Genomic DNA, 112,327 nt, shown 5'->3' with positions numbered 1-112,327 from the left:
GATCCTTGAGCGCCGGGATGTCGCCGTAGAGGATCTTCGAGGCAGCGGTGAGGTCGCCTTCGCGCTGAGCCCGATCGGCCTGCATGCGCAGCTGCTCGAGCTGTGCCTTGAGGTCGCCGACCAGGTTCAGACCGGCCTTCTCCCGCTCCCAGCGTGCCGAGAGCTCCTCCATCTGCTCGGTGCGGTCGGCGAGCTGGGAGCGCACGGATTCGAGCCTGGCGATGCTTCCGGGATCCTCGCTGCCGGAGAGCGCGAGCTCCTCCATCTTCAGCCGGTCCACCTGACGGCGCAGGATGTCCAGCTCCTCCGGGGAGGAGTCCAGCTCCATCCGCTGGCGGGAGGCGGCCTCGTCGACCAGGTCGATGGCCTTGTCCGGCAGCTGCCGGCCCGAGATGTAGCGCGAGGAGAGGGTCGCTGCGGCCACCAGGGCAGAGTCGGTGATGGTGACCTTGTGGTGCGCCTCGTACTTGTCCTTGAGCCCGCGCAGGATCGTCACGGTGTCCTCGACGCTCGGCTCCCCCACGAACACCTGCTGGAAGCGCCGCTCGAGCGCGGGGTCCTTCTCGATGTTCTCGCGGTACTCGTCCAGGGTGGTCGCCCCGACCATCCGCAGCTCGCCGCGGGCCAGCATCGGCTTGAGCATGTTGCCGGCATCCATCGAGCCGTCGCCGGAGCCGCCCGCGCCGACCACCGTATGGAGCTCGTCGATGAAGGTGACGATCTGACCGTTGCTGGTGCGGATCTCGTCCAGGACCGCCTTCATGCGCTCCTCGAACTCACCGCGGTACTTCGACCCCGCGACCATCGAGGAGAGGTCCAGCGAGACCAGCCGCTTCCCGCGCAGGGAGTCAGGGACATCGCCCGCGACGATGCGCTGGGCCAGACCCTCGACCACGGCGGTTTTGCCGACGCCGGGCTCGCCGATCAGCACCGGGTTGTTCTTGGTGCGGCGCGAGAGCACCTGCACGACGCGGCGGATCTCGGTGTCTCGGCCGATCACCGGATCCAGCCGACCCTCGCGGGCGAGCTCGGTGAGGTCCACCCCGAACTTCTCGAGGCTCTTGAAGGTGCCCTCGGGGTTCTGCGAATCCATCTGGTTCATTCGATCATCTCCTGGGGTCAGCTGGGTGACGGCATCGCGAAGTGCTTGAGGGGTCGCTCCGGCGGCGGCGAGCAGCCGCGCGGCGGCGTCCTTGCCGAGAGCGATGCCGATCATCAGATGCTCGGTGGACAGGTAGGTGCGGCGGGCGGTGTCCGCCTCGCGCCGGGCCGCCTCGAGCGCATCGAATCCGGTGCCGACGAAGGTGGGCGAAGAGCCTCCGCTGGTTCGCGGCAGCGAGTCGATCGCCTGCGCGGCGCGCCGGACCACCTCGAGCGGATCGGCGCCGGCTGCGTCCAGGGCGGCACGGCCGATGCCGTTGTCCTGGTCGGCCAGGGCCCACAACAGGTGCATCGAGCTGATCTGCGGGTTGCCGAGCTCGACAGCCTTCTCCGCAGCCGCGGTGACAGCTTCCTGCGAGCGGGTGGTGAACTGGAATTCCACGATGCTCCTCTCCTGGGCGCGTCGGTCGTATGAGGCGTTCGATCAGATCAACGTCAACCAAGTTGAGTCTATTCCGCTCAACTCTAAGAACTTTCGTCACTCAAGGAACTTCGGACGGAGGACCCTCCGGGCATCCGCCAGTCGTCATCCACAACAGCCTTCCACAGCCCCGGGCCTCTCCGCGAGAATGGGATCACACACCTGTAGCATCGCACTGGCACCGTGACTCGTCCGTCCAGGGGAACCGACGTCGACCACGAGCCGCACAGCGATACCTGACACCCCTGCCGCGAAAACAGAGGCCCTCATGTCCCAGCCCCCCTACCAGCAGCCTGGCGGCCAGTACATGCCCAACGGGCGCCCGCGCCCCGGTGCCACGAACTCCGCGCCCGGATCTCCGTCGTTCCAGTCGCAGCCGCGCTATATCGACTACGGCAACCCGCGCGCCTATGACACTTCGGTGCGGCCGGCGTCGGGCCTCACCGCTGCCCGTTTCGCTCCTGCGCAGATCCAACGACCCGACCAGGCCCAGCCGCAGTCGGCCTGGTCCACCCAGACCCGTCGGGTGCAGGAGGTCGCGCAGAACGCCACCCGGCTGCCGGCTGTGAGCATCATGGTGTGGCTCGCGCTGGTGGTGCTCGGCTTCTTCGTGCTGGTGGTCCTGGGCTGGTTCTTCCTCGAGTTCGTGATGACTGCGAGCTCGAGCCCGATCTGGTGGCCGGTCACGGCCTTCCTCGCAGGGATCTCCCTGCTCGTCATCGCGGGGATCATGTTCCTGGCGGACCGCTGGGATCCCCAGCCGCTGCCCCTGCTGATCATCGCGGTGTTCTGGGGAGCAGCGATCGCCGCCGGTCTCAGCTACATCCTGAACACGCTGAACTCGCTGCTGGTCTTCCTGGTCACCGGCAGCGAAGCAGCGGTGGCCTTTGCTGGCCCGGTGATCAGCGCGCCGCTGGTCGAGGAGACCACCAAGGGCCTCGGACTGCTGCTGCTGATGGTGCTCGCACGCCGCTACTTCAACGGGCCGCTGGACGGCCTGATCTACGGCGCCCTGATCGGCGGCGGCTTCGCCTTCACCGAGAACATCATCTACTACACCCGCGGGCTGGAGAGCATGGGCGCCGGGGGCGTGCTGTTCATGTTCATCCTGCGCGGGGTGATGAACATCTTCGGCCACGCGATCTACACCTCGCTCACGGGCATCATCGTCGGCTTCGTGGCGCGCAAGTGGGGCACCATCATGGGCTTCCTGGTGTTCATCCCCGCGCTGATCCCCGGGATGCTGATCCATGCGGCATGGAACTTCTTCGCCGGTCTCGGCGGCGGGATCCCGATCCTGCTGCTGATGTACGGCGCCAAGGCGCTGCTCTCACTGATATGGCTGATCACGATCGTGGCGTTGATCTGGGATGAATCCAGGCTGACCCGAGTCCGTCTGGGTGACTACGCCAACCAGGGCTGGCTCACCCACGAGGAAGTCGACATGCTCGCGACCTGGAAGGGACGGCGCGAGGGCAAGCGCTGGGCGGAGCAGATCGGTGCCAAACCGGTGATGAAGCGGTTCATCCGGGAGAGCGCCGACCTCGCTTCGATCCGTCAGCGGCTGCTCGCCGACGGCGCGAATCCCAAGGTCGTCGAGATCGAGCGGAACCTGCTCAGCCGGCTGACCTCCAACCGCCACGAGCTGCTCTCCTCCGCACGCTGATCTGAACCGGGCGCTCGCGCACCGGACGGGAGCCACCAGGGCCCCGCGTCATCGACGCGGGGCCCTCGTCATGCGGAAGCCCTGTGCTCAAGCCGCGTGCTCACTGGGGCTCAGGACCGGGCCTCACGACCGGATCTCAGGTCCGGAGCTTTCAGTGCCGGGGGTCGTGCTCGTCGTCGCCGCCTGTGGAGTCACGTCCTCGCAACCGGTCGAACTGTCGACGCTCCCGTTTGGTGGGCCTGCCGGTACCGCGCTCCCTCCGGGGCGGGGCGGCAGCGAGCTGCGGCGGCGGCTCCGGGCTGTGGTCCTCATAGACGGTGCGAGCGATCGGGGCACCCACCCGCTTGGTGAGGATCCGGGTGATGACTACGACCCGCTCACGCCCCGGGGAGCGCACCCTCAGCTCATCCCCGACCACGATCTTCTGGGCCGCCTTGGCCGGTTCACCGTTGCGCCGCACATGACCGCCGCGGCACGCCGCGGTCGCCGCCGAACGGGTGGGCATCAGGCGGGCGCTCCACAGCCAGACGTCGAGTCGGACGGTCTGCGGCCCGGCTCCTTCCAGCGACCCAGCCCCTTCCGTGGGAGTGCTCATGCGTGCTGCGGCACGCGCACCAGCGGCCACGGGTCGTGAGCCTCGAGCTGCGCGGCGACCGCGAGCAGGAGCGGCTCGTCGCCCGGCCGAGTGGCTGCCAGCTGCACGCCGAAGGGCAGCTCTCCGCCGTCGATCATCTCCCGATGGATCGGGACCGAGACGGCGGCGGTGCCGAGCATGTTCCAGGTGCTGGTCCACGGGGTGAACGCGCACTGGGCGAAGAAGTCCGCCTCGCCGTCGGAGAGCTGGAGCTCTGCAGGGAAGGCGGGGGGTGCGGCCAGAGTGGGGGTGATGACCAGATCGAACGGAGCGAACTCCTCCAGAGTGCGCCGGGAGAGCGACTGGACCCCGGAGAACGCCAGCGCCAGATCCACGCCGCTGTAGCTGCGGCCGCGTTCGCGCAGCCAGCGGGTCAGCTCGAGCAGCTTCCCCTCCTGCGCAGAGGTCAAGGGAATCGACGCCGCCCCGACGGACCACAGCGGCATGAAGGACTTCCAGTCCTCAGGGGTGAATGGGGCTCGGATCTCGACGGTCTCATGGCCGAGCCCGTGCAGGACCTCGAGGGCACGCTCGAGTCCCCGCAGAGCGGCCGGATGCACCTCGGTCTCCGCGGCCAGCGGCTCCCGCAGCACGGCGATCCGCAGCGGGGCCAGAGCCTGGGAGTCCTCCTCGAGGCGGGCGAGGTAGGAGCGTTCTGAGGCGCGCGAGGGGGTGAAGTCTCCCGTGCGCGGCCCGGCGATGAGGTCCAGCCCGGCGGCCGCATCCCGCACGCTGCGCGCGAGCACACCGTCGGTGCCCAGGCCCATCCCTTCGCTGCCGTACGGCCCGGGTGAGACCACGCCGCGGGAGGGCTTCACGCCCACGATGCCGCAGCACGCCGCAGGGATCCGGACGGATCCCCCGCCGTCGGAGCCATGCGCGAGGGGCACCACGCCGGAGGCGACCGCAGCGGCCGCTCCCCCGCTCGAACCGCCGGCGGTGCGGCGCAGATCCCAGGGGGTCCGGGCGGGCGCGCCGGTCGCCGGCTCGGTGTAGCAGGGCATGCCGAACTCCGGCGTCGTGGTCTTGCCGATGGTGAGGGTGCCGGCATCGAGGATCTTCTGTGCCACGCCGTCGGTCACGGTCGCGATGTTGCCCGCGAGGGCGGCGCTGCCGGCCTCGAAGGGGGCGCCGGCGACCTGGGTCAGGTCCTTGATCGGCAGCGGCACCCCGAGCAGCGGCAGCTGAGCGGCGAGGTCCGCTTCTCGACCGCTGCGACGCGCGTCGGCGAGCCGCTCGGAGACGGTCCGAGCCTGTTCCCGGGTGAGGTCCTCGAGCAGGTGGGCGAACGCGCCGGTCTCGGCACCGACGCCGCGGGCCGCCTCGAGAGTCCGTTCGGCGAGCTCGAGGACGTCGAGCTCTCCGCTGCGCAGGGCGGCGGCCGTCTCGAGCGCGCCGCGCGGCTCCGCGGCATTCATCGCTGCTCCCGAGAGTCGACCGAGCGCGCGCCGGCATCGAGCTGGGCGCTGACATGGTCGATGATGCCGCCCAGCGCCTCGTCGATCTGCTCCCAGGTGATCTCGAAGTCGCTCTCGTCGCCGTACCAGGGGTCACGGATGCCCGTGTCCTCGACCGGAGCCGGCGCGAAGTCCCGCACCATCCGGACCGTCCTGTCGGCCTGCTCGCGACCGAGCACGCGCTGGAGCGGCCCGACATGGTCATGGTCGAGAGCGAGCACGAGGTCGGCGCGGTGCAGCTCCTGCTCATCAAGCTGGCGTGCGCGATGGCTGACCGCATCGATGCCATGACGGCGCAGCAGGTCGCCGGCCCGCGGATCGATCGGATTTCCCACCTCCCACCCGGTGGTGCCCACGGAGGCGACCTCGGCGCGGTCGCCGAGGCCGGCCTGGTCCAGGGCCTCGCGCAGGGCGTACTCGGCCATCGGCGAGCGACAGATGTTGCCCGTGCAAACGGTCAGGATCCGGTATGTCATCGGCCCTCCTGGTCGCGAACGGGGGCCGGGTTCTCCAGCAGGTCGGCATAGTCGGGGTGGCGGTCGATCCATCCCTTGACGAACCAGCACGTGGGGCGGATATTCAGCCCTTGGCCGCGGATATCGTCCAGGGCGTAGCGCACGATCGCGGAGCCGATGCCCTGACCCGAGCGCTCGGGAGCGACGACGGTCGAACGGAGATCCCGCACCTGTACCCCGAGGCCGTCTCCGGCACCCGGTGGCAGATCCTCGTCGCCATAGGCGAGGACAGCGACCAGCTCATCGCCGTCGAGTGCCTCATAACGGTCACGGTCATCATCGTGGACCAGGCGCACCGCGCCAGGTCCGGCGGAGGTCTCATCCATGCCGGTCACGGTACACTGCCGGTCATGCCTCCGCCCCTGATCTGGCACATCACCGAACTGCCCACCTGGGAGGCAGCCGTTCGGTCAGGCTCCTACACCCGCGCGACCCGCGGCCGCGACCTGGCCGAGGAAGGGTTCCTGCACGCGTCCTGGCCGGAGCAGGTCTCGAAGGTCGCCAAGCGGGTCTATCCGGATCGTCCCTCGGATCTCGTGATCCTGGAGATCGACGTGGCTCGAGTGGAGGCCGCCGGCATCGCGGTGGACATCGAAGCGGATGTGGACGGCAAAGGTCGCGGTTACCCCCATATCAAGGGACCGTTGCCCGTGAACGCCGTGGTGCGGCTGCGGCGCACCAAATGGATCGGCCGTGAGTTCGTCGTCGTCGCCTGAATCACGGCGCCGACCGGCCCCAGCCGGTGCCCGGCCCTGTTCGACGGGCTGCGAAGCGGATCGACAGGACTGCGAGCCTGGTCGACAACGCTGCGAGGCAGATCGACAAGGTTGCGAGCGTGATCGACGTGCGGTCAGGCCCCGGCGTACCATCGGGCATGGCCAGGTCACGTCGCTCCGCGAAGTATCTCGACATCCATCCCGAGGATCCTCAGCCCCGGCTCATAGAGCAGGCGGTCTCGGTGCTGCAGGAAGGCGGCTTGATCGCCTATCCCACCGATTCCTGCTACGCCCTGGGCTGCACCCTCGGCAATGTCGAGGCGCTCGATCGGATCCGACGGATCCGACAGGTGGGGAAGGATCATCACTTCACGCTGGTCTGCGCAGACTTCGCGCAGCTGGGTCAGTTCGTGCTGGTCTCGAACCCGGTCTTCCGGCTGGTCAAGAACGCGACCCCGGGGGCCTACACCTTCATCCTCCCCGCCACGAAAGAAGTGCCGCGCAGGCTCGCCCATCCGAAGAAGCACACGGTCGGGGTGCGGATCCCGGACCATCGCGTGGCCCATGCGCTGGTGGAGGCGCTCGGCGAGCCGATCGCCTCCTCGACGCTGCTGCTGCCTGGGCAGGAGGATCCGCCCTCTGAGGCCTGGGTGGTCCAGGATCTTCTCGGCGAGCAGGTGGACGCGATCATCGACTCCGGGGAGGTCGGGATCGAGCCGACCACGGTCGTGGATCTCTCGGGCGGAGACCTGGTGATCGCCCGCGAAGGTGCCGGGGACAGCAGCCGCTTCTGACCGAGGGCGGGCGCGGCGGGGCTGCGGGTGCGGCCCGGCGCGCGTGCCCCGATGTGGGCGTCCCGGGTGCGCGTGCGTCCCGAGGGCCCGGCTCGGCGCTCTAGTCTGCCCTGCCCCGCCCTGCCCTGCCCTGCCGATCAGCGTCAGTGACCCGCCTTCACGCTCCGAGTGCTGAGCACCCTGGAGAACAGCAGGATCCCGACGGCGTAGAGCGGGACCATCCACAGGGCATAGCGCAGGGTCATCGCGTCGGCGAGCACCCCGATCAATGGCGGGGTGAGGAAGAATCCCAGGCGGGCGAACCAGCCGACCACGGTGATCCCGACTCCATGGGGCACCCCGGGAAGGTCATCCGCAGCGCGATAGGCAGCGGGGAAGAGGGTCGCCACGCCCCACCCTGCTGCGGCGAAGCCGATCACCGCGGTCACCGGCGAGGGCAGCAGCAGGGCGAAGCTCATCCCCACCATGGCGATCACACCACCGAGCCGCGCGGTCGTCCGGTCCCCCAGGCGGTCCACCACGGCATCGCCGGTGAAGCGGCCGATCGTCTGCGCCCCCTGCAGGGCCACGAACGCCATACCTGCCAGGAAGGGCGTGGCCGCGAACGTGTCCTGCATGAACAGAGCACCCCAGGTGCTGCCGGCGTCTTCGGTGGAGCCCGCGAACACCAGGACCATGCCCAGTGCAGTCACCAGGCCGAGCGCTCGCAAGCTCATCCCGGCCAGGCGGAAGCCGGTCGGTGCCGCATCGGGAACCTCTGTGGCGGAGGACGCCGACGGGGAGGCGACCGGCGTGCGCTCGGTGCTGTCCGGGCCCGGCAGCATGAAGCGCAGCGAGGCGGCAGCGAGGAGGCCGAACACGATCATGCCGATGATTCCCTGGATCCACAGCGGCAGGCCGAGCTGTGCGCAGGCGGCGCCGAGCAGGCCGCCGACCACCGCTCCGAGCGACCACCAGCCGTGGTAGCTGTTCATGATCGAGCGGCGATAGCGCCGCTCGACCCGCATGCCATGGGCGTTCATCGCGATGTCCGTGATCGCATCGGCTGCTGTCGCCAGCAGCAGCGAGCAGGTCAGCCAGAGCCAGGACCCGGAGACGTAGACCGCCAGATGCGAGACAGATGCGAGCACCTGCAGCACCACGCTCACCCGGGCGGAGCCGAAGCGGGACATCAGGCGGGCGGCGAACAGGCCAGCCAGCAATCCACCGAGAGGGCCGATGCCGATGGCGAGGCCGAAGGCGGTGTTGCTCAGCCCGATCGATTCCACCAGTTCCGGGTACCGGGGCAGGATCGCGCAGAAGGAAGCGCCGTTGAGGAAGAAGATCAGGGAGACGGCCCAGCGGGCTCGTCGCACCGACGCCGGCACGGCGGGGCGCGCAGAGGCGGCGAGCAGAGGATCGTGAGCGTTCACGGTCATCTATTCTGCGCCATACCGCGCCGGAACACACCACGGGTGGCGATCAGGTCACCGCTTCCGGCATACCGTGCCCTTCTCTGCGTTCCGCTCTGCGTTCCGTCACCGGGCCGTACCCGCGCCGTACGCTGGCAACATGTCGACACACATCGGTGCCTCCCCCGGCCAGATCGCCCCGTACGTCCTGATGCCCGGGGATCCTTATCGCGCCCGCTGGATCGCCGAGACCTTCCTCGAGGATCCCGTCCAGTACAACGACGTGCGGGGGATGCTGGGCTTCACCGGCACCTACCGCGGGATCCGGGTCTCCGCGCAGGGTTCCGGCATGGGCCAGCCGTCGATGGCGATCTATGCCCAGGAGCTCTTCGACGACTACGACGTGCAGACCATCATCCGAGTCGGCACCTGCGGCGCGCTCTCGGGGGCGGTGAACGTGAGGGACGTGATCCTGGGCGTGGCCGCCTCGACGGATTCCGCGATGAACGTGCCGCGCTTCCGCTATGTCTCCTTCGCTCCGGCCGCGGATTTCACGCTGGCCCGGATTGCGGCCGAGATCGCCGAGGACCGCATGCTGCCGCTGGTCGCCGGCGGACTCTACTCCGCCGACCAGTTCTACTCACCTGATCCGGAGACCACCCGCATCCTGGCGGGATACGGGGTGCTCGGGGTGGAGATGGAGGCTGCTGCTCTGTACACCCTCGCCGCGCAGTTCTCTCGCCGCGCGCTCGCTCTCTGCACCGTCTCGGATCACCTCCTCACCGGGGAGGAGACGAGCGCGCAGGAACGTCAGGAGACCTTCGAGGACATGATCGTGGTGGCGTTGGAATCGATCGTGCGACTGGAGACGACGCACCCCATAGCCTGAGCGGCGCGCCTCGAACAGCATCCCTGCCGGCGATTCCCGCCAGAAATGACTCGTGCCCGGCCGCCGTGAGGCGCCGGGCACGAGGAATTTCAGGGGAGCTCAGGAGAGGAAGCGCGGCACCAGATCGAAGGTGCCGTACAGCGCGACCATGCACAGCGCGAGGCCGCCGACGAAGAGGCCGACCGAGGGCTCGGTCATCGGCATCATCGACATCATGTAGAGCCCGGCGGCGAACAGCCCGAAGAGCACGATGAAGAGCACCACCGATAGGACGATGTTGTTGCCCTTCGAGGTCACGTTCTCGTCCTGATGCGTCTGCGCATCGGTCGCGTCCGCGACATGCTGGTTGCTCATGCTGCCTCTTCCTCTGTGTCACCGATCTCTGCGTCCGACACGGGGCTCGGACGACCGTTGCCCATCTTAGACCAGGGAGGGTGTGACCGTGGCCGTGTCGCGGTGGCGGATCGCCGTGAGCAGGCTCTCGAAGATGCTGCGCCCCGCCTCGCCGTCGATCTCGGGGTGCCACTGCACGCCGAGCACGCTCGATCCGTGCTCCGCCTCGACCGCGAGGGCCAGGCCGCTGTCGTGGCGGGCCACGATCCGCAGATCGCCGCGGACGGTGCGGATCCCCTGGTGGTGGAAGGCAGTGACCTCGGCGCGGGTGCCGAGCGCGAGGGCGAGGTCGCTGGCCGCATCGAGCTGCGCCTCGACGCGGTTGGGCTCGAGACCTGTCGTGGGATGGGCGGGCAGGTCCGTCGGCAGGTGACGGTGGAGCTCCCCGCCCTCGGCGATGACGATGACCTGCAGGCCACGGCAGATCCCGAGCACCGGCACGTCATTGCGTCGGGCGGCACGGTACAGCGCCGTCTCGAAGGCGTCCCGCTCCGGGTCTGGGGTCATGTCGGTGGCGAGCGACTCCTCGCCCCAGGCGGTGGGATCGAGATCGGTGCCGCCGGTGAGAACGAGGCCGTCCAGCTCGGCGATCTCTTCGTCGCTCCATTCGTCCTGCGGGGCGATGATCACGGGTCGCGCACCGGCTTCCCGCAGGGCACGCACGTACTGCTCGTTGACCGCCACGGCATCATGGCCCGCCCAGGCGCCGGACATCATCGTGCGGGTCCCCGCGGTCACGCCGATGAGCGGGCGACGAGTGCGCTGCGCCATGATGTTGTCCCTTCCGCAGAGGAGCGATGTTCCGGGCCGTCGGTCGACGACTGGACCCAGTTCATCGCGCCGGCGGCATCGCGGGCGAACTATGTGGCGGAATGTGACAGCAGGTTTGTGACGGGGGACGGGACGGAGCCGAGGGAAGCCGGGATCAGAGCAGGGCGTCGACCTGTCGGTGCTGCTCGATCGCCTGCAGGTAGTAGCCGCGCAGCTGCTCGGCGAGCACCGGCCAGGTCCGCTTGCGCACGGACTCCTCGGCCGCTCGGCCGAAGGCCTGGCGTTTCGCATCGTCGAAGAGCAGATCGCTCGCGTGCTCTCTCAGCTCGTCGAGCATGCCCGGGGAATAGAGCCAGCCGGTGCGGCTGGGGGCGACGAGGTCCACCGGCCCTCCGCGCCGCGGGGCGATCACCGGCAGGCCGGAGGCCATGGCCTCCTGGAGGGTCTGGCCGAAGGTCTCGAGCTCACCGGGGTGGATGAACAGGTCGGCGCTGGCGAGGTGGGCGGCGAGGTCGGTGCCGGTGCGGAATCCGGCGAAGCGCGCCCGGGGCATGAGCCGGCGCAGCGACTCCCCCTCGGGCCCCTCCCCCACGATCAGCAGTCGCACGCCGGGCATGTCATGGATGACCTTGAGATCCTGGACCTGCTTCTCGGCCGCGAGCCGGCCCACGTAGATCACGAGCTTCTCGTCCGGCCGTGCATATCTCGCCCGCAGCGACGGGCTGCTCAGCTCCGGCGAGAACAGGGTGGTGTCCACGCCGCGCCGCCAGAGGTCCACCCGTTCGATGCCGTGCTGGAGGAGCTGGTCCCGGGTCGCGGTCGAGGGGGCGAGGTTCACGGTCGCGCGGTTGTGGACGTCGCGCAGCAGCTGCCAGGTGGCGTTCTCCAGGAACGGCATCCCGTACCGGGCGGTGTATCCGGGGATGTCGGTCTGATAGACGGCGACGGTGGGCACGCCTGCCTTCTGGGCGGCGACCACGGCCCGGCCGCCGAGGATCATCGGTGAAGCGAGGTGGATGACATCGGGCTGGAACTCGTCGATCCGCCGCCGCAGCGCAGCGGCACTGGTGGCGGCGATCCGCACCTCCGAATAGCCGGGCATCGGGGCCGAGGCGACGCGGCGCACCCTCACCCGTCGACCGCAGGCGGTGCGCAGGTGCTTGTCCGCTCCCGGCCACTGAGGGGCGATGATCCCGAGATCGTCACCCGTGGCGGCGAAGTGGTCCACGACGCGGAGCACGGAGCCCGTGACCCCGTTCATGTGCGGAAGGAATGATTCGGAGACGAAGAGAATCCTCACGCCATCGATGATGCTCCTGGTGCTGGTCCTCCGCGCGATGGACGCGTGACATCTGGATGAACACTTGGTCCGCATGAACACTTGGTCCACGTCTGCGGCCGAAAGCCCGGTGGAACAGTGGCCGCCGCCCGGTGGAGCAGCGGCCGCGGCCTGATCATGCGGGCGGCCGCCGCCCGATCGTGCAGAGGGCAGCCGCCCGACGGGGGCAGGGGGCGGCCGCCAGATGGGGCCGGGTGCGACCGCTGGCGCGATCCGGGTCAGAGACGCTGCGAGGCGAGCTTCGCGCCCTCCACCAGCGACTCGAGCTTCGCCCAGGCGATCTGCGGATGGATGCGCCCGCCGAGACCGCAGTCGGTCGAGCCGATCACGCGCTCGGGGCCGACGATCTTCGCGAAGCGCTCGAGACGCTGCGCGACCAGTTCGGGGTGCTCGACCACGTTGGTGGCGTGCGAGACGATGCCGGGCACGAGCACCTTGTCGGCGGGCAGCTCGAGGTCCTGCCACACGGTCCACTCGTGCTCATGGCGCACGTTCGCCGCCTCGAAGCTGTAGTACTTCGCGTCGATCTCCAGCAGCAGCGGGGCGATGTGGCGGAACTCGATGTCGGTGGTGTGCGGGCCGTGCCAGGAGCCCCAGCAGAGATGGAAACGGGTCTGCTCGGTGGGCACGTTCACCAGGGCGCGGTTCACCGCGTCGACTCGCTTGCGGGTGAAGGTGAGGTAGTCCTCGACGCTCGGCTCGGGGTTGATCTGGTCCCAGTTCTCGGCGATCGACGGGTCGTCGACCTGCACGGTGAGTCCGGCGGCGGCGATCGCCTCGTATTCGGGGCGCATCACGTCGACCCAGGCGTCGAGGAAGGCGTCCTCGTCGCCGTAGTGATCATCGACGATGCGGCTGCCGGAGCCCGGCGAGAGGGAGTTGAGGAAGCCGTGCTCGTACCCAGCGGCCTTGAGCGCCGCCCGGATGTTCCTGGCGTCCTGGTCGACGAGCTCGCGGCCGACGTCGGAGAACGAGACCGGGCCGGTGGCCGCGGGGAACGTGGTCTGCGCGCCGACGGTGATGCCGGAGCTCGGATCCTGGTATGCCTCGGCGAAGGTGGTCCAGTCGCGACGATCGGGGAAGGTGGTCAGGCGCACGTCGCCCGGGCTCGAGCGGACCGGTTCGGCGGAGAAGTGGTCGCTGCCGGTCAGCTCCAGACCGCTGACGCGGTCGAAGATGTACGACCACCAGGAGCCGTAGTTCACGGCCGAGCCCATCAGGTGCCCGTACTCGCCGTCGTTGGGGATCGCGATGCCGATCTCGCGCTGCTTCGCCACCACGTCCACCACAGCCTGGCGCAGCACCTCGCGGAACTCGGCGGTGGGTTCGGGGGTCAGTCCGTCGGCGCCGACGGGGCGTTGCGCATTGGCCGCGATCAGCTCGGGGCTGCGAGGGAGGGAGCCGGCATGGGTGGTGAGGATCTCGGTCATGCACAGAGCCTAGGAGCAATGACGCCCCGGTCGGAAACCGGGGCGTCACAGCTGTTCATATCGGCGGGGCCCACCGGGCGGTCCGGCCCGGGCTCAGTCACGCAGCCAGGCCAGGCCCGGCTCAGTCACGCGGCCAAGTCGGGCCCGGCTCAGTCACGCGGCCAGGTCGGGACCAGGTTGCGGTCGCCGTAGGCCTGCTCGACGCGGCGCACCGGCGGCCAGTACTTCGACTGGATCCGCATCTGGGCGCTGTCGTGGACGGAGTCGTCCTCGAGCGCGGTCCAGCTGCCGGGGTAGACGGCGACCTCGCGGGAGTACGGGTGGGTCCACTCCCCCGTGACGACCGACGCCGCGGTGTGCGGGGCGTTGACCAACGGGTTGTCCTCGGCGGGCCAGGTACCGGCCAGGACCTCCTCGGCCTCCTTCGCGATCATCAGCATCGCGTCGACGAAGCGGTCGATCTCGGCGAGGTCCTCGGACTCCGTCGGCTCCACCATCAGCGTGCCCGCCACGGGGAAGGACATGGTCGGAGCATGGAAGCCGTAGTCGATGAGCCGCTTGGCGACGTCGTCCACGGAGATCCCGGTGCGAGCGGTGAACGGGCGCAGGTCCACGATGCACTCGTGGGCCACCAGACCGTTCTCCCCGGTGTAGAGGATCTCGTAGGACTCGGAGAGGCGGCGCGCCATGTAGTTCGCCGCAAGCACCGCCGAGGCCGTCGCGTGGCGCAGCCCGTCCGGGCCCATCAGCCGGATATAGGTCCAGGTGATCGGCAGGATCGAGGGGGACCCGTAGGGCGCCTGGGAGACCGGGGCACCGCCATGGGGCTGCTCGCCCTGACCGACCACCGGGTGCTCGATCTGCTGCATGGCGGGATGGCCGGGCAGGAAGGGCGCCAGGTGCGCCTTCGCCGCGACCGGCCCGACCCCGGGGCCGCCGCCGCCGTGAGGGATGCAGAAGGTCTTGTGCAGGTTCAGGTGGGAGACGTCCCCGCCGAACTCGCCGGGGCGCGCCACCTGCAGCAGGGCGTTGAGGTTCGCGCCGTCGACGTAGACCTGACCGCCGGCGTCGTGGACCAGCTCGCAGACGGTGCGCACCTCCTCCTCGTAGACACCGTGGGTGGAGGGGTAGGTGATCATGATCGCGGCGAGCTCGTCGCCGTGATCCTTGATCTTCTGCTTGAGGTCATCGAGATCGATGTTGCCGCGGGCATCGGAGGCGACGACCACCACGCGCAGGCCGGCGATGACGGCGGAGGCGGCGTTGGTGCCGTGCGCGGAGCTCGGCACCAGGCACACCTCACGGCTGCTCTCGCCGCGCGAGGCGTGGTAGGCACGGATCGCGAGCAGGCCCGCGAACTCGCCCTGCGAGCCGGCGTTGGGCTGCAGGGAGACGGTGTCGTAGCCGGTGAGGTCCGCGAGCCAGGTCTCGAGCTGGGTGATCAGCTCGAGGTAGCCGGTCACGTCCTCGCGGGGAGCGAAGGGGTGCAGGGCGTTGAAGCCCGCCCAGGTGATGCCGGCCATCTCGGTGGCGGCGTTGAGCTTCATGGTGCACGAGCCCAGCGGAATCATCCCCCGGTCCAGGGCGAAGTCACGGTCCGCGAGGCGGCGCAGGTAGCGCATCATCGCGGTCTCGGAGCGGAAGGAGGAGAACACCGGGTGCTGGAGGAAGGGGTCCTCGCGCACCAGGCCGTCCCAGCCGTTGCCGGAGTCGACCTCGGCGAGCTCCTGACCGGGGGTCGGCGCATGGGGGGCGAAGGCGGCGGCGATCGCCTCGAGGTCCGCGACGGTGGTGGTCTCGTCGAGCGAGAGGTGCACGAGGTCATCGCCCACGGTGTGCACGAGGAAGCCGGCGTCCTTCAGGGACTCCGCCACAGCGCCCGCGATACCGGTGGCCCGCACCTCGAGGGTGTCGAAGAAGCTGTCTCCGACGAGCTCGAAGCCGCTGCGGCGCAGCAGGTCCGCGAGGACTGCGGTGCGGTCGGCGACGGTGCGGCCGATGCGGGTCAGTCCCTCGGGGCCGTGATAGACGGCATACATTGCGGCCATCACGGCCAGCAGCACCTGCGCGGTGGTGATCGCGCTGGTGGCCTTCTCGCGGCGGATGTGCTGCTCGCGGGTCTGCAGGGAGAGCCGGTAGGCGGGGTTGCCGTCGGCGTCCTTCGAGACGCCCACGAGGCGTCCCGGCAGCTGGCGCTCGAGGCCCTTGCGCACGGCGACGAAACCGGCGTGCGGGCCGCCGAAGCCGAGCGGGATGCCGAAGCGCTGGGAGGTGCCGACGGTGACGTCCGCCCCGAGCGAGCCCGGGGAGGCGAGCATGGTCAGGGCCAGCAGATCGGCGGAGACGATCGCGATCGCCTTGGTGGACTTCACCTCGGCGATGACGTCGCGGGGGTCCCATACCCGGCCGGAGGCGCCCGGGTACTGGAGGAAGGCGCCGAAGTACTCGCCCTCGGGGGCTCCTTCGCGGGCGAAGTCGACCTCGCGCAGCTCGATGCCGAGCCCGTCGGCACGGCCCTGGAGCACCGCCTTGGTGGCGGGGAGGGTGTCGGCGTCGACCAGGAAGACGTTGCCGTTGCGCTTGACGTGGCGGCGGGCGAGCAGCATCGCCTCGGCGGCGGAGGTCGCCTCATCGAGGGTGGAGGCGTTGGAGAGGTCCATCCCGGTCAGATCGCAGATCATGGTCTGGAAGGTCAGCAGCGCCTCGAGGCGGCCCTGTGAGATCTCGGGCTGGTACGGGGTGTAGGCGGTGTACCAGGCAGGGTTCTCCAGCACGTTGCGCTGGATCACGGCGGGGGTGTGGGTGTCGTAGTAGCCCAGCCCGATCAGCGAGCGGTGGACCGTGTTGCGGTCGGCGAGAGCCTGCAGCTCGACCAGTGCGGCGGGCTCGGTGACGCCGGCGGGGACCACGGAGCTGACGCTCCGGGGGCCCTCGGACTGGTCCAGCAGGATCGTGCTCGGCACCGCAGCGGTCAGCATCTCGTCGAGGGACTCATAGCCCAGGACCTCGAGCATGTGACGCTGCGCGTCGGGATCGGTGCCGACGTGGCGGCGGACGAAGGAGTCGTGAGCATGCGCAGGCGATGCGGTCATGAAGGAGTGCCCCTGGATGTTGCGTGCGGTTCTGGATGGATGGAGCCGTCCGCGCAGCGGTGCGCGGCACCGGCAGGAGGCGGCTGCCCAGCGGCCGCCGCCTCCGCGACGCTCAGGCCTCGGTGAATGCCTTGTAGTCCTCGGCGCTCAGCAGATCGTCGGGCAGCGCCTCGTAGCTGGCCTTGATCAGCCAGCCCTCGTCGAAGGGCGAGGAGTTGACCAGCTCGGGCGTGTCCACGACGGCGTCGTTGATCTCGGTGACCGTGCCGCTGATCGGGGAGAACAGGTCAGAGACGGATTTGGTCGATTCGATCTCGCCCATCTCGGTGCCGGCGGTGATCTCGCCGTCCACCTCGGGCAGGTCGACGTAGACCACGTCGCCGAGCTGCTCGGCGGCGTAGTCGGTCACGCCGATGACGGCCACGCCATCGGACTCGACGCGGACCCACTCGTGGTCCTTGCTGTAGAGGAGTTCTGCGGACATGGGATCAGTCCTTCCGGAGAGGGGTTGGGGGGAAACTCGGGTGGGTTCAAGAGCAGCAGGGCCGGCGGGAGGTCGGCCCGGCATGAGATCGGTCCCGGCGGAAGGTCGGTCCCGGCGGAAGACCAGTCGCTGTTCAGTCGCAGCTCAGTCGCGACGGTAGAAGGGCATCTCGACGACACGGACCGGAAGGTCCTTGCCGCGGACATCGACGATCAGCTCGGTGCCAGCCTCGGCGACGCTGGTGCGCACGAAGCCCATCGCGATGGGGTGGCCGAGGGTCGGGGACAGCGCACCGGAGGTGATCGCCCCGACGTCTCGTCCCTCCGCGTCGCGCACCTGCGCGCCGGCGCGTGCGGCACGGCGGCCCTCCGCGACCAGGCCCACCAGGACCGGACGGTCGGTCAGATCCGCCGCCTCGATCCCCGCGCGGCCGACGAAGTCCTCCTTCGACTTCAGGGCGACGACGCGCGCCATGCCCGACTGCGCGGGGTACAGGTCCCGGCCGAGCTCGTTGCCGTACAGCGGCATCCCGGCCTCGAGGCGCAGGGTGTCGCGGCAGGCGAGGCCACAGGGGGTGAGGCGGTCCCCGCCGACGGCGGTGAGCAGCTTCCACAGCTCCGCGGCCTGGTCGTTCGGGATGTAGAGCTCGAAGCCGTCCTCGCCGGTGTATCCGGTGCGGGCGATCAGCATCGACTCCCCGCGATAGGTGGCTTCGGCGAAGCGATAGTTCTTCATCTCGGTGAGGTCCTCGGCCGAGAGTCCTTCAACCCCGCTGTCCGCGCCGAGCAGCGCATCCAGCAGGATCTGCTCGCTCTGGGGGCCCTGGACGGCGATCAGCGAGGTCCGGGAGGAGTCGTCGTCGACCTCGACGTCGAAGCCCTCCGCCCGGGCGAGCAGCTCGGCGGCGTCGACCTCGGCGTTGGAGGCGTTGGCGACCACCAGGAAGTGCTCGTCGGAGAAACGGTAGGTGATGACGTCGTCGATCACACCGCCGTCTTCGGTCAGCAGCAGCGAATACTTCGCGCGCCCCACCGACATCGCCGACATCTTCCCGGCGAGCGCATGGTCCAGGGCCTCAGCGGCCTGGGGCCCGCGCAGATGGATCTCGCCCATATGGCTGAGGTCGAAGAGACCGGCGCTCTCCCGCACGGCCTTGTGCTCGGCAAGGTCCGAGTTGTACCGGACCGGCATGCGCCAGCCCGCGAAATCCGTGAACGTCGCACCGAGCGACTCGTGGACCGCCTCGAGGGCGGTGCTGCGCAGGTCCTGCTCAGCCATGGTGCTCCTTACTCGTCCCGGGGAGGCTTGCGCTCCCACCGTCTGCGTCCTGATCTGCCTCACGCGGCACTCTCGCGGCACGGGCGGCACCGAATCTGCCGGGCACAGCACATGCCGCACCGACCAGTGCGCCACGTCGCTGTGTCGCAGGCTCACCATACCGCCCGCGCGGCCACCGCGACGCAGGTGCAGGCACTTCGGTCGCCGGGCATCGGGCCGCGGATCCGGCGCGAGATTCAGCCTGAGAGCGGGCCGTGGATCGGTCCGTAGATCGATTCGTGGATCGGTTCGTGGATCGGTCCATGGGTCCGGCACGAGTTCGGGCCAGGGGCCCAACGACCCTCGACCTGTCCCGAGTACCTAGTACCGTGGGGTGCGTGACAACGGAAGGCACGACAGAGTGGCCGGTACGGATCCACAGCCCACGGCTGGTGATCCGGCCACCAGGCGACGCTGATCGCGCAGCGCTGATCCGCCTGATGACCGATCCCGTCACCCGGGAGTACCTCGGCGGAGCGGTCGACTACGCCTCGCGACAGGCATTGGAGCTGTCACCACTGGGGCTGACCTGGGGACGCTGGGCGCTCGCGCTCGCCGAGGACGACACCATGATCGGATCGATCTCGCTCGGTTACGACCGCGGCGAGCTCGAGATCTCCTATGCGCTGCTGCCGGAGTGGACGGGTCAGGGCTTCGCGGCGGAGTCCTGCATCGCCCTGCTGGACTGGGCCCGCCAGGAGCTCGAGGACGAACACGTCATCGCCATCAGCCAGACCCGCAACAAGCGCAGCGTGGAGCTGCTGCGCAAGCTCGGCTTCACCGTGCGCAAGGGGCTCGAGGAGTTCGGTGCCCAGCAGCTGCTTCTCGAGCGTGCGCTGAGCGTGCCGCTGCCGGAGTACGCCCAGCCCTTGCAGACCGCGGCCGACCCGCCGCCCCCAACGCGCCGCTGAGCTTCCCGGCTCGCTGCTGAGGTTCCCGGCTCGGCGCTGAGGTTCCCGGCTCGGCGCTGCGGTTCCCGGCTCGGCGCTGAGGTTCCCGGCTCGGCGCTGCGGGCTCAGTCGCGGGCGACCGGGCAGCTCATGCAGCGCGGACCGCCACGCCCGCGTCCCAGCTCGTCCCCGGCGAACTCGAGCACCTCGACCCCCTGGCCGCGAAGGTACTCGTTGGTGGCCGCGGCACGCTCGTAGGCGACCACCTTTCCCGGAGCGAGGGCAAGCACGTTGCAGCCGTCGTCCCATTGCTCACGCGCGGCGGCGTAGGCGTCCAGCGGCGGGGTGAGCACCCGCAGCGAGGGGACGCCGAGTCCGCGCGCGAGCACCTGGTCCATCTCGTCGGCCGGCCTGGCCCTCGAGACCAGCCGCTCCCCCGGGCGCTCGATCTCGAAGGTCTCCAGCGGCTCGAGCGAACCGAAGCGCAGCATTGACTCCTCGTCCACGACGGTCGTGACGGTGTCCAGATGCATCATCGAACGGCGGTGCGGCAGGGCGACCGCGACCACCCGTTCCACCGACCCGTCGGCCAGCAGATCCGCCGCGAGCCGTTCAACGCCGACCGCGCTGGTGCGCTCGGACATGCCGACGGCGACTACCTGCGGCGACAGCATCATCACGTCGCCTCCCTCGACCGTCGCTGCGCCGGCGCCGTCCCGGCCGACGATGCGCCGGGGTGCGGCGGCGCCTGCGAACTGCGGATGATGGCGGTAGATCAGCTCCAGGTGCAGGCTCTCGCGGCGCCTGGCGGGATGGCGCATCGGGCTGACGGAGACGACGTCCCCGATCCAGGCAGAGGAATCTCGGGTGAACATGTGGTTGGGCAGCGGGTCCAGGACCAGGTGCTCCTTCCCCGCTCGGTGCAGGGCGATCGAACGGGGGCTCACCCCGAGGGCGTCGAGCTCGCCGACGGTGATGCCCCCGATGAGCACCTCGATCAGCGGCCCGGGCGCGAGGTCGGCGAGGGCTTCGTGGAGGTCCTGCACGGCGATGTCCCCGAGCACCGCCGGGTCCAGGGCGCGATGCAGCAGCTCCCGGCGCAGGGCGGGATCGTCCAGCAGGTCGGTGAGCAGTCGGGTCAGCTCGAGCACCTCGACGCCCTCCCCGCGCAGCAGGTCACTGAACTGCCGATGCTGGGCCCGGGCCCGGTCGAGCCAGAGCACCTCGTCGAACAGCAGCCCTTCGCGGGAGTCGGGGGTCAGTCGTTCGAGCTCGGCGCCCGGCTCGTGCACGATCACGCGGCGCAGCGGCGAGATCTCGTCGTGCACCCCGATCGGGAGCTCTGCTGACACTGCCATATGAACTCCTCGGTTCGTCACCTGAGTGCCCTCTGCAGTGAGCGCACGTCCTGTCGGCGGTGCGAGCACGTTAGCAGAGCACGGCACACCGGCCGGTTGCCGCGGTGTGCGCACCACCCTCTCCCGGCGACCCGGTGTGCACATCCCGCCTGGCGATGGCTACGCTGGCGGGGTCCGCATCTGCTCTTGCCTCAGGAGGAACCTGTGACCGCTTCCGCGCTGTCCATCCCCACCACGACTCTCGCCGACGGCACCGCGTTCCCGCTGATCGGGTTCGGCACCTCCAGCATGAAGGGTGTCGAGGGTGCCCGCGCGATCGGCTCGGCGCTGCGCTCGGGATACCGCCTCATCGATTCGGCGGCCCAGTACGGCAACGAGGCCGCCGTCGGGCAGGGGCTGCGGGACAGCGGCGTCGACCCCGACGAAGCGCTGGTGACCACCAAGATCGCCGGCGGGGACCAGGGCCGCGAGGCAGCCCGCGAGGGATACCTCGGCTCGCTGCGCCGACTGGGTCTCGAGCGTGCCGCGCTGGTGCTCATCCATTGGCCGAACCCCTCCCGCGGGCTGGCCCTGGACACCTGGCGCACCCTGATCGACCTGAAGGAGGAGGGGAAGGCCCTGCACATCGGGGTCTCGAACTTCCGCCCGGAGCAGCTGCAGGAGCTGATCGACGCCACCGGGGTGACTCCCGAGGTGAATCAGATCCAGCTCTCCCCCGCCCTGGCCCGCACGGAAGCGGTCGCCTTCCACCGCGAGCACGGCATCGTCACACAGGCCTGGGGGCCGCTGGGCGGCCGCGACGGGCTCTCCGCGCAGTTCGCGCTGCAGAAGGTCGCGACCAAGCATGGTGTCGAGCCCTCACAGGTCTCGCTGCGCTGGGCGATCGATCAGGACATCGTGGTGATCCCCAAGTCGCAGAATCCCGAGCGTCAGCAGGCCAACGCGACCCTCGACGCGATCCGGCTCGATGACGAGGACCGCACCCTGCTGGCCACCCTCGATCTGGGAGAGGACGCCGCCTGGGACTCCCGCGAGCACGAGGAGTGGTGAGCGCAGCCGGCCGCTTCGCGCCCGGGCCTGAGCATCAGGAGATCGTCTTCCTCACCGGCTCCGGGATCAGCGCCCGCACGGGGCTCGGCACGTTCCGGGGGCCGAACGGCCTCTGGGCGCTCGAACCCGAGACTGAGCAGGCGATGCACGCCGAGCTGCTCCCGGGCTCGCTGCCCCAGCTGTGGCGGGTGTGGGGGCGGATGGCGCGGATCGCGCTCGAGCACGGCCCCACGCCCGGGCATCGAGCGATCGCCCGCCTGGGTGCCCCGGTGATCACACAGAACATCGACGGCCTGCATCAAGCTGCGGGCAGCGAGGTGGTCGCCGAGCTGCACGGCAGCGCCCTGCGCGCAGTGTGCCTGAACGAGCACTGCACCTGGAGGACGCTGCTGAAGCCCGGGGACGGCTCCCGACCCACGGACCACGGCGTGCCCGCGACCTGCCCTCAGTGCGGGGCTCCGCCGCGGCCCGATGTCGTGCTCTTCGACGAGCAGCTCCCGCAGGGCGCTCTCGAGCTCGCGATGCGGCTGGCGAAGCGCGCCGATCTGTTCGTCGTCGTCGGGACCAGCGGGGTCGTGTTCCCCTCCGCGCAGCTGGCACCGCTGGCAGCGGCGCACGGCGCGACGACGGTGCTGATCGACATCGACCCGCCGGTCGGCTCCAGCACGCTCTTCGACCATGTCCTCGCCGAGGACGCCCATGAGGTGCTGCCGGACTGGGAGCGTCGCCGGCATCAGGTGGGCGGGACGTCCTTCCTGGACCCGTTCTCCGTCTGAGGAACTCGGGTCCGATCTGAGGCGCGCCGCATCTGATCTGAGGCACCCGGATCTGATCCGAGGCACCTGAGCTGACAGGTTCCGAGCCCGAGCAGATCGGGCCTCAGATCCAGATCGCGGGGTCCATCTGCTCCTCGGGGTGGGCGGCCCCGGTGCGTACTGTCGCCGGGATGCCGATGGCGGTGGCCTGGGCGGGGACGTCCTTGACGACCACCGCGTTGGCCCCGATCTGGGCGGCCTCGCCGATGACCACCGGACCGAGCACCCGGGCGCCGGCACCGATGGTCACACCGTTGCCGACCGTGGGGTGGCGCTTGACGCGCTCCATCGACCGGCCTCCGAGGGTGACCCCGTGGTAGAGCATGACGTCGTCACCCACTTCGGCGGTCTCCCCCACCACCACGCCCATCCCGTGGTCGATGAAGAAACGGCGCCCGATCGTCGCGCCGGGATGGATCTCCACCCCGGTCAGCGAGCGAGCCCCCTGGGAGAGGACCAGCGCGGGCAGTTTCGCACCACGGGCCCAGAGGCGATGCGCGAGCCGATGGGTCCAGATCGCGTGCAGCCCCGGTGAGGTCAGCATGATCGACAGGTCATCGGTCGCGGCGGGGTCACGGCGATGCGCCGCCGCGAGGTCCTCTCGGACGCTCGCGACGACGTTCATCACCCGATCCAGCGGGCTCTTCGCCATGATCGTGTCCGCGTTCAGTCCGCGAGCTCGGCGTACAGCGGAGTGGAGAGGTAGCGCTCGCCGAAGGAGGGCACCACCACGACGATGGTCTTCCCGGCGAACTCCTCGCGGGAGCCGACGCGGACGGCCGCTTCGATGGCGGCACCGGAGGAGATACCCACCAGCAGGCCCTCGGTGCGGGCCACGGAGCGGGCGCGGGCCATGGAGGTCTCCGCGTCGATGTCGATAACCTCGTCGTAGATCTCACGGTCCAGGATGCTGGGCACGAAGTTCGCGCCGAGGCCCTGGATCTTGTGGGGGCCGGGCTGGCCGCCGTTGAGGATAGCGGACTCCTCGGGCTCGACGGCGAAGATCTTCACCTCGGGCTTGCGCTCCTTGAGCACCTGGCCGACGCCGCTGATGGTGCCGCCGGTGCCGATGCCGGCGACCACGGCGTCGACGGTGCCGTCGGTGTCGTTCCAGATCTCCTCCGCGGTGGTGCGGCGGTGGACCTCGACGTTGGCGGGGTTGTCGAACTGGCGGACCTGGACCGCGCCGGTCTCGGCAGCGATCTCCTCGGCCTTCTCGACCGCGCCCTTCATGCCCTTGGGCGCCTCGGTGAGGATCAGCTCGGCTCCGTAGGCGCGCAGCAGCATGCGCCGCTCCTTGGACATCGACTCGGGCATCGTGAGGATGACCTTGTAGCCGCGCGAGCTGCCGATCATGGCCAGGGCGATGCCGGTGTTGCCGCTGGTGGCCTCGACGATGGTGCCGCCGGGCTGCAGCTGGCCAGACTTCTCCGCGGCGTCGATCATGGCGACACCGATGCGGTCCTTGACCGAGCTGGCGGGGTTGTAGAACTCGAGCTTGGCGACAATGACTGCTTTGACCTCGTCTCCCAGACGGTTCAGCTTCACCAGCGGAGTGCGGCCGACGAGTTCGGAGACGTTCTCATAGATGGGCATGCTGCTCCTTGACGTTGCGTGGCCCGCACGGGCGAGCCCTAAGGTGATCTTGCCCCGATCATAACGGTGTAGGCGGTTCTGGTGCACGACATCGGGGTTCTGGTGCCCGACGCCGTGCGGAACGAGCAGGCGGAGCGGCCAGGTGGAGCAAGTAGAGCGGGTAGAGCGGGTAGAGCGGGTAGAGCGACCGTCATCTACGCTCGGGCCATGCCTTCCGCGCCTCCCTTACAGCCCACCGCTGTCGCTGTTCTTGCGCCTGCTGCCGGTCACTGGATCGCGCAGTGGCGAACTGTCCTCATGGCGTTCTCCATCGCCCTCGTGCTGTCACTGGCGCTCCTCATGACCGGGGGCGCCGCCATCGCGCAGGCCGCGCCTCCCCGCACCGTGACGGTCACAGATCTCAGCGGAGAGGTGGATCCCGACGCGCTCGAGGCTGAGCTCGCAACGGTGGACTTCCGCACCGAAGTGCATCTGGTGGTGCTGGTGCTGGACGTTGCGGAGCTCGGCTTCTCGCCGTCCTCTGACGGGTCACTTGACAGCGCGGTACGGGCCTACGCTGGGGACACGGCCCCGGAGCTGCTCCATTCCAATGGGGTCGGCTATGCCGAGGGCACCGTGATCCTCGCCCTCGACACGACGAATCGCTTTGTCGGCGTCTATGCCGGACAGGACGTGGAACTGCGCGGCGGAGGCCCTGCCGACGTGCAGCAGGCCATGCGCAAGGACGCCCGAGCCGGGAAGTGGGAGCAGGCGCTGCTCGCGGGAGCGGAGACCTATGCCGACCGTCTGAGCCGCCCCTGGTGGCGCGGGGCCGGCGGAATGCTCCTGGCCGCGGTCCTGATCCTTGCCGGAGGCGCTGGCTTGACGCACCTGCTCCGCCTCCGTCGCGGAATTCTGGAGGACGTGGATGAGGCCGATAACCGCCATGCCCAGGTGCTGAGCGCCCGCACCCTCACCGACCGTGCGGCACGCGAGCTTCCCGAGGACTCCGCCTACGCGTATTCCGCACACCGGGCGCATCAGGAGTACACCGCCGGGATCACGACTCTCCAGCAGCTGCGCGATCAGCTCCCGGACACGGGGCAGCGAGGCGCGCTCTGGGGGCTGGTGCCTGCGCAGCAGAAGCTCGGCAGGGAGTATGCACAGACCCTCACCCAGGTCGACGCACTCGGTGACGAGGTCAGGATCTCCAGTGATCTGCTGACCCTGCGAGGCGGATGGCGCGAGCAGTGGGAGAACGAGCTCGAGCCGCTGCACGATTCGCTCGCGGCCCTGCAGGACAACTGCTTCCACTCCCGGAGCATGCCGCGGGCTGAGGCCGAGGCAGCTGCGGCGCTGGTGGACCGCGGACCGCGAATCGCGCAGGAGCTCGACGATCTCACCGCCCGCCTCGACGCCGAGGAGATCACGGCAGATGCCGCTCTGCATCGCCTCGACGAGATCACGCGGCAGCTGAGCGCCGAGGTGGCCGAACTCCGATCAAGGCGCATCAGCCGTCTGGCCGATGACCACGACGAGGAGGGCGTGCTGTGGGACAGTGCCGATGCGCTGGGGGCAGTGCCCTACCGTTCAGTGCGCGAGCGACGCCATACCCGAGAGGCTGCGGGCCGCGGCGAGCAGGACACCTTCTGGAGCATCAGCCCCGTTCGGTGGTACGTGCTCTGGCATGGCGGGTCCTACGCCGCGCTTGCGGATCAGCGTGCCCGGGAGGCGGACCGTGGAGGGTCCGGTTCGCTCCGCTCGGGTCGCGGCAGGGGCGTGCGCACCGGATTCTCCCGCCCCGGTCGCAGAGCGGGCCGGTCCTCAGGCGGGCGGTCCCGTTCAGGGAGCTCGAGCAGGTTCTGACCGTGGCCGGGCGGGCGCCGGATCAGATCCACGGATCACATTCAGGTTCTGGACCGAGGTCCCCCGCTTCTGCCGACCAACGTCGGACGAGGTCGAGCACCTACGTTCCGTACGCTCGCCCCCATGGACTTCTTGCCCGTACCCGCCGTCCCGCACGCGAGCACCCCGGCCGCCGGGGCCGCTGGGGTCCGCTCGATTCCACGAGTGCTCGCCCTGTGCGCGCTGCTCCTGCTCGCGCTCTCCGTCCTGGTCCCGGCACCGGCCCACGCTGTACCACCGAGCACGGTGTCCGTGCTGGACACCACCGGCTCCGTCCAGAAGGCTGCGCTCGAAGACGAACTGGCGGAGGTCGACTTCCGCACCGAGGTGGACCTGGTGGTGCTGGTCCTGGACGTCACGGAGCACGGCTACAGCGCCTCCGAGGACACCGCGCTGAACGACACCGTGCGCGACCATGCCCAGACCTCGGCCCCGGAGCTGCTCTCCCCGGACGGTCAGCACTTCGCCGACGGGACCGTGATCCTCGCCGTGGATCCGGTGGGCCGCTTCCTGGGCACCTACGCCGGTGAGGACGTGAAGCTCAGCGAGGACGAGTTCAACGCGGTGCAGGAGTCGATGACCGAGGATGCCCGGGACGGCCAGTGGAATGCAGCACTGCTCGCCGGGGCCGAGGAGTACGCGGACCTGCTGCAGCGGCCCTGGTGGCAGAAGCCCGGCGCCCTCATCGCTGGCGCGATCGCGCTGGGCGTCGCGGTCCTGACCGTCGTGAGCCTTGTCGGTCTGCGGCGTGCGGCCCGTCGTCGCGTCGATCAGTCCCTCCCCCGCTACCAGGGCGTGCTGGCCAAGCGCGCGCTCACCGATGCCGCGGCGCGCACCATGCCCACCGCCTCTCCCTACGCACAGGCCATGCTGGAGGAGCATGAGGAGTACGGGCGGGGGCTCACGGAGGCGGGGAGGCTCCACGCCGAGCTGCCCGCACCGGAGCATCGCCGTTGGAGCTGGGGATTCACCTCGGCTCATCGCAGACTCGCGAAGGACTTCAAGAACACCGTCAGCCGGCTGGATGACACCGATGACGCCATCGTCTCCGCAGCCGATCTGCTGCATCGGATAGGTGACTGGCGTACGGCCTGGCAGCGCGAGCTGGACCCTCTGCAGGATTCCCTCTCAGGGCTCGAGGAGGTTCTCGCGAAGCGGGAGGAGATGTCGGAGGCGGAGTGGCAGGCTGCCGCGGAGCTGACGGAGCTCGGCGGGGACGTCGCCCGCGAGATCGACACCCTCACCGCCCAGCTCGAGGCCGATCAGATCGATCCCGACTCTGCGCTCGAGCGCCTGGACACCCTGACCCGGGAGCTCTCGGCGGCGGTGATGCGGCTCCAGACCGTGCACATCGCCGAGATCGCCGAGGACGACGGGGAGGCCGAGGTGCTGCGGGAGGCCGCCGACGACGTCGACTTCTCCGAAGATGACGAGTACTCGTCACTGCGGGCGCGGCGCCATCGACGAGAACACGGGAGCGCAGGCGGATCCGCAAGTGATCAGTTCTGGAGCCTCAGCCCCGTGCTGTGGTACTCAAGCTGGCACCACGAGTCGACCTCGGCTCTGGAGACGCACCGCAATCCGCCGTCCTCGAGCGGAGGCAGCACCTCGGGCTACTCCTCGGGAGGCTTCTCCGGCGCAGGCAGCTCGAGCCGCTTCTGACCAGGAGACCGCAGCGGCCGGGGCGGTGAGCCCCGCCCGCTGCGTTGCTCAGATGCAGCTCAGTAGACCATCCCCATGTACTCCCGCACCTTCGCCAAAGTGTCCTCCGCTGCGGCGTTCGCCTTCTCGTTGCCTGCGCGGAGCACCTGGAAGAGGTAGCCCGGATCCTGCTCGAGCTCGGCGCGGCGGGCGCGCAGCGGGGCGAGGTGTTCGTTGAGCGCCTCTGCGGTGAAGATCTTCAAGGTGCCGGAGCCTGCGTCACCGATCTCCGCGGCGATGTCCTCTGGGGTGCGGCCGGTGGACTGCGCGGCGATGGTCAGCAGGTTCGCGACCTCCGGGCGGCCCTCGGGGTCGAAGGTGATCTGCCGGTCGGAGTCGGTCTTGGCCTTCTTGATCTTCTTGAGGGTCTCGTCGGCGCTCATGCGCAGCATCACGGTGTTGCCGCGGGACTTGCTCATCTTGTGCTCGCCGTCCAGGCCCAGAATGGTCGGGGCCTCGGAGAGCAGCGCATCGGGCTCGGGGAAGAACTCCTCGCCCCCGGCGTAGCGCTCGTTGAAGCGGCGGGCGATCACCCTGGTCTGCTCGATGTGGGGCAGCTGGTCCCGGCCCACGGGGACCAGGTTGCCGTGGCAGAACAGGATGTCGGCGGCCTGGTGGACCGGGTAGGTCAGCAGCAGCCCGCCCATGGCGGACTTCCCGGCGGCGCCGAGCTCGGTCTTGACGGTGGGGTTCCGCTCGAGCTCGGGCTGGGTCACCAGCGACAGGAACGGCAGCATCAGCTGGTTCAGCGCGGGCACCGCGGAGTGGGTGAAGATCGTGGAGCGCTCCGGGTCGATGCCCGCCGCGAGGTAGTCGGTCAGCAGCTCGCGGACCGATCCCTTGATGTCCCCGATGACCTCACGGTCGGTGATCACCTGGTAGTCCGCGACGATCAGCCACGTCTCCACCCCTGCGTCCTGCAGTCGCACGCGGTTGCGCAGCGAGCCGAAGTAATGGCCGATGTGCAGCGCGCCTGTGGGGCGGTCGCCGGTGAGCATGCGCAGGCCGGAGGGGTCCGAGACGATCGTGGACCAGATCTCGTCGCTGCGCTTCTGGGCGGTGTCGTAGCTGGTGCGGGTGGTGTTCGGTGCGGTCACCGCTCCATTCTAGCGGCCCCGCCGGGTGCGGCCGCCGTGGAGCCGCGCACGATCAGCTGCGGGCGCACCACCACCTCGGTGCGCGTGGGGCGGCGTGAGTCCTCGCCGCCGCTGAGGGCGGTGCGCACGGCGGCCCGGGCGAGCGATCCGACGGCCTGGCGCACAGTGGTCAGCGGGGGGTTGGTCAGCGAGGCCCAAAAGACGTCGTCGTAGCCGACCACAGAGACGTCGCGGGGCACGCTCAGGCCCTGGGAGCGCACCCCTTCGAGGGCACCGGCGGCCATCACGTCGGAGCCGCAGACGATCGCCGTGACCCCACGCTCGACCAGATCTCGGGCCGCCTCATAGCCGCCCGCGTAGGAGAAGTCGGTGAAGGAGACCGGCTGGGGGTGCTCCGCCCAGTCAGCGGTGACCGCCTCGAAGGCGCGGAGCTTCTCGCGCACCGGCCAGGTGTGCTCATCGCCCACGGCCAGACCCACGCGCTCGTGGCCGAGCTCCTGGAGGTGGCTCAGCACCGCGCGCACCGCGTGGCCGTCGTCCGTCGAGAGGAAGGCCGCGTCGAGCTCCTCCTGCACGCCGTTGACGAGCACCAGCGGGATCCCGGCGGCGGTCACCTCGCGGTAGTGGTCCAGGGGGCCGCTCTCCTGGGCGTGGTGCCCGGAGACCACGATGATGCCGACCACGCCGCAGCGCAGAAAGCGTTGCAAGATCTCTCGCTCACGCTCGGCGGTCCGCGCCCGCATCGCCACCAGTGTGGAGGCGCCACGCTCGAACAGCTCCGCCTCGATCCGCTCGGCCCAGGAGGTGAAGACCTGGTTGTCGAGGTCGGGGACGAGCACGCCGACCAGCGGCCCGTCCTCCACCTGGCCAGCGTCGACAACGCGCCCCATCCGGCGCGCCACTTCCGTCACTGACCTGCGGGTCGCCTCGTTCACGCCGGAGCGCCCGTTGAGCACGCGGGAGACGGTCGCCTCGCTCACGCCGGCAGCCTTCGCGATATCGATGAGCCGCGCCATCACGCTCTCCCTCCGGACCCCCGGCATCCTCACCGTGGCCCAATCGTAATCTGCAAGATCTTGCACATTCTTGCACACAGATGGCCTAAGGGTCTACGGTGCTCCCATCAGGCACAGACCTGACAACGGTCGAGAACGACCACGATTCAAAGGAGAAGACGTGCAGATCCGTCGTAAGAGCTTCCTCGCACTGGGTGGCCTCGCAGCTTCCATGACCGTCCTCGCCGCATGCGGCGACGACTCGTCCTCCGGTGGCACCACCGGAGGCGGCGCCTCCGACGGTGGCAGCGTCGAGGCCGGCGGCGACTCCTCCGGCCGCCTGGTGATCTGGGCCGACGAGGAGAAGGCCCCCGCACTCGAGCCCTCCGCCACGGCGTGGGGCGAGGAGAACGGCATCGAGGTCGTCGTCGAGGTTGTCCCCGGTGACGAGCTCCAGAACAACTTCATCACCGCCAACCAGGCCGGAAACGGCCCGGACGTCACCATGGGCGCCCACGACTGGATCGGGAACCTGGTCCAGAACGGCTCCATCGCCCCGGTGCAGCTGCCCTCGGACGTCGGCGACACCATCGCGCCGATCGGCATCGAGGCCGTCACCTACGACGGCCAGACCTACGGCGTGCCCTACGCGGTCGAGACCCTCGCGCTCTACGCGAACCACGACCTCACCGACACCCCCGCCCCCTCCACCTTCGAGGAGCTGATCTCCGCGGCGGAGGCCGGCGGCGCCGAGAACATCCTCTCTCTGCCGATCGGCGAGGAGGGCGACCCGTACCACATGCAGCCCATCTACACCTCGGCCGGCGGCTACCTGTTCGGCAAGGACTCCGAGGGAAGCCTCGACCCCTCCGACCTCGGTGTGGGCGAGGAGGGCTCCCTCGCCGCGGCGGACAAGATCGCCGAGCTCGGCGAGCAGGGCGTGCTGAAGAACTCGATCAACGGCGACAACTCCATCTCGCTGTTCACCGAGGGCAAGTCCGCGTACCTGATCTCGGGTCCGTGGGCCCTGGCCGACGTGCGCGATGCGGGCTTCGAGTTCACCATCTCCCCCATCCCCGGCTTCGAGGGCATGGAGGATGCCGCGCCGTTCGCCGGCGTGAACTCCTTCTACGTCGCCTCCAACGCGGCCAATGCCGGCTTCGCCCAGCAGTTCATGACCGATGTGGCCTCCTCCCCGGATGTCGCCAAGGCCATGTACGAGGGGAACCCTCTGCCCCCGGTGAACCTCGAGCTGCGCGAGGAGATCGCCGCCTCGGACGAACACGTGGTGATCTTCGCCGAGGCCGCCGAGGCCGCCGATCCGATGCCGGCCATCCCCGCGATGGCCGCGATCTGGGGCCCGCTGGGCATCGCCCAGGCCAACATCGTCGGCGGCGCTGACCCGCACTCGACCATGGAGGGGGCGGGCGAGGAGATCGCCACCGCGATCGGCTGACGTCCCCGAGCCGATCGATCGTGCCCGCCGCCCTCGTGGCGGGCACGATCGATCGGCGTCCTCGCCTCCCGCCACCCTGCACTCCGCCCTGATCCCCTGAAAGGCACAGTCGCCTCATGACCTCGACGCACGCCCCTGCGCACCGGACGCGGTCCACGTCGGTCCCGGCCGTGGTCACCCGAGTCCTGGTGCTCGGCATCACCCTCGCGCTGACGGTGTTCATCGCCCCGGTGCTGATCTCCCAGCAGTCATGGATGTGGCTGACGGTGCTCCTGCTCGCCGCAGCAGGGATATTCGTCCTCTACTCCACCAAGCGCTTCGTGCCGGGCAAGTACCTGTTCCCGGGCTCGGTCTTCCTCGCCGTCTTCCTGATCCTGCCGATCGCCCTGACGGTCGGCTACTCCTTCACCAACTACGGCGACGGCACCCGCGGCACCAAGGAGCAGGCGGTCGGCTCGATCATCGCGAGCTCGGTGCAGCAGAGCCCCGACGCCCCGCGCTACGCCATGACGGTGGCGACCTCGGGCACCGCGGCCGAGGGCCCCTACGAGCTCTTCCTGGTCGACCCCGATGCCGGCACCGTGCTCAGCGGCGACGCCGAGAACGCGCTCGAGGAGGTCCCCGCCGGGGACGTCACCGTCGTCGACGGCCGCGTCACCGAGGTCGACGGGATGACCGTGCTGAACGCGGGCGAGGTCAACGCCATCTACAACGAGCTGATGGAGCTGGCCGTACCGGTGGACGAGTCCACCGCCGTGCGCCCGCTGGGCGTGAACCAGGCCTTCGTGGGAACCACGGTGCTGCAGTACGACGAGGCTGCGGACGCCATCACGGACACCGCGACCGGTGAGGTGTACACCGTCGGCGTGATAGGCGACGAGGAGTACTTCGTGGATTCCGAGGGCCAGCGGGCCTTCTCCCAGAGCTGGCTGCAGAGCGTGGGCATCTCCAACTACGAGCGGCTGTTCACCAACCCGACCGTGGCCAACCAGTTCGTCTCCGCCTTCGTGTGGACGCTGGTGTTCGCCGCCGGCTCGGTGCTGCTGACCTTCGCGCTCGGTTTCGCCCTCGCTCTGATCCTCAACGATCAGCGCCTCAAGGGCCGCCGCGTCTACCGCTCGATCCTGATCATGCCGTACGCGATCCCCGGCTTCATCTCCCTGCTGGTCTGGTCGAACTTCTACAACCAGGAGTTCGGTCTGATCAACCAGACGCTCGGGCTGAACCTGAACTGGTTCGGCGATCCGACGCTCGCGCAGACGGCGGTGCTGCTGACGAACCTGTGGATGGGCTTCCCCTACATGTTCATCGTCTCCACCGGCGCTCTGCAGGCGATCCCCGATGAGCTGACAGAGGCCGCCCGGATGGATGGCGCGTCTCCGCTGCAGGCCACCTCGAAGATCGTGCTTCCGCTGCTGCTGGTGGCCGTGGCCCCGCTGCTGGTCTCCTCCTTCGCCTTCAACTTCAACAACTTCAACGCGATCGAGCTGCTCACCGGCGGCGGTCCGTTCCCCGACGGCTCTGGTCGCGGTTCCACGGACATCCTCATCTCGATGGTCTACCGCATCGCCTTCGGCGGCTCCGGAGCTGATTTCGGCTTCGCCTCCGCGGTCTCCGTGTGCCTGTTCATCCTCACCGGTGTCCTGGCCGCCATCCAGTTCCGATTCACCAACGTCCTCGAAGACGTCAACTGAGCCCGCGGGAGAGGTCCATCATGAGCTCCACCACTGTTCCGCCCGTCAGCACTTCTGCTCCGCAGGTCGGCGCGAAGCACCGCATGCCCTTCGGTCGCTGGTTCACCGAGATCGGCTGGCGGCACGTCGTCGGCGTGTTCGCGGTCATCTTCGCCGTCTTCCCGATCCTGTTCGTGATCTCCGCATCCCTGAACCCGAGCGGTTCGCTGACCTCCGCCGGCCTGGTCCCCACCCAGGGCGTCACCTTCGATCACTACGCGGCGATGCTCAGCGGCGAGCGCGCGAACTTCCTGCGCTGGTACCTGAACACCATCATCGTGTGCGGCGTCGTCGCCACCGGTCAGGTGTTCCTCTCGCTGCTGGCCGCCTACGCCTTCAGCCGCTTCCGCTTCCGCGGCCGCCGCGGCGGCATGCTCGCAGTCCTGCTGATCATGATGTTCCCCGCGATCCTGTCGATGATCGCGGTGTACACGATGATCTCGGACCTCGGCGACGCGGTGCCGATGCTGGGCCTGAACACCCTCGCTGGCTACATCGCGGTGCTGATGGGGGGCGCCTTCGGCCAGGTCTGGCTGATCAAGGGCTTCTTCGACACCATCCCGAAGTCCCTGGACGAGGCCGCGATCATCGACGGCGCCACCCACTGGCAGGCCTTCCGCAAGATCCTGGTCCCCTCGATGACCCCGATCCTGGCGACCACGCTGCTGTTGGCCCTGGTCGGCTCGATGAGCGAGTTCCTGATCGGCTCGATCTTCCTCACCGACGACTCCAAGAAGACCCTCGCCGTGGGCATGTACGGCATGTTCTCCTCGGATCGCTCCAACAATCTGGGCGTCTTCGCCGCCGGCTCGGTCATGGTCATGGTCCCGGTGATCATCCTGTACCAGTTCCTGCAGCGATACATCGTCGGCGGCTCGACCGCCGGCGCCGTCAAGGGCTGACCCGCCCGCCCACCGAACCTCGCCGCACCCACCTGGCCCGTCGGCACGGGCCAGTCGGTGCGGCGCGTCGCATCACCCCCTGTTCCACCGGAAGGACCGCCATGACCCCCCAGACCTCCCTCGCTGCGCGCACCGCCGAGCAGCAGACCTCCCCGGACCTGCAGTGGTGGCGTGATGCCGTCGTCTACCAGGTCTACCCCCGCTCCTTCGCCGATTCCGACGGCGACGGCATGGGCGACCTGCCCGGCGTGACCGCCCGCCTGCCCTATCTGCGCGATCTCGGGGTCGACGCGATCTGGCTCTCGCCCTTCTACACCTCCCCGCAGAAGGACGGCGGCTACGACGTCTTGGACTACCAGGACGTCGACCCCCGCTTCGGGTCGCTCTCCGACGCCGACGAGATGATCGCTCGCGCCCACGAGCTGGGTCTGAAGGTCATCGTGGACATCGTCCCCAACCACTCCTCGGATCAGCACGTGCTGTTCCAGCAGGCGCTCGCGGCCGGGCCCGGCTCGCCCGAGCGAGACATGTACGTCTTCGCCGACGGCAAGGGCGAGGACGGGGAGCTGCCGCCGAACAACTGGACCTCGATCTTCCACGGCCGCGCCTGGACCCGCGTCACCGAGGCCGACGGCACGCCCGGCCAGTGGTACCTGCACATCTTCGACACCAGCCAGCCGGACTGGAACTGGGAGAACCCGCGGGTGCACGAGCTGTTCCAGGACGTGCTGCGCTTCTGGCTGGATCGCGGCGCCGACGGCTTCCGCGTGGACGTCGCCCACGGCATGATCAAGCCCGAGGGACTGCCGGATGCGACGGTCAACTCCACCGGGCTGATCGACATCCCCGAAGGCGAGGTGCCGATCTACTTCGACAACGACGGCGTGCTGGACATCTATCGCGAGTGGCGCCCGATCCTCGACTCCTACGAGGGCGACCGCATGATGGTGCTCGAGGCCTGGATCCCCGAGCACCGCCTGCCGCTGTACATCGGCGACGAGAAGGCGCACCAGTCCTTCAACTTCGGCTTCCTCCAGGCCCGCTGGGGGGTGGAGACGATGCGCGCGGCGATCGAGAAGCCGCTCGCGCTGGCCGATGCGGTGGGCTCCCCCACCACCTGGGTGCTCTCGAACCACGACGTGATCCGGCATGCGAGCCGCTACGGCTTCGCCCCGGACTACGAGTTCGGCGAGGGGCTGCGCCGCGACGAAATCCCCGATGCGGAGCTCGGCCTGCGCCGCGCCCGCGCCGCGACCCTGCTGATGCTCTCCCTGCCCGGCTCCGCCTACCTCTACCAGGGCGAGGAGCTGGGCCTGCCCGAGGTCAGCGACATCCCCGACGAGCTGCGCGAGGACCCCTCCCATCTGCGGGCCGGCGTGCCCGGCCGCGACGGCTGCCGCGTGCCGCTGCCGTGGACGCAGGACGCACCGGGCTACGGCTTCTCCCCCACCGGGAAGAGCTGGCTGCCGCAGCCGGAGGCCTTCGGTCCCCTGGCCGCCGACGCCCAGGACGGGGTGGAGGGCTCGACGCTCGAGATGTACCGCACGGCGGTGCACCTGCGTCGCGAGCTGGGCTTGGGCCGTCCCGATGCCGCGGTGGTCTTCGCCGAGGACCTCCCCGCCGGAGTGCTCGGCGTGATCCGCGGTGACGTCACGATCCTCGTGAACACCACCGACGCTCAGGTCGAGCTGCCGGCCTCCTCGGTCGCAGGCGATCTCGCCTCGGCCGAGGTCCTGGTCGCCTCCGCCCCCACCTCCCCGGGCACGGTCCCGGCGGATACGGCGGTGTGGCTGCGCACCTCCTGAACGTCGCACGGATCACGCCCGGCCGCCGGAGGACGCCGTCCTCCGCGGTCGGGCGTGATCGCGCCGCTAGGATCGCCTCCATGCGTCCTTCCCCCTCGGTCGACCCCGGATTCGACGTCGTCGTGCTCGGGGCCGGGCTGAACTCCCTGAACCTCACCATCGCGTTCCACCAGCAGTACGCGATGCGCTGCACCACGGTGGTGCGCGTCCCCGTGGCGATGAACGAGCGCACCGTGACCTCGGACCTGCTGGTCCTCGGCGCCGACGCGAGCGATGAGGACATGCGCGATGCGCTCATCGATCTCGCCTCGCAGCGGCCGGCCGGCAGGCCGGCGCTCCTGCTGACCAATGCGGACTCCCTGATCGATGTCATCGATCGCTTCCGGGAGGATCTCGAGCAGCATTACCTGCTCGCCCAGGTCGATGCGCAGCTGCTCTCCCGCCTCGCTGACAAGGCGGAGTTCGCGGAGATCTGCGAGGAGCTCGGCATCGGCACCGTGCCGACGGTGATCGTCGACTTCTCCCGCACCTCGGAGCCCGGCTGGAACGGCGGGGAGGAGCTCCCCTGGTCCTACCCAGTGGTGGGCAAGGCAGCGAACACCGCCGAGTATCACCACGTGCAGTTCCCGGGGAAGAAGAAGGTGTTCTTCCTGGAATCCGCCGCCGAGCAGCAGGACCTGGTGCGTCGGCTGCGGGAGTCGGGCTTCACCGGGCGCTTCCTGTTCCAGGAGCTGATCGAGGGCGATGACACCGCCCAGCGCTCGATCACCGCATATCGCAGCAGTCGCGGAGAGGTCACCCTGCTGTGCGCCGCGCAGGTGCTCCTGGGTGAGCACACCCCCGACGCGCTGGGCCGGCCCGCGGCGATGATCACCGGGGACTTCCCGTCGCTGACCACCGCCGCCGAGCGTTTCCTCGACGCGGTGGACTACGTCGGCTTCGCGAACTTCGACGTGAAGATCGACCCGCGCACCGGCCGGGAGTGCTTCTTCGAGATCAACCCGCGCATCGGCCGCAACAACTACTACGTGACCGCCGCCGGGGAGTCCGTGGCCCGTCACGTGGTCGAGGACCGTGTGCACGGCCGGGATCTCGAGCAGGTGGTGGTGACCGCTCCGGTCCTCTACACGATCCTGCCGCTGCGCCTGGTGCTGCGTTATGTGCGCGATCCCGCTCTGGCCGAGCGGGTCCGCCGCGTGGCGCGCACCCACCTGCGCAACCCCTTCCGGTACGGTCCGGAAGGTCTGTGGATGCGTGCCTATTCGGTCGTCTCCGGACTGAACTTCGTGCGCAAGTACCGCGCCGTCTACCCGCGTCCCACCGACACCGGATTCTGAGCTCCGGTCCGAGCCCCCTGGAAGGTCCTCCCCCGATGCCCGACACCCCGCCCCGCCCGTATGCCACTCTGCCGAGCTCTGAGGTCGATCTGGTGCTGCTCGGTGGTGACATCGGCATCTATGCGCTCGCGCGCGCCTTCCACGAGAAGTACGGCACCGTCTCCACGGTGGTGACCCGCAAGGTCGCCGGGCCGGTCGCGGACTCCTCGATCCTGCGCACGGTCGAGCTGGGGATGTCCGCTTCGGAGGAGGACATGGTCCAGGCGCTGCTCAAGGTCGGTGCGGACAAGGCCTCGCGCCCCTCCGGCACCCGCCCGGTGCTGCTGGCCAATGCCGACTTCCTGGTGGCGCTGATCGCCGCCCACCGCGAGGAGCTCGGCAAGCTCTTCCATCTGCCGCTGCTGGCCGATGAGGTGCTGCATGCGGTCGCGGACAAGGCGACATTCTCCAAGATGTGCACCGAGATCGACGTGCCCACACCCCGGACGGTGGTGCTGGACTTCGCCTCCGGGACCGCTCCTGAGCTGCCCGAGCTGGACCTGGGCTGGCCGCTGGTGGCCAAGGCGTCGCGATCCTCGGCGTACAACGCGGTCTCCTTCCCCGGGAAGCGGAAGGTGTTCGAGATCGAGGATGTCCACCAGCTGAAGGACCTGATCTCCCGACTCACCGCCGCCGGGTACCGGGACCGCTTCGTGCTCCAGGAGATGATCCCGGGGGATGACACCGCGATGCTCTCGGTCACCGCCTATGTCGATACCCAGGGCGCGGTCACCCTGCTGGGAGGCGCTCAGGTGCTGCTCGAGGAGCACACCCCGGGTGCGCTCGGGAACCCCGCGGCGATGTTCACCACCGACCTGCCCGAGGTGTTCGAGCAGTCGGTGCGCTTCCTCGAGCACAGCGGCTACCGCGGGTACGCGAACTTCGATGTGAAGATCGACCCGCGCGATGGCGTCGCCAAGTTCTTCGAGGTGAATCCCCGCATCGGCCGCAACAACTACTACATGACCGCTGCCGGCGCGAATGTCGCCGAGCCGGTGGTCGCAGACCTCATCGAGGAGCGGGAACTGACGCGCCTGGTGCCGCGCAAGGAGATCCTCTACTCGATCGTCCCCTGGCCGCTGCTGCGGCGCTACATCGTGGACCCGGACCTGCGGGACCGGGTCCAGCAGATCCGCACGCAGGGCACCGTCCATCCCCTGGCCTACGGGGTCGAGGGCAGCAGGCGGCGCCTCTACGTCCTCACCGCGATGGCGAACCAGGTCAAGAAGTTCCTGCAGCACTATCCCCGTCCCTCGGCTCACGGTTTCTGATCCGTCGGCCGGCGGCCCAGGTTTCCTGACCCTCCGGCCAGCGGCTTCCAGTTTCTGACCCGTCGGCCGGCGGCTTCCAGTTTCTGACCCGTCGGCAGGCGGCATCTGAGCCTTCAGCTCGCGGGGACGGGCAGGTGGTCGACATCCCCACCGGACCTGCCTAGTCTGGCGGGTATGACCGAGACCACTTTCCTTCTGACCTCGAACGCCACCCCCAGCGGCTCGGTGGTGGCTCCGCAGCAACTGGTCGCGAGCCTCGGCGGTGAGAACCTCTCTCCCGATCACCGCTGGAGCGATGCTCCCGAGGGGACCCGTTCCTTCGCCATCACCTGCTATGACCCCGATGCCCCGACGGGCTCCGGCTTCTGGCACTGGGTGGCGTGGGACCTTCCGGCGTCGGAGAGCTCGCTGCCGCTCGGGGTGTCCCGTGAGGACTCCTCGCTGAAGCAGGCACGGAACGATTTCGGCAACCACGGCTATGACGGCCCGGAGCCGCCGCCCGGGGCCCCGCACCGCTACCAGTTCTCCGTCCACGCCCTGCCCGTGGAGACTCTGGACATCGCTCCGCAGGACCCGCATGTGGGTGCCCGTTTCGCGATCTTCTCCCAGCAGCTCGGCTCTGCGTCGTTTACAGCCCGTTATCAGGTAACGAGTTGAAACACTAGGGGGAAACTCTCCGCGACGGGTCGGGCGCGCCCCGTATCACCGCATCGGGACCGGTCGTAGGCTCAAAACATGAACGGGCCGACATCGCAGAGCATCCACGGAGGTCAAGTATCAGACCTCGGTCTGATACGTCTCCCCCGCACGGCGGACGCGCGCTCGACGCCGGGGTGGGAAGCTGAAGACGTGAACATGCTGACGAAGCGCCCCGGTCCCCGAGCGATGAGCGAGCCGCGCCGCCCCCTGCGCGTACTGATCACCACCGACTGGTGGGAGCCCGTGGTCAACGGCGTGGTCGCCTCCGTCCAGACGCTGCGGCGCGGGCTCGTCGCGCTCGGCCTCGACGTGCGGGTGCTGACACTCTCCCAGGGAATCCGTCCCCATCACGAGCCCGGCGTCTACCGCATCGGCTCGGTCTCCGCGGCGCTGGTCTACGACCGGGCGCGGATCGGCATGCCCTCGAGCCGCCGCGTGCTGCGCGACATCCTGCAGTGGCGACCTGATGTCGTCCATTCACAGGCGGAGTTCTCCACGTATGTGTGGGCCCGTCGCATCGCCCGCACCCTCTCGGTGCCGCTGGTGCACACATACCACACCATCTACGAGGACTACACCCACTACTACTCCCCCAGCCGCACCATGGGCCGCAAGGTCGTCGAGACCTTCTCCCGCTGGGTGCTCGCAGGGACCGACGCCGTGATCGTGCCGACCGAGAAGGTCTCCGGGCTGCTCCGCGGCTACGGCGTGCACCGCCCGCTGCACGTGATCCCGACCGGCCTGGACCTGCGCAAGTTCCGCCCGGCACAGAGCCAGCAGGAGCGTGAGGACATCCGCGCGCTGCGCGCGGAGCTGAGGATCGCGGAGGGGCAGAAGGTCCTGATCTCGATCTCCCGCCTGGCCAAGGAGAAGAACCTCGACGAGGTGCTCGAGATGGTCGCTGCAGCGGACCGCCCCGACGTCGTGCTGGTGATGGTGGGCGATGGACCCCACCGGGCCGAGCTCGAGGCTCATGCCGTCTCGCTCGGCATCTCGGACCGGGTCCGTTTCACCGGGGTGGTGGATCCGGCCGAGGTCCAGCGCTGGTACCGCGTGGGGGACGTGTTCGTCAGCGCCTCCCTCAGCGAGACCCAGGGACTGACCTTCATCGAGGCGATGGCCGTCGGGCTGCCACTGCTCGCCCGTCGTGATCCCTCGCTCACGAACGTGATCATCGATGGCCGCACGGGCTGGCAGTACCAGGATGCCGCTCAGTTCTCGGACCAGCTGAGCGCCCTGCTCGATGATCCGCTGCGACGCGAGCAGATGTCCGTGGCGGCGCTCGAGCACGCCCATGCCACCTTCGGTGATCAGGATTTCGCGCGCAGCGTGCTCAATGTGTACGAGCAGGTCAATGCGCAGCGCCCCCCGCTGATCGACCACCGAGAGTCGGTCGCAGCATGAGCACCAGCACCGACAGCCTCCCCATCGTCCAGACCGTTCGCCCGCTGCCTGCGCCGGTGCGTGAGCGGACGGCCCCGCCCCGGGTTCGCCCGCTGCCGGTGCGCCCGTCGCAGGTTCGCCCGTCACAGGTTCGCCCGCGCCGGGATCCGCTGCGGATCGCCGCCCAGCTCTCCCCGCTGCTGGGGCTGGGCCTCAGCGTCGGGCTGATCTGGTGGGGGCTGCAGACAGGAGTGCTGCAGTCGCTCGAGAATCTGCAGGCGTTCATCGACACGCTGGGGGCCTGGGGACCGATCGTCTTCATGGTGGTCTCCGTCGCCTCAGTCGTGTTCCCGATCGTGCCCGGCGGGCTGCTGGTGCTCGCCGGCCCGGTCCTGTTCGGTGCAGTCGAGGGCACGCTCTACAACTACGCCGCGGTCACTGCCGGCTCGATGCTGAACTTCCTCATCGCCCGGCACGTCGGACTGTCGCTGATCGAGCGGCTGTTCCGCCCGCGCACAGTCGAGAAGTTCCTCGGCTGGACCCGCAGCCCCCATTTCACGCGCGCCTTCGCCACCGCGATCGCGCTGCCCATCGCCCCCGACGATCTGCTCTGCTACATCGCCGGGACCACCAAGATGCGGTGGCGCACCTATGTCTGGATCATCCTGCTGTGCAAGCCGTGGGCTCTGATCGCCTATGGGCTCGGCGTCAGCGCATTGGTGATGCGCTTCCTGCCCTGGTGACGCTTCCTGCCCTGGTGACACTTCCTGCCCTGGTGAACGGAGCCACGACATGTTCATGAGATCTCGCGCCCTGCGGCGCCCCGCCCCTCTCCGGGAGCGCGCCCTGCGCCGGCTGGATCGGCTCGCGCACGGCGTGCTCCCCGGTGGCGGGCCGCGCGGCGTCCGGCATCCGGACGAGCCGCTGCGGGTGCTGATGCCGCGCGGGCTGACGGGCCTGGCCCGGGAATCGGGCATCGGCGCGGCGATGCGTCATCAGGAGTCGGCGGTGCGCACGCTCGGCCATCAGGTGGTCACCTCTCCCCTGCGCCCCTTCGACGCGGTGCACCTGAACACCCCCTTCCCGGACACTCCGGTGCTGGCGCGGTGGGCACGGCTGTGGCGACGTCCGGTGCTGGTATGGGCCCACTCCACCGAGGATGACTTCCGGGATTCCTTCACCGGGTCGAATCAGCTCGCCCCGCTGTTCCGGCGCTGGATCGCGCACCTGTACCGGCGCGGCGACGTGGTGATCACCCCCAGCGGCTACTCGCGAGATCTCGTCTCCGCCCCGAAGTACGGGATCTCGGCACCGATCCGGGTGCTCTCCAACGGTGTGGACACCAGCTTCTTCCGGGCGGATCCGACGGCCCGGGCGCAGCTGCGGGACCGGCTCGGACTCGCCCCCGACGCCCCCGTGGTGATCAGCGTCGGCATGCATCTGGTGCGCAAGGGGATCCTGGACTGGGTGGAGGTCGCCCGGCAGCTGCCTGAGGTGAGCTTCGTCTGGTTCGGGCGCACGGACCCGCGCCTGCTCACCGCCGAGGTCCAGCGGGCACTGGCGAGTGCCCCGCCCAATGCGCTGTTCCCCGGCTATGTGAACGCGGACCGGCTGCGGGAGGCCTACGCCGGGGCGGATGTCTTCGCCTTCCTCACCAAGGAGGAGACCGAGGGGATCGTGCTCTGGGAGGCGCTGGCCACCGAGATCCCGACCCTGGTGCGCGGCATCCCGCTGTACCGCGACGCGATGCCCGACGGGGTGCTCACGCACCAGGTCTGCGGGGACGGGCCCGAGTTCGCGGGTCAGGTCGCCCGGAAGCTCTCCGCGCTGCTCGCCGGAGAGCTCGAGGACCTCACCGCTGCCGGTCGCCAGGCCGCCGAGGGGGTCGACCTCGCCCAGGTGGCGCTGCAGCTCGAGGAGATCTACCACCTCGCCGGGGTGCTGACTCCTCCCAGCACCGCCGCAGTCACCAGCTCCCCCGCCGTCGGGAGCACTCCCGCAGTCGGGAGCGCCTCCGCGATCAGAAGTGGCGAGATCAGGACCGGCGAGTAGGCCGCCACACCACCAGCGCGCTGCCGCTGCTGCGCCGCCGGGGACGTTCACCGCGGCGCAGAGCGCTGATCTCACCGTCCCGATCGGCGGAGAACACGCGCCGCTGAGCGGGGGTCAACGCGCCGAGCTTCTCGCGAACGCTCTCGAGCTTGCCCTCGAGCTCGCTGACCTCGTCCTGCAGCTCGAGAATCCGCTTGATGCCGGCGAGGTTGATGCCCTGGTCCTGGGAGAGTGCCTGGACCTCCTGGAGGCGGACCACATCGCGGGGGCTGTAACGGCGGCCGCGTCCCCGGGTACGCTGCGGGACGACCAGTCCGAGACGGTCGTACTGGCGCAGGGTCTGCGGGTGCATCTCGGACAGCTCCGCCGCGACCGAGATGACGAAGACCGGGGCGCGGTCATCGAGGCGGTGCGAGAAGGCCATCGGGGTGCTCCTTCCGAAGCTCTGCAGCGTGCGGGTGCGTTCTCAGCTCATCGTGCTCAGCAGACGGGTGCTCAGAGGGTGGGTGCTCAGCAGGCGCGTGCTCAGCACGTGGATGCTCAGCGGGCCGCGGCCTCGGTGAGGCCGGCGCGGGGGTCCTCGTCGGCCAGTGCTGCCCGCAGGTCCTCGATGGCCTGCTTCGCCGCGCCGTCGACGTGGGTGGGGACCGCGACCTGCACGGTGACGTGGAGGTCGCCGGTCTTCTTCTTGGTGACCAGTCCCTTGCCCCGCACTCTCAGGGTACGACCGGAGGGCGTGCCGGGCGGGACCTTCACGGAGACGGTGTCGCCGTCGAGCAGCGGGACCGCCACGGTGGTGCCGAGCACCGCCTCGTCGAAGGAGATCGGCACCGTGATGCGCAGGTTCACGCCGTCGGCGCTCCAGACGGGGTGCTCTTCGACGTCGAGGGTCAGGAGCAGGTCGCCGGCGGGCGCGCCGCCGGGGCCGGGTCGGCCCTTGCCGCGCAGGCGGATCTTCTGCCCGTCGTGCACGCCGGCGGGAATGCGCGTGGTGATGGTCCTGCCGTCGACGGTCAGGCGCAGATCGGTGCCCAGCGCCGCATCGCGGAAGCTGACCCGGGTGCGGGCGGAGGTGTCGGAGCCCTTCGCCGGGGCGCGATTCGGCGAGAAGCCGGCGGGACCGGCGCCGCCGAAACCGCCGTTGCCGAAGCCGCCGCCCTGGCCGCCGAACATCTTCAGCAGATCATCGATGTCGGGGTTGCCGGCGCCGCCGCCGGGGGCGGGGCGAGCGCCGGGGTGGCCGCCGCCGCCGAACATCGAGGAGAAGATGTCCTCGAATCCGGCCCCGCCGGGACCGCCCTGGCCGGCGGAGAAGCGTGCGCCACCGGCGCCCATGGCTCGGATCGCGTCGTACTGCTGGCGCTGCTCCTCATCGTTGAGGACCGAGTAGGCCTCGCCGATGCTCTTGAACTTCTCTTCAGCTTTGGCGTCGTCGGGGTGGTGGTCGGGGTGGTACTTGCGGGCCTGGGTGCGGTAGGCCTTCTTGATGTCCTGGGCGCTCGCGTCCTTGGAGACGCCGAGGACCGCGTAGAAGTCCTTGTCGAGCCAGTCCTGTTGGGACATGTGCGTCTCCTTCCGAGAGCGGGGATGGTGAGGGGGTTGGTGCTGTGTGCGATACGGAGAGGGAGGTGCGGGGCCCGCCGGTCGTGATGACCGGCGGGCGCCGCACCGCCTCAGGGGTGGGGAGGGTCAGGCGGGGCCCCGGGTGCCGACCCGGGCCGGTCGCAGGATCCTCTCGTGCATCGAGTAGCCGGGCTGCATGACCATCGAGATGGTGTTGGTCTCGACGTCATCGGCGTCCTCGTGCATGAGGGCCTCGTGGAGGTTCGGATCGAACTGCTCCCCCACGGCGCCGAAGCGCTTCAGGCCATGCGAACCGAGGACCTCCTCGAGCTTCTGGGCGATCGAGTGGAACGGGGTGCCTTCGACGATGTCGCCGTGCTGGCGGCCCAGCTCCACGTCGTCCAGCACGCCGATCAGCGAGCCGAGGACGCGAGCCACTGCCGCGTCCTTGCTCACCTCCGCCGCGCCCTCGATGCGCCGGCGCGAGTTGACGTATTCCGCCTGCTCACGCTTGAGCTGCTCGGAGAGCTCGGTGACCCGGCCCTCGAGCTCGGCGACTCGGCCGGCGTCGGCCGGGAGTGAGGAGTCCTCTCCGCCCTGGGCGGCCTGCTCGAAGAGCGCCGCAGCCTCGGCGTCGAAGGGGTCGACCGGGTCGGTGCCGCCCTGCGCCTCCGCCGCGGGGGTGGACCCCGAGGGACGGACGGAGCCGTCCTCGGGGTTCACCTTGCGCTTGTCGGTGAAGGAGAACCTCGGCTCGCCCTCAGGCCGCTCGCGGTCCTCAGGAGTGCTCTGGCCCTCGGTCATCACTTCTTCTCCTCGTCCTCGTCCACGATCTCGGCGTCGACCACGTCGTCATCGTCAGCACCGGCAGCGTCCTCGGAAGCGCCCTCGGCACCTTCCGCACCCTCGGCCTGCGAGTAGATCGCGGTGCCGACGGCCTGCAGCGCCTCGTTGAGGGAGTCGCGCTTGGCCTCGAGGTCCTCGGTCGAGGAGTCCTCCTTGGCCAGCACGTCCTTGGACTCCTTGATGGCGTCCTCGGCCTTTGTCTTGTCGCCGTCCTGGATCTTGTCCGCGTTGTCCTTGAGCAGCTTCTCGCCCTGGTAGACGAGCTGCTCGAGGGTGTTGCGGGCGTCGGCGTTCTTGCGGCGCTCCTCGTCCTCGGCGGCGTGCTCCTCGGCGTCCTTCACCATGCGGTCGATGTCCTCATCGGACAGGGCGGAGCCGCCGGTGATCTGGATGGACTGCTCATTGCCGGTGCCGCGATCCTTGGCGGTCACATGCACGATGCCGTTGGAGTCGATGTCGAAGCTGACCTCGACCTGCGGGATGCCGCGCGGCGCGGGGGCGATGCCGGTCAGCTCGAAGGTGCCGAGCAGCTTGTTGTCCCGGGTGAACTGACGCTCGCCCTGGAACACCTGGATCGCCACGGAGGGCTGGTTGTCCTCGGCGGTGGAGAAGACCTCGGAGGTCTTGGTGGGGATGGCCGCGTTGCGCTCGATGAGCTTGGTCATCACGCCGCCCTTGGTCTCGATGCCGAGGGAGAGCGGGGTGACGTCCATGAGCAGGACGTCCTTGCGCTCACCCTTGATGACCGCGGCCTGGAGCGCGGCGCCGACGGCGACGACCTCGTCAGGGTTCACGGACTTGTTGGGCTCCTTGCCACCGGTGAGGGCCTTGACGACCTCGGTGACGGCCGGCATGCGGGTGGAGCCGCCGACGAGGACCACGTGGTCGATGTCGGAGACGGAGACGCCCGCATCCTTGATGACCTGGTGGAAGGGTGCCTTGGTGCGCTCGAGCAGGTCCGAGGTCATGTCCTCGAACTGGGCCCGGGTGAGCTTCTCGTCCAGGTGCAGCGGACCGTTCTCGGTCATCGACAGGTACTGCAGCGAGATGCTGGTGGAGGTCGAGGCGCTGAGCTCCTTCTTGGCCTGCTCAGCGGCTTCCTTCAGGCGCTGCAGGGCGATCTTGTCCTTGGACAGGTCCACCCCGTCCTTGTTCTTGACCTGCGAGACCAGCCAGTCCACGACCTTCTGGTCCCAGTCGTCGCCGCCGAGGCGGTTGTCGCCGGCGGTGGCCTGGACCTGGATGGTCGAGCCCTCCTCGTCCTTGCTCACCTCGAGCAGGGACACGTCGAAGGTGCCGCCGCCGAGGTCGAAGACCAGGATCTGCTCGTCGTCCTTGCCCTTCTCCAGGCCATAGGCGAGAGCCGCAGCGGTGGGCTCGTTGATGATGCGCAGGACGTTCAGGCCCGCGATGGTGCCGGCGTCCTTGGTGGCCTGACGCTCGGAGTCCGAGAAGTACGCGGGGACGGTGATGACCGCATCGGTCACGGCCTCGCCCAGGTAGGACTCGGCGTCCTTCTTCAGCTTGCCGAGGATTCGGGCGGAGATCTCCTGCGCGGTGTACTTCTTCTCGTCGATCTCCTGGCTCCAGTCGGTGCCCATGTGGCGCTTGACGGAGGCGATCGTGCGATCGACGTTGGTGACGGCCTGGCGCTTGGCGACCTCGCCGACGAGGACGTCGCCCTGCTTGGAGAAGGCCACGACCGACGGGGTGGTGCGGGAGCCCTCGGCGTTCGCGATGATGGTGGGCTGGCCACCCTCAAGCACGGCGACGGCGGAGTTAGTGGTACCGAGGTCGATTCCGACGACACGGGACATGGGAGCCTGCCTTTCTGCGACGGGTGCGCCGCAACGGGTTCGTGCACTGCCGACCGTCGGGGCCGGCGGCAAGACTTGAGCTGTACTCGCTCAAGTAGAAAACTCTGGATCGACGTTGTCAATCCAAGGATCACTGAACTTGAGCACACTAGACTCAACTTCGTCCTGGCCAGGTTCATTCCCATGCGGCAAGGATGTGGTGCAGGGCACTTTTGTAGGTTCTCGCCCAACTTGGCCAGTTCTCACTTTCTTGGCCAGTGCGTGTCAGATTTCTCGCCGACCTGTCAGACGGGCACGATGGACGTGTGGGCGGACGCGAGGTGTTCCTCCGGTACTGCACCGTCGCCGGCGACGAGGTCGCGACGACGTGGGAGCAAGCACGTGCCGATCTGATCGTCGAGGGACTCCCCGTGCGAGTGCCGCCGACCTACCGGGGCCAACGCAGCTACCCAGGATTGTTCTGGGCCGCGACCAATGATCGAACTCTGGTCTACGAGAGCTTGCTTGAGCTGGATCGTCTCTGGTTGGCGGACTTCGATCCGGCAGTGACCAGAATCTGTACCCAGCCGTTCCAGGTCACCGGCCTCGACGGTATGGACGCGCGTTCGCACGTGCCCGATGTGCTGCTGATCGATGACGACGGCACGGCGACCGTCGTCGACGTGAAGCCCGCTGCGCTCGTCGAGAAGCCGCGGGTCCGTGCGCAGTTCGAGTGGACGCGTCGACTCTGTCGCGACAAGGGCTGGCGCTACGAGGTCTTCACCGGCGGGAACTCCATCATGCTGCGCAACATCAAGCTGCTTGCCCTCGGCCGGCGGCCCGGCCGATTGCCGGATGGGTACCTGGCAGAGGCGCGGGCAAGATTGGACGATACCGAGACCACGTTGGGCAAGATCCTTGCCCGCAGGCCCGTGACCTGCCATGAAAGTCGGTGGCACGCGGCGGTCTTCGCGCTCGCCTGGTCCGGTGAGGTCACGATCGACCTCCGCCATCCCGTGAACGCCGAGACGATCCTCCAACGCACCGCCGAGGTGACGGCGTGAGCGCGGAGAGCCTGAACACATCGGTAGGGGCGCGGCTCTGGTACGAGGGCGCAGCCTGGACAGTCGTCCAACTCGATGGGTCCGCAGTTCTGCTGCGGTCGGCCGACCGGTTCATACGCGTCCACGCGCCCGCTCTGGTGGGCGTTGCCCGGCCACTGGACGATCCCGGGCAAGAGGAGAGACCGCATACCGAGCTTGATGCGGTCATCCTCGCCGGGCTGACCAGAGCTCAGCGATCTAGCATCGAGGCCGAGGCCGAGATCTACAGCCAGCTCGTGCTGACTATCAGTGACGTGCCGTTGGAACAACGCTACGAGCAGGCCGGCGCGAAGTTGAAGATCTCGACGCGCTCCGCCAGGCGCCGCGCGACCCGGTACGCCGAGCGAGGACTGGCCGGCCTGGTCGATTCCCGCTTGCTCCAGCCGTCTCACCGCGCCGTGGCCCCGGAATGGGACGACACGTGCCGCGAAGTGCTCGACTCCTTCACGAACCGATCGAACCCCACGATGCGCACCGTGCTGCGCAGGACGAACGCGCTACACCTCGAGCGCAATCCTGGAGCTCCGCTCCCCTCCGAACCCGTCGCGTATCGGCGTCTGCGCGAGCTGGACAAGGGTCGCTACACCTTCGGGGCGGCGAAGCAGCGGCGATCGGTGGCCGAGCGGCCGCAGGGTGTGATGGGCCGGCTGCATGCTGATCGGCCGGGCCAGTACGTCGTCCTCGACACCACCCCGCTGGACGTGTTCGCGATGGAGCCGGTCACGGGCCAGTGGATCAATACGGAGCTGACGGTGGCGATGGACCTGTACTCACGGTGCATCCTGGGGCTGGTCCTGCGTCCGATCTCTACCACCGCGCAGGACGTCGCGGCGGTAATGTTTCAGGTGGTCACCCCGCAGACCTGGGGCCCGCCGTCCAGCGAAGAGGTTCCGGCGCCGTACGTCGGGGTGCCGGAGTTTCTTCTGGCGCAGGAGACCGGTGCGTTGCCGGACACGATCGTGGTCGATCACGGGAAGGTCTATCTCTCTCAGCGCACCAGGGCGGTGTGCCATCGACTGGGGATCAACATCCAGCCCGCGATCCCCCACAAGCCGACGGACAAACCCACCATCGAGCGGTTCTTCCGTACCCTGCGCCAGCAGCTGCTCGAGCACCTGGCCGCCTACAAGGGCCCGGACATCTACTCCCGCGGCAAGAGCATCGAGGACCAGGCGTTCTACTACGTACCCGAGCTCGAGGCGATCCTCCGCGAATGGGTGGGGATCTACCACCACACCCCGCACCAGGGCCTGTGCGATCCGCTGCTGCCGAAAGTGGAGCTGTCCCCGGCGGAGATGTTCGCCCGCGGCATGGCCACCGCCGGGCTACTGCGACTGCCGGCCAGCGATGATCTGCGGATGGAGTTCCTGGATGTCGCCTGGCGCTCGATCCAGCCCTACGGCGTCGAGATCGACGGCCGCCGTTATGACGGGCCCGGGCTCAACCTCCACCGCGGCACCCGGTCACCCTACGGAGGCGCGCACGCGAGCAAGTGGCCGATCATGATCGACCGCGACGACGTGCGCACCGTCTACTTCCAGGACCCCGACACCCGGACCTGGCACGACCTGGAGTGGGAACACGCCCCAGGTCTGGACGCCCCGCTGAGCGCCGAAGCCGCCGCCTACACCCGCAAGCTCAGCCAGAGCGCCGACCGGCACGTCGATGCCGGCGCCGCGCTCGACGACTTGCTGGACCGCTACAGCAAAGGCGCGGTCACCAACCGTCGCGAGAAGAACCTCGCCCGCCGCCTCGCCACCGTGTCCGGCACAGACCGCGCCGCGCCGGCTGCCGACGACCCGCCGGGAGTGACCGATCTGGTTGCCCATCTCGAGCACCGCCGAAACAAGGCCCAGGTCACGGACGATCTCGACGTATTCGAGCAGTTCTGGGCCGAGCATCCCGACCAGGGCGCGTTCGAGGTGTTCGACGAATGATCGAGCCCGGGAATCGGTGGGCGGTGTGGCTGCGGGAGAACGAGCCGGCCCGGTACAACCTGGCGACCAAGCAGGGCTGGGACGCGTTCGTCCATGCCGCGCCACGCACGCCCCTGGAGCGACTGTCCCAAGCTGAGATCGGCCGGCTCGGCATCGCGGAGCGGGAGGACTACAACGACGCCCGCGCCGTCTGGAACGCGAACCCCACGACGGTGCATACCGCTCAGCTCGCCCGTGCCTACGGCGTGATGGATCAGGTGATGGCCTCCAACCGGCGCGACAGTGACCGACTGCGCGGGGCGGTAGTGATCGATGCCGCCCCAGCACTGGGCAAGACCACCATCGCCACCCGCTACGCCCGCGACCTCCACCGCAAGATCCTGCGCCGGTACGGCCCGCGCACCCCGGAGGGTCACCAGCGCCTGCCGGTGGTCTACCTGCCACTCAGCGCCGGCACCACGCTCAAGGGACTGAACCAGAAGCTGCTGCGGTTCTACGGGCACCCGGCCGCGACCCGATCCACCCGCGCCGAACTCGGATCGCTGGCCGTCGACTGCGTCCAAGCCTGCCGCACCCAGCTGATCATCATCGATGACCTGCACTTCATCGACTTCAAACACCGCCACGGCCACGAGGTCTCCAACCACCTCAAGGGCCTCGCCAACGAGATGCCCGTGACCTTCATGTACGTCGGGGTGCGGCTACGAGAGAAGAAGTTCTTCGACGAAGGCCTACTCGGCGAAGACGCCGTCTACGCCCAGACCTCCCGCCGCGCGACCCGCTGCGAGGTCGCACCGTTCACCCACGCCACCACCTCCGGGGCCCGGGCCTGGAGCGCGCTGCTGGCCGCCCTGGAAGCACACGTGATCCTCGCCGACGCCCACCCCGGAATGCTGACCGACCACGCGAAACTGCTGGCCATTCGCACCCAGGGCTGCATCGGCTCGCTGACGAACCTGCTGGACCGGGTCTGCCACCTGGCCATCGCAACCGGCACCGAGACCATCACCCGCGAGCTCATCACCCAGGTCACGATCGACAATGCAGCCGAACTCAGCGCCGGCACCGCCTGACCCACCCCCGGACTCGCGGCCGCGCCCGCGGTTAATCCCCGGCGGCTACGACCTCGACACTCCGCCCATCCACATCACCCCGCTCCCGGGAGAATCCGCGGTCTCCTGGCTGCGCCGTGCCGCTGTGCGCTACCAGATCAGCCCCCGCAACGTCCTGCGCGCCGGCGGCGCCAGCCGACAGATCTCCTCCACCCGCGCCGCCACCACCCGGATCACCTCCCCCAGGAACGCCTTCACCACCCGGCTCGGCCTGTCCGCCGACGAACGCCGACTGCTGCGAGACCCCACCCCGCTCGGACACGCCCTGGACTCCTACGCACGCATCTACCAGCACCCCAACACCTCGACCACCGGAACATCCAGTCACTTCTGTCCGACCTGTCTCGCCGTCGAGACACCCCGCTGGGACAAGGATTGGACGAACCCGCTGCTGGCCGTCTGCCCCAAACATGACCTGCTGCTGCTCGACCGCTGCCCCGCCTGCCAGGCCGTGCCCTACGCCAGCCCCGCCTGGCTCAGCGAGCCGCTCAAACTCTGGCGCTGCACCGCCCGCACCTCCGCGACGTCCGGGACCGGGCGCCGCGTGCGGCCCTGGTGCGGCCACGACCTACGCACCACACCTTCTGCGACCGCCACGAGCGAGCAGTCCCGGGCGCAACGGCTGCTCCTCGGCCTCGCGATTGATCCCGACGACCCCATCGATCTCTGCGGGATCACGATCACTCGCCAGATCGGGTTCGACGCCATGGTCGAACTCCTGACCGCAGCCCTCCACGATCGCGGCACCCGTTTCCTCGACCTGTCCGAACCCACCGGCGAGATCGCCTTGGGACTGGCCGACACCCTCCTCGTTCTCGAGACCACCGATCCCGGCGAAGCCGGGGACCGTCTCCAAGAACTGGTGCTGCCCACCGACCGCCAGGCCCCCATCACACTGAACGCGGCGACGAGCTCGGCGAAGAATCCACTGCTCGGGGCGCTGCAACTCGGCCACCACCGCGAACACCTGACCGCGACCAGCCAACTCGCCTTCCGCACCGGCGCCACCCACCCCCGATACCCGCTGCCACCGAAGACACCCAGCGCCGCCGTGCATCACCTGGTGCTGCCCGAACACGCTACGACCGGAGGTCCGTTGACCCTCGCGTGCATCCCTCAGGTGATCTGGTCCGGAACGCTGCCCGGCCTCGACGACTCCGATCCGATCGCCCGCGCCGAGATCTCCCTGCTACTCGCCCACCTCGGCGCCACCCGCCCCTGGTCCCACCTCACCCTCGACCTCGGCCTCCCCCGCACCTTCCACATGGCTCTAGCCCGACGCATCCGCGCAAGACGCGCCCACGGCACCTGGCTCACCCTGCTGACCCACCTCAATGAGCTGCACGAGCGTCTCCAGGCGCACCCGCCATGGCCGCACTACCGCCACCGCCGCATCCTCGCCGACGGCCTACTTCCCCTAGACCGAGCCCTCGCAATGGCCGACTCCGAGCAGCGAAGACCCAAACTCGCAGTCCAGCGGCGCTTCTGGGAGCTCTTCACCGGCGGCGACGTCCTCTTCGCCCCACACCCCCTCGCCATCCCCGCCGACCAGCACTCCCACTGGAGACAGCAACGCCACGAACTCGACAACGAGCAGATGAAGCTCTTCGAGACGGCGTTTCAGATTCTCGACCGCTCCAGCCCCCTACGCCTCGGCACGCCCCTGAGCTGGCAGCCACCTTGAAGCGGAGACTTCACCTACCAGCCCACACCATCGGACGGGGCGATCATCGCCCTCGACCCGCTCCCCTACATCATCGCCAACAGCGTGCTGACCCTCCTTGACCAGCAGCCTCGTGACGGCATCCGCGCTGCCGCCGCGCAGACCGCTCTCACCCACCACACCGGCCAGCCGGGCGCTCTCGATGCGTGAACGGCTGACCACTGGGCCGGCCCCACCGCCACCCTCTACACCGACCTCAACAGCATGACCCCGATCCCCGACCGCCCGACTCTGCCCGCGCTGCCCTTCCAGCGTCGCTACGGCGCCTGCTTCCCAGCGAAACGCCTCGCGGAGATCGATCCATCAGCCGAGACAGCGCGTGAGCGTCCGAACGCCACCGCGATGCTCGACGATGGATCGCTCCGCCGTTGAGGGTCAGCGGACGTGGCGTACTTCAGCGAGGTCCAGCGACTCGTCGACGTAACGGGCACCGTCGGGGAGAAACCCGTTCCGCTCATAGAACCGCCGCGCCCTCGGATTCAGCTCAGCAACCCACAGCTGGGCAGGCATGCCTGGCGGCATGACCGCCTCGAGCAGCATTTGGCCGATACCGGTCCCGTGGTGCTCCGCCAGCAAATAGAGGGAGTACAGCTCTCGATCACGCACGGGCTCGTGATCACCAATCTCTCGCCCGGGACCTTCCAAGGCGATCCCGACGACCTGCCCCGCGACCTCAGCCACGGACACCGCCGCGCCTCTCTCGAGCCAGCGCTTCCAGGTTTCGGTACGCCGCTCGATGGTGTCGGACTTCCAGTGGGATTCTGGAAGCAACCCCGAGTACGTCTCGACCCACGATGTGTGATGGACGTTCGCGCAGCCGAGGGCGTCATCGGTCGTAGCGTGACGGATCACGACGGGAGCATTTTGCATGAACTCATCCTTCCGTATTGCAGCACCAAGTGCGGATTTACGGCTCTTCGTGGTTCGTGGTGAATGGGTCTGCTGTGGCGGGTATTCACGCTGCGGTTCTCGCGGCGCTGGCCAGCAGGATACGGGTCCGGTAGTTCGGCTCTTCACGGTTCGTGGTGATGGAGAGCGACGCGACGCTCTCCATCACCACGAACCGTGAAGAGCCCGGATGTCGGGGTTGTCGGGCTTCGGGGGACCTAATCGTACATACGGACACCGACATTCGACGGCGGCAGCAAATGCTGCAGGCTCCAGCCGACAGCGGGAGGCCGCTGTTCTTCGTACCCCTTGCCGTTCCGCTCGTTTTGTCGGCGCTGAGCGAAGGACAGGAGTGCGCACACGGCGGCGCGCCGAAACGGTAGCCACTTCCAGCGTCGGCGTGGTTCCGCGGGGTGGAGTGCGAGGATTCGTGCCTGGTTGTGCAGGGTGAGTTCACGCGCGCCTCGCGCGAGTGCGTCGGCGAGCGGGACGCGCTGGCTGAGGTAGTCGTGGTGGTCGAGGTCACCGGCACCGAAGTCGGTTGCGAGGCCGGCGAGTCGAAGGCGCGCGGTGTGGATTGCTTGGAAGATTTCGTGTGGACGCTGGGCCCTACCCCCGGATCTTGGACACGGGGTGTGATTACGCAGCGGTCGGCAGCGTAGCGGCCCGGCGGGCCTCGTAGGTGGACGGGGACAGGTAGCCGCACCAGGTGTGACGGCGCCGGGTGTTGTAGCGGACGAGCCACCTGAAGACCTGCCGGCGACAGGTCGGCTCGTCGCTCCAGCAGGCGGTGTCTTGGAGGACCTCACGCTTCATCGTGGCGTTGAACGACTCCGCCAACGCGTTGTCGGCCGACGAGCCGACCGCACCCATTGACTGGGTGACGCCGAGTCTCTTGCAGAGCTTGGCGTAGTCCTTCGAGCAGTAGACCGACCCATGGTCGCTGTGGAAGATCGCTCCCTTGAGGCTGCCGCGGGCCGCGGCAGCGGCCTTCAGTGCGTCCTCGACGAGCTCGGTGCGCATGTGGTCGGCGACCGCCCAGCCGGCGAGCCGACGTGAGTAGCAGTCGATCACGGTGGCCAGGTACAGGTTGTATCGCCCCGGGTCTGGTGGAGGCTCTGATTCCACGGGAGGATGAGGAGCATGGCAGCACCGAGGAAGTACCCGGACGAGCTTCGGGAGAGAGCCACGAGGATGGCAGTTCAGTCGCGACGGGATCCATCGACGAGGTCGGGCACGTTCCGTCGTGTGGGCGAGCAGCTCGGGATCAATCCCGAGACTCTGAGGAATTGGGTCGTGCAGGCCGAGGTTGACGAGGGGCACCGTCCCGGGACCACGACCAGCGAGTCCCAACGCCTGGTCGAGCTGGAGAAGGAAGTGCGTGAGCTGCGCCGGGCGAACTCGATCCTGAGGTCGGCGTCGGCTTTTTTCGCGGCGGAGCTCGACCGTCCACAGCGTTGATCGTGGAGTACATAGACCAGCACAAGCATGAGTTCGGCGTCGAGCCGATCTGTCGGACGCTGACCGCAGCGGGCACGCAGATCGCGCCGAGCACGTACTACGCGTTCAAGACCCGCCCACCCTCGAGACGGGCAGTGCGCGACGAGGAACTGCTGGTCCAGATCCACCGCGTCCATGCGGCGAACTTCGGCGTCTACGGGGCGAAGAAGGTCCATGCCCAGTTGCTGCGGGAGGGCATCTCGGTGGCGCGTTGCACGGTCGAGCGGCTCATGCGCGTCGCGGGGTTGCGAGGGATCAGCCGGGCCAAGGGCCCACGCACCACGATCTCCGGTCGCGGCCCCGACAATCGACCTGACCTGGTCGAACGTGACTTCACCGCGACGGCTCCGAACCAGTTGTGGGTCGCGGACATCACCTACTGCCGCACCTTCGCCGGCTGGGTGTATGCCGCGTTCGTCATCGACGTGTTCTCCCGCCGCGTGGTCGGCTGGCAGCTGTCGAAGTCGCTGCGGACGGACCTCGCGTTGGACGCGCTCGAGATGGGCATCTGGACCCGCGATCACGCAGGCCAGGCCGTCACCGGGCTCACGCATCACAGCGATAAGGGCGTTCAATACGTCGCCATCCGCTACACCGAGCGTCTTGCTGAGGCCGGCGCGGCCGCCTCGGTCGGCTCCACCGGCGACTCGTATGACAACGCCCTGGCCGAGGCCTTCAACTCGCTGTTCAAGGCTGAACTGGTCCGCAACCGCGGGCCCTGGAAGAACATCGACGACCTCGAGATCGCGACCGCGGAATACATCGACTGGTTCAATCACCGGCGTCTGCACGGCGAGATCGGCATGATTCCGCCCGTCGAGCTCGAGGACGTCTACCATCACAACAACCCCGCACCGGCACCCGCCGACGCGGCACTTGCGAGCCTCTAACAAACCCGGGGCGATTCAGGTTCGTGCCGTCGGCCAACGGCAGGTAGGTGATGTCCCCGACGTAGCGTCGGTTCGGCGCTTCGGCGGTGAAGTCCCGCTTGAGCAGGTCGGGGTACTTCTGCCCCGACGGCTCGGGGATCGTGGTCCGGACCCGACGCTTCTTCACATAGCCACGGATGCCCTCGGCCCGCATCACCCGGGCGACGCGCTTGTGGTTCACGCAATCGCCGACAGGTGCGCCGTCGTTGAGCTCAGCGGTGATCCGTGGGGCACCCTGGGTGCTGTCCTGGCCATGCACAGCTCTGATCCGCGTCGCGAGCTCGGCATCGGCCCGGGCGCGCTCCTCGCGTGCTGGGGCGGCCTTGAGCCAGGCATAGAAGGACGAGCGCTCGATCTCGACGAGCTCGCATAGTCGCTTCACCTCGAAGGTGGCGGAGTTGTCGGCGACGAACTGGAAGCGACTCACCAGCGCGTCTCCCCGGCGAAATACTTCGCTGCCCGTTGGAGGATCTCGCGCTCGGTGGTGAGCTTGGTGGTCTCGACCTCAAGCTCGTTCACCCGGGCCTGAAGCCGGGCGATCTTCTGCTCCGGTGTCTCGCCCTCGGGCGCCGACGGGCTCTTTGACGAGTTCTTGGACTGCAGTGGGCTGGAGGTCAGCGTCCCGTCGGCGGCGGTCTTCTTGCCGGTCCCGTACGTCTCGAGCCAGTGCCGCAGCGTGCCGCGCACGATGCCGAGGTCCTCGGCGATGCCGCGGACCGTGGCGCCCGGGGTGGACTCGTACAAGTCGACGGCCTGACGACGGAACTCCTCGGAGTAGTTCTTTCTGGCCATAGTTCTCGGATCATCTCGCTTCCCCAGCAGCAGATGCTGGATTCAGCGTGTCCAAGAACCGGGGTCAGGCCCCGACGTCGTGTCCGCCCTCGACGGTCGCGTCCTCTCCCAGACCGTTCGGGCCGTGGGCGATCGACGGGTTCTCCGGCGCTCGCAGGTGCAGGTCGGCGCCGGCCCGGTCCACGACCACCAGCAGCTGTCGCACGGCGAAGGGGATCAGCTGCAGCAGCGGCAGCAGCTGCGGGAACTCGCCCCGGTGGGCCGACTCCTGCAGCGGGGGTGCCGGAAGCACCCGGTCCACGAGGATCCCGTCGTCGGTCGCGAAGACGGAGCGGCCCTGACGTCCGCCGAGGGTGGAGGGGCTGAGCACCGTCTCCTCGATCTGCGCGAGCAGCCCCTGCGGGGCGCCGTCGGCCGCGAGGGTGGAGCGCATCCGCCCCCAGCGGGCCTCGAGCTCGCCGGCGGCATGGGGGTCGGTCCGGGTGGTGTCGAGGTGGACCGAGACGACGGGGCCGTCCGCTTCGAGGACGGGCGTGAGCCAGGGCAGTTTCACAGTGGACCTCCAGGTGCTCAACGTGCGGGGACGACCGTGCTCCCAGCTCGGCCTCTTCGCCCCGCCTGGGTCCGTTCAACCCTGGCACGCGGGGTCCGGCATCGCAAGCGGGATCGGGCCGACGGGCACGGGAGCGGGCCGGCCCGTGCGGACGGCCCGTGCGGCCGGACAGCGCGGCCGGGCGGTGCGGCCCGTCCCCGTCAGGTCGAGGATCCGCCGGAGGCCACGTGATGGCGGCCGATCGGGAGCATCAGCGGGGTGCCGGAGACGGGATCGGCGATGATCCGGCTCTCCAGCCCGAACACCTCCCGCACCCGCTGCTCGGTGAGGACCTCCGCCGCGGGGCCGCTCGCCGCCACGGCGCCTCCGGCGATCATGACCAGCCGATCGCTGTACCGGGCGGCGAGGTTCAGGTCGTGCAGCACCATCACCAGCGTGATCCCCCGCTCCCGGTTCAGGTCGGTGAGCAGGTCGAGCACCTCCACCTGGTGGGCGACGTCGAGGAAGGTGGTGGGCTCGTCCAGCAGCAGCAGGTCGGTGTCCTGCGCGAGGGCCATCGCGATCCAGACGCGCTGGCGCTGGCCGCCGGAGAGCTCGTCCACCGGGCGCTCGGCGAGCTCCGCGGTGCGCGTGGCGTCCAGGGCCGCGGCGACCGCCTCGTCGTCGGCCGCGGACCAGCGGGAGAAGATCCCCTGGTGGGGGTGGCGGCCGCGGCCGACGAGGTCGGCGACGGCGATCCCCTCGGGCGTCAGCGGGGACTGGGGCAGCAGGCCCAGCACCCGGGCGAGCTGCCTGGCCGGCAGGCGGTGCACCTGCTCGCCGTCCAGCAGCACCTGGCCGCGGCGCGGGGTCAGGAGCCGCGACATGGAGCGCAGCAGGGTGGACTTCCCCGAGGCGTTGGCGCCCACGATCGCGGTCACCTTCCCGGGCAGCAGGTCGAGGTCCAGCCCCTCGATCACGGTCCGTTCGCCGTATCCGAGGGAGAGGTCCTGGACCTGCAGGGTGTGGTCGGCGGTCACAGGGAGCTCCCTCGACGGTTGACGCGGACGATGAGATACAGCAGGTAGGGCGCGCCGAGCACGCCGGTGACGACGCCGACGGGATAGCGGGTCCCGGTCGCGAACTGTCCCACCAGGTCCGCGACCAGCACCAGCAGCGCGCCGACGGCCGCCGCGGGCAGCAGCGGCGAGGCGCCCGGGCCCACGATCCGCGCGGCGATCGGTCCGGAGAGGAACGCGACGAAGGCGATCGGCCCGCTCGCGGAGGTCGCGAAGGCGATCAGGCCCACCGCGGCGACGACCACGACCAGCCGGGTCCGGCCGGTGCGCACCCCGAGGGCCTGGGCGGCGTCGTCCCCGAGCTGGGTGATGCGCAGCTCCCCGCTGTGGCTCAGCAGCACCGGCCCCAGCACCACGAGCGCGGCCAGCACCGGCAGCGCCTGCTCCCAGGAGGTGTTGTTCAGGCTCCCGGTCAGCCAGCGCAGCGCCTCCTGGAGGTCCCACTGGCCGGCCTTCGAGAGCACCCAGTCGGTGAGGCTCGTGAGCATGGCGGAGATGCCGATGCCCACCAGGATCAGCCGGGTCCCCGCGACCCCGCCGCGCGAGGACAGCAGGTAGATGAGCAGCGCCACCAGCAGGCCCGCGACGATCGACAGCAGCGAGACCGCGGTGCCGGACAGCCCGAGGATCACGATGCCGAAGGCCGCCGCGGCGCTCGCCCCCGAGGAGATGCCGATGATGTCCGGGCTCGCCAGCGGATTGCGGAGCATGGTCTGGAAGGTCACCCCGCCCAGTCCGAAGCATGCCCCGGCGAGCACGGCCAGCACGGCACGGGGCAGGCGCAGCGTGCCCACCGTGAAGCTCGCCCCCGGGACGTCCTGCCCGAGGAGCACGGCCAGCACGTCGGAGGGCGGGTAGTAGGTGCGGCCCACCATGAGGCTCAGGCAGAACACGGCGAGGATCGCCGCTGCCAGCACGCCGCAGGTCAGCAGTGTGCGACGAGTGCGCCGACGACGCACCGCGACGACGCGCCCGAGGGTGCTCGGCGCGCTCGCGGGTCGGGGGTCCGGGGCGCTCACAGGTGGGCCAGCTTCTGACGGCGCACGATGGCGATGAAGACCGGGGCGCCCAGCAGGGCGGTGACGATGCCGACGTCCAGCTCCTCGGGCCGGGCGACGATCCGGCCGACCACGTCCGCGGCCGTCAGCAGCGCGGCGCCCGCGACGGCGCTGAAGGGCAGCAGCCAGCGATGGTCCGAGCCGATCAGGAGCCGGCAGGCGTGGGGGACCACGAGCCCCACGAAGCCGATCGGGCCGGTCACCGCGGTGGCCGCCCCGCACAGCACGACCGCGCCGAGGGAGGCGAGGGCCCGTGTCGCCATCACCCGTTCGCCGAGGCCGGCGGCGAGCTCGTCGCCGAGGGCGAGGGTGTTCAGGCCGCGGGCGCTGAGCAGGCAGAGCACCGCTCCCACCGCGAGGAACGGGGCGACCTGCTGCAGGGAGGCGTAGGTGCCGCCGCCCACGCCGCCGATCTGCCAGGAGCGCACGCTATCGCCGATGTCGGAGCGAGGCAGCACCACGGCGCTGATGAACGAGGTCAGGGCCGCGCCGGTGGCGGCGCCGGCGAGGGCGAGCTTGAGCGGGGTGGCGCCGCCCTGGCCGAGGGACCCCAGCGTGTAGACGAGCACCGCGGTCAGGGCGGCACCGAGGATCGCGACCCAGATGAAGGTCGAGGCCACGGTCAGTCCGAACCAGGCGATCCCCACCACCACGGCGAGGGAGGCGCCGGTGCTGATCCCGAGGATGCCCGGATCGGCCAGCGGGTTGCGGGTCACGCCCTGCATCACGGCGCCGGAGATCCCGAGCGCGGCACCGGCGAGGAGGGCGAGCAGGGTGCGGGGGATCCGCTTGGCGACCGCGGCCGGTCCGAAGCCGTCGGTCGATCCGCCGAGGGCGGCGAGGATGTCCGCGACCCCCACGTCCCGCGAGCCGATAGTCACCGAGCAGGCGGCGATCAGCACGAGGGCCGCGGCGAGGCCGAGCAGCCGGAGCAGCCGGGCACGAGCGGCACGCCGCAGCAGGCCGGAGGTGCTCCCGTGCCCGGGAGGTGCGGTGGTGGTCATCAGAGGGCGGTGGTCATCCTGGGCGGGCGGTCGTCGCGGATCCGGTCGCGGGGCTCAGACGGAGGCGTTCGCGGCGCGCTCGAGCTCGACCAGGTAGTCCTCGAGGATGTACGAGATCGCGAGCGGGGTGGGGTTCGCGGCCGTGCCCAGCGGGCTGTCGCTCGGCAGGTGCACCACGGCCCCGTTCGCCACCGCCGGCATCTGCGAGAGCAGCGGATCGCCCTTCAGCGCCTCGACGAGGGTCTCGTCGCCGTAGGTCACGATGATCTCGACGTCGTCGAAGACGTCGGCCTGCTCGGCGCTGACGGAGGAGGAGAACTCCTCGGTCTCCGCGGAGGCGTCCTGCACGCTCTTCGCGATCGTCATCCCGAGGTCCTCGAAGAACATGGTGCGGGTGTCGTGGGCGGTGTAGAAGTTCACGGTCGAGAGGTCCGTGGTGTCGACGTGGGTGAGGAACATGACCGACTTCCCCGCGATCGCCGGGTGCTTCGCCACGGCCTCCTCGATCTCGCCCTCGAGCTCGGCGATCAGCGCCGCGCCGTCCTCCGCGCGCCCCATCCCCGCCGCGTTCGCGGTGATCATGTCGCGCCAGGAGGTGCCCCAGGCGACCTCGGGGAACGGGATCGTGGGGGCGATCGCGGTGAGGGTGTCGTAGTCCTCCTGGGTCAGGCCGGAGTAGCCGGCCAGGATGACGCTGGGGGCGGTGTCGGCGACGCCCTCGAAGTCGATGCCGTCGGACTCGTCGAAGAGCACGGGCGGCTCGGCGCCCAGCTCCTCGAGCTTCGCCGCGACCCATGGCAGCAGCCCGTCGGTGTCGTCGTCGCCGAAGTTCGCCGCCGCCATCCCGGCGGGCACCACGCCGAGCGCGAGCGGGACCTCGTGGTTCGCCCAGGCGACGGTGGTGACCACGTCGATCTCGGCGGGGAGCTCGGTGGTGCCGAAGGCGTGCTCGAGGGTGGTCGCGCCGTCCGCGCCGCTGCCGCTGCCGCCGCCGTCGGAGGCGCCGGAGCCGGTCGAGCTCTCGGAGGAGCAGGCGGCCAGGGCGGCGGCGAGGGCGACGGCGGAGCCGGCGAGGGCGCGGCGGGACAGACGGGGCATGGGGGCCTCTCGGGACGGGCCGGCGCGGAGGGTCGCGCACGGGACGGCGGCCGGGCGGCCCGGGCGGGCCCCGCGGCCGCCACGATGCGAACTTAGGATTGCCTCACCAAACCTACGAGGCGGTGCAGGTGTCCGCAAGCACGTGAAGACGACAGCCTCTGTCGCAGAACGGACAGGCCGTGCGAAGCAGTCGCAGGAGGGAGGTTCTCCCGGGGGTGCTCGGGGGTGGTGGCTCAGGAGGCGCGGACGTCCGTCGCCCGAGCGGGGGCGGGAGGGGTCGAGGGCAGGTCGCCGTGGCGGTAGGCGCCCGGCGTCATGCCCGTGACCCGCCGGAACGCTGCCGTGAAGGCGCTCGCCGAGCGGTAGCCGACCTGTCCGGCGACGTCCTCGATCCGTTCGTCGGCGGCGAGCAGTGCGACGGCCCACTGGGCGCGGGCGGTCGCCGCCCAGTCGCGGAAGCCCCGCCCGGTGCTCGCCACGAAGGCGCGCGTGAGTGTGCGCGAGCTCACTCCCAGGCGTCGCGCCCACTGCTCGAGGGTCGTCGGGTCCGCGGGGTCCTCGGTGAGCGCCTCGACGATCGGCGCGAGCAGCGGGTGGTCGGGGACCGTGAGCGGCAGCTCGCGCGGGGAGGGGGCGAGCACGTCGAGGATCATCGCGTCGGTCAGCTCGCGCGAGCGCTCCGACAGGTCCGCGTCCAGGGACCTCTCGAGCAGCAGCTGCAGCAGCGGCGTGATCTCCACGGTCACCGGCACGCCCGACGGGGGCTCCACGCGGGTGATCGAGAACTGCGCGGCGAGGTGACGGACCCCCGCCGGGGTGAAACCGCTGTGCGGCACGCCCGCCGGGATCCACAGCCCCACGCCCGGGGAGATCGTGTGCACGCGCGACCCGATCCGAGCGGTCGACGCGCCGCGCTCGTTCCACAGCAGCTCGTGCGTGGGATGGGAGTGCTCGGCCCAGTAGGTGTCCGCGCCGATCTCCTCGCGGCCTGCGAGGATCGTGTACGGGACCTCGACGTCCCCCGCCGCATGCCGGGGCAGGGCGCGGCGGCGGGCGGGACGTGAGCCGACCACCGCCGCCGACCATCGCAGGGCGGCATCGTGGGGGCCGGGGGAGTCGAGGGGCACGGGGCCACGGTAGCCGGGCCCGGGGCGTGGGCTCAGAAGATGAAGCCGCGGAAGAGCAGCAGCGCCAGGCCCAGGCCGACGACGAGGTTCACGACGGTCGCCGCCGCGAACACGACGATCGGCTTCCAGCCGGACTCCCTGATGCTCGAGGCGTTGAACTCGAGGCCGATCGAGACGAAGGCGAGGGTCAGCGCCCAGGTCTGCAGCTCCTTGGCGGCATCCAGCCGCGGCTCGAGCACCGCCTCCGGGACCGACTCCGCGAGCACCGTCGCCACGACCGAGGCGAGCAGGAAGCCGAGCACGAACTTCGGGAACCGCTCCCAGAGCATCGCCAGCGAGCGGCGATCTCCCACGCGGCGCGTGCCGGAGCCGGCGACGGCCCGGCCGGCTGCGGGGGCGACCCTGAAGGAGAAGTACAGCGTCAGCAGCACGGCGACGATGCCCAGCAGCGCGTTCTGGGTGACCTTCACGATCGAGGCGATCTGCAGCGGCTGCTCGCCGGCGACCGCGCCGGCGGCCGTCACCGCGGCGGTGGTGTCGATGTTGCCGCCGATCCAGGCGCCGGTGACCGCGGGGGACAGCCCCATCAGGTCCGCGAGCCAGGGGAGCAGGAAGATCGAGGGCACCGCGAAGACGATCACGAGGGTAGCGGTGTAGGCGAGCTGCTCCTTCTTCGCCTCCACGGCGCCGGCGGCCGCGACGGCGGCGGAGACCCCGCAGATCGACAGGGCGGTGGCCAGCAGCGCCCGCAGCCTGTCGTCCAGCCCCAGCAGTCCGGCGAACCACCAGGTGAAGGCGAAGACGGCGGTGATCAGCAGGATCGCCTGGAGCACGGCGGGGCCCGCCGCGCGCACCACGATCGCGAAGTTCACGCTCGCGCCCAGCAGCACCAGGCCCACCTTGATGAACAGCTCGGTGCGGAAGGCCGCGGCCATGCGGCGGCGCACCCCGGTCAGGGACAGCACCGCGTTGCCCAGGAAGCCGAGCGCGATCGCGTAGACCGGGTACTCGATCGACTTCGCGACCTTCCCGACGGCGGTGCCCTCGGTGAGCTCGGGGACCGCATCGGTGAGCACCGAGACCAGCCAGGCTGACGAGGTGGAACTTGTCGACCGATACCGCGGCGCGGGGCAGGTAGGTCCGCAGTGCTTTGCGGAACGCCGCTGAGGGATCGATGGCGACGACCTCGATCCGCTCCCGCCAGCACTCGGAGCGTTGGGCGAGCCAGGTACCGACGGCGGTGGAGTCCCGGCCATCGACGATGCCGAGGACCTGCCCAGTGGTCAGGTCGACCAGGGTCGTCATCCATGGCTCGAACCGTCTCCAGGCACCGTCGTCGGTGCGGAACCAGCGCACCGACCGGTAGCGGTGCTCATCGATGCCCAGGTGCGTCACCGGCACCTCGTCAACGGCAGGCAGGGCCACGGCGGCAGCCGCCAGCGCGGCCTGGACCAGCCACCACGAGACGCCATGGGCCTGAGCGACTTCCGAGGCCGCCCGGCCCGAGGTGATCACCGCAGAGACGACCTGATCGCGCAGCCGGGTGGTCGAGCGTGCGTATCGGGGGACCTGGTCGGTTGCTTCCCAGAACGTGCGCCGGGCGCAGGCCGGCTCGAGGCAGAACCAGCGCCGCTTGGCCCACACCACCTGAACCGTCCCGGCCACGGGAACGTCTCGCACCTGCTGAGAGCGGCGGGAGTGGACCTTCGTCGCGATCACCCCGCACGACGGGCACCCGGGTGGGACGCTCGAGGCGATCACCACTTGACGCCCTCCGTCGGACAGGTCGATCGCGTCAACGACGCGGTAGTTGGGCAGGTTGAAGATCGTGCTCGCAGCATCACGCTGCGGACCAGTACTCTCATACACAGGCTCGTGGTCCTCTGAGATATGGATGTCTTGACAACACCCATCACAGCAGGACCACGAGCCGCTCTACGCCAGCGACGCGACGCTCTCCATCACCACGAACCGTGAAGAGCCAGTAATCTCATCGATCTGTCAGTGGCGTGTCAGTAGTCTCATCGATCTGTCAGTAGACGACGATGGTGACGTGGGCGCGAGCGGGACCACCGTGCGTTACTGCACCGTCGCCGGCGACGAGGACACGACGACGTGGAAGTGACGGGGAGTGGCTCAGGCGAGGGCTGGAGCCCGGCGCAGGCCGCGCACCTCGGCCGAGGCGAGCGGGGCCAGCAGAGTCACCACGCACAGACCGGCACCGATCGCGAGCGCGAATGGCACACCTAGCAGAGCTGCGACCATGGGGGCAGCGAGCTGCCCCACCGGCACCGAGACGAAGCTGAGGAGCATGTCGATCGAGGCCACGCGGGAGAGCGCCTCGCGGGCGACCCGCTGTTGCAGGGCCGTCTCCCACAGTACGTTCTCGACCGCCGTACCGATCCCGGCCAGCGCCGCGAGCACCAGTAGCAGCGGCAGGCCGCTCCCGGCAGCGAGCGCCGCGAACAGCGCTGCGTACGGCAGGGACATCAGCAGCACCGCGACCATCGGCCGGCTCGGTGAGAAGCGGTAGGCGAGCGCCCCGCCGCCCACCTGACCGGCCGCCCGCGCCGCAAGCAGGAATCCCCAGCCGGCGGCACCGATGGTGTGCTCTGCACTGGCCGGGCCAAGCACCAGCCAGATCCCCCCGATCAGCAAGTTCATCCCCGTGAACGCAAGGGTCACGAGCCAAAGCCAGCGGTGGCTGGTGAACTCTCGCCAGCCGCCGCATAGATCCGCGACGAGGGCGCGGAGGGCGGCGCCGACAGTAAGGCGGTCAGGGCGGGGAAGGCCGTCGGCCGACGGGCGCGCAGCGTCCGCGTTCGGGATGGTGGCGAGGACGGCGGCGGCGAGCAGCAGGCAGGCGGCGTCGATCGCGAGTGCCCAGCCGGCATTCGCGACGGCGACCAATAGGCCCGCGGCGGCCGGGCCGAGCATACGGGTGACGTTCCGTGAGGTGGTGCGCACGGCGTTCGCACGGCCGATCGCGTCATGCGGCACCAGGTCGGTGATGATGCCGCGGAGCGCCGGGGCCGTGAACGCCGAGGCCAGGCCACCCAGCGCCGCCACCACCAGTAGCAGCGGCAGTGCCCTCGCATCCAGCAGAAACCACATTGCACTGCCCGCCTGGGCGAGACCCGCGACCAGGTGGGTGAAGGTCAGCAGCGCCCGACGAGGCACCCTATCCGCCACCACCCCTCCCACCAGCAGCAGCGCGACCATCGGAATCGTGCTCGCGGCGAGGACCAGGCCAAGATCGGTGGTGGAGCCTGTCACACGAAGCACCCCGAAGCTCAGCGCGACCGGTGTCATAGAGCTGCCCAGCCATGAAAGGCATTGGGCAAGGAAGAAGCGAGTGAAGGCGGGGGTCCACGGGGAGGCGGGTACGGACGGGGAAACAGGTGAAGGTGGCGGCATCGCATCATCGTCGACGGCCCGCTTACTGACCACTAAACTTTCGGCGTCAACCGAAAGGAGGTGCTCATGCGGTTCGTGCTCACGCCCGGTGCACTCGCGCGCACGCGGTTCGTCGTCTCTCCGCTCGCAGAGCTGGTCGGGGCACTCTCCAGCGGAGTGACCGCACTCGAGGAGCCGCGGCGCGCCCGTCCGCAGCCGTCTTCCGCACCCTCGCGGACCGAAGGGCTCGACCTCGCCGCCCTCCGCCGCTGGCGCACCGTGGACCCGCTGCACACCGCCTTCACCGACCTCATCGCGCACACTAAATGGTTCCCGGACCTGGTCGGTCTCGCCCCGCCCGCGACCGGGGAAGTGCGGCTCGTCGGCGAGCTCGCCCAGATCGCCGCGTGGGACCCGCAGGCCGCCGTGAGCACCATCGAGGACTCGGTCGCCGCTGCGTGGACCCCGCAGCAGACGGCATGGCTCGCCGCACCGGACCTCCCGGGTCGGATCGCGGCCGCGCTCGGCTCGGCGTGGGAGCAGCTGATTGCGGCGGACTGGCCGCGCCGGCAACGGATCCTGCGCCGCGAGATCGCGTTCCGCACTGCGCTAATCGGCACGACCGGCTGGGCAGGTGCGGTGGACGGCATTGCCCGCGACGTCGCCTGGGAGGATCCCGACGCGCTGCTCGTCTCCCGCCGCGTGGACCGCAGCCTCACCGTCTCCTCCCACCTCTGTTTCGTCCCGACCACGCAGGTCAGGGGTAGGTGGACTTGCGACGGGCCCGTCGGCGTCGCGCTCGTGTATGGGGCACGGGGCTCACGCGCCGCCGTCTCCCCGCGCACCGGGAGGGCGCTCGGGAGACTGCTCGGCACCGGGCGAGCCGCAGTGCTGCTGGCGCTGGACCTTCCGGCCACGCCCTCCCAACTGCACGCCGAGCTCGGGTATGCGCTCGGCACCGTCGGCGGGCACCTTGCCGTGCTCGAGGGCGCCGGGCTCGTGCACCGCGCTCGCACCGGACGTGAGGTCCATTACCGGCGCACCGAGCTGGGAGAGGCGCTCGTCGGCAAGCAGGGGTGAGGGACACCGGGCGAAACCGTCGGGCCGCAACCCCTGGTCCAGTATTCTCAGCAACCCCGGCGGCTGGCCCGGATGGTTGCTCGGAAGCTGGTTGTCGTGGGCAGCGCAGCCTGCGGGCCCGACTTGCAAAGTCCGTCAGTCCTGACGTGTGCTCGAGCGTTAGCCAGCGGCTGAGGATTCGGAAAACTTAATGAGAATCCGAGCACGCCTCTCACTCGTCGCACCGCAGTTCACAGCACTGAGCCTCGGACAGATCGTGCGAGAACCTACAACTTTCTGCGCGCTCCTGTCGCGCTCGCAGCACGGCACAGCTCGGATCCCCCTCGACCAGTACCGTGGCGGCATGACTTCAACCGGCGTCTCCGACTACGCCGACTTCCTCCCCGCTTCCTGGCGGGATCGAGTCGAGCTGAAGCCCACGAGCACGTGGTGGAGCTGGCGCAGGCACGACGTCCATGTGCCGCGTCGCCAGAATCCCGATGCTCCCGTGCGGGTGCTGCTCATCCACGGAGCCGGGGCCCACAGCGCAGCGCTCTGGCCGATCGCCTCACTCCTGCCAGCAGATGAGGTGGAGCTGGCCGCGGTTGATCTTCCCCTCTACGGCGAGACGCGGTCCCCGGATTCGAGCGCGGTCCGCTATCAGGATTGGGTCTCCCTGCTCTGCGACGTCGTGGCCTTGGAGGATGACGGGCGGCCGCTCGTGCTGCTGGGCGCCAGCATCGGCGGCATGCTCGCCTACGAGGTCGCCGCCCGCACCGGTCGCGCTGCGGCCGTGGTCGCCACGTCCCTGCTCGACCCGCGCGACCCGCGTGCGCGGGCCGTTATCACGCGTTTCAGCCCGCTCGGCATGCTCGGCGGCCCTCTGGCACGGCTTCTCCCGGAACGCTTCGCGGGACGGCGGGTCCCGATGTCCTGGATCGCCGCTCTCTCGAAGATGAGTCGCAGCCCCGACCTGTCGCGGTTGTGCGCCTCCGACCCCCGCGGAGGAGCCGCCGAGGTCCCGCTCGGATTCCTCACCTCATACCTCACCTACCGCCACACCCCGCCGGAACGGATGACCACCCCGGTGACTCTCGCCCATCCGGCGAAGGACGCCTGGACACCGGTGGAGATCAGCACACGCTGGCTCAGCCGGATCGCCGCCCCGGCAGAACTCGTCATGCTGCGCGAATGCGGCCACTTCCCTATTGAGGACCCAGGACTGCACGATCTGGTCGGGGCTGTCAGCCGGGTGACCCGACAGGTTCAGGGCGGCAGCTACCGTGCTGCTGAGACCGAGAAGGGGGAGGAGGACCATGGACGGTGACGCCCTGCAGGAGATCGTCCATGCTCGCGCCGAGGAGCTCCCGGCTGCGGAGGCGACCCATCCCTTCGGCCCGGAATACGAAGTCTTCAAGGTCGTGGGCGGGATGTTCCTGCTGCTCACCGAGGTGCGCGGGGAGCCGATCGTGGTCCTCAAAGCGGATCCTCGGGACTCCGAGGCGCTGCGGCAGAGCCACTCGGACATCACGCCGGGCTATCACATGAACAAACGGCACTGGATCACGCTCGAGCCGGGCGGGACTCTCGACGCCGAGCTGGTCCGGGAGCTGGTCACCGAGTCGTACCTGCTCGTGGTGGAAGGCCTGCCGCGAGCCAAGCGGCCCGTGGATCCAGGGTCCTTCGGTGCGCGTCCGGGCAGCACGCCGTCCCCGTAGACTCCGCCGCATGAGGCGTGCGGGGGTATCGATCCTGGGATGGGCGCTGCTGGTGGTGGGGGTGCTCGCCTCGGCAGTGCTCCTGGTGCTGCGGCTGGTCCCCGAGCTGCACACCTGGCATCACTACGTCATCGCGATCTCGTCCTTCATCCCGCTGCTGTGGATCCCTGTGCTGGTGGGCTGCCTGGGGCTGCTGCTGGTGCTGCGCGGCCGGTGGCGGCCGCTCGGGGCCGCCGTCCTGATCGCCGCGATGGTGGTCTTCGCCTGGCCGCTGCTGCCGGAGGAGGAGCGGTCCGACATCCCTATCGCGGTCGGCAACACCCTCACGGTGCTCTCGCTGAATCTGCAGTTCGGCCAGGCGGACATCGAGGAGGTCTCCGAGCTGATCACCAGTGACGTCGACGTGCTCGCTCTGCAGGAGTACACCCCTGGGTTCGAGGAGGCGCTCGCGGCGGCGGGCCTGCTGGAGGAGTTCCCGCATCATGTCGGCACCGCCGACACCGACGCGAGCGGCACGATGCTCCTGTCCCGCACCCCGCTCGAGCTCGTCGCCCGGGCCGAGGGGACCGCCTTCGAGAACCTGATCGCGACCACCACCGTCGAGGGCACGGACTGGCATCTCGGGGTGATCCACACCGCGCCGCCGCAGATGGGCGCCGACGCCTGGGCCCGCGACGGCGCGGTGGTCAAGGACCTCGCCGAGCCGTACCTCGAGGAGAACCTGCTGCTGGTCGGCGATTTCAACGCGATCGACCAGCACCACACGATGCGGGAGCTGACCGGAGGCGGCGACCTGTACGACCTCGCGGCGAGGGGACAGGGCGAAGGACTGGGCTGGCATCCCACCTGGCCCACGGGCACGTGGGCCCCGTCGTTCGCCCGCATCGATCACGCGCTGGTCTCCAGCAGGGTGCGCGGCAGTGTGCCGCAGTTCGAGACGGTCGCCGGCAGTGATCACAAAGCACTGATCGTCGAGGTCGCTGCCAGGATCGAATAGCAGCACCGCCGCGTACGGTCAGAACAGCCGTACGTCGGCGCCCTGAGGAGACGCGCATAGGGTTCTCGAGTGGCATCTCTTCACAGCACGGACTCTCCCGACCAGACCTCCACTCCCGTCGCTCGGGACGCGCTCGCCTTCGTGCGGATCGGCGACCCCGAGGCCGTCGCCTTCTTCCGCGCGGCGGATCAGAAGGGAGCCGCTGAGGCCCTGCTGCGTTTCTCCGCAGTCCCGGCGAGCGCGCAGGACGATGAGGATCTGAAGCGCCGCGGCCTTGAATGCACGAAGGCCCTGCCCGATCAGGATGTCCCCGGGTACCGGGCGTCGGTCCAGGCTGCGACGTGGCTGCAGCACCTCTTCTTCGTGTGCGTCCTCGGTGCGGCGGGATGGATACTCGTCTCCTTCTTCACAGGGGACCCCAACCGCGACCCGTACCTCCTCCCGCCCGAGGTCATCTTCCTCCCCGACGCGGAGATCCTGCTGCTCGCCCCGATCGCCTTGATCGCCGTGTATATCCCCGCCCACCTGGCGGTGCTGTGAAGGGAGCGGACCACCACGCGAGCAGTGCTGCGATGGGCGGCGGGCGATCAGGAGAGCAGACAGCTCGGCATCCCCGCCAAGTCCCCGTTCGCAGGGATCATGACCAGCTGGGAAAGGCTGAAGGCCGGTGCTGGCGCCGTGCTCATGATGGACGGCTTCCTGACGGTCTTCCTCTACCTCGTCCGGGCGCCCGACGGGTCCTACGGCCTCTTCCTCGCACCCGTTGTGTGCGCGCTCCCGGTCCTCGCAACCTATCTGTTCTGCGGTGCCCGGTCCCGCCTCGCCCAGCGCCGCCATGTGCTGGTCGCAGACCGGCTGTTCCGGGTGCCCAGTGACGAGGTGGTCTCACTGCCGTCCTCGATGGTCGTCAAGGGCCTGGAGAACCCCACTGCGAGCGACGAGGACTCCGCATGGACAGAGGAGGACGATGAGGACATCGAGGAGTCCGTCGACGTGGACACCGAGTGGAGGACGAGCTTCTCAGCGGGCGCTGCCCCGGCGGACCATCTCGTCGATCCAGAGCGGCGCGAACGGTGAGGTGCAGTTCGGCGGGGTCGGATAGTCCTTGAGCACTTCCAGACGCTGCCCGATGTCCCGTGCCCGTGCACGCAGCTCGGGATTCGTGATCCCGATCTGCGCGAGGCATTCGTTCATCGCCCACTGAAGCCGCTCCGGCGCCGCCGCCATCTCGGCCTCGATCTGGTCGAGCAGCGCCGACTGGTCGATACCCTCAGGCTTCTTCACCACCCTGTCGCTGGTCAGCGCCCAGCCAGCGCTCGCCACCACGGGGTCGGCGTCGGCGAACCATGCCTCCCGCAACGCTTCGCAATGCGGGCTCTTCTTCACGAGGTAGCTGACGAGCCAGTCGTGGACCTTGGGGGTCCCTGCCTCCCGGAGCATCCGGTCCAGGTCCTCCCGGGTGTACTGCTTCGGGCGGGAGATGAGGAGCGCGAGCAGCTTGGGCGTGGAGTCCTCGGCCGGCGCGTCCCACAGCGCGCGGGCGAGCTCGGGCTGCGCCTTGAGCCGCTTGGCGATCGCACGGAGCTTGGTGAGGTTCACGGCGTGGTCGTCGCCGCGCCGGGCATTGACCGCGCGGATCCGCTCGTCCTCGAGCTCTGCCAGCTCGTCGCGCAGCGCGGAGACGACGGTGGTGAGGTCGGTGTTCTCCGGCATGGTGCCCGTCATGATGCGTCCTCCGTCAGTAGTGCGATCCCGACGAGCCTACGACTCGGGGACGCCCCGCCCGAGGCGGAGTCAGCTCCAGCCGGTCAGCTGCGCGAAGATCAGGAATCCGATCGAGATCAGCACCCAGATCCCCAGCAGCGGGGCGTAGAAGCGCACCCAGCGGTTCCACGGGATCCGGCCTACGGCGAGCGCGGCCATGAAGTACCCGGAGGTGGGATAGATCAGGTTCGTCATGCCGTCGCCGGTCTGGTAGGCGAGCACGGCGCTCTGCCGAGTCACGCCCAGCAGGTCCGACAGCGGCGCGAGCACAGGCAGGGTCACCAGCGCCTGGCCGGAGCCGGAGGGGACGATCAGGTTGAACACGGCCTGGACCAGGAACATCCCGACCACGAAGAGCACCGGCGGCAGGAAGCCGACGGACTCCCCCAGCCCGAACACAATGGTGTCCAGGATGTTGCCGTCCTCGAGGACGATCGCGACGCCGCGGGCGATGCCGACGATGATCGCCCCGGCGAGGACGTCTCGCAGGCCCTGGTCGAAGGCTTCGGCCATGTCCTTGGTCTTCATCCCCGCGACCAGTCCCACGACGATCGCGATCAGGATGAACATGCCCGCGAACTCAGGGAAGAACCAGCCCTGGGTGAGGATGCCCCACACCAGCAGCCCGGCGAGCAGCAGAAGGGCGATGCCCGCGGCCTTCTGCCGACCGGTGAAGGTCGGGGTCGCGGCGAGGTCGAGCTTGTCCCGTTCGCGCACGGTGGTGTCGACGTGGCCATGGAGGACGGAGCGGGTCGGATCCGCGGCGACCCGGCGGGCGTACCAGATGATGTATCCGATCGCGGTGGCGAGATAGGCGAGGTACAGCGCGATGCGCAGGCCGATGCCGGAGAAGGGTTCGAGCCCGGCGATCTGCTGGCCGAGCCCGGTGTTGATCGGGTTGAGGAACCCGGCGGCGAAGCCGGCGCCGGTGCCGAGCAGCGCGACGGCGGCGGCCACTACCCGGTCATAGCCCAGGCTCAGGATCAGCGGGAGGATCGCCGGGATATATACCAGCGACAGCTCGGGCACCCCGATGAAGCTCGCGATCAGGGAGAAGATGACCATCAGCACGGGGATGACGACGACTCCGCGGCCGGCGAAGAGGCGTGCGATGCCGGCGAGGGCGACGTCGATCAGTCCTGTGCGGCGCACCACCTCGAACATGCCGCCGATGGTGAAGACGAAGAACACGATGGCCCCGGCGTCGACGAGCCCGCGCGGGATGGCGGTGAGCAGCTCGATCGCCGTGACTGGGGACTGCTCGATGAAGGAGAAGCTGTCGGGGTCGACTACTTCACGGCCGTTCGGGCCGGGGACGCGGTCGTACATACCGGCCGGGACGATCCAGCTCAGCACCGCTGCGAGCAGCGCGAACAGGACGAGGATGACGTAGACGTGCGGGAAGCGGTCCTTCGGGGCGGTCTCGTCGGCGACGGGAGCCTCGGCGGCTGGGGTGGACATGATCCTCCGGTGGCGGTCGGTTCTCGGCACATGCTGGCTGCGCCGAAGAGTGCGGGCGGACCCTTACTCATAAGTCGCGCTACATGCTGTCACAAGCAGGCGTAGAGGAGGTAGTGCTGACGACGCAACCGGCCGAACATACTGGGCATATGGAGCCTTCGATCCCGCCACCCGCGTACACCGGCACCGATTTCTACTGCGACGTCGCAATCCCGGATCCCGCAGCGCTCGAGGTGGTCCATCTCGATGAGCGCGTACTGGCCTTCCACCACACCCGCCCCTTCTGGCAGGTGCACGTGGTGGTGGTGCCACGGCGGCACATCGCCTCGTTCACCTCGGCGGGCGCCGCAGATGAGGACGATCTGCGGGCCCTGCTCGAGGTGGTCCAGCAGGTGGCACGCCAGGTGGAACGCGACTATGGCGCCGCGGCAGTGCTCACGAACCTCGGCAGCTATCAGGATTCGAAGCACCTGCACGTCCATGTGCACTCGGGGCCGCAGCGCTGATCCGACACCGACGACACGGCATCACAGCGGGAGCTTGTATCCCACGTGGCTCGGCAGGTAGTCGAGCCGGTCGTAGAAGCGGTGCGCGTCGGTACGGGCCGCATCCGTAGTCAGCTGCGCGAGCCGTGCCCCGTTCTCACGACCCCAACGGTGGGCCCAGTCGAACAGTGCGGTGCCGAGACCGTTCCCCCGCGTCGCAGTGGCAACCCGGACCGCCTCGATCTGCAGCCGGGTGGCTCCACCGCGAGACAGGGAGGGCACCAGCGTGAGCTGCATCGTCGCGACCAGAACAGCGGCGTCATCCCTCACAGCGACCAGGAGCTGGTTCTCGTCACCGTCGATACGCGCAAAAGCCCGCTCATAGGGTGCGAGGTCTGCACCTTCCCGTTCCTGACCGAGTACGTCGTCCGCCAGGAGCGCGACCAGCTCCGGCACCTCGGATGCGGTCGCACGGGAGACGGAGAAGGAGCGGTCGCCGAGTTCGAGGGTGTGCATGTCTCCATTGTGGCGGCTGGGAGGATTGCGGCGGCTGGGAGAGCCGAGCTGGGAAGGGAGGGACCGCGGCATCGCGGACAATGGCTCCATGACCACCAGTGATTTCCTTCCCGGCGCGCAGCGCAGTGCCCAGCTGAGCTTCTCCGATCAGCCGGCATGGATCGTCAAGGACGAGGTCTCCGGCGGCTGGGCGCTGCAGATCGGCGGAGTCGAGCAGTCCCATGTCGACCTCGAGGATCCGACACACATCGTGCACGAGTACCTGCGACGCATGGCCAATGTGCTCGACGAGGCGTGGCCGCGCCGAAAGCCCCTGCGGGTCGCACATCTCGGCGGTGGAGCGCTGACGCTGGTGCGCTATGTCCAGGCCACCCGTCCCGGATCCGCTCAGCTCGTGATCGAGATCGAGCGGGAGCTGCCCACGCTCGTCACCACGGCCCTTCCACTCCCGCAGGGCACCGACCTCGAGATCGTCATCGGGGATGCCCGCGAGCAGCTCGCCGCGATGAAGGATCGGCGCTTCGATGCGATCGTGCTGGATGTGTTCTCCGGGGAGGAGTCACCGGCACATCTGGCCACGAAGGACTTCTACCTCGAGGCGCTCTCCCATCTTGAAGCGGATGGCCTGCTACTGGTCAACGTCGGTGACGACGCCGGCCAACGCTTCCTCGCCGCCCAGGTACGCGAGCTCGAGGACGCCTCCGCCGAAGCCGGCCTTTCGGGAGTGTGGACCCTGACCCACGCCTCGCTGCTGAGCACTCCCGCCGACGGGAACATGGTGCTGCTGACGGGTGGTGCGCTCGCCGCACCAGAGGTTGCCCAGTGGCGTTCGGCCTGGTTGAAGGCGGGCCCGCACCCCGCCGCAGTGCTCGATCCCGGCGAGACCATCGAGGCATTCGGGCTTCATGGTTATCCACATTCTCGGTGAAGCGATGGCGAATCTGAGCGTTCCTGGATAGCGTGACCGTGATCTGACGCACTCCCGGAAGGCACTTCCATGCCCCGTCGCCTACTCAGCGCCGCAGCCGCTGGCGCCCTCCTCCTCGGCCTCGCCTCATGCGGCGACGGCGAGGAGGGACCCGTCACCACTGCCCCGCCGAGCATCAACATCGATGCCCCGAGCGACGGAGGCGGTGACACTGAGCCGAGTGACGGAGGCGGCGCCGAGACCGACGAGCCCACCGCCGCAGCGCCCGACATCCCGCCGCCGGATCCTGCGGAGTACGCAGGGATGGATGAGCAGACGCCTGAGGGGGCGGAGCAGGCGTTCCGGTACTACATCGCCATCACATATTGGGGCCATCAGACGGGCTCCGCTGAGATCCACGAGAGCCTCTATGCCGAAGGATGTGGCACCTGTAGCGAGTTCGGCTCCAGCATCAACTCCGTTTCTAAGAATGGCGCATATTGGTCAACCTTCCAAATCTCCGATTATGGGATAAAGACATATGAAGCGGATAATTTCGACATCGAGGTCGGATATATCTACACGCTTGAGGAGCACATCGAACCAGCGCTGGATGACAAATCTCCAGTCGCAACGCCGGCAAAGGCTTACACGGCAGCCGCAGGCATGAACTGGACTGAGGGAACCTGGGTAGTTGCGGGACTGAATATCACGGAGACTGAAATTGACCTCGATAACTAAACCATCCCGTTCACCCAAGCAGACCTTACTGTCACTGCTTGCTGTATTTATTCTCTCGGCCGGGTGGGCGCCGCCCGTCTTCGCACTCGGCGAGGCGGACACGGAACCCGCCACGGGCGAGACTGCGGAAGAGGTACCGGATGACCCCGTAGGGGATGTAGATAACAATGACAAAGAAGTGGGCGTTGGCGCACGCACAATCGAGGAAGACCTCAGAGGAGGAGGTGATGACCAGCTCGTTGACGAAGAGAAGCCTCCCCCAACCCCACCCCGCTACAGCTACATCTGGGTACCCGTATCTGAGTTCTCCGGATGCGGGACTGATCTGACTTCCGGGTCCACCTGGTCCTGCACTCCACATCCAGATTCCTGCGAGGCCGGGAACGGCAGCCGTTTCGCAGGCGAAGGAGACGCCCTGCAGATCGGCGCCAACACCGGCACCGCAGAACCCGTCGAAGGCGTAACTCAGCGCGGCATCCGCGTCGACAATGAGGGTGACGAAGACGTCGACCTCGGGATCCGCTGCGCGCTGCCTGGCACCCCCGAGTTTGCGGAAGCACCACCCGTGGTGATCACCGTGACGCGAGAAGACTTCGCTCGCCTCCCGGTCAAGCCCCTCGCGGCCCACGCCGGCCCCGTCGACGGCTGGCTGCCGGTCAACATGGTCAATGTCCTGCACACGGACCCCGAGACCCAGGAACTCAGCACCGAGCTGCTGGACACCCCCGTCGCGATCCGCGCCACCCCGATCTCGTATCACTGGGACCTCGGGGACGGGAACACGATCACGACCACGAACCCCGGCAAGCCGTACCCCGCCGAAACCATCTCAGCCACTTACACCCAGGAAGGCTGGTACGACATCACCCTCACCACCACCTTCTCCGGGCAGTTCTCCGTCAACGGCGGCGAATGGCAGGACATCGACGGCACCATCGAGATCGCCTCTGACCCGGCCCCCCTCTACTCCAAATCCCTAGAATCCCGGCTCGTCAACGGTGACGTCCCTGTCGACGAGGACGAAGACCCTTGGATCCCCGAACGCAGCCCCGACACCGAAGGCCCCCAAGACCCCGACGCCAGCCACCGCACACTCTGACAGCCCGCAGACAGAGCCCGGCGCGCTCCCAGAGCGCACCGCGGACACTGCGGCACACGCCCATCGGTATACACAAGTGCGGGACACCCTCGATATCGGGCGGGATTCAGGCCGCAGGCACCTATCCCTGTATACACTCGGCCGTATGCGTGCCAGCGATCGGGCTTACCGGGCCCTCCGTGAGGAGATCATCGACGGCGCCCTCACACCAGGCACGGTCCTCGGCGAGGTCGAGCAGTCCGTACGCCTGGGCCTGTCCCGCACCCCGCTCCGCGAAGCCCTCTCGAGGCTCGTCGCCGATGGGCTGGCGGCACCAGCGACCGGGCGCGGAGTCGTCGTCGCCGCGGTCTCGCTCGCCGAAGCCCCGCAGCTGTTCGATCTGCGCATCGCCTTGGAGACCCTCACCAGCCGGCGCGCCGCAGAGCGCACCACCCACCCCGCCGACGGCCCCGCACTGCGTGAGACTTTCCGCAGCCTTGCAGGCCGCTTCGATCGAGCCACCGTGGAACTTGCCGCTGGCACCGACCCCACCGGCTACTACGCCCTGACCACCGAGCTCGACGCCGAGCTCGACAGCGCCACCGGCAACTCCTACCTGGCCGACTCCCTGCGCGGACTTCGCCTGCATCTGGGACGCCTGCGCCGCCTGGCCCGCAACTCCCCCACCCGGCTCGCCGCCTCCGCTCGGGAGCACTCCGCGATCGCTCACGCCGTCGCTGCTGGGGATCCGGAGCTCGCCGCAGCCACCACCGTCGTTCACCTCCACCACGCCCTCGCCCACCTGCAGGGCGACCACCCTGACTCTGAAGCCCCCACTGACCACAGCGACAACTCCGACCCCACCTCGACCTCCCAGGAGAGATCAGCATGAGAGACCACGCCGTCCGCGTCCACCGCTCCGACGAGAACCTGCCCCGCGAGGGCCAGCTGGCCTGGAAGATGGCCGAGGTCGCCGTCGACCCGGTCGAGGTCGACTCCGAGGTCGAGGAGATGATCATCAACCGGATCATCGACAACGCCTCGGTCGCCATCGCCTCCCTGAATCGCGCCCCGATCGTCTCTGCACGCAGCCAGGCGCTCAGCCACCCGGTCTCCACCGGCGGCAGCGGCGCGAGCGTCTTCGGCATCGCCCAGCACACCTCTCCCGAGTGGGCGGCCTGGGCGAACGGCGTGGCGGTGCGCGAGCTGGATTATCACGACACCTTCCTCGCCGCGGATTACTCCCACCCCGGGGACAACATCCCTCCGATTCTCGCCGTCGCCGAGCACACCGGCCGTTCCGGCCAGGATCTGATCCGCGGCATCGCCACCGGCTATGAGCTGCAGGTCGACCTGGTACGGGCGATCTGCCTGCATAAGCACAAGATCGACCACGTCGCCCACCTGGGCCCGTCGGCCGCCGCCGGTATCGGCACCCTGCTAGGGCTGGACACCGAGACCGTGTTCCAGGCCATCGGCCAGGCGCTGCACACCACCACCGCCACCCGTCAGTCCCGAAAGGGCGAGATCTCCACCTGGAAGGCCCACGCCCCTGCCTTCGCCGGGAAGCTGGCCGTCGAGGCGGCGGACCGGTCGATGCGCGGCCAGACCTCCCCGGTCCCGATCTACGAGGGCGAGGACGGCGTGATCGCCTGGCTGCTGGATGGCCCCGATGCCCGCTACACGGTGCCGCTGCCTGAGGCCGGTGAGGCCAAGCGGTCCATCCTGGACACCTACACCAAGGAGCACTCGGCGGAGTACCAGGCGCAGGCCTGGATCGACCTGGCCCGCCGGCTGCACCGCGAGCATCCCGAGACCACCGATCCGGGCAACGTCGCCTCGATCCTGATCCGCACCTCCCATCACACCCACTTCGTGATCGGCTCCGGCGCGAACGATCCGCAGAAGTACGATCCGACGGCCTCGCGGGAGACCCTCGACCACTCGATCCCGTACATCTTCACCGTTGCCCTGCAGGACGGCTCCTGGCATCACGTGGACTCCTACGCCCCTGAGCGGGCCGCCCGCCCCGACACCGTGGCGCTGTGGCACAAGGTCACCACCGAGGAGGATGCGGAGTGGACCCGTCGGTACCACTCCCTGGACCTCACGGAGAAGGCCTTCGGCGGCGCCGTGGTCATCACGCTCACCGACGGCACCGTGATCGAGGATCAGATCGCCGTGGCGGACGCCCACCCCCAGGGCGCCCGGCCCTTCGCCCGCGAGCAGTACATCGGCAAGTTCCGCACCCTCGCCGACGGCCTCGTCGAATCCTCGGAGATCGAACGATTCCTCGAGGCCGCGGCGAACCTCTCGCAGCTGCCCGCCGGGGAGCTGGGTCGGCTGAACATCCAGGCCGCCCCCGGCATGATCGATGCGTCGGCCGGACCGAAGGGGCTGTTCTGATGCTGTCCTCCACCAGGACTCCCGCGCAGAAGCGCCAGGAGCTGCGCGCCCTGCTGACGCCCGGCGCAGCGCAGCCTTTTCCCGGCGCGTTCACGCCGCTGTCGGCGAAGCTCATCCAGGAGAAGGGCTTCCCCGGGGTGTACATCTCCGGGGCGGTGATCGCCAACGAACTGGGGTTGCCGGACGTGGGCCTGACGACGCTGAGCGAGGTCGCTGCCCGCGGTGCGCAGATCGCCCGCTCCACTGACCTGCCCTGCCTGATCGATGCCGATACCGGCTTCGGCGAGCCGATGAACGTGGCCCGCACGATCCAGGAGCTCGAGGACGCCGGGCTCGCCGGCTGCCACATCGAGGACCAGGTCAACCCCAAGCGCTGCGGCCACCTCGACGGCAAGGCCATGGTGGACCTGGAAACCGCGACCCAGCGGATCCGCGCCGCGGCGGACGGCCGCCGGGATCCGAACTTCCTGGTCATGGCCCGCACTGATCTGCGCGCCACCGACGGGCTCGACGCCGCGATCGGCCGGATGAAGGCTCTGGTGGATGCCGGAGCCGATGCGATCTTCCCGGAAGCGCTGAAGGATCTGGGTGAGTTCGAGCAGGTCTGTGCGGCGCTGGACGTGCCGGTGCTCGCGAATATGACCGAGTTCGGGAAGTCCGGGCTGTACACCCGCGAGCAGCTCGCCGCGACCGGGGTCGCGATGGTGATCTACCCCGTCACGCTGCTGCGCGCCGCGATGGGCGCAGCCGAGCGGGTGCTGGAGACGATCCTCGCCGAAGGCACCCAGCAGTCTCGCGTTCCCGAGATGCTCACCCGTGCACGCCTGTACGAACTGGTGGACTATGAGGGCTACAACCGTTTCGACGCCTCCGTGTTCGACTTCGAGGTCCCTGCCGCCCATCGCACGTCCACCACCCCAGACACCGCCGTCGATTCCCAGGAGTGAGCCATGAGCGAGAACGACCAGACCACTGAGATCCGCAAGGGCCTGAACGGGGTCGTCGCCGATGTCTCCGGCATCTCGAAGGTCAACCCCGAGACCAACTCGCTGCTCTACCGCGGCTACCCGGTGCCGCAGCTGGCCGCGACCCAGCCCTTCGAGGCGGTCGCGCACCTGCTGTGGATCGGAGAGCTCCCCGATGCGCAGGAGCTGGCCGAGGCCACCCGCCACGAGCGCACCCACCGGGCCCTCGCCCCCGAGGTGAAGGCGGCGATGGACTCGCTGCCCACCACCTGCCATCCGATGGATGCGGTGCGCACGGCCGTCTCGGTGCTCGGCGCACTCGATCCCGCCGCGGAGGACTCCTCCCCCGGAGCCGAGTTGGAGAAGGCCAAGCGCCTGTTCGCGCAGCTGCCGGCAGTGATCGCCTACGAGCAGCGGCGTCGGCGCGCCGGTGGGCCGACGGAGCCGATCCCGCCGCGCGAGGAGCTGGACTACTCGCAGAACTTCCTGTGGATGACCTTCGGCGAGGAGGCCGCCCCCGAGGTGGTCGATGCCTTCCGCATCTCAATGGTGCTGTACGCCGAGCACTCCTTCAACGCCTCCACCTTCACCGCCCGCGTCATCACCTCGACCCTGTCGGACCTGCACTCGGCCGTGACCGGGGCGATCGGGGCGCTCAAGGGCCCACTGCATGGCGGTGCCAATGAGGCGGTGATGCACACCTTCGACGAGCTCGGCATCCGTCCTGAGGAGACCGAGGCCGAGGCCAAGGACCGCGCCAAGGCGTGGATGGAGGACGCCTTGGCGCAGAAGAAGAAGGTGATGGGCTTCGGGCACCGTGTCTACAAGCACGGCGACTCCCGGGTGCCCACGATGAAGCAGGCGATGGACTCGATGATCACCCACTTCGACCGTCCCGAGATCCTGGGTCTGTACAACGGGTTGGAGCAGGCAATGGACGAGGCCAAGGGCATCAAGCCGAACCTCGATTACCCGGCCGGCCCCACCTATCACCTGATGGGCTTCGACACGGAGCTGTTCACCCCGCTGTTCATCGCCGCGCGGGTCACGAGCTGGACCGCCCATGTGATGGAGCAGCGCGCGGCGAATGCGCTGATACGCCCGCTGTCGGTCTACGACGGCCCGGATGAACGCGAGGTGCCCGGCGCCTGAGGGCAGCGCCTCGGGGAGCTGCCCTCCCGAGCGAAGCGCCCGACGCCCCGCCCTGCCGACGCCCCGCCCTGCCGACGGGGCGTGTCCTGCCGACGGGGCGTGGGCGCGTTCGAGCCGCGGGAGCTCCTATAGATGTCAGTCGGCGGGCAGGTCCGGCAGCATGGTCGAGGCGGCGCGGATGTGCGCGGCGGTGAGCTCCGCCGCCTCCTCGGCGTGCCCGCGGGAGATCGCCTGGAAGATCGCATGATGCTGCTCGCGCAGCATCCCCGCGATGTCCTCCCACTGCGCGACCTTCGTGAACGCCTCCATGATCGGAGCCCGCAGCGACGCACGGATCGCCGCGGTCATGTCGGAGAACAGCGCATTGCCGCCGGCCTGGGCGATCGCGACGTGGAACGCGGTATCGGCGTCGTTGAAGTCCTCCCGGCTCACGCCTGGCGCATCCATCACCGCCAGCAGTCGCTCGAGCTCGGCCAGCACCTCGGCATCGGCGCGCTCGGCGGCGAGCGAGGCGCTGGCCCTTTCGAGCAGGATCCGTGTCTCGATGACCTCCTGGAGACGGAAGTTCGACAGCGCGACATGGAGGCGCAGGAACTGCTCCAGGGCGGCGCTCGGCAGTGCGGAGACGAAGGTTCCCGCCCCCCGGCCGGAGCCCACCTCGGAGCGCAGCACCCCGTAGGCCTCGAGCACCCGGATCGCCTCACGCACCCCCGCGCGGCTGACCTGCAGCCGGGAGGCGAGCTCGCGCTCGGGCGGCAGGGGGTCGCCGACGGCGAGCGCCCCGGTCATGATCTGGTCCTCGATCGCATCGATGACCAGCCGGTGCGTGCTGCTGCGCGCGACCGGCCTCCACGCGGCTCCCGCTGTCCCTGAACGGGCGCTCTGCGGTCTGACCTCATTGTCATGCGTGTTGTCGACCATTCTCACGTTCTAGCACAGCCGGCTCTCGAGGGCTACCGGGGTCTTGTCCTCCGGCGCTCGAGAGCCTAGTATCCGTCGTATGGTCAGACCACACCACGGTCTACCATTCCTTTCCTCACCGACTCACGAGGCACGACATCGACGGCGATGCTGTGCAGCACCGCGGCTGATGTGTGTCGGAGGCTCCCATGTACACCCCAGACCTCGCACCGCTCGCCGGCAGTCTGCTGCTCTCCTCGCTCGTCGCGCTCCTCCCCCTGGTCACCATCTTCGTCACCCTCGGCGTGCTGCGCTGGAAGGCCCACTGGGCAGGCCTCGCCGCACTCGGCGTCGCGATGCTGGTCGCGGCTGTCGCCTACGGCATGCCGGTGGATCTGGTCACCCTCTCCGCGACCGAGGGCCTCGCCTTCGGCCTGTTCCCGATCATGTGGATCGTCCTGAACGCGATCTGGCTCTATGAGCTGACCGTGCGCAGCGGCCGCTTCGAGGACCTGCGCCTGGTGATCGACGCGATCTCCGACGATCCGCGCGTGCAGGCGATCATCATCGCGTTCTGCTTCGGCGGTCTGCTCGAAGCGCTCGCCGGCTTCGGGGCGCCCGTCGCCATCACCGGCGTGATGCTCATGGCGATCGGTTTCACCGCGATGCGCGCAGCGACGGTGGTGCTGATCGCCAACACCGCGCCGGTCGCCTTCGGCGCGATCGCCATCCCGATCATCACCGCTGGAAACCTCACCGGGATCCCCTACGAGCACATCGGTGCCATCATCGGCCACCAGACTCCGTTCTTCGCGGCCGTCGTCCCGCTGTTCCTGGTCTTCCTGGTCGATGGGAAGCGCGGGGTGAAACAGCTATGGCCGCTCGCCCTCGTGGTCGGCCTCGTCTTCGGGATCAGCCAGTACGTCTCGTCCAACTTCATCTCGGTCGAGCTCACCGACATCATCGCCTCGCTGGCCGGTCTCGCCGCCGCCGTGATCATGCTCCAGTTCTGGAAGCCCGAGGGCGGCAGGGACGCCCTGGAGAAGATGCGCGGCGAGCGCGAGCAGGAGGACTCCGACACCGGCCCGGTGGATGCCGGCGGTGCGGGCGTTGCCCTGGCCACCACCCCGCGCACCGATGTGCGGCTCACCCCGGGGCGCGTCGTCATGGCGCTGTTCCCCTACCTCCTGGTGATCGTCATCTTCTCGGCCTCGAAGCTGGTGCCGCTTCTCAGCTCCTTCCTCGCCTCCACCGACCTGAGGATCTCCTGGCCCGGACTCGACGGCAAGGTGTTCACGGCCGACGGCGAGATCGCCGGCAGCACCGTCTACTCCTTCCAGTGGCTCTCCTCCCCGGGCACGCTGCTGCTGATCACCGGCATCATCGTCGCGATCGTCTACAAGCTCTCGCTCCGGGACGCCGCGGACGTCTACCTCAAAAACCTCGTCAAGCTCCGCTATTCGATCCTCACCGTCGCCTCGGTACTGGCCCTGGCCTACGTGATGAACCTGTCCGGGCAGACGATCACTATCGGCACCTGGATCGCCGGCACCGGTGCGGCCTTCGCCTTCCTCTCCCCGATCCTCGGCTGGCTCGGCACGGCGGTCACCGGCTCCGACACCAGTGCGAACGCCCTGTTCGCGACCCTGCAGCAGACCGCGGCCGAGAAAGCCGGACTGGATCCCGCCCTGCTGGTCGCGGCGAACACCTCCGGCGGCGTGGTCGGCAAGATGATCAGCCCCCAGAACCTCACGATCGCCGCGACCGCCGTCGGGCTGCTCGGCCAGGAATCCGCCATCTTCCGCAAGGTGATCTGGTGGAGCCTCGGCATGCTCCTGGCCCTGTGCCTGCTCGTCGGCCTCCAGTCCACCGTCCTGTCGTGGATGATCCCGACCCTCTGACCCAGCTCCGTCCTCGTTCCCACAGCAACCGTCCACCCGCAAGGAGAATTCCCATGGTCAAGCGTCAGGTCCCCCGCCCCGCAGAGCTCCTCGAGCTCATGAAGTTCAAGCAGATCGACCTCGACTCGCGCCGCCGCCGACTCAATTCGGCGCTGTCCATCGATGACCTGCGCACGATCGCGAAGCACCGCACACCCGCAGCGGCGTTCGACTACACCGACGGCGCTGCGGAACGGGAGATCTCGATGACCCGCTCCGTCGAGGCCTTCGAGGACGTCGAGTTCCATCCCTCGATCCTCCACGACGTCTCCCAGGTGGACACCACCACCCGGATTCTCGGCGGCAGCTCCGCCCAGCCCTTCGGCATCGCTCCCACGGGGTTCACCCGGCTGATGCAGACCGAGGGGGAGATCGCCGGGGCGGGCGCGGCCGGTGCCGCCGGGATCCCCTTCACCCTCTCCACGCTCGGCACCACCTCGATCGAGGACGTCAAGGCCGAGAACCCGTTGGGACGCAACTGGTTCCAGCTCTACGTGATGAAGCAGCGGGAGATCTCCTACGGTCTGGTGGAACGGGCGGCGCAGGCCGGCTACGACACGCTGTTCTTCACCGTGGACACCCCGGTGGCGGGGGCGCGCCTGCGCGATGCCCGCAACGGCTTCTCGATCCCTCCGCAGCTGAGCCTGTCCACCGTGGTCAACGCCATCCCGCGACCCTGGTGGTGGTGGGACTTCCTGACCACCGCGAAGCTCGAGTTCGCCTCCCTCAGCGCGACCGGCGGCACCGTCGGCGAGCTGCTGAACTCCGCGATGGATCCCAGCATCGACTACGAGGACCTCGCGCAGATCCGCGAGATGTGGCCCGGGAAGTTCGCCGTCAAGGGGGTCCAGACCCTCGAGGACGCGAAGAAGCTCGCCGACCTCGGGGTCGACGCGATCGTGCTGTCCAACCACGGCGGGCGCCAGCTGGACCGTGCCCCGGTGCCCTTCCATCTGCTGCCCGAGGTGGCCCGCGAGGTGGGCCACGACCTCGAGATCATCCTCGACACCGGGATCCGCAGCGGCGCCGACATCGTCGCCTCGATCGCCCTCGGCGCCGACTTCACGATGGTCGGCCGGGCCTATCTCTACGGCCTGATGGCCGGCGGCCGGGACGGGGTCGATCGGATGATCCAGATCCTCTCCGAGGAGGTGGAGCGGACGATGAAGCTGCTGCAGGTCTCGAGCCTGAGCGACCTCACCCCGAAGCACGTCACCCAGCTGAGCCGGTACACCCGGCTCGGGGAGGGCGCGCGGATCCGCTGAGTCGGCCGGGGCTTCCCCGGTATGAGGACCAGGCATAGAGTCGGGCCATGACCGCCGACGACGCCCTCAGCACCGCAGACACTTCCTCCCCCGACGCCGACGCCACGTTCTCCGCCCCGGATATCAAGCCCCGCAGCCGCACTGTCACCGACGGGCTCGGCGCGACCGTCTCGCGCGGGATGCTCCGCGCGGTGGGCATGGGGGACGCGGACTGGGACAAGCCTCAGATCGGCATCGCGAGCTCCTGGAACGAGATCACTCCCTGCAACCTGTCGCTGGACCGGCTCGCGCAGGCGGCGAAGGACGGCGTGCACGCCGGCGGCGGCTACCCCCTGCAGTTCGGCACCATCTCCGTCTCCGACGGCATCTCGATGGGGCACGACGGCATGCATTACTCGCTGGTCTCCCGCGACATCATCGCCGACAGCGTCGAGACGGTGATGAGCGCCGAACGGCTCGACGGCTCGGTGCTGCTGGCCGGCTGCGACAAGTCCCTGCCCGGCATGCTGATGGCCGCTGCTCGCCTGGACCTGGCCAGCGTGTTCGTCTACGCGGGCACGATCATGCCCGGGCGCGTCACCTTCGAGAGCGGCGAGGAGAAGGACGTCACCATCATCGACGGCTTCGAGGCCGTCGGCGCCTGCGCCCGTGGACTGATGAGCCGCGAGGACGTCGGCCGGATCGAACGCTCGATCTGCCCGGGTGAGGGCGCGTGCGGTGGTTTCTACACGGCCAACACCATGTCGACGGCCGCCGAGGCGATCGGGATGTCGATCCCGGGCTCGGCCACACCCCCGTCGGCCGATCGCCGCCGCGATGCCGATGCCCGCCGCGCGGGCGAGGCCGTGGTGGAGATGCTCCGGCAGGGGATCACCAGCCACGACATCATGACCAAGCCCGCGTTCGAGAACGCGATCGCGGTGGTCCAGGCCTTCGGCGGCTCCACCAATGCGGTGCTGCACCTGCTGGCGATCGCCCATGAGGCCGACGTCGACCTCACCCTCGAGGACTTCGCCCGCATCGGCGCGAAGGTCCCCCACCTCGCGGATCTGAAGCCCTACGGCCGTTACGTGATGAGCGACGTCGACCACGTGGGCGGGATCCAGGTGGTCATGAAGACCCTGCTGAACGAAGGCCTGCTGGACGGGGACTGCCTCACCGTCACCGGCTCCACAATCGCGGAGAACCTCGAGGTCCTCGCCCCCCGCCCGGCCGACGGGAAGGTGCTGCGCCCTGCCTCCGCGCCGATCGCACCCACCGGCGGGATCACGATCCTGCACGGCTCGCTCGCCCCCGAGGGGGCGGTGGTGAAGTCCGCCGGCTTCGAGGAGGACGTCTTCGAGGGCACTGCCCGCGTGTTCGAGCGCGAGAAGCACGCGCTGGACGCCCTGAACGACGGCACCATCACCCACGGCGACGTGGTCGTGATCCGCTACGAGGGTCCCAAGGGCGGGCCCGGCATGCGCGAGATGCTCGCGATCACCGGCGCGATCAAGGGCGCGGGCCTGGGGAAGGACGTGCTGCTGATGACCGACGGACGCTTCTCCGGAGGCACCACGGGACTGTGCGTCGGCCACATCGCCCCGGAAGCCGTGGATGCCGGTCCGATCGCCTTCGTGCGCGACGGGGACCGGATCCGCCTGGACGTGAGCACCGGCGCACTGGACCTGCTGGTGGACCAGGCGGAGCTGGAGAAGCGCCGCGAGGGCTGGGAGCCGCTGCCGCCGAAGTTCACCAAGGGCGTGCTGGGCAAATACGTGAAGCTCGTGAAGTCCGCCTCGACCGGCGCGATCCTCGGGGACTGAGGACGGCGACGGGTGCGCGTCGGCCCGCGAGGACCAGCAGCCCGGCAGAGTGGACCTGCTCCCCCATCCCCCGGGCCGCAGCCTCAGAGCAGCGCGCGCAGCGCTGCAAGGGCCGATCCCCGGGAACCTCGTGCGTCGATCTGGTGCGCGCCGGGCCGCAGGGCGAGCACGTCCTGGAGAGCGCGGACCAGGTCGGCGGCGTCGTCCGGGCCCACGAAGGGGTCGTTGGCGGCCTGCTCGGGACGGTCAGGTGCGCTGCGGCGCGCCGCCAGCCGCTGGGCGAGCGCCGTCTCGTCCAGGACCAGCGCGGCCTCCACGAAGCAGGCGGCACTGTCCGCGGCGAGCTGCTCGAGCTCCTCGAGGAACGCAGTGCGTGCGAGGAACTGCCCGAGGACGACATCGTGCCCGTCGGCGAGGTGCCGCCGGATCATCGCCACGGCGAGGCGTCGCGCCTGGAGGCCCGAGGCCGTGAGGTCCTCGTCCCAGCGGCCCAGCGAGTGCTTGATCGCGTCGATGTCCAGGGCGAGCGCGCCGGGGCGCTCGGCCGTGAGCAGCGCGGCGAGGGTGGACTTCCCGCTGCCGGGGGCACCGTTCAGCAGCAGGAGCGTCGGTGCGGCGCGGCCGGGCACCGGCTCGGGGCTCCGCGTCATCTCAGGGCTGCGATGCGACGAGGACGAGTGAGCCCTCGTACTGCGGCAGGGTCCGCAGCGTGCCGTGCCGCGCGTCCCAGGCGCCGCTGTCGAGGTCGCCGCCCAGCTCTTGCGCGAAGTGCTCCGTGGCGTCCTCGGGCACGAAGCTCCATGCCGAGCAGGAGAGCCGAGCTCCCGGATCGAGCAGCCCCTCGGGCCGCCCGTAGTAGGCCTCGTTGAAACCGTCGGTGCAATCCAGCGGGATGGGGACGAGAACGCTGCGGGCGCGCCCGCCAAGTCCTGCCTCGAGCTCGTCGAGCCCCGGATAGCGGCGGGCCTCGGTGGCGGTCACCTCCGGCGCGTACTCGGTGAGCCAGAAATCTTCCACCCGCTGCGGATCACAGGTGAGGATCACGACCGGTCCCCGGGTGACCCTCCGCATCTCACGCAGTCCGGCCGCGGTGTCCTGCCACTGGTGCACGCTGAAGGTGGTCATCGCGGCGTCGAAGGAACGGTCCGAGAAGGGCAGGCTCTCGGCGGTGCCGTCGAGAGCGCGCGACAGGTGCCCGGGGCGCTGTGCACGCATCGACTCCGAGGGCTCCACCGCCGTGACCCTGCGGTCCGTGGGTTCGTAGGAGCCGGCGCCCGCACCGACGTTCAGCACCGTGCTCGCATCGCCGAGCGCCTCGGAGATCACCTCGAACAGGCGGGGATCAGGTCGGCGATACTGCGCGTACTCACGGCCGATCGATCCGTAGTCCGCGTCGCCCGCGCTGCCGTCCGAGGTTCTTGTGCCCATGGCGGCAACCTAGGCCCCGCTCGTAGGGGCGTCAATGGCACCGGCGCCGTGGGCATCGATCGCGGTCACGTGCGGGCTGTCCTGCCCGGAGGTCGTCATCGGCGGAGGATCCCCTGGTCCCCGTCGACGGTGACGACGGCGCCGTCCGGGATCGCTGTCACCGCTCCGGGGACCGCGAGGACGGCCGGGATGCCGAGCTCCCGGGCCACGATCGCCGCGTGCGAGAGCACGCCTCCGGTCTCCGTGACCACGGCCGCGGCGATTCGGAACAGCGGGGTCCAGGCGGGATCGGTGGACCGGCAGACCAGCACGTCACCCGGGCGCACCCGGCGGAAGTCCTGCGGTCCGCGCACGATCCTGGCCGTGCCGGTCGCGACGCCGCCGCTCGCCGGAGCGCCCTGCAGCGTCCCGTGCACCGGATCGCTGCGTTGCGGTGGGCGGGGCACCGGTGCCGTGATCGGCCGCGCCTGCAGCACGTGGAGCCGATCACCGCGCAGGACCCATTCGATGTCGGCAGCGGCACCGAGCACGGAGGCCACCTCATCCCCGAGCGAGATCAGCTCATGAACCTGAGCGTCGCTGAGGGACATCTCGTGCTGCTCCCCGTCCCCGGGCCGTCGCCCGAGAATGCCCCGTGCACCGATCCTCCAGGAGTCCGGAGTGACGACCCCGCTGACGAGCTGCTCACCGGGGCCCCGCACCGCTTCGAGCATCCTCTCCTCACCGGTGAACAGCACTCCGGAGACGTCCGCGTCGAGGTAGCGCTGCACGATCACCGCCATCTCCGGCGCGGTGGACTCCCCTGGCTCGCCCGCCCCTCGGTAGGCGAGTGCATGAGGTGACCATAGGGACGCCCAGCACCGGAGGATCGCCGCCTGGACGGCATCGCTCCCCTGGACCGGAAGGATGCTCTCGTGCTGGCCGGCGGCCGAGGCCCCGGCCGTGTCCTCGTTCGTGGCGGAGGAGCGGACTGCGACCTGGGCGCCAGCGGCACGTCCGGACTCCGTCCGCAGCAGGGGCTCGAGCGCGGCGACCACGGCGGCATCGAGTCGTCCGTGCCGGATCCGCTCGCCCAGCTCGGCGGCGGGGACGGTGTCAGGGCGGAGCCCATGATGGTCCAGGTGCCGGCGGTAGGCCTGGACGGACACCACGACGCCGGCCGGCACTTCGATCCCGACGCGCAGCAGAGCCCCCAGTGCGGCGGCCTTCCCTCCCGACGTCTCGGGGCGGGCATCGCGCAGGTCGTGGAGCATCAGCGCTCCGCTCCCGGCGCGGGAGCGGCGGCAAGACCCACCAGGTGCGAGCTCTCGCCGACGAAGTGCACGAGCGGAGGGCCGTCGTCGTACTCGATGACGGTGAGCGCCGCGTTCGGCATCCCGGCGAGGGACATCCAGCTCTCCGGCGGTGCGCCCAGCGCGTCGCGCACCATCCACGCGATGGAGTAGGCGTGGGTGATCAGCACCTCGTGCGTCGGCCGTGCCTCGGCGGTGTGCGCTCGGGCGAAGCGTTCGGTGAGGCTGCGGGCGATGCGCGACCCCGCGGCCGCTTCCTCCGCTCCGAAGCCGTCGAAGAACCCCGCCCAGGGAGGGGTCACGGCCGCCAGGTCAGGAACGCACGGGATGTGGTCGATGAGCTCCGCCGCCTCGTCCACCAGCACGTGAGGAAGGCTGCGGGCGATCACCGCTGCGCTGTCGGTCGCGCGCGGCAACGGGGAGTGCCAGACCACGTCGATCGGGCAGCCCGCGAGCCGGCGTCCCAGCCTGCGGCACTGCTCGCGTCCGCGCTCGGTGAGCACGCCGAGCGCATCGGCCTCACCGTGTCGGGCGAGGTAGAGGGTGCGCCTGGTCATCGCGCGCTCTCGTTCATCTGGCCCTCGCCCGTGGAGGATCGCAGATCCTGATGGAGCTCGGCCCAGACGGCATGGCAGGACAGGACTCCCACGCCGGTGACCCAGCGGAGGCCCTCGGTGCGTGCTCGACCGACCGCGATGTCGTACTGCGCCGGGTAGCGGCCGAAGCGGGGAAGGCAGTTCAGCAGCGGGGCGAGCAGGGAGCGCAGCTCCCGTCCGAGAGCGGTGAGCGCGGTGAGCAGCTGCTCGAGCTCCCGTGCCCCCTCGGCATCGGGCACGGCTTGCACGGGAGAGGTCGATCGCAGCTGCCACATCGAGACCGTCTCGACGAAGCGGGCATTGATCCCTGCCGGCCGCTCGAATTCGGTGCTCGTCGCGGACAGCACCTCACGTGCTCCCGCTCCGTCCACATCCCGCGCGAGCAGCACGGAGAGGTGGGCCCGCCCGAGGTCGGTGAGAATCCAGCCGTGGGCCTCGGCGAAGCTCAGGGGTTCCACGAGCCCGGTACGGGTGGCCTGGTCGATGACGGTGAGGATCTCGTCAGCGGGGAGCAGGGCGCGATCGGCGATGACGTCGGCATCGGCGAAGCCGGCGAGGCGCAGCGCCTGCAGGGTCAGCAGCTCGGTTCCCGAGCGCGCGGCGGTCATGCCGGATCGTGGCCGTCGGGGTCGCTCGCCGTCGGCCGCTGCGAGACCCGCTGGTATCGCTGCTGAGCCGCCTGCGGAGACTGCAGGCCGAGCGCTTCGGCGACCTCCGCCCAGGTCATGCCTTCGGCGCGTGCGGTGAGCAGGAGGGCGACCTCGAGCGAGTCCAGATCGGATCGGGCCGTTTCGATCATCGTCAGTGCCGCCTTCAGCTCCTCGGGCGAGGCGGCACCGTCGGCCCGGTTCGCCCGCCACAGGGCATAGCGGAGCAGGGTCGCGGCGTCCGGTGGCTCTGCCGGGTGCTGCCAGGGGCGCGGCGGAAGGTCCTGGGCACCGGCCGTCCGTAGGTGCCGCCGGGCGTCGCTGGGGGTCGCCGGGTCGCTCTCGGTGGTGTCATGCATGTCCCCAGCATTGACCCTCAACACCCTGTTGTCAACACGTTGTTGAGGATCCGGTCTGTGACCGACGTGCCGGGCACCTCGGGCCCTCATGGAACGACTACGGTCATCGGATGAGCATCGAGAACGGGCAGCCGCTCGAGGGCGGCAACGCCACCGCGGGCGTGGTCCGCGTCGGGGACACCGTGCGCAAGCCCTGGGGGCCGACGACACCGGCCGTGCACGAGCTGATGCGCACGGTCGCGGCGGCGGGGATCGATGTGCCCGCTGTCCGCGGCCGGGACCAGCAGGGTCGGCAGGTCCTCGAGTTCGTGCCCGGCACCTCCGCCCTCGATGCCCCTCCCCTGCGACTTGACGAGCTCAGGAGGGTGGGCCGGATGATCCGGTCGATCCATGACGCGAGTGCAGGATTCGCCCCGTCGGCCCCGGCTCCCTGGGACGCGCTGCTCCCGGTGCCGGAGGGTTCACCGGACCTGATCTGCCACGGGGACCTCACGCCGTGGAACCTGATCCTGGGCGAGCGCTGGGTCTTCATCGACTGGGATGGTGCCGCACCGAGCACCCGGCTGTGGGATCTCGCGTACTCCGCACAGGCCTTCACCCTGAACGATGTCGCCGAGGAGCCGGCCGCCGCGGCTCGTCGCCTGGCCGCCCTGATCGAGGGATACGGGGCCGACGCCGACCTCCGGGCACGACTGCCGCGCACGATGGCGGCCCGCGCCGAGGCGATGTGGACGATGCTGCGCGACGCCGACCGGGAGGGTCGTGAGCCGTGGGGTGCGATGTTCACCTCGGGCCATGGCGAGCATTGGCGGGACGTCGCCGACCACGTCAGGCGGCATGAGCCCGCGTGGGTGCGGGCCCTCTCCGATCTCGGTTCCGCCGGCTGACCGTCGCCAGGAGTGGCGAGCGCCGCGACGGGTTCCCGTGGGCTGTCACACCCCGTCCCTAGCCTCGGGGCATGTCTTCCTCAAGTTCGATCCTCGCGCACCCCGCCTCGGGCGGCACCGCCCATGCGGAGCGGGAGACGATCCGCGCCCTCCTGCTGGAACGTCGCCCGGATCTCGAGCGTCGGTTGCTGGTCGGGCCGAGCGGGGCCCTGCTGATCCCGCTGTCCACCGGGCGCAGCGTCGAGATCGGCCGGATGCGCCGGCGCGGGAGAGCCCGCTGGGTGGTGGTGACCCCCTCGGCCGACGGCGCGACGCTGCGGGAGCCGACAACGCTGGGCACCGTGGTCCGCGCAGCGCTGAGCGCTCTGCAGGAGGCCGAAGCTCGTCACTGACGCTCGACGGCAGCGTGGTCAGGCCGGCGTGATGACGTCCGCGAGCATCCGGACCTGGGCAACGAGGATGCGGTCGCCGACCGCTGCCGCATCGGCTCCGAGCTGTCCGAACACGTGCGCGCTGATCACCCCGACGAGGCTGCTCCACACGGTCAGCGCCGCGAACTCCGTGGCCGGCGTGGTCTCGATGCCGAATTCGACCAGATGGCTCTCCAGCAGCGCAGTGACCTCCGGTGCGAGGTCCGGCACTTCCCAGGAGGCGGCGGTGCCTTCGTGGGCGGCGTCGGCGGCGATGCGCAGCACCGCCTGCATCACCCGCGTGCCCTCAGCATTCGTGGCGTCCGCCGGCGCGCTGTAGTCGCGCACGGGGGTGCCGTACAGGAGCGTCCACCGCTCGGGGTGCGCGATCGCCCAGGAGCACATGCCGCCCCCGAGGGCGAGGAAGCGTGCGCGGGGATCGTTGTCGGCCGTCGCTCCGGCCGCCGCGACAGCGATGTCCACGGTGTCGGCCAGGTCGGCATAGGCATCGACGATCAGCAGGGTGAGCAGGTCATCCCGGCTGCTCACGTAGCGATAAATCGCTGAGGAGACCATTCCCAGGCCGCGGGCGATCTCGCGCACGCTCAGCCCCGCGACCCCCTGCTCGACGAGCTGCGCATTACCGAGCTCGACGATGCGCGCCATCGTGCGCTCGCGCGCGAGAGCCCTCGGGCCGGGAGAGCGAGGTGCGGGAGTCATGGCCGCATCCTCCCACACTACGAGAGCGGTGCTCTTGACTCGAAACCGAGAGCGGTGTTCACTGAACTCACGACATAGAGAGCAGTGCTCACATCTTGGAGGTCCTCATGCATCACCTCGTCATCGGAGAAGGACAGATCGGCCGCGCGATCATCGAGGGCGCCCTCACCGACGGGGACACCGTCACCGTGCTGCGCCGGACCGCGGTGCCGCCGGAGCCGGGTGTCCGCCGTGTCACCGGGGATCTTCTCGATGCCGGCGTGCTCGAAGAGGCGGCCTCCGGCGCCGAGGCGATCCATGCCTGCTTCCACGCTCCCTACGATGCGCGGGTCTGGGCGCGGGAGCTGCCGCCGCGGGAGCTCGCGGTGCTGGACACCGCGGCCTCGGCCGGCATCCCGGTGGTCTTCCCGGAGTCGATGTACGGATTCCAGGGCGGGGCCTCGGATCTCGCCGAAGGGTCCCCTCTGTCGCCGCGCGACGCCAAGGGAGAGATCCGTGGGCAGCTTCTCGCACAGCGTCGGATCCACGACGCCCGCACCCTCAGCCTCGTCGCCGCAGACCTGTCCGGGCCGACGACGGTGGGCACCGGCGCGGCCGTGGTGACCGCGATGCTCATCGAGCGGATCGCCGCGGGTTCGCGGCCGATCGTCGTCGGCGATCCCGCGGCGCCCCACGCCCTGACTTTCGTCCCAGATCTCGCCGCAGCCATGCTCCATGCGGCGCGGCATGCTGACCGCCTGGCTCCCGACGGCGACGCGGTGCTGCACGCACCCTCCGCACCCGCCCGTTCCCAGGCGGAGCTGATCACCGCAGCCAGCGCTCTCCTCGGCGCACGTGGGCGTCGGCCGCTGGTCATCCCCCGCCTCGCCGTGCGCGCGCTGGCACCGCTGAACTCCTTCGCCCGCGAGCTGCACGGCATCGCGGGGCTCTGGTACGCGCCGTGCGTGCTGCGGCCGGGGATCCTCACCACCCAGGAGGAGCTGCAGCCGACGAGCTGGGAGGACGCACTCGAGGCGACAGTGCGGGCGACAGCGCGGGCTATCGCTCGGGAGACCGGGCAGGTAACAGGGCACGCGGCGGTCGTCTGACCGTGCGGCGCGCCCGTCGGCCGCTCCTGCTAGCGTCGCGCCCATGAGCGACAGCGCACATCAGATCGATGCACAGCAGACCGACGGCACGACGGCCTCCGCGGGCGCCTCCCGTCACCTCGACATCGTCATCGAACGCCCCTGGCGCGAGGTCTACGAGTTCGCGAGCGATCCGCGGAACCTGCCCCGCTGGGCAGCAGGGCTCGCCGGCGGCGAGGTGAAGCGCGACGTCACCCAGTGGTCGATGAGCTCACCGATGGGGCGCGTACTGGTCAGCTTCGTCCCCGAGAACGAGTACGGGGTCATGGACCACACCGTCACCCTCCCCAGCGGTGAGTCCGTGCTGAACCCGCTGCGCGTGCTGGCGCTGGACGAGACCCGCTGCGAGGTCGTCTTCACCCTGCGCCGCGGCACGATGTCCGAGAGCGACTTCGCGGAGGACGCCGCGGCGGTCGCCGAGGACCTCGTCATGCTCAAGGAGATCTGCGAGCAGCGGTGAGCCGCCCCGAGCCGGGCCGGTCCCCGATCTGGACCAGCACCGGACCTGAACCGATGTCGGGCCAGCCCGACAATCGCTGACCTGGTGCCAGGATCGGGCGCGCGGTCCATCGCCGCCAGAGTGGAGACATGACCACCATGACCTTGCCCGAGACGCTCGACGCACCTCCCCCGCAGGCCGCCACACCGCTGCAGCGCTGGTCCGTCGGCCGCTGGGCCGCCCCGATCGGTCGCTTCCTCGCCTACTCGCTGATCGCCCTGCTGCTCGGGGCGATCGGCTTCTCGCTCGTCCTCGCGCTGCTCATCGCAGGCGTCTCGACCGTGATCGTCTGGGTGGGCCTGCCGATACTGATCGGTGGCGTGCTGCTCGCCCGCGGATTCGCGGCGGCCGAGCGCGCCCTGCAGTCCTCGATCCTGGACACAGAGCTGCCGACGCCCGCGCCCCGGGCCGCCCCCGCAGGCGCCGGCTGGATGCGCCGCCTCATCACTCCTCTGACAGACCCTCAGAACTGGCTGGACTCGCTGTGGGTGCTGGTGAACTTCCTCCTGGTGCTGATCACCTTCCCCCTCGCGATGGCCTGGACCGTCGGAGCCATCGCCACGGTGGGCGGGCCCGTCGCGACCCTCATCCTCGAGCAGGTGCTGCCGCCCGCCGACAACAGCGGCCTCGGCGAGCTGTTCGGGGTGCCGGAGCCATACGCACTCCCGGTAGACATGGCCCTGCAGTTCCTCATCGGCCTGCTGTTCCTGCTGACCCTCGGCCCCGTGGTGCGCGGCCTGGCCGCACTGCACCGAGGCGTGGCCCGCGGCATGCTGAGCTCGCGCTACCACGAGCAGCAGCAGCTGCTGCGCACCGAGCAGTCGCGCGCAGCCGGCCGCACCGCCGAGTCCACCGCCCTGCGCCGACTCGAACGGGACCTGCACGACGGCCCCCAGCAGCGCCTCGTACGTGCCTCGATGGACCTCGCCCGCGTCGAAGCCCTCGCGGCGAAGGACCCGGCAAAGGCCCAGGCCGTGCTGCGCGAGACGCGTGAGCAGCTGGGGCTGACCTTGGACGATCTCCGTCGCCTCTCCCGCGGGATCGCCCCGCCGGTCCTGGTCGATCGCGGACTCGCCGCGGCACTCACCGAGCTGGCAGCGATCTCCCCGATCCCCACGACGATCGAGAGCCCCGAGCTGACACTTCCCGAGCACGTCGAGATCGGCATCTACTACGTGGTCTCCGAAGCACTGACCAACGCTGCCAAGCACTCCGGTGCCGCCGGCATCGTGGTGGAAGTGGCACGAATCGGGGATGATGCCTGGGTGAGGATCGAAGACGACGGGCGCGGAGGCGCCGAGATGCGCACCGGCGGCGGCCTGGCAGGGCTCGCAGGCCGTGTCGCCTCCCTGGAGGGACGCCTGACGGTGACCTCGCCACCCGCACACGGAACCCGAATCGAGGCCGTGATCCCATGCGCATCCTGATCGCCGACGACTCCGCGCTGATCCGTGAAGGACTGCGCCTGGTGCTCGAGGAGGCCGACCACACGGTGGTGGGCACCGCCGCGACCGGCACGGAGCTGGTGGTGCGCGCCCTCGAACTCCGGCCGGACCTCGTGATCTCGGACATCCGGATGCCACCCAGCCACACCGATGAAGGCCTGCGTGCCGCGCAGCAGATCAGAGCACAGTGGCCGGGAGCACCGATCGTGCTGCTCAGCCAGTACGTGGTGGTCGGCTATGCGACCGAGCTGATCGAGTCCGGGGCCAGCGCCACGGGCTACCTGCTGAAGGACCGGATCTTCGACATCCGCTCCTTCCTCGAGTCGATCGAGCGAGTCGCCGCGGGAGGCGTCGCGATCGACCCGGACGTGGTGGGACAGGTGATCTCCTCCCGCCGGCGCACGCCGCTGGACGAGCTCACCCCGCGCGAGCGCGAGGTGCTCGAGCTGATGGGCGAGGGCCTGACCAACGCGGGGATCTCCGAGCGGCTCTTCATCAGCGGGGGTGCGGTGGAGAAGCACACCCAGCGCCTGTTCGCGAAGCTCGGACTCAGCGAGGACTCGAGTGTGCACCGGCGGGTCACCGCAGTGCTGACGCTGCTGGGCGGCAAGTGACCGTTAGCTGACTGACGGAGCTGCGGGGGAAGGTGGCTGCGGTGGCTGCGGTGGCGTCAGCAGACACAGCTTGCACCGTGGCGACCTTCACCGAGAGCCTCAGCCGGGGAGCCCTCAGCTGGGCTCCGTTGGCGGAGGTGACGGGTCGAGATCGAGCCCGCCAGACAAGACCCACGGATCCTCCCCAGTGCGACTTATCCACAATTCCTCCGGCATTCTTGACTGAAACGAATTGCCTGATTCTGCGTAGGCCCTTCCGGAATTAGGCGACCGCAGGCCCTCGGGGATTTCCCATGACGTGCCTCCCGCACTCGCAACGCCTGGCCTTGCCGTAAGAACAGCCTTGGACGGGGCTGCGCCAGGTCACGGCGCGGGGAGACCAGACGTGACACCCGTACGATCACCCGCGGGGCCCAGCGGCGAACAGGACCCACATGGACACGCGACCCTTCCTCCACCGAGCCCACATATCCACATTGTTATGCACATTTCTTTCCCCTCGACAGCGTTGTCCACATATTCCAGCTGGGGGTGGTCGACGCATTCGAACCTCCGTACGATCAAGGCATGGATGCAACGACGCAGCACGGCAACGGGGAGGACCCCGGTGAGGATGAGTCTCGCCGGGCTGACGCCACGTCGTCGACGGATGCCCTGTCCGCTGTGGCCGCACATCTCACCCGGATCGAGGCGAGCAGCGAGGCCCGCGCCGTGCTTGCGCAGATCCTCACTGCGACGTTCGTAGCGTTCTCCCGCACCAGTTCGGTTCGCGACGCTCTTCCTGACACGGCACCGGACTCCCCTGGCGAGGCTCTCGCCGTCCTTGCCGGAATCGATCATCTGTGCGCCTCGCTGGCTGCGATGGACGCCGCCTGGCAGGTTGCAGCCGAGCAGAGGATCCGGCGCAGCGATGCGGAGCGCGGGGTGGCAACCGCCTCGCAGGGCAAGGGCGCCAGCCACGAGATCGCCCTGGCCCGTCGAGTCACCCCGGCCGCGTCCTCCTTCTCCCTCGCCTCCGCACGGCGGCTGATCCAGCACATGCCGCGCACGATCAACGGCCTCTGGGAAGGGTCCGTCACGGCGCAGCAGGCCTCCACGGTGGCGGGCGCGCTCTCCACCGCTTCGCCGGCCACCTGTGCACGTCTCGACGAGATCCTTGCCGAGGCCCCTCAGGTCCTGTCCGGAAAGGGCCACAAGAGGCTGCGCGAGGACATCGACGAGATGATCCAGAAGCTCGAGCCGGAGACCTCGCGTCAACGGGCCGAGCGCGCTGCGCGAGAGCGGCACGTGACGATGACTCCGCTGGTCGACGGGATGGCGCGCGTTTCCGCCGTGCTGCGCGCGATTGACGCCGTCGGGATGATGCAGGCCCTGAGCACGCAGGCCGAGTCACTGCGCGCTGCCGGGGAGAAGGCTTCAGTGCCCGCGCTCGAAGCCGATCTGCTGGTCGACGCCGTGCTGCATCCGCATCCTGCGGAGCAAGCATCGGATGGAATGGAAGCGAGCTCCGCGCCGCGCCGTCCTCGTCCCACTCCCCACATCGAAGTAGGCATCGTCGTCTCCGATACGGCTCTGCTGGGCCGCGATGACGATGCCGAGAGCGCACGGCTTGAGGGATATGGAGTCATCCCCGCCCACATCGTCTCCGACACCTTGCAGGGCAGGCCACCGGGTCACCTGCGCCATACCGAGCCGGAGCATCCTGATGAAGAGGTCAGCGCGTTCTATCGACGCCTCTACACCAGCCCCCGCACCGGCGAGCTGATCGCGATGGAATCTCGATCGCGGGCGTTCCCCGCCGGCCTGGCGCGGATGATTCGATGGCGGGACACCACCTGCCGCACGCCCTGGTGCAATGCGAAGATCCGCCAGAGCGACCACGTCATCCCCCATCACCGCGGCGGTCCCACCAGCTACGCGAACGGGCAGGGGCTGTGCGTGCGCTGCAACCTGCTCAAGGAGCATGGACTGTGGGTGATCGTCCGGTGGAATGCGACGGGTGCGATCCCGACTGAACCGGTCTCGCAGACGGAGACGTCACAATATGAGACGTCACCGACTGAAGCCTCACAGCCTGAGCCTTCACAGCCGGAGACCTCGCAGGCGGACAGGCCACCGATCGCCTGGTTCTGGTCGAGTCCGCATGGAGCCCAGGGCATTTCGTATACGCCCGCGATGCTCACCCCGCGGGCTCTCCCAGAGGAACGCCCGGATCTTCCCGGAGCAGACGGACCGGACGCTCCAGATGAACCCGATGCACCAGATGCACCAGATGCACCAGATGCACCTGATGCACCTGATGCACCTGATGCACCTGATGCACCACCGGATCAGCATCTTCCATCGGCCGAGCCACCACCGGATGAACTACCACCGGCGGATCCCGCCCCCGCCTAGAGCTGCCAGCTCTCTACGATGGGGCTGGATGTCACCTGCCCTCCCTCGACTCCGGAGTCGTTTCCATGCCGCCAGTGCTCACGGTCCGCATCCTCGGTGCGGGAGTCTCCGGGCTGGCCTCCGCGATCCGGCTCGCTGCAGACGGTCACCGCGTAGAGCTGGTCGACGAGAGCTTCACGATCCCCGCTGTCGGCACAGCGCTGGTCCTGTTCAGCGCGGCGCGACGGGCGCTTGAACGTCTCGGGGTGTGGGAGGAGGTGTCAGCCGTGGCCGCAGCCCCCGAATCCGGCACGCTGCGAGCGGCCGACGGGCGCATCCTGCTGACGATGCCCGCTGGTGACGCCGTGCTCATCTCGCGCTCCGATCTGGTGCGGATCCTGTTCGAGGCGCTCCCACCCACCGTGCACCTCGTACGTCGGCGTATCGAGGACGTCCGTCCGTTGCGCGCGGGAGCGGACCTCCTGGTCGGCGCAGATGGCGTCCATTCCCTGGTACGCCGCTCTGGATGGCCCTGCACCCCGGAGGCTCGATCGCACGGAATAACCGTCCTGCGCGGCATCACAGAGCTCTCCCCGCCGGAGATCTCCGAGACCTGGGGTCGCGGATGGCTGTTCGGCATCACCCCGCTGCCCGGCAATCGCACCAACTGGTTCGCCTGCGTGCCGGAGCATCGCACTGACTCGCGTGCCGAGGACCTCGCGCACCTGCACGACGTGGTGGGCGGTCATCGCGAGGAGATCGATGCGGTTCTCAGAGCCGCCACTGCGCACTGCACACTCGTCCACGGGATCCACACCGCACCGGCGCTCAGTCCGGTGCGGGAGAACGTCGTGCTGCTGGGCGATGCCGCGCATGCCATGGCGCCGAACCTCGGGCACGGGGCGAATACAGCGCTCCATGATGCTGACGCCTTGGGAACGTCATTGCGCCAGGCGCTGCATGGTCGCACCGCAGCTCGTGCGACGTCGCCGGTGCTGGTACGGCGCGCACTGCATCTCTACAAGCTGCGCCGGGCCCTCCCTGGGCAAGGGTGGCGCGTGGCGTCGGAGCTGATGATGGATCTCGCGATGACGAACGAGCACGCGGATCTGCGTGACCGGGTGCTCGATGGGGTCGGGATGCTCAGCGCGAGATCCTCTCCCGCGCGGTGACCCTCGGCTGGCCCGGTGCAACCGGCCCAGAAAAGCTACCCCAGAAGAACTGGCTCAGTGCAGCTTGCGAGCGAGGGTCGTGATGACGTGCCAGTGCTTCTTGTCGGCCAGGAATCGTCCGTCCTCGTCGCGGATCGAACGGTCCATGACCTGGAAGCCGCGGAACATCGCGTCGATCTGCTCGAGCGGCAGGGTCGCCACGTCCGGGCGCTCCGCCCACGAATCGTTGGTGCCGAAGAAGTCGACCGCCATCACGCCTCCGCGAGGCAGCGCATCGACCAGCTTCCGCCAGACTCCCGGCAGCGCGGCCGGACCCAGCAGGCCGAGCGTGTACGTCGAGTAGACGATCTGAGCAGAAGGGAAGGCAGGGACGGTCGCGATATCGCTGTGGTGGAACTGCACCGAGCCGGTCATCCGCTCGTTCTCCACGAGCCGGGCGGCGAGAGTGTCGTCGCTGTCGTAGGCGTGCACGGTCCAGCCCTGGCGTGCGAATTGAAGAGAATCCGCTCCCGCGCCGGCACCGAGGTCGAGCACGGTCCCCGGCCTCCGGGAACCCCCCGCTGCAGCGATCGCCTTCGACACCAATCGGCGGGCAGGACGGCCCGCCGCGTGGGCGTTCAACGCAGCCCAGTCAACCTTCTCCGCCGTCTCCATGCGTTTCAGACTCCCACCTTGTTGTTGCCCGTTTCAACTTCCCGTGACGCAAGCCGCCCCAAGTTTCGTCTAGGGCGAACACAAGGCCCTCGTGTCCACTGCTCCCCCGCCCCGCCGCTGTGCACTAGAACAAGCTCGAACAAGAAAGCACCGTCCGGCGCGCCTAGGATGGCGGGCATGTCGGCCACCTCTTTGCGCATCGCTGCGGTCTCCCTCCACACCTCGCCGCTCGAGGCTCCCGGAGGAGCGGACGCCGGCGGCATGAACGTTGTGGTGCTCGAGCAGTCACTGGCACTCGCCCGTCTGGGCCATCACGTCGATCTGTTCACGCGCCGCACCGACCCCGCCGCCCCAGCCGTGGTGGAGATCGCCGACGGGGTTCGTCTGTTCCACCTCGACGCGGGCCCTGCCTCCCCTCTCGCCAAGAGCGAGATGGAGCAGACGATCACCCCCTTCCGTGCGGCCCTGCGCGAAGCCCTCACCGACTGTGCACCTGGCCAGGAAAGGGACGGGAGCGGTAGCGGGAACCCGGACGAGAACGGGAACAGGAACGGAAACGGGAACGGGAGCAGCGACGCGAGTGAGGGACCACGCGCAGTGGACTGGGACCTCATCCATTCCCACCACTGGTTCAGCGGGGTCGCCGCGCTGCCCCTTACTCGTGAGCTGGGCATCCCCCACCTGCAGTCCTTCCACTCCGTGGCCGCTCCCGAGGGATCCAGCACGCTGGAGGCCGGTGAGCCTGCTGAGTCCTCCGGGAGGATCCCGGGAGAGCAGTTCGTCGCCACCGGCTCTGATCTGGTGGTCGCCGTCTCGGAGGCCGAGGCGCGCACGATCGGCGAGCGCTACGGCGTGCCGGGATCGAGGCTGACCGTCGTGCGCCCCGGGGTGGATATCGATCGGTTCCGTCCCTGCTCGGATCTCACCGAGCGGCGGGAGCGCCCCACGCTGCTGTTCACCGCACGTCTGCAGCCGCTCAAGGGTCCGGATCTCGCCCTCGAGATCCTCGCGCATCTGCCTCGTGAGCTCGGAGCCCGCCTGGTGCTCGCGGGGGGCGTCTCGCAGGACTTCGCGGGCTATGCCGAGCAGCTGCGAGCTCAGGCTCGGGACCTCGGCATCGAGGACCAGATCGACTTCGTGGGATCGCTGGATCGTGACCAGCTCGCCGAGACGATGCGCTGCGCGGGAGCTCTGCTGCTGACCAGCTGGTCGGAGACCTTCGGACTCGTCGCCCTCGAAGCGCAGGCCAGCGGTACCCCGGTGCTCGCCTGGCGCTTCGCCGGCGGAGTGCAGGAGGCCGTCGACCCCGCAGGGCTGGTGCTGGACAGCCGTGACCCCGATGTCTGGGCTGAGACGCTGCAGTCCCTGCTGCGGGACGCCGACGGCTACCGCGATGCCGTCAGCTCCGCCCGCGAGTTCGCCGCCACCCGCACCTGGGAGGCCACAGCCCGGATCCTCGAGTCGCAGTACTCCCGGCTGCTCGAAGATCGTGCCGCCGAGGAGACGTCATGAATGCTCCCGCTGCCTTCCCCGCCGCTGCCCTCGCCGTCGACCCCTGGGAGCTGCTGGACTCGGCTCGGCTGGTCCTCGCGGTCCACGCCCATCCCGATGACGAGTCCCTCTCCACTGGCGCGCTGCTCGCTTCCCTGGTCGCCGCCGGCACTCAGGTGGTGCTGGTGACGGCCACACGCGGGGAGGAGGGCGAGATCGTCACGGGATCAGTGGCCGCCGACGACCCCCGCCCGATCGAGGAGATCCGAGAGCACGAGATCGAGGCGGCGACCCGCGCGTTGGGGATCCTCGAGCGGCATTGGCTCGGCACCGCCCCCGCTCTCGCCTCAGGGGCGAAGCCGCGGCGTTACCGCGACTCAGGCATGCAGTGGGTGCGCGAGGGCCTGGCCGGCCCCTCCGAGACCGCAGGTGCCGACAGCTTCTCCCATCGCCCCCTCGAACACGCCGTCGAGGACCTCGCGGCACTCATCACCCAGCTGCAGCCCGATGCGGTCATCGGCTATGACGACGCCGGCACCTACGGGCACCCGGACCACGTGCGCGCCCACCACGTCACCGCTGGCGCCTGCGCCCGCACCGGCACGCCCATGGTGGAGGTCGCCAGCGGGGCCCCGGCGGAACCGAGCGACCGACAGGCAGCGTCTGTGTCTGCCGGGTCCGGAGGCGGGGACGGGGCCAGGACCGGGGCCGACGGTTTCTTCTGGCGCGAGCATCCGGCATCCGCTGAGTCTGTGCGCCGTGCGGTTGATGCCTACCGGACCCAGCTCACCGTCGTGGGTGAGGTCCCCGGGGGCATCGCCATCCGCCACGTGGGGGGCCAGGAGGATGTCGTCGAGCTGCGGACGGGGCTACGGCTGGGCCGCTGACGGGGCTGCGCTGGGCCGCGGGAGGGGCTGCGGTGGGCCGCTGACGCTCAGCGTCAGCCTCCCGGCGTCAGAGCGAGATGCTCAGCAGCGTCGGCAGGTGATCGGAGGCTCCCGACAGCCGCTCTTCGCTCACCCGCTCGGTGGCTCGCACTGCACGCGCTTCCTGCACGGTCACCCCAGCGGTGGTCAGGATCGCGTCGATCCGCCTCGCCGGGGAGGCTGCAGGGAAAGTGTGCTCGGCCTGGTCAGCCGGATCAGTCAGCAGCGGCGCGAGGAAGCGCCGTGCACTGCCGCTGGCCGTCTCGTTGAGATCCCCTCCCACGATGACGGGGGCTCCCGCTCCCCGCACCAGTGCCGCGAGATACTCGGCATGTCGCATCCGGTTGTCCTCCTGGAGCGCGAGGTGCGTCGAGGAGAGCACCACCGCTCCTCCGCCCGGCACGGAGAGCCGCACCGCAGCGACCCCGCGCGGGTAGGTGGAGTTCAGGTCCGACACCGTCTGCGCGACCGGGTGCGCACCGCGCCGGATCACCTGCGCCGCCACCTCGTCGGTCGCGAGGATCGCCAGCCCGCGGCCGCCTGCGCCGCCGACCAGGATCCGGCGATCGATCTGCCGTGCGAACCAGCGCAGTCGCGCCGTCGGCAGCACGAAGCGCGGAGCCTCCTGGATCAGCAGCACGTCGGGCTGCAGATCCTGGACGGCTTCGATCAGAGCGGACAGGTCCCCTCGCAGCTCCCACAGGTTCCAGGTGAGGATCCGCAGAGCCCAGGGGGCCTGTTGAGAAGCCGCCGGTCGTGAAGTCGCGGACACCGGCATCACACGTCCTCCGCGTGGTCGGGGACCATCGGGGCGATCACCCGTTCGACCAGGCCCTTGAGCTCATCCATCTCGTACCCGGGCCAGCCGAACAGCGTGCGTCGCCACTCCGGCGGCACCGCCTTGTAGCCGAGCGCGCCGCCGATCAGAGAGCCGGTGATGCAGGCGACCGTATCGGTGTCATAACCGGAGCGTGCGGCCGCTTCGAGGGCTGCGACCAGGGCATCGCGCTGATCGAACTTCCCTTCAGGAATCGGCGAGACTCCCGAGATCGCCGCCCAGGCGGCCTGGAAGGCACCGACCACCCATCCGTTGCGGCGGAACATCGCGGGCGTCGACTCCTCGGCCTCTTCGATCCGCTCGACCCACTGCTGGCGGCTCTCCTCAGGCAGCTCGGACAGGCCCACGCGCACATCGACCTCGCCGGTGAGGACCGCGTGCCGTACGGCCAGCCCCCACAGGACGCAGGCCTCGATCGTGTCCTGATGCACGTGTGTCAAGCAGCACACTGCCTCGATCGCCTCGACCGCATCCTCGACAGGCGAGAGCAGGTACGGGAGCACCGAGGCATGCGCGCGCATCAGCGAGCCGTTCCCGGCGGAGGCCGGCAGCTCCTCGAACGTCGAGGCAGCGGCCGCGCGGAAATCCTTGGCCCGCGGGGCGTAGTGGCCGTCCACCCGGGCAAGATCAGCAGCGGCGCGCACGACCTGGGAAGTGAGGGTGCCGATGTCAGGGGTGCCGAGCGACCACGAGTACCACTCGCGCGCGATGTGGTCCTGCGCCGTGTCGATGCGCAGGTCATGCCGGTCCGACGCCGCCACGGACGCCTCGAGCACCACGATCGCCATCGCGGTGTCGTCGGTCCACTCCCCCGGCTGCCAGCCCAGCACGCCGCCGCCGATCATGCCGATCTCCTCGGAGTCGAGCACGGGCGGCTGGAATTCGTACGGGGCGCCCAGCGCGTCGCCCGTCGCGGCCGCCACGACAGCGCCGATCGCACGCTGCCGCTGAGCGGCGGACAGGCCCGCCTCGCTGGTGTTCATCGCATCCGTCGCCACGCCCCCATGGTTCCACACCCCCGCTGGACGACCTCACCTGCGTCCATCCCGCTACCCTGGTGGGGACCCAGAAGGAGCTTCATGACCGACTCGCCCGCAGCGCCCGCAGCGCACTGTGACGACCCCCATGACCACACCGGCCACGACCACCCTCCCACGGGTGCAGATCTGGTCCGGGATCTGGTCAAGGGTCTGTCGATCCAGGCGCTGCTGATCCCCGCACTCGGCATCCTGCTGCTCGTCGCGATCCTGCCGTTCGCACCCGTGAGCCCCGCTCCGCTCCTGCTCGGATTCGCCCTCGGCGCTCTCCAGCTGATCTCGCTGGTCGCCACCAGCCTGTTCGTGGCGCGCACCCGCAAGCAGCTGGCGATCAACCCCGGCCTGCTCGCCGTGCGCAGCGTCGTCGACGAGCTGCTGCGCGTCGCCACGGTGCTGCTGGCCATACTGCTGTGGCCGGGGGACATCCGGACTGAGCTGGGCATCTGGATCGGTGCCGGCTGCGCGCTGGTCTGGCTGGTCCTCGCCACCGCGCAGACCATCACCACCCGGCAGCGGATCGCCCGCCCCGGTGACTGGTCGAAGGCTGCGATCTCCACCCTGCTGGCGCAGCGGGTCGGAGCCCGCTCCACGGTGGTCATGCGGCTGCTGGACGTGCTCGGCACCGTGCTTTTCCAGGTCGGCGCGACCGTGCTGGTGATCCTCTCACCGGTGCTGGTGATCGGCACTGCGGTGCTCTCGATCGGCACCGGGCTGTCCACCCTGGTGCTCCAGCGCCGTGCCCCCGCTGAACGCTCTCGCACCCCCTGGGCCTATGCTCCGCTCGCCCTCGGAGTCCTGACCGTGGCCCTCGCCGCGCTCGGGATGGGTGCTTTCTGAGCTCCTGCTCCCTGAGCATCTTTCCCCGCACTTCGCATTTCACTCGTACCCCTCACCCCTCGCAGGAGCCGATGATGACCACTGCCCCCACCTCCACGACCCGCCTCTCGGGCCTCTCCCTGGACCAGGTCGACGAGTCCGTCCGCATTCAGGACGACCTGTTCGGCCACGTGAACGGGCGGTGGCTGCGCGAGCACGAGATGCCAGCGGACCGCTCGAGCGACGGCGCCTTCCATGCCCTCCGGGATCTCTCCGAGGAGCGGGTGCGGGAGATCATCGAGGAGGCGGCGGCGGATGCGGCCGACGCACCGAGCGGGGAGGTCCCGACCACCGACCACGGCCGTGTGGGCGCCCTGTACCGGATGTTCATGGACACCGACGCGATCGAGAAGGCCGGCTTCGGGGTGCTCGACGAGCTGCTCGACACGATCACCTCCACCACCGACCTCGAGGCCATCACCCGCACCATGGCCGCCCCCGACTCAGGGGCCTCGGCGCTGCTGTCCTACGTCTGGACCGACGACCGCGACTCCACGAACTACCAGGTCAAGATCCATCAGGGCGGGCTGGGCCTGCCGGATGAGTCCTACTACCGCGAGGACAGCTACGCCGAGATCCGCGAGGCGTACGAGGGTCACCTCGCCCGCCTCTGCGATCTCGCCGGGCTGCCCGGCAGGGACGGGCTGGTCGCCGGCGGCGCCGAGGACCTCGCCCGCGCCGTGATGGACTTCGAGACCCGCCTGGCCGGCTGCCACGTGGACGTGGTCCGTCTGCGCGACCGGGAGAAGTCCTACAACCCGATGGATTCCGCCGCGCGCCGCGAGCTCGCCCCCGCCTTCCCCTGGGAGGCCTACATCGAGGGCACCGGTGCTCCGGCACGGGCCTTCGAGGTGGTCTCCGTGAGCCAGCCCGAGTACGTCTCCGCCGCGGCGGAGCTGCTGGCGGGAGAGGACCTCGCGGTGCTGCGCACCTGGCTCGCCCTCCACGCCGTCTCCTCCTACGCGCCCTACGGGCCGGCCGCACTCGTCGAGGAGAACTTCGCCTTCTCCGGCCGCGTGCTCTCCGGTGCTGAGGAGCTGCGGGAGCGCTGGAAGCGCGGCGTCGCCTTCGTCGAAGGCACCGCCGGTTTCGCCGTCGGCCGCGAATACGTCGCCCGCCACTTCCCCACCTCCCACAAGGAGCGGATGACCGAGCTGGTCGAGGCGCTGATGAACGCCTACCGCGACTCCATCGAGCAGCTCCCGTGGATGACTCCGGCGACCCGCGAGAAGGCGCTCGCCAAGCTCGAGAAGTTCACGCCGAAGATCGGCTACCCCGAGGTGTGGCGCGACTACGACGGTTTCGAGATCGTCCCCGGCGACCTGGTGGCCACCGCCCGCGCCTCCCGCCGCTTCGAGGCGGCCATCGAGTACGCGAAGGTGGGCGGCCCGATCGACGAGACCGAATGGCACATGACTCCGCAGACGGTCAACGCCTACTACAACCCCGGCCGGAACGAGATCGTCTTCCCTGCCGCGATCCTGCAGCCGCCGTTCTTCGATGCGGAGGCGGACGACGCGGTGAACTTCGGCGGGATCGGCGCGGTGATCGGGCATGAGGTGGGCCACGGCTTCGATGACCAGGGCTCCAAGTACGACGGCGACGGCAACCTGATCTCCTGGTGGACTCCCGAGGACCGCGAGGCCTTCGACACCCGTGCCGCACAGCTCATCGCCCAGTACTCCGAGCTCTCCCCCCGTGATCTCGACGAGTCCCATCGCGTCAACGGCGCGCTGACGATCGGCGAGAACATCGGCGACCTGGGCGGTCTCTCGATCGCTGTGAAGGCCTACCTGGCAAGTCACGACGCCGCTGACATCGACGTCGAGCTCGACGGATTCACCGGGCTGCAGCGCGTGTTCTGGTCCTGGGCCACCGTGTGGCGCGGGAAGAACCGTGACCAGGAGGCGATCCGTCGGCTGGCTGTGGACCCCCATGCGCCGATGGAGTTCCGCTGCAACACGGTGGTGGGCCATCTCGAGGAGTTCCACGCCGCCTTCGCGGTGACTGAGGGTGACGCCATGTACCGCGCGCCGGAGGAGCGGGTGACGATCTGGTGAGGCCCGAACCTCCGTTCTATGTGGGGCGCACCCGGCCCTCCTGGATCGGCTGGACCAGGATCGGGATCACTCTGCTGTTCGGCGTGATCCTTGTGCTGCTGATGTCCCAGCGCTCCAGCCTGCCGGGAGTTCTCCTGGTGGCGGCGCTGTTCCTCGCCCTGGCGGTGTGGACCTGGATGGGGCAGTGGACGCGCTTCATCGTGGATGAGCACGGCCTCACCGTGAGCCTGGGCGGCTTCCTGCCGCGCAGGCCGTGGCCGCTGTCGGAGTTCCGCACCGTGCAGCTGCGAGAGCTGCCCTCGTCACGCGCCGGGGTGACCCTCGGCGGTTACGGGTGGCGGCGCGGCACCGTGCTCACACCCCACGCCCAGGAGCTCACCCCTGTCGGGAAGCGGAAGGTCTTCACCGTGGACGAGCCGCGCGCCGCCTACCGGGTGATGGCCACCCGGCCCGGCCTGATGGTCGAGATCATCGGCCGCGGCTCCACCCACTTCATCATCTCGCCGGTCGATCCTCAGGCGACGGCCGAGGCCGTCGACCAGGCGATCCGCGCCCGCCTCTGAGCGGGTGCCGCCACGGCGCCGGGGCTGCTGCTCGGTGATGCCCCCGCGGCCCCGGTCAGGGCGCCCGTTGGGGTAGAGTGGCTCCTTGTCATCCACTGACAGGGGAGCACCGAGCGGTGCTGAGAGTGCGCACCAGGCGCAGACCCTCGAACCTGATCCGGCTCACACCGGCGTAGGGAGTCGGGATATCCGTGCGGCACCATCGGTGCTGGACGCCCCTTCCGTTGAGGAAGGAGAAGTGATGATTCGTTTCCGCACCGTAGATCTGCTGGTCACGGTTCTGATCGGCGCCGCCTTCGGTGTCGCATTCCTGGGGTACGGCCAGCTGTACACCCTGATCGGGCCGCTCACCGCAGCCTTCAAACCCGCCGAGGGACTCCTGGCCGGGATCTGGTTCCTGCCTGCCGTCCTGGCCGCCCTGATCGTGCGCAAGCCCGGCGCTGCGCTGCTGGCCGAGATGATCGCCGCCGTGCTGTCAATGCTGCTGGGCAGCCAGTGGGGCTGGGGCACGGCGATCTCCGGCCTGATGCAGGGCGGCGGGGTGGAGCTCGCGTTCCTCGCCTTCCGCTACCAGCGCTTCACGCTGCCGGTCGCGATGCTGGGCGGGATGCTCTCGGCCCTGCTGGAGTGGGGCTGGGAGAAGTTCGCCTACTACCAGGAGATGAGCTGGACCTACTCCCTCGTGATGCTCGGCTTCTTCCTGCTCTCCGGGGCGCTGCTGTGCGGCGTGCTGGGATGGGCCGCCAGCCGTGCCCTGGCCGCCACCGGGGCTCTGGACTCGATGCCGGCGGGCAGGGAGCGCGCCCAGCGGGTACGAGCCGCATCGCCCTCCGGAGGATCTGCTGGATCACAGGCTGAGCGCATGGCACCGGACGACGCCCGGGCGTGACGGACCTGTCCCTGCGAGGGCTCACCTGGCAGCCGTACACGCGGGCCGAGCCCACCGTCCTCGACCTCGACCTGGAGATCCCCGCCGGGCAGCGCGTGCTGCTGGCCGGGGCCAGCGGCAGCGGGAAATCCACCGTGCTGCGGGCCCTGGCCGGTCTCCTGGACGAGGAGACCGGAGAGCTGACCGGCAGCGCGCCCGGCCCCGCCCGCCCCGGCGAGCGGGGCCTGCTGCTGCAGAACCCTCTGGACGCCCTGGTCGCGGCGACCGTCGGCCGGGAGGCGGCCTTCGGCCCGGAGAATGCCGCCCTGCCACGTGCGGAGATCCAGGCCCGCACCACCGCGGCGCTCGATGCGGCGCTGGTGGATCTCCCCTCCGACCGTGCGCCGCTGGATGCCTCCGGCGGGCAGCAGCAGCGCCTGGCCCTGGCGGGATCGCTCGCGTTGGATCCCTCGGCGCTGCTGCTGGATGAGCCGACGTCGATGCTCGATGAAGCCACCGCCGCTGCGGTGCGCGAGTCGATCCTGGCCACCGCGGCGGGCCGCACCCTGGTGGTCGCCGAGCACCGGCTCGCACCGTGGCTGGACCACGTGGAGCGCCTGATCGTGCTCGGTGAGCAGGCACAGATCGTGGCCGACGGCCCGCCCCACGAGATCGCAGCCGGCATGACCGCCTCCCCCGCCGCACCCACCCGCTCGGCTCCCCGCGCGCAGCACGAGGGCGCCGTGATCGCGGCCCTGCGGGGCATCGATGCCCAGCGGGGCGGCCTGGCCGTGCTCGACGATCTGACCCTCGAGCTGCGCAGCGGAGAGCTGTGCGTGATCACCGGCCCCAGCGGCAGCGGCAAGACCACGCTGCTGCGCACGCTGCTCGGTCTGACCGCCCCGTCCGCTGGGAGCGTGGAGCGGCCCGCGCCCGAGCACGTCGCCTTCGTGCCCCAGAACCCCGAGCACTCCTTCGTCGCCGGCAGCGTGCGTGAGGAGGTGCTCGCCTCCCCCTGGGCACGCGACGAGCAGCTCGCCGATCAGCTCCTGGAGCGAGCGGGCCTGAGCGACCTCGCCCAGGCCAACCCCCACACCCTCTCCGGCGGGGAGCAGAGACGCCTCGCGATCATCGCCGCCCTCGCCCAGAAGCCTCGCCTGCTGGTGCTGGACGAACCCACCGTGGGACTGGACGCGGCACGCCATGCGGCGGTGCTCGAGCTGCTGGCCGCCGCGCGAGCCGAGGGCTGCGCTGTGGTGGCGGCCACCCACGACCTAGAGCTGATCGCGCAGGGAGACGTCGAGCACCGCCTGAGCGGGCCGGATGCTGAGGACGGCGGATCTGGCAGCAAGAGCCCCGATCGCACCATCGGCCCGGTCCCCCGCGCTCGCACGATTCCCGCCGACGCACTGAATCCGCTGGTGCTGAGCCTCATCGGGATCCTCGCCGCGATCGGCTCCTTCGCGGTGCAGTCCTGGCAGGGCGGGCTCCTGGCCCTGCTCCCGATCGTGCTGCTGGCGCCACTTGCGGTGCGGTCCGTGCGCGGGGGTCTGCTGCGGCTGACTCCGATCCTGCTCTCGGCCGCAGGCCTGGCCTGGACCTCCGCTCTGCTGGGCGACGCCCCCTCCCTCTCCGCCGAGGCCTGGCTGCTCGGCGCCAAGGAGGCCGCACGCATCACCGTGTTCGTCGTGCCCGGGGTGCTGGCGCTCGGGAGCGTGGACCCCACGGCGCTGGGCGACGCCCTCGGAGGCAGGCTGCGGATGCCCGCCCGCATGATCGCCGCTTCGGTCGCAGGGCTCGTCCGCGCCGGCCATCTGGGCCGGCAGTGGGAGATCATCACCCATGCCCGGGTGCTGCGCGGGATCGGCACCCGCACCTCCCCGAGAATGCTGGCCGGAGCCACCCTGGCCCTGCTGGTCGATGCCCTGCGCGGCGCCCAGCAGCAGGCCCTCGCCATGGACTCACGAGGCTTCGCGACCGCGACCACCCGCACCTGGGCGCTGCCGAGCCCGCTGCGGCGCGCGGACCTGCTGGGCGTCACGATCGCGCTCGGGCTCGCCGTATGGCCGCTGCTCGCGGAGATGCTGGTGGGGTGAGCGCTGCGCGAGCCTGTGCCTCTGAGCTGCCGAGAAGACCGACGGACGACCAGGACACATCCGGCCCGTGACACATCGACCTGCAGGCCTGAGCTATCGAATACGCCTCGTGCGAGCGAACCACAGATACGTCACCACGGGCGTCACGATCCAAGGGATCACGCCGCCGAA

The 112,327-nt window shown here is 69.5% G+C and carries 102 protein-coding genes, 3 pseudogenes, 1 riboswitch and 1 other annotated feature (2 of these 107 only partly in view); of the genes and pseudogenes, 56 read left to right on the top strand and 49 right to left on the bottom strand.

Annotation, left to right across the window (positions count from 1 at the left end):
- Positions 1 to 1,543: the 5' portion of an ATP-dependent chaperone ClpB gene (gene clpB, locus ACT3UF_RS14695; RefSeq protein WP_441444374.1), read on the bottom strand. Its footprint begins 1,124 nt before the window's first position; the window shows 1,543 of its 2,667 coding nt (coding positions 1–1,543); the start codon lies at positions 1,541 to 1,543; the stop codon falls past the left edge of the window.
- Positions 1,544 to 1,850: 307 nt separating this feature from the next.
- On the opposite strand from clpB, the gene ACT3UF_RS14690 reads away from it, so the two are divergent.
- A complete protein-coding gene (locus ACT3UF_RS14690; RefSeq protein WP_441444373.1) occupies positions 1,851 to 3,248 on the top strand; it encodes a PrsW family intramembrane metalloprotease in 1,398 nt (465 codons plus the stop codon).
- A gap of 151 nt (positions 3,249 to 3,399) precedes the next feature.
- Here the strand turns inward: ACT3UF_RS14690 and ACT3UF_RS14685 are convergent, their stop codons facing one another.
- The 4 genes from ACT3UF_RS14685 to ACT3UF_RS14670 are packed head-to-tail and all read right to left on the bottom strand — an operon-like array spanning position 3,400 to position 6,180.
- A complete protein-coding gene (locus ACT3UF_RS14685; RefSeq protein WP_441444372.1) occupies positions 3,400 to 3,843 on the bottom strand; it encodes an RNA-binding S4 domain-containing protein in 444 nt (147 codons plus the stop codon).
- On the bottom strand, positions 3,840 to 5,300 hold the full coding sequence (locus ACT3UF_RS14680; RefSeq protein WP_441444371.1) for an amidase: 1,461 nt from the start codon (positions 5,298 to 5,300) through the stop codon (positions 3,840 to 3,842). The genes ACT3UF_RS14685 and ACT3UF_RS14680 overlap by 4 nt, the downstream gene beginning before the upstream one ends.
- Positions 5,297 to 5,815, bottom strand: coding sequence for a low molecular weight protein-tyrosine-phosphatase (locus ACT3UF_RS14675; RefSeq protein WP_441444370.1), 519 nt, complete (start codon positions 5,813 to 5,815; stop codon positions 5,297 to 5,299). The genes ACT3UF_RS14680 and ACT3UF_RS14675 overlap by 4 nt, the downstream gene beginning before the upstream one ends.
- Complete coding sequence (locus ACT3UF_RS14670; RefSeq protein ID WP_441444369.1) at positions 5,812 to 6,180, bottom strand: GNAT family N-acetyltransferase; 369 nt, start codon at positions 6,178 to 6,180, stop codon at positions 5,812 to 5,814. Before ACT3UF_RS14670 ends, ACT3UF_RS14675 begins: the two co-directional genes overlap by 4 nt.
- A gap of 24 nt (positions 6,181 to 6,204) precedes the next feature.
- Between ACT3UF_RS14670 and ACT3UF_RS14665 the strand changes: the two genes are divergently transcribed.
- Entirely contained in the window at positions 6,205 to 6,570 is a 366-nt protein-coding gene (locus tag ACT3UF_RS14665; RefSeq protein WP_441444368.1) for a DUF952 domain-containing protein, read from the top strand.
- Between the two features lie 158 nt (positions 6,571 to 6,728).
- Entirely contained in the window at positions 6,729 to 7,364 is a 636-nt protein-coding gene (locus ACT3UF_RS14660) for an L-threonylcarbamoyladenylate synthase (RefSeq protein ID WP_441444367.1), read from the top strand.
- 143 nt (positions 7,365 to 7,507) lie between these two features.
- Here ACT3UF_RS14660 and ACT3UF_RS14655 read toward each other — a convergent pair whose 3' ends face one another.
- Entirely contained in the window at positions 7,508 to 8,776 is a 1,269-nt protein-coding gene (locus ACT3UF_RS14655; protein WP_442331737.1) for an MFS transporter, read from the bottom strand.
- 139 nt (positions 8,777 to 8,915) lie between these two features.
- On the opposite strand from ACT3UF_RS14655, the gene deoD reads away from it, so the two are divergent.
- Positions 8,916 to 9,644 (top strand): purine-nucleoside phosphorylase, encoded by a 729-nt coding sequence (gene deoD / locus ACT3UF_RS14650; RefSeq protein ID WP_441444365.1) that lies wholly within the window; start codon positions 8,916 to 8,918, stop codon positions 9,642 to 9,644.
- Positions 9,645 to 9,743: 99 nt separating this feature from the next.
- On the opposite strand, the gene ACT3UF_RS14645 is transcribed toward deoD, so the two are convergent.
- From ACT3UF_RS14645 to gcvT, 7 genes are all read right to left on the bottom strand, one after another.
- Positions 9,744 to 9,998: a hypothetical protein gene (locus ACT3UF_RS14645; protein WP_441444364.1), complete on the bottom strand. Its 255-nt coding sequence runs from the start codon at positions 9,996 to 9,998 to the stop codon at positions 9,744 to 9,746.
- A 66-nt stretch (positions 9,999 to 10,064) separates the two neighbouring features.
- A complete protein-coding gene (locus ACT3UF_RS14640) occupies positions 10,065 to 10,808 on the bottom strand; it encodes a gamma-glutamyl-gamma-aminobutyrate hydrolase family protein (RefSeq protein WP_441444363.1) in 744 nt (247 codons plus the stop codon).
- A gap of 154 nt (positions 10,809 to 10,962) precedes the next feature.
- Positions 10,963 to 12,108, bottom strand: coding sequence for a glycosyltransferase family 4 protein (locus ACT3UF_RS14635; RefSeq protein ID WP_441444362.1), 1,146 nt, complete (start codon positions 12,106 to 12,108; stop codon positions 10,963 to 10,965).
- A 257-nt stretch (positions 12,109 to 12,365) separates the two neighbouring features.
- The gene (locus tag ACT3UF_RS14630) at positions 12,366 to 13,577 is read right to left on the bottom strand and encodes a cobalamin-independent methionine synthase II family protein (RefSeq protein WP_441444361.1); all 1,212 of its coding nucleotides are present in this window, start codon (positions 13,575 to 13,577) and stop codon (positions 12,366 to 12,368) included.
- Between the two features lie 149 nt (positions 13,578 to 13,726).
- Entirely contained in the window at positions 13,727 to 16,669 is a 2,943-nt protein-coding gene (gcvP, locus tag ACT3UF_RS14625) for an aminomethyl-transferring glycine dehydrogenase (protein ID WP_441444360.1), read from the bottom strand.
- Positions 16,670 to 16,781: 112 nt separating this feature from the next.
- Positions 16,782 to 17,153, bottom strand: coding sequence for a glycine cleavage system protein GcvH (gene gcvH, locus ACT3UF_RS14620; RefSeq protein ID WP_441444359.1), 372 nt, complete (start codon positions 17,151 to 17,153; stop codon positions 16,782 to 16,784).
- A 144-nt stretch (positions 17,154 to 17,297) separates the two neighbouring features.
- Positions 17,298 to 18,431 (bottom strand): glycine cleavage system aminomethyltransferase GcvT, encoded by a 1,134-nt coding sequence (gene gcvT / locus ACT3UF_RS14615; RefSeq protein ID WP_441444358.1) that lies wholly within the window; start codon positions 18,429 to 18,431, stop codon positions 17,298 to 17,300.
- Between the two features lie 377 nt (positions 18,432 to 18,808).
- On the opposite strand from gcvT, the gene ACT3UF_RS14610 reads away from it, so the two are divergent.
- Positions 18,809 to 19,381 (top strand): GNAT family N-acetyltransferase, encoded by a 573-nt coding sequence (locus ACT3UF_RS14610; RefSeq protein WP_441444357.1) that lies wholly within the window; start codon positions 18,809 to 18,811, stop codon positions 19,379 to 19,381.
- 104 nt (positions 19,382 to 19,485) lie between these two features.
- On the opposite strand, the gene ACT3UF_RS14605 is transcribed toward ACT3UF_RS14610, so the two are convergent.
- Positions 19,486 to 20,718 (bottom strand): arginine deiminase, encoded by a 1,233-nt coding sequence (locus ACT3UF_RS14605; RefSeq protein WP_441444356.1) that lies wholly within the window; start codon positions 20,716 to 20,718, stop codon positions 19,486 to 19,488.
- 204 nt (positions 20,719 to 20,922) lie between these two features.
- Between ACT3UF_RS14605 and ACT3UF_RS14600 the strand changes: the two genes are divergently transcribed.
- Both ACT3UF_RS14600 and ACT3UF_RS14595 read left to right on the top strand, forming a co-directional pair.
- Positions 20,923 to 21,768 (top strand): aldo/keto reductase, encoded by an 846-nt coding sequence (locus ACT3UF_RS14600; protein ID WP_441444355.1) that lies wholly within the window; start codon positions 20,923 to 20,925, stop codon positions 21,766 to 21,768.
- Positions 21,765 to 22,544, top strand: coding sequence for an SIR2 family NAD-dependent protein deacylase (locus ACT3UF_RS14595; protein ID WP_441444354.1), 780 nt, complete (start codon positions 21,765 to 21,767; stop codon positions 22,542 to 22,544). Before ACT3UF_RS14600 ends, ACT3UF_RS14595 begins: the two co-directional genes overlap by 4 nt.
- 103 nt (positions 22,545 to 22,647) lie before the next feature.
- Here ACT3UF_RS14595 and epsC read toward each other — a convergent pair whose 3' ends face one another.
- Positions 22,648 to 23,235 (bottom strand): serine O-acetyltransferase EpsC, encoded by a 588-nt coding sequence (gene epsC, locus ACT3UF_RS14590; protein ID WP_441444353.1) that lies wholly within the window; start codon positions 23,233 to 23,235, stop codon positions 22,648 to 22,650.
- A 14-nt stretch (positions 23,236 to 23,249) separates the two neighbouring features.
- Positions 23,250 to 24,179 (bottom strand): cysteine synthase A, encoded by a 930-nt coding sequence (gene cysK, locus ACT3UF_RS14585; protein WP_441444352.1) that lies wholly within the window; start codon positions 24,177 to 24,179, stop codon positions 23,250 to 23,252.
- A gap of 297 nt (positions 24,180 to 24,476) precedes the next feature.
- Here cysK and ACT3UF_RS14580 point away from each other — a divergent pair, with 297 nt between their 5' ends.
- Together ACT3UF_RS14580 and ACT3UF_RS14575 are read left to right on the top strand one after the other, a co-directional pair.
- Entirely contained in the window at positions 24,477 to 26,024 is a 1,548-nt protein-coding gene (locus ACT3UF_RS14580; RefSeq protein ID WP_444608400.1) for a DUF5129 domain-containing protein, read from the top strand.
- Between the two features lie 123 nt (positions 26,025 to 26,147).
- Positions 26,148 to 27,725 carry a DUF5129 domain-containing protein gene (locus ACT3UF_RS14575; RefSeq protein WP_441444351.1) on the top strand — a complete coding sequence of 526 codons (1,578 nt, stop codon included), beginning with the start codon at positions 26,148 to 26,150 and terminating at the stop codon, positions 27,723 to 27,725.
- Positions 27,726 to 27,784: 59 nt separating this feature from the next.
- Here ACT3UF_RS14575 and trpS read toward each other — a convergent pair whose 3' ends face one another.
- Both trpS and ACT3UF_RS14565 read right to left on the bottom strand, forming a co-directional pair.
- Positions 27,785 to 28,861: a tryptophan--tRNA ligase gene (gene trpS / locus ACT3UF_RS14570; protein WP_441444350.1), complete on the bottom strand. Its 1,077-nt coding sequence runs from the start codon at positions 28,859 to 28,861 to the stop codon at positions 27,785 to 27,787.
- Positions 28,858 to 29,877, bottom strand: coding sequence for a LacI family DNA-binding transcriptional regulator (locus tag ACT3UF_RS14565; protein ID WP_441444349.1), 1,020 nt, complete (start codon positions 29,875 to 29,877; stop codon positions 28,858 to 28,860). Before ACT3UF_RS14565 ends, trpS begins: the two co-directional genes overlap by 4 nt.
- Positions 29,878 to 30,037: 160 nt before the next feature.
- Here ACT3UF_RS14565 and ACT3UF_RS14560 point away from each other — a divergent pair, with 160 nt between their 5' ends.
- From ACT3UF_RS14560 to ACT3UF_RS14515, 10 genes are all read left to right on the top strand, one after another.
- Positions 30,038 to 31,312: a sugar ABC transporter substrate-binding protein gene (locus ACT3UF_RS14560; RefSeq protein WP_441444348.1), complete on the top strand. Its 1,275-nt coding sequence runs from the start codon at positions 30,038 to 30,040 to the stop codon at positions 31,310 to 31,312.
- Between the two features lie 116 nt (positions 31,313 to 31,428).
- The gene (locus tag ACT3UF_RS14555; protein ID WP_442331735.1) at positions 31,429 to 33,006 is read left to right on the top strand and encodes an ABC transporter permease subunit; all 1,578 of its coding nucleotides are present in this window, start codon (positions 31,429 to 31,431) and stop codon (positions 33,004 to 33,006) included.
- A gap of 20 nt (positions 33,007 to 33,026) precedes the next feature.
- Entirely contained in the window at positions 33,027 to 33,947 is a 921-nt protein-coding gene (locus ACT3UF_RS14550) for a sugar ABC transporter permease (RefSeq protein ID WP_441444346.1), read from the top strand.
- A gap of 101 nt (positions 33,948 to 34,048) precedes the next feature.
- Positions 34,049 to 35,752 carry a glycoside hydrolase family 13 protein gene (locus ACT3UF_RS14545; RefSeq protein WP_441444345.1) on the top strand — a complete coding sequence of 568 codons (1,704 nt, stop codon included), beginning with the start codon at positions 34,049 to 34,051 and terminating at the stop codon, positions 35,750 to 35,752.
- Between the two features lie 80 nt (positions 35,753 to 35,832).
- The gene (locus tag ACT3UF_RS14540; protein WP_441444344.1) at positions 35,833 to 37,089 is read left to right on the top strand and encodes a carboxylate--amine ligase; all 1,257 of its coding nucleotides are present in this window, start codon (positions 35,833 to 35,835) and stop codon (positions 37,087 to 37,089) included.
- A gap of 35 nt (positions 37,090 to 37,124) precedes the next feature.
- Positions 37,125 to 38,399 (top strand): carboxylate--amine ligase, encoded by a 1,275-nt coding sequence (locus ACT3UF_RS14535; protein ID WP_444608399.1) that lies wholly within the window; start codon positions 37,125 to 37,127, stop codon positions 38,397 to 38,399.
- 174 nt (positions 38,400 to 38,573) lie between these two features.
- Positions 38,574 to 39,056 carry a YbhB/YbcL family Raf kinase inhibitor-like protein gene (locus tag ACT3UF_RS14530; protein ID WP_444608398.1) on the top strand — a complete coding sequence of 161 codons (483 nt, stop codon included), beginning with the start codon at positions 38,574 to 38,576 and terminating at the stop codon, positions 39,054 to 39,056.
- A gap of 198 nt (positions 39,057 to 39,254) precedes the next feature.
- The gene (locus ACT3UF_RS14525) at positions 39,255 to 40,502 is read left to right on the top strand and encodes a glycosyltransferase family 4 protein (RefSeq protein ID WP_444592602.1); all 1,248 of its coding nucleotides are present in this window, start codon (positions 39,255 to 39,257) and stop codon (positions 40,500 to 40,502) included.
- Positions 40,499 to 41,224, top strand: coding sequence for a TVP38/TMEM64 family protein (locus tag ACT3UF_RS14520; protein WP_442331734.1), 726 nt, complete (start codon positions 40,499 to 40,501; stop codon positions 41,222 to 41,224). The genes ACT3UF_RS14525 and ACT3UF_RS14520 overlap by 4 nt, the downstream gene beginning before the upstream one ends.
- Positions 41,225 to 41,273: 49 nt before the next feature.
- On the top strand, positions 41,274 to 42,533 hold the full coding sequence (locus ACT3UF_RS14515) for a glycosyltransferase (RefSeq protein ID WP_441446306.1): 1,260 nt from the start codon (positions 41,274 to 41,276) through the stop codon (positions 42,531 to 42,533).
- Here the strand turns inward: ACT3UF_RS14515 and ACT3UF_RS14510 are convergent.
- From ACT3UF_RS14510 to dnaK, 4 genes are all read right to left on the bottom strand, one after another.
- A complete protein-coding gene (locus ACT3UF_RS14510) occupies positions 42,517 to 42,957 on the bottom strand; it encodes a heat shock protein transcriptional repressor HspR (RefSeq protein ID WP_441446305.1) in 441 nt (146 codons plus the stop codon). The two genes, ACT3UF_RS14515 and ACT3UF_RS14510, sit on opposite strands and share 17 nt — an antisense overlap.
- Before the next feature lie 116 nt (positions 42,958 to 43,073).
- Positions 43,074 to 44,096, bottom strand: a complete 1,023-nt coding sequence (locus tag ACT3UF_RS14505) for a DnaJ C-terminal domain-containing protein (protein WP_441446304.1) — start codon at positions 44,094 to 44,096, stop codon at positions 43,074 to 43,076.
- A gap of 126 nt (positions 44,097 to 44,222) precedes the next feature.
- The gene (locus ACT3UF_RS14500; RefSeq protein ID WP_441446303.1) at positions 44,223 to 44,900 is read right to left on the bottom strand and encodes a nucleotide exchange factor GrpE; all 678 of its coding nucleotides are present in this window, start codon (positions 44,898 to 44,900) and stop codon (positions 44,223 to 44,225) included.
- The gene (gene dnaK / locus ACT3UF_RS14495; RefSeq protein ID WP_442331733.1) at positions 44,900 to 46,759 is read right to left on the bottom strand and encodes a molecular chaperone DnaK; all 1,860 of its coding nucleotides are present in this window, start codon (positions 46,757 to 46,759) and stop codon (positions 44,900 to 44,902) included. The genes ACT3UF_RS14500 and dnaK overlap by 1 nt, the downstream gene beginning before the upstream one ends.
- A gap of 305 nt (positions 46,760 to 47,064) precedes the next feature.
- Between dnaK and ACT3UF_RS14490 the strand changes: the two genes are divergently transcribed.
- The 4 genes from ACT3UF_RS14490 (at position 47,065) to ACT3UF_RS14475 (ending at position 52,574) form a co-directional block, all read left to right on the top strand.
- Positions 47,065 to 47,802, top strand: coding sequence for a TnsA-like heteromeric transposase endonuclease subunit (locus ACT3UF_RS14490; protein WP_442331732.1), 738 nt, complete (start codon positions 47,065 to 47,067; stop codon positions 47,800 to 47,802).
- A gap of 275 nt (positions 47,803 to 48,077) precedes the next feature.
- Positions 48,078 to 49,778, top strand: a complete 1,701-nt coding sequence (locus ACT3UF_RS14485; protein WP_444502861.1) for a transposase — start codon at positions 48,078 to 48,080, stop codon at positions 49,776 to 49,778.
- A complete protein-coding gene (locus tag ACT3UF_RS14480; protein WP_442331730.1) occupies positions 49,775 to 50,851 on the top strand; it encodes a TniB family NTP-binding protein in 1,077 nt (358 codons plus the stop codon). Before ACT3UF_RS14485 ends, ACT3UF_RS14480 begins: the two co-directional genes overlap by 4 nt.
- Entirely contained in the window at positions 50,820 to 52,574 is a 1,755-nt protein-coding gene (locus ACT3UF_RS14475) for a TniQ family protein (protein ID WP_442331729.1), read from the top strand. Before ACT3UF_RS14480 ends, ACT3UF_RS14475 begins: the two co-directional genes overlap by 32 nt.
- Before the next feature lie 414 nt (positions 52,575 to 52,988).
- Here the strand turns inward: ACT3UF_RS14475 and ACT3UF_RS14470 are convergent, their stop codons facing one another.
- A complete protein-coding gene (locus ACT3UF_RS14470; protein WP_442331728.1) occupies positions 52,989 to 53,483 on the bottom strand; it encodes a GNAT family N-acetyltransferase in 495 nt (164 codons plus the stop codon).
- Between the two features lie 657 nt (positions 53,484 to 54,140).
- Positions 54,141 to 54,593 (bottom strand): annotated as a pseudogene (locus ACT3UF_RS14465) (IS3 family transposase); the annotation flags it as partial.
- 51 nt (positions 54,594 to 54,644) lie between these two features.
- Between ACT3UF_RS14465 and ACT3UF_RS14460 the strand changes: the two are divergent.
- A protein-coding gene (locus tag ACT3UF_RS14460) for an IS3 family transposase (protein ID WP_444502846.1) occupies positions 54,645 to 55,891 on the top strand; the annotation gives its coding sequence in 2 pieces (ribosomal slippage) (positions 54,645 to 54,930 and positions 54,930 to 55,891; 1,248 coding nt in all).
- Positions 54,923 to 55,051: a sequence feature (AL1L pseudoknot), on the top strand. It overlaps the preceding gene by 129 nt.
- A gap of 16 nt (positions 55,892 to 55,907) precedes the next feature.
- Here the strand turns inward: ACT3UF_RS14460 and ACT3UF_RS14455 are convergent.
- From ACT3UF_RS14455 to ACT3UF_RS14410, 10 genes and pseudogenes are all read right to left on the bottom strand, one after another.
- A pseudogene (locus ACT3UF_RS14455) lies at positions 55,908 to 56,722 on the bottom strand (IS3 family transposase); the annotation flags it as partial.
- A gap of 64 nt (positions 56,723 to 56,786) precedes the next feature.
- A complete protein-coding gene (locus ACT3UF_RS14450; protein WP_442332617.1) occupies positions 56,787 to 57,275 on the bottom strand; it encodes a hypothetical protein in 489 nt (162 codons plus the stop codon).
- A 200-nt stretch (positions 57,276 to 57,475) separates the two neighbouring features.
- A complete protein-coding gene (locus ACT3UF_RS14445; protein WP_193107446.1) occupies positions 57,476 to 58,294 on the bottom strand; it encodes an ABC transporter ATP-binding protein in 819 nt (272 codons plus the stop codon).
- Positions 58,291 to 59,352 (bottom strand): FecCD family ABC transporter permease, encoded by a 1,062-nt coding sequence (locus ACT3UF_RS14440; RefSeq protein ID WP_193107447.1) that lies wholly within the window; start codon positions 59,350 to 59,352, stop codon positions 58,291 to 58,293. Before ACT3UF_RS14440 ends, ACT3UF_RS14445 begins: the two co-directional genes overlap by 4 nt.
- Positions 59,349 to 60,395: a FecCD family ABC transporter permease gene (locus ACT3UF_RS14435; RefSeq protein WP_193107448.1), complete on the bottom strand. Its 1,047-nt coding sequence runs from the start codon at positions 60,393 to 60,395 to the stop codon at positions 59,349 to 59,351. Before ACT3UF_RS14435 ends, ACT3UF_RS14440 begins: the two co-directional genes overlap by 4 nt.
- A 54-nt stretch (positions 60,396 to 60,449) precedes the next feature.
- Positions 60,450 to 61,493: an ABC transporter substrate-binding protein gene (locus ACT3UF_RS14430; RefSeq protein ID WP_442332616.1), complete on the bottom strand. Its 1,044-nt coding sequence runs from the start codon at positions 61,491 to 61,493 to the stop codon at positions 60,450 to 60,452.
- A 233-nt stretch (positions 61,494 to 61,726) separates the two neighbouring features.
- On the bottom strand, positions 61,727 to 62,620 hold the full coding sequence (locus tag ACT3UF_RS14425; protein WP_304502285.1) for a helix-turn-helix domain-containing protein: 894 nt from the start codon (positions 62,618 to 62,620) through the stop codon (positions 61,727 to 61,729).
- A gap of 32 nt (positions 62,621 to 62,652) precedes the next feature.
- Positions 62,653 to 63,696, bottom strand: a complete 1,044-nt coding sequence (locus tag ACT3UF_RS14420) for a YeiH family protein (protein WP_304502284.1) — start codon at positions 63,694 to 63,696, stop codon at positions 62,653 to 62,655.
- Positions 63,632 to 64,489: pseudogene (locus ACT3UF_RS14415) on the bottom strand (transposase); the annotation flags it as partial. The pseudogene ACT3UF_RS14415 and the gene ACT3UF_RS14420, both read right to left, overlap by 65 nt.
- A 267-nt stretch (positions 64,490 to 64,756) precedes the next feature.
- The gene (locus ACT3UF_RS14410; protein WP_442332614.1) at positions 64,757 to 66,037 is read right to left on the bottom strand and encodes an MFS transporter; all 1,281 of its coding nucleotides are present in this window, start codon (positions 66,035 to 66,037) and stop codon (positions 64,757 to 64,759) included.
- Positions 66,038 to 66,103: 66 nt separating this feature from the next.
- Between ACT3UF_RS14410 and ACT3UF_RS14405 the strand changes: the two genes are divergently transcribed.
- From ACT3UF_RS14405 to ACT3UF_RS14380, 6 genes are all read left to right on the top strand, one after another.
- Positions 66,104 to 67,096 (top strand): ArsR/SmtB family transcription factor, encoded by a 993-nt coding sequence (locus ACT3UF_RS14405; protein WP_442332613.1) that lies wholly within the window; start codon positions 66,104 to 66,106, stop codon positions 67,094 to 67,096.
- A gap of 343 nt (positions 67,097 to 67,439) precedes the next feature.
- Positions 67,440 to 68,402 (top strand): alpha/beta fold hydrolase, encoded by a 963-nt coding sequence (locus ACT3UF_RS14400; RefSeq protein ID WP_441446136.1) that lies wholly within the window; start codon positions 67,440 to 67,442, stop codon positions 68,400 to 68,402.
- Positions 68,392 to 68,793, top strand: coding sequence for an MmcQ/YjbR family DNA-binding protein (locus ACT3UF_RS14395; RefSeq protein WP_441446135.1), 402 nt, complete (start codon positions 68,392 to 68,394; stop codon positions 68,791 to 68,793). Before ACT3UF_RS14400 ends, ACT3UF_RS14395 begins: the two co-directional genes overlap by 11 nt.
- A 10-nt stretch (positions 68,794 to 68,803) precedes the next feature.
- Positions 68,804 to 69,790: an endonuclease/exonuclease/phosphatase family protein gene (locus ACT3UF_RS14390; protein WP_441446134.1), complete on the top strand. Its 987-nt coding sequence runs from the start codon at positions 68,804 to 68,806 to the stop codon at positions 69,788 to 69,790.
- Positions 69,791 to 69,859: 69 nt separating this feature from the next.
- The gene (locus ACT3UF_RS14385) at positions 69,860 to 70,330 is read left to right on the top strand and encodes a hypothetical protein (RefSeq protein WP_441446133.1); all 471 of its coding nucleotides are present in this window, start codon (positions 69,860 to 69,862) and stop codon (positions 70,328 to 70,330) included.
- Positions 70,331 to 70,429: 99 nt separating this feature from the next.
- Entirely contained in the window at positions 70,430 to 70,867 is a 438-nt protein-coding gene (locus ACT3UF_RS14380) for a hypothetical protein (protein WP_441446132.1), read from the top strand.
- Here ACT3UF_RS14380 and ACT3UF_RS14375 read toward each other — a convergent pair.
- Together ACT3UF_RS14375 and ACT3UF_RS14370 are read right to left on the bottom strand one after the other, a co-directional pair.
- Entirely contained in the window at positions 70,811 to 71,515 is a 705-nt protein-coding gene (locus ACT3UF_RS14375; RefSeq protein WP_442332777.1) for a DNA alkylation repair protein, read from the bottom strand. The two genes, ACT3UF_RS14380 and ACT3UF_RS14375, sit on opposite strands and share 57 nt — an antisense overlap.
- A gap of 69 nt (positions 71,516 to 71,584) precedes the next feature.
- On the bottom strand, positions 71,585 to 73,015 hold the full coding sequence (locus tag ACT3UF_RS14370; RefSeq protein WP_441446130.1) for a YfcC family protein: 1,431 nt from the start codon (positions 73,013 to 73,015) through the stop codon (positions 71,585 to 71,587).
- A gap of 149 nt (positions 73,016 to 73,164) precedes the next feature.
- Between ACT3UF_RS14370 and ACT3UF_RS14365 the strand changes: the two genes are divergently transcribed.
- Entirely contained in the window at positions 73,165 to 73,521 is a 357-nt protein-coding gene (locus ACT3UF_RS14365) for an HIT family protein (protein ID WP_441446129.1), read from the top strand.
- A 21-nt stretch (positions 73,522 to 73,542) separates the two neighbouring features.
- On the opposite strand, the gene ACT3UF_RS14360 is transcribed toward ACT3UF_RS14365, so the two are convergent.
- Positions 73,543 to 74,016, bottom strand: coding sequence for a GNAT family N-acetyltransferase (locus ACT3UF_RS14360; protein WP_442332779.1), 474 nt, complete (start codon positions 74,014 to 74,016; stop codon positions 73,543 to 73,545).
- A gap of 88 nt (positions 74,017 to 74,104) precedes the next feature.
- On the opposite strand from ACT3UF_RS14360, the gene ACT3UF_RS14355 reads away from it, so the two are divergent.
- The 7 genes from ACT3UF_RS14355 (at position 74,105) to ACT3UF_RS14325 (ending at position 81,265) form a co-directional block, all read left to right on the top strand.
- Complete coding sequence (locus tag ACT3UF_RS14355; RefSeq protein ID WP_441446127.1) at positions 74,105 to 74,944, top strand: spermidine synthase; 840 nt, start codon at positions 74,105 to 74,107, stop codon at positions 74,942 to 74,944.
- A gap of 69 nt (positions 74,945 to 75,013) precedes the next feature.
- The gene (locus tag ACT3UF_RS14350) at positions 75,014 to 75,664 is read left to right on the top strand and encodes a DUF6318 family protein (RefSeq protein ID WP_444606200.1); all 651 of its coding nucleotides are present in this window, start codon (positions 75,014 to 75,016) and stop codon (positions 75,662 to 75,664) included.
- A gap of 577 nt (positions 75,665 to 76,241) precedes the next feature.
- Positions 76,242 to 76,763: a PKD domain-containing protein gene (locus ACT3UF_RS14345; RefSeq protein ID WP_444608397.1), complete on the top strand. Its 522-nt coding sequence runs from the start codon at positions 76,242 to 76,244 to the stop codon at positions 76,761 to 76,763.
- A gap of 145 nt (positions 76,764 to 76,908) precedes the next feature.
- Positions 76,909 to 77,634 (top strand): GntR family transcriptional regulator, encoded by a 726-nt coding sequence (locus ACT3UF_RS14340; protein ID WP_444608396.1) that lies wholly within the window; start codon positions 76,909 to 76,911, stop codon positions 77,632 to 77,634.
- Entirely contained in the window at positions 77,631 to 79,148 is a 1,518-nt protein-coding gene (locus ACT3UF_RS14335; RefSeq protein ID WP_441446123.1) for an MmgE/PrpD family protein, read from the top strand. The genes ACT3UF_RS14340 and ACT3UF_RS14335 overlap by 4 nt, the downstream gene beginning before the upstream one ends.
- Positions 79,148 to 80,095, top strand: coding sequence for a methylisocitrate lyase (prpB, locus tag ACT3UF_RS14330; protein WP_442332796.1), 948 nt, complete (start codon positions 79,148 to 79,150; stop codon positions 80,093 to 80,095). The genes ACT3UF_RS14335 and prpB overlap by 1 nt, the downstream gene beginning before the upstream one ends.
- Before the next feature lie 3 nt (positions 80,096 to 80,098).
- Complete coding sequence (locus ACT3UF_RS14325; RefSeq protein ID WP_442332795.1) at positions 80,099 to 81,265, top strand: bifunctional 2-methylcitrate synthase/citrate synthase; 1,167 nt, start codon at positions 80,099 to 80,101, stop codon at positions 81,263 to 81,265.
- 135 nt (positions 81,266 to 81,400) lie between these two features.
- On the opposite strand, the gene ACT3UF_RS14320 is transcribed toward ACT3UF_RS14325, so the two are convergent.
- Positions 81,401 to 82,186, bottom strand: coding sequence for a FadR/GntR family transcriptional regulator (locus tag ACT3UF_RS14320; RefSeq protein WP_441446058.1), 786 nt, complete (start codon positions 82,184 to 82,186; stop codon positions 81,401 to 81,403).
- Between the two features lie 188 nt (positions 82,187 to 82,374).
- On the opposite strand from ACT3UF_RS14320, the gene ACT3UF_RS14315 reads away from it, so the two are divergent.
- The 3 genes from ACT3UF_RS14315 to ilvD are packed head-to-tail and all read left to right on the top strand — an operon-like array spanning position 82,375 to position 87,175.
- Positions 82,375 to 84,066 carry an L-lactate permease gene (locus ACT3UF_RS14315; protein ID WP_441446059.1) on the top strand — a complete coding sequence of 564 codons (1,692 nt, stop codon included), beginning with the start codon at positions 82,375 to 82,377 and terminating at the stop codon, positions 84,064 to 84,066.
- A gap of 53 nt (positions 84,067 to 84,119) precedes the next feature.
- The gene (locus ACT3UF_RS14310; RefSeq protein WP_441446060.1) at positions 84,120 to 85,370 is read left to right on the top strand and encodes an alpha-hydroxy acid oxidase; all 1,251 of its coding nucleotides are present in this window, start codon (positions 84,120 to 84,122) and stop codon (positions 85,368 to 85,370) included.
- 47 nt (positions 85,371 to 85,417) lie between these two features.
- Positions 85,418 to 87,175, top strand: a complete 1,758-nt coding sequence (gene ilvD / locus ACT3UF_RS14305) for a dihydroxy-acid dehydratase (RefSeq protein ID WP_441446061.1) — start codon at positions 85,418 to 85,420, stop codon at positions 87,173 to 87,175.
- Positions 87,176 to 87,258: 83 nt separating this feature from the next.
- Here ilvD and ACT3UF_RS14300 read toward each other — a convergent pair whose 3' ends face one another.
- The 6 genes from ACT3UF_RS14300 to ACT3UF_RS14275 form a co-directional block, all read right to left on the bottom strand.
- Positions 87,259 to 87,825: an AAA family ATPase gene (locus ACT3UF_RS14300; RefSeq protein WP_441446062.1), complete on the bottom strand. Its 567-nt coding sequence runs from the start codon at positions 87,823 to 87,825 to the stop codon at positions 87,259 to 87,261.
- Position 87,826: 1 nt separating this feature from the next.
- The gene (locus ACT3UF_RS14295) at positions 87,827 to 88,603 is read right to left on the bottom strand and encodes a class I SAM-dependent methyltransferase (protein ID WP_441446063.1); all 777 of its coding nucleotides are present in this window, start codon (positions 88,601 to 88,603) and stop codon (positions 87,827 to 87,829) included.
- A 95-nt stretch (positions 88,604 to 88,698) separates the two neighbouring features.
- Positions 88,699 to 89,856 (bottom strand): PEP/pyruvate-binding domain-containing protein, encoded by a 1,158-nt coding sequence (locus ACT3UF_RS14290; RefSeq protein WP_441446064.1) that lies wholly within the window; start codon positions 89,854 to 89,856, stop codon positions 88,699 to 88,701.
- Positions 89,856 to 90,452, bottom strand: coding sequence for a histidine phosphatase family protein (locus ACT3UF_RS14285; RefSeq protein ID WP_442331724.1), 597 nt, complete (start codon positions 90,450 to 90,452; stop codon positions 89,856 to 89,858). The genes ACT3UF_RS14290 and ACT3UF_RS14285 overlap by 1 nt, the downstream gene beginning before the upstream one ends.
- Entirely contained in the window at positions 90,449 to 91,099 is a 651-nt protein-coding gene (locus ACT3UF_RS14280) for a hypothetical protein (RefSeq protein ID WP_441446066.1), read from the bottom strand. Before ACT3UF_RS14280 ends, ACT3UF_RS14285 begins: the two co-directional genes overlap by 4 nt.
- Positions 91,096 to 91,497: a hypothetical protein gene (locus ACT3UF_RS14275; protein WP_441446067.1), complete on the bottom strand. Its 402-nt coding sequence runs from the start codon at positions 91,495 to 91,497 to the stop codon at positions 91,096 to 91,098. Before ACT3UF_RS14275 ends, ACT3UF_RS14280 begins: the two co-directional genes overlap by 4 nt.
- Before the next feature lie 110 nt (positions 91,498 to 91,607).
- On the opposite strand from ACT3UF_RS14275, the gene ACT3UF_RS14270 reads away from it, so the two are divergent.
- Both ACT3UF_RS14270 and ACT3UF_RS14265 read left to right on the top strand, forming a co-directional pair.
- Complete coding sequence (locus tag ACT3UF_RS14270) at positions 91,608 to 92,384, top strand: phosphotransferase (RefSeq protein ID WP_442331723.1); 777 nt, start codon at positions 91,608 to 91,610, stop codon at positions 92,382 to 92,384.
- Positions 92,385 to 92,455: 71 nt separating this feature from the next.
- Complete coding sequence (locus ACT3UF_RS14265) at positions 92,456 to 92,776, top strand: hypothetical protein (RefSeq protein WP_442331722.1); 321 nt, start codon at positions 92,456 to 92,458, stop codon at positions 92,774 to 92,776.
- Positions 92,777 to 92,794: 18 nt separating this feature from the next.
- Here the strand turns inward: ACT3UF_RS14265 and ACT3UF_RS14260 are convergent, their stop codons facing one another.
- Complete coding sequence (locus tag ACT3UF_RS14260) at positions 92,795 to 93,514, bottom strand: TetR/AcrR family transcriptional regulator (protein WP_442331721.1); 720 nt, start codon at positions 93,512 to 93,514, stop codon at positions 92,795 to 92,797.
- A 107-nt stretch (positions 93,515 to 93,621) separates the two neighbouring features.
- Here ACT3UF_RS14260 and ACT3UF_RS14255 point away from each other — a divergent pair, with 107 nt between their 5' ends.
- From ACT3UF_RS14255 to ACT3UF_RS14230, 6 genes are all read left to right on the top strand, one after another.
- Positions 93,622 to 94,602, top strand: coding sequence for an NAD-dependent epimerase/dehydratase family protein (locus ACT3UF_RS14255; RefSeq protein WP_442331720.1), 981 nt, complete (start codon positions 93,622 to 93,624; stop codon positions 94,600 to 94,602).
- A gap of 43 nt (positions 94,603 to 94,645) precedes the next feature.
- Positions 94,646 to 95,101, top strand: coding sequence for an SRPBCC family protein (locus ACT3UF_RS14250; RefSeq protein ID WP_441446072.1), 456 nt, complete (start codon positions 94,646 to 94,648; stop codon positions 95,099 to 95,101).
- Positions 95,102 to 95,229: 128 nt separating this feature from the next.
- A complete protein-coding gene (locus tag ACT3UF_RS14245) occupies positions 95,230 to 96,567 on the top strand; it encodes a sensor histidine kinase (protein ID WP_442331719.1) in 1,338 nt (445 codons plus the stop codon).
- Positions 96,555 to 97,199, top strand: a complete 645-nt coding sequence (locus tag ACT3UF_RS14240) for a response regulator transcription factor (protein WP_441446074.1) — start codon at positions 96,555 to 96,557, stop codon at positions 97,197 to 97,199. The genes ACT3UF_RS14245 and ACT3UF_RS14240 overlap by 13 nt, the downstream gene beginning before the upstream one ends.
- Before the next feature lie 567 nt (positions 97,200 to 97,766).
- Positions 97,767 to 99,596 carry a DUF222 domain-containing protein gene (locus ACT3UF_RS14235; protein ID WP_444592351.1) on the top strand — a complete coding sequence of 610 codons (1,830 nt, stop codon included), beginning with the start codon at positions 97,767 to 97,769 and terminating at the stop codon, positions 99,594 to 99,596.
- Positions 99,597 to 99,661: 65 nt separating this feature from the next.
- The gene (locus tag ACT3UF_RS14230; protein ID WP_442331717.1) at positions 99,662 to 100,747 is read left to right on the top strand and encodes an FAD-dependent monooxygenase; all 1,086 of its coding nucleotides are present in this window, start codon (positions 99,662 to 99,664) and stop codon (positions 100,745 to 100,747) included.
- Positions 100,748 to 100,801: 54 nt separating this feature from the next.
- Here the strand turns inward: ACT3UF_RS14230 and ACT3UF_RS14225 are convergent, their stop codons facing one another.
- A complete protein-coding gene (locus ACT3UF_RS14225; protein ID WP_441444120.1) occupies positions 100,802 to 101,401 on the bottom strand; it encodes a class I SAM-dependent methyltransferase in 600 nt (199 codons plus the stop codon).
- 177 nt (positions 101,402 to 101,578) lie between these two features.
- Here ACT3UF_RS14225 and ACT3UF_RS14220 point away from each other — a divergent pair, with 177 nt between their 5' ends.
- Complete coding sequence (locus ACT3UF_RS14220; RefSeq protein WP_441444121.1) at positions 101,579 to 102,913, top strand: glycosyltransferase; 1,335 nt, start codon at positions 101,579 to 101,581, stop codon at positions 102,911 to 102,913.
- Positions 102,910 to 103,779: a PIG-L family deacetylase gene (locus ACT3UF_RS14215; protein WP_441444122.1), complete on the top strand. Its 870-nt coding sequence runs from the start codon at positions 102,910 to 102,912 to the stop codon at positions 103,777 to 103,779. Before ACT3UF_RS14220 ends, ACT3UF_RS14215 begins: the two co-directional genes overlap by 4 nt.
- 67 nt (positions 103,780 to 103,846) lie before the next feature.
- Here ACT3UF_RS14215 and ACT3UF_RS14210 read toward each other — a convergent pair whose 3' ends face one another.
- On the bottom strand, positions 103,847 to 104,590 hold the full coding sequence (locus ACT3UF_RS14210; RefSeq protein WP_444608395.1) for an endonuclease/exonuclease/phosphatase family protein: 744 nt from the start codon (positions 104,588 to 104,590) through the stop codon (positions 103,847 to 103,849).
- A gap of 5 nt (positions 104,591 to 104,595) precedes the next feature.
- On the bottom strand, positions 104,596 to 105,654 hold the full coding sequence (locus tag ACT3UF_RS14205; RefSeq protein ID WP_441444124.1) for an ADP-ribosylglycohydrolase family protein: 1,059 nt from the start codon (positions 105,652 to 105,654) through the stop codon (positions 104,596 to 104,598).
- An 81-nt stretch (positions 105,655 to 105,735) separates the two neighbouring features.
- Between ACT3UF_RS14205 and ACT3UF_RS14200 the strand changes: the two genes are divergently transcribed.
- The 5 genes from ACT3UF_RS14200 (at position 105,736) to ACT3UF_RS14180 (ending at position 112,156) form a co-directional block, all read left to right on the top strand.
- On the top strand, positions 105,736 to 106,530 hold the full coding sequence (locus tag ACT3UF_RS14200) for a hypothetical protein (protein WP_442331716.1): 795 nt from the start codon (positions 105,736 to 105,738) through the stop codon (positions 106,528 to 106,530).
- Positions 106,531 to 106,604: 74 nt separating this feature from the next.
- Entirely contained in the window at positions 106,605 to 108,629 is a 2,025-nt protein-coding gene (locus tag ACT3UF_RS14195) for a M13 family metallopeptidase (RefSeq protein ID WP_444501748.1), read from the top strand.
- Positions 108,626 to 109,192: a hypothetical protein gene (locus ACT3UF_RS14190; RefSeq protein WP_441444126.1), complete on the top strand. Its 567-nt coding sequence runs from the start codon at positions 108,626 to 108,628 to the stop codon at positions 109,190 to 109,192. The genes ACT3UF_RS14195 and ACT3UF_RS14190 overlap by 4 nt, the downstream gene beginning before the upstream one ends.
- 90 nt (positions 109,193 to 109,282) lie before the next feature.
- Positions 109,283 to 109,388: riboswitch (TPP riboswitch) on the top strand.
- 45 nt (positions 109,389 to 109,433) lie between these two features.
- Positions 109,434 to 110,081, top strand: coding sequence for an ECF transporter S component (locus ACT3UF_RS14185; RefSeq protein WP_441444127.1), 648 nt, complete (start codon positions 109,434 to 109,436; stop codon positions 110,079 to 110,081).
- A complete protein-coding gene (locus tag ACT3UF_RS14180; protein ID WP_444608394.1) occupies positions 110,078 to 112,156 on the top strand; it encodes an ATP-binding cassette domain-containing protein in 2,079 nt (692 codons plus the stop codon). Before ACT3UF_RS14185 ends, ACT3UF_RS14180 begins: the two co-directional genes overlap by 4 nt.
- A gap of 93 nt (positions 112,157 to 112,249) precedes the next feature.
- On the opposite strand, the gene ACT3UF_RS14175 is transcribed toward ACT3UF_RS14180, so the two are convergent.
- On the bottom strand, positions 112,250 to 112,327 hold the 3' end of the coding sequence (locus tag ACT3UF_RS14175; protein ID WP_442331714.1) for a hypothetical protein. It continues 369 nt past the right edge of the window; only the last 78 of its 447 coding nucleotides appear in the window; its start codon lies beyond the right edge, outside the window — the gene reads right to left on this strand; the stop codon is at positions 112,250 to 112,252.

It is taken from the genome of Brachybacterium sp. AOP24-D1-21 (assembly GCF_052378665.1).
GTDB lineage: Bacteria > Actinomycetota > Actinomycetes > Actinomycetales > Dermabacteraceae > Brachybacterium.
The sequence above is the reverse complement of the archived record's forward strand: the minus strand, read 5'-3'. Positions and strand labels throughout refer to the sequence as shown.

Excerpts from the sequence above, each read along its gene's own strand:
- gcvP (WP_441444360.1), bottom strand. The coding sequence starts at position 16,669 with ATGACCGCATCGCCTGCGCATGCTCACGACTCCTTCGTCCGCCGCCAC.
- ACT3UF_RS14470 (WP_442331728.1), bottom strand. The coding sequence starts at position 53,483 with ATGCAAAATGCTCCCGTCGTGATCCGTCACGCTACGACCGATGACGCC.
- ACT3UF_RS14515 (WP_441446306.1), top strand. The coding sequence starts at position 41,274 with ATGTTCATGAGATCTCGCGCCCTGCGGCGCCCCGCCCCTCTCCGGGAG.
- ACT3UF_RS14405 (WP_442332613.1), top strand. The coding sequence starts at position 66,104 with ATGCGGTTCGTGCTCACGCCCGGTGCACTCGCGCGCACGCGGTTCGTC.
- ACT3UF_RS14545 (WP_441444345.1), top strand. The coding sequence starts at position 34,049 with ATGACCCCCCAGACCTCCCTCGCTGCGCGCACCGCCGAGCAGCAGACC.
- gcvT (WP_441444358.1), bottom strand. The coding sequence starts at position 18,431 with ATGGCTGAGCAGGACCTGCGCAGCACCGCCCTCGAGGCGGTCCACGAG.
- ACT3UF_RS14435 (WP_193107448.1), bottom strand. The coding sequence starts at position 60,395 with ATGACCACCACCGCACCTCCCGGGCACGGGAGCACCTCCGGCCTGCTG.
- ACT3UF_RS14185 (WP_441444127.1), top strand. The coding sequence starts at position 109,434 with ATGATTCGTTTCCGCACCGTAGATCTGCTGGTCACGGTTCTGATCGGC.
- ACT3UF_RS14360 (WP_442332779.1), bottom strand. The coding sequence starts at position 74,016 with ATGCACACCCTCGAACTCGGCGACCGCTCCTTCTCCGTCTCCCGTGCG.
- ACT3UF_RS14550 (WP_441444346.1), top strand. The coding sequence starts at position 33,027 with ATGAGCTCCACCACTGTTCCGCCCGTCAGCACTTCTGCTCCGCAGGTC.
- ACT3UF_RS14430 (WP_442332616.1), bottom strand. The coding sequence starts at position 61,493 with ATGCCCCGTCTGTCCCGCCGCGCCCTCGCCGGCTCCGCCGTCGCCCTC.
- ACT3UF_RS14565 (WP_441444349.1), bottom strand. The coding sequence starts at position 29,877 with ATGGCGCGGCTCATCGATATCGCGAAGGCTGCCGGCGTGAGCGAGGCG.
- ACT3UF_RS14225 (WP_441444120.1), bottom strand. The coding sequence starts at position 101,401 with ATGGAGACGGCGGAGAAGGTTGACTGGGCTGCGTTGAACGCCCACGCG.
- ACT3UF_RS14350 (WP_444606200.1), top strand. The coding sequence starts at position 75,014 with ATGCCCCGTCGCCTACTCAGCGCCGCAGCCGCTGGCGCCCTCCTCCTC.
- epsC (WP_441444353.1), bottom strand. The coding sequence starts at position 23,235 with ATGGCGAAGAGCCCGCTGGATCGGGTGATGAACGTCGTCGCGAGCGTC.
- ACT3UF_RS14235 (WP_444592351.1), top strand. The coding sequence starts at position 97,767 with ATGGATGCAACGACGCAGCACGGCAACGGGGAGGACCCCGGTGAGGAT.
- ACT3UF_RS14290 (WP_441446064.1), bottom strand. The coding sequence starts at position 89,856 with ATGCTCCACGACCTGCGCGATGCCCGCCCCGAGACGTCGGGAGGGAAG.
- ACT3UF_RS14375 (WP_442332777.1), bottom strand. The coding sequence starts at position 71,515 with ATGACGGGCACCATGCCGGAGAACACCGACCTCACCACCGTCGTCTCC.
- ACT3UF_RS14510 (WP_441446305.1), bottom strand. The coding sequence starts at position 42,957 with ATGGCCTTCTCGCACCGCCTCGATGACCGCGCCCCGGTCTTCGTCATC.
- ACT3UF_RS14285 (WP_442331724.1), bottom strand. The coding sequence starts at position 90,452 with ATGACCAGGCGCACCCTCTACCTCGCCCGACACGGTGAGGCCGATGCG.
- ACT3UF_RS14280 (WP_441446066.1), bottom strand. The coding sequence starts at position 91,099 with ATGACCGCCGCGCGCTCGGGAACCGAGCTGCTGACCCTGCAGGCGCTG.
- ACT3UF_RS14575 (WP_441444351.1), top strand. The coding sequence starts at position 26,148 with ATGGACTTCTTGCCCGTACCCGCCGTCCCGCACGCGAGCACCCCGGCC.
- ACT3UF_RS14245 (WP_442331719.1), top strand. The coding sequence starts at position 95,230 with ATGACCACCATGACCTTGCCCGAGACGCTCGACGCACCTCCCCCGCAG.
- deoD (WP_441444365.1), top strand. The coding sequence starts at position 8,916 with ATGTCGACACACATCGGTGCCTCCCCCGGCCAGATCGCCCCGTACGTC.
- ACT3UF_RS14685 (WP_441444372.1), bottom strand. The coding sequence starts at position 3,843 with ATGAGCACTCCCACGGAAGGGGCTGGGTCGCTGGAAGGAGCCGGGCCG.
- ACT3UF_RS14310 (WP_441446060.1), top strand. The coding sequence starts at position 84,120 with ATGGTCAAGCGTCAGGTCCCCCGCCCCGCAGAGCTCCTCGAGCTCATG.
- ACT3UF_RS14295 (WP_441446063.1), bottom strand. The coding sequence starts at position 88,603 with ATGGGCACAAGAACCTCGGACGGCAGCGCGGGCGACGCGGACTACGGA.
- gcvH (WP_441444359.1), bottom strand. The coding sequence starts at position 17,153 with ATGTCCGCAGAACTCCTCTACAGCAAGGACCACGAGTGGGTCCGCGTC.
- ACT3UF_RS14580 (WP_444608400.1), top strand. The coding sequence starts at position 24,477 with ATGGCGTTCTCCATCGCCCTCGTGCTGTCACTGGCGCTCCTCATGACC.
- ACT3UF_RS14390 (WP_441446134.1), top strand. The coding sequence starts at position 68,804 with ATGAGGCGTGCGGGGGTATCGATCCTGGGATGGGCGCTGCTGGTGGTG.
- ACT3UF_RS14555 (WP_442331735.1), top strand. The coding sequence starts at position 31,429 with ATGACCTCGACGCACGCCCCTGCGCACCGGACGCGGTCCACGTCGGTC.
- ACT3UF_RS14395 (WP_441446135.1), top strand. The coding sequence starts at position 68,392 with ATGGACGGTGACGCCCTGCAGGAGATCGTCCATGCTCGCGCCGAGGAG.
- ACT3UF_RS14325 (WP_442332795.1), top strand. The coding sequence starts at position 80,099 with ATGAGCGAGAACGACCAGACCACTGAGATCCGCAAGGGCCTGAACGGG.
- ACT3UF_RS14640 (WP_441444363.1), bottom strand. The coding sequence starts at position 10,808 with ATGGCGCAGCGCACTCGTCGCCCGCTCATCGGCGTGACCGCGGGGACC.
- ACT3UF_RS14660 (WP_441444367.1), top strand. The coding sequence starts at position 6,729 with ATGGCCAGGTCACGTCGCTCCGCGAAGTATCTCGACATCCATCCCGAG.
- ACT3UF_RS14520 (WP_442331734.1), top strand. The coding sequence starts at position 40,499 with ATGAGCACCAGCACCGACAGCCTCCCCATCGTCCAGACCGTTCGCCCG.
- ACT3UF_RS14535 (WP_444608399.1), top strand. The coding sequence starts at position 37,125 with ATGCCCGACACCCCGCCCCGCCCGTATGCCACTCTGCCGAGCTCTGAG.
- ACT3UF_RS14255 (WP_442331720.1), top strand. The coding sequence starts at position 93,622 with ATGCATCACCTCGTCATCGGAGAAGGACAGATCGGCCGCGCGATCATC.
- dnaK (WP_442331733.1), bottom strand. The coding sequence starts at position 46,759 with ATGTCCCGTGTCGTCGGAATCGACCTCGGTACCACTAACTCCGCCGTC.
- ACT3UF_RS14315 (WP_441446059.1), top strand. The coding sequence starts at position 82,375 with ATGTACACCCCAGACCTCGCACCGCTCGCCGGCAGTCTGCTGCTCTCC.
- ACT3UF_RS14410 (WP_442332614.1), bottom strand. The coding sequence starts at position 66,037 with ATGCCGCCACCTTCACCTGTTTCCCCGTCCGTACCCGCCTCCCCGTGG.
- ACT3UF_RS14270 (WP_442331723.1), top strand. The coding sequence starts at position 91,608 with ATGAGCATCGAGAACGGGCAGCCGCTCGAGGGCGGCAACGCCACCGCG.
- ACT3UF_RS14645 (WP_441444364.1), bottom strand. The coding sequence starts at position 9,998 with ATGAGCAACCAGCATGTCGCGGACGCGACCGATGCGCAGACGCATCAG.
- ACT3UF_RS14260 (WP_442331721.1), bottom strand. The coding sequence starts at position 93,514 with ATGACTCCCGCACCTCGCTCTCCCGGCCCGAGGGCTCTCGCGCGCGAG.
- ACT3UF_RS14680 (WP_441444371.1), bottom strand. The coding sequence starts at position 5,300 with ATGAATGCCGCGGAGCCGCGCGGCGCGCTCGAGACGGCCGCCGCCCTG.
- ACT3UF_RS14675 (WP_441444370.1), bottom strand. The coding sequence starts at position 5,815 with ATGACATACCGGATCCTGACCGTTTGCACGGGCAACATCTGTCGCTCG.
- ACT3UF_RS14370 (WP_441446130.1), bottom strand. The coding sequence starts at position 73,015 with ATGTCCACCCCAGCCGCCGAGGCTCCCGTCGCCGACGAGACCGCCCCG.
- ACT3UF_RS14530 (WP_444608398.1), top strand. The coding sequence starts at position 38,574 with ATGACCGAGACCACTTTCCTTCTGACCTCGAACGCCACCCCCAGCGGC.
- ACT3UF_RS14335 (WP_441446123.1), top strand. The coding sequence starts at position 77,631 with ATGAGAGACCACGCCGTCCGCGTCCACCGCTCCGACGAGAACCTGCCC.
- ACT3UF_RS14400 (WP_441446136.1), top strand. The coding sequence starts at position 67,440 with ATGACTTCAACCGGCGTCTCCGACTACGCCGACTTCCTCCCCGCTTCC.
- ACT3UF_RS14380 (WP_441446132.1), top strand. The coding sequence starts at position 70,430 with ATGACCAGCTGGGAAAGGCTGAAGGCCGGTGCTGGCGCCGTGCTCATG.
- prpB (WP_442332796.1), top strand. The coding sequence starts at position 79,148 with ATGCTGTCCTCCACCAGGACTCCCGCGCAGAAGCGCCAGGAGCTGCGC.
- ACT3UF_RS14665 (WP_441444368.1), top strand. The coding sequence starts at position 6,205 with ATGCCTCCGCCCCTGATCTGGCACATCACCGAACTGCCCACCTGGGAG.
- ACT3UF_RS14340 (WP_444608396.1), top strand. The coding sequence starts at position 76,909 with ATGCGTGCCAGCGATCGGGCTTACCGGGCCCTCCGTGAGGAGATCATC.
- ACT3UF_RS14195 (WP_444501748.1), top strand. The coding sequence starts at position 106,605 with ATGACCACTGCCCCCACCTCCACGACCCGCCTCTCGGGCCTCTCCCTG.
- cysK (WP_441444352.1), bottom strand. The coding sequence starts at position 24,179 with ATGCCCATCTATGAGAACGTCTCCGAACTCGTCGGCCGCACTCCGCTG.
- ACT3UF_RS14505 (WP_441446304.1), bottom strand. The coding sequence starts at position 44,096 with ATGTCCCAACAGGACTGGCTCGACAAGGACTTCTACGCGGTCCTCGGC.
- ACT3UF_RS14215 (WP_441444122.1), top strand. The coding sequence starts at position 102,910 with ATGAATGCTCCCGCTGCCTTCCCCGCCGCTGCCCTCGCCGTCGACCCC.
- ACT3UF_RS14355 (WP_441446127.1), top strand. The coding sequence starts at position 74,105 with ATGACCACCAGTGATTTCCTTCCCGGCGCGCAGCGCAGTGCCCAGCTG.
- ACT3UF_RS14500 (WP_441446303.1), bottom strand. The coding sequence starts at position 44,900 with ATGACCGAGGGCCAGAGCACTCCTGAGGACCGCGAGCGGCCTGAGGGC.
- ilvD (WP_441446061.1), top strand. The coding sequence starts at position 85,418 with ATGACCGCCGACGACGCCCTCAGCACCGCAGACACTTCCTCCCCCGAC.
- ACT3UF_RS14220 (WP_441444121.1), top strand. The coding sequence starts at position 101,579 with ATGTCGGCCACCTCTTTGCGCATCGCTGCGGTCTCCCTCCACACCTCG.
- ACT3UF_RS14540 (WP_441444344.1), top strand. The coding sequence starts at position 35,833 with ATGCGTCCTTCCCCCTCGGTCGACCCCGGATTCGACGTCGTCGTGCTC.
- ACT3UF_RS14250 (WP_441446072.1), top strand. The coding sequence starts at position 94,646 with ATGAGCGACAGCGCACATCAGATCGATGCACAGCAGACCGACGGCACG.
- ACT3UF_RS14670 (WP_441444369.1), bottom strand. The coding sequence starts at position 6,180 with ATGGATGAGACCTCCGCCGGACCTGGCGCGGTGCGCCTGGTCCACGAT.
- ACT3UF_RS14265 (WP_442331722.1), top strand. The coding sequence starts at position 92,456 with ATGTCTTCCTCAAGTTCGATCCTCGCGCACCCCGCCTCGGGCGGCACC.
- ACT3UF_RS14605 (WP_441444356.1), bottom strand. The coding sequence starts at position 20,718 with ATGGCAGTGTCAGCAGAGCTCCCGATCGGGGTGCACGACGAGATCTCG.
- ACT3UF_RS14690 (WP_441444373.1), top strand. The coding sequence starts at position 1,851 with ATGTCCCAGCCCCCCTACCAGCAGCCTGGCGGCCAGTACATGCCCAAC.
- ACT3UF_RS14275 (WP_441446067.1), bottom strand. The coding sequence starts at position 91,497 with ATGCATGACACCACCGAGAGCGACCCGGCGACCCCCAGCGACGCCCGG.
- ACT3UF_RS14475 (WP_442331729.1), top strand. The coding sequence starts at position 50,820 with ATGCAGCCGAACTCAGCGCCGGCACCGCCTGACCCACCCCCGGACTCG.
- ACT3UF_RS14200 (WP_442331716.1), top strand. The coding sequence starts at position 105,736 with ATGACCGACTCGCCCGCAGCGCCCGCAGCGCACTGTGACGACCCCCAT.
- ACT3UF_RS14320 (WP_441446058.1), bottom strand. The coding sequence starts at position 82,186 with ATGGTCGACAACACGCATGACAATGAGGTCAGACCGCAGAGCGCCCGT.
- ACT3UF_RS14630 (WP_441444361.1), bottom strand. The coding sequence starts at position 13,577 with ATGACCGAGATCCTCACCACCCATGCCGGCTCCCTCCCTCGCAGCCCC.
- ACT3UF_RS14365 (WP_441446129.1), top strand. The coding sequence starts at position 73,165 with ATGGAGCCTTCGATCCCGCCACCCGCGTACACCGGCACCGATTTCTAC.
- ACT3UF_RS14240 (WP_441446074.1), top strand. The coding sequence starts at position 96,555 with ATGCGCATCCTGATCGCCGACGACTCCGCGCTGATCCGTGAAGGACTG.
- ACT3UF_RS14300 (WP_441446062.1), bottom strand. The coding sequence starts at position 87,825 with ATGACGCGGAGCCCCGAGCCGGTGCCCGGCCGCGCCGCACCGACGCTC.
- ACT3UF_RS14480 (WP_442331730.1), top strand. The coding sequence starts at position 49,775 with ATGATCGAGCCCGGGAATCGGTGGGCGGTGTGGCTGCGGGAGAACGAG.
- ACT3UF_RS14230 (WP_442331717.1), top strand. The coding sequence starts at position 99,662 with ATGCCGCCAGTGCTCACGGTCCGCATCCTCGGTGCGGGAGTCTCCGGG.
- ACT3UF_RS14525 (WP_444592602.1), top strand. The coding sequence starts at position 39,255 with ATGCTGACGAAGCGCCCCGGTCCCCGAGCGATGAGCGAGCCGCGCCGC.